The sequence below is a fragment of the Labrenzia sp. R5_0 genome (genome assembly GCF_017743835.1).
Classification (GTDB): Bacteria; Pseudomonadota; Alphaproteobacteria; order Rhizobiales; family Stappiaceae; genus Roseibium; species Roseibium algicola.
Map to the genome: position 1 here is coordinate 624019 of NZ_JAGHRK010000001.1, position 115343 is coordinate 739361.

The following is a 115343-nucleotide window of genomic DNA, read 5'->3' on the forward strand; positions in this document are numbered from 1 at the left end:
AGTCGAATTCGGCTGAAGTGGAAGCCATGCGGTCCGGCCGTCTGCATATCGCGGGCTTCTCGACCGGCCCGACGCCTTTTGCCGTCAATCTCGCCGGTGCCGTGCCGTTTGCGATCATGGGCAGCGAAGACGGTCAGTTCGGCTACCGCCTTCAGATCTACACCCAGGCCGACAGCGATATCAAAACGCCTGCCGATATGAAGGGCAAGCGCATCGCGCACACGTCTCCGACGTCCAACTCGGGCAACCAGGCGCCGCGGGCCCTGTTCCCGGACCTCGGTGTCGTGCCGGATCAGGACTATGAAGTCATCTATTCCGGATCCCATGACCAGTCGATGCTGGGTGTGGTTGCCGGCGACTATGACGCCGCACCGGTCGCTTCCGAAGTTGTTGACCGCATGGCGGAACGTGGCCTTTACGATCCGGAGGAAGTGCGCATTGTCTGGGAAAGCGATCCGTTCCCGACAACCTCCTTCAACTATGCCCACGACCTGGACCCGGCCCTCGTTGAAAAAATCAAGGAAGCGTTCTTCAGCTTCGACTTCAAGGGCAACAAACTGGGTGAGGAATTCGAAGGCGTAAGCAAGTTCGTCCCCATCACCTACAAGGATCAGTGGGCTGTCATCCGGCAGATCCAGGCCAGCAACGGTGTTGAATACACGCCGCAAGGTCTTGCCAAGTAAGACAACTGGCTTTGACGGCCCGCCGTGAGTTGAACTCCGGCGGGCCGGTTCAATCGAGGTAAAACATGCTAAAGATAACAAGCCTTGTGAAACGTTACGGGGCCGGGGATCCTGTGCTCAAAGACCTGGACCTCGAGGTTCCCGGTGAAGAGGTCGTCTCCGTGATCGGCTCTTCGGGGGCAGGCAAGAGTACTCTGCTTCGCTGCATCAACCGGTTGGTCGAGCCGACCTCCGGCAAGATCTTCCTGAATGGCACCGATTTCACCAGTCTGGGCAAGCGCGAGCTGCGCGTCGGCCGCCGCCGCATCGGCATGGTGTTCCAGAGCTTCAATCTGGTCGACCGCCTGACCGTCATGGAAAATGTCCAGAGCGGGCGCCTCGGTTACATCTCGACCTGGGCAGCGCTTTCGAGGCGTTACCCCAAGGAAGACATCCGCCGGGCCTATGAGCTCATGGAGCGGGTCGGGATCGCCCACTACGCCAACAAGCGCGCGGACGAACTCTCAGGCGGCGAACGCCAGCGTGTCGGCGTTATCCGGGCGCTGATGCAGCAACCGGAAATCCTTCTGGCCGACGAACCGACAGCCTCTCTCGACCCGAAGACCTCGGAACAGATCATGACGCTGCTGCGGGATCTTGCGCGCGAACTGAAGCTTCCGGTGATCATCAACATTCACAACGTCAATGAAGCCAAGGAATTCAGCGACCGTATCGTCGGCATGCGCTATGGGCGGATCATTTTCGACGATCTGCCGGATGCCCTGACGAAGGACGCGATGCACGAAATCTATGCCGGTGTTCCTCACGAAGACCGGCAGATGGAAGGCGCTGCGGCATGAGTACGGCGAGGGATACCTGGCGCAAGCAGCCCTTCATCGCCAACCCGCTATTGCGCTACGGCCTTTATGTCGCAATAGCGGTCTATATCGTGACCACCTTTGCGACGCTGCCGATCGACTGGGACCGCATGATGCAAGGCTTGAGCCGTGCAGGGCGGATCTTCGGCGGGGCCTTCCCGCCCAGCTTCCAGCGCAGCGAGTTGCTCATCGACGGGTTTATGGAAAGCCTGAAGATCGCGATCCTTGCAACTGTCGGCGGCATCTTGCTGTCGATCCCGATCGCCTTCATGGCGGCCAGGAACATCGCACCGCTCCCGATCTATTATTTTGGCCGGGCGGTCATCATCATCGCACGCAGCTTCCATCCGGTAATTGTCGCCATCATCTTCGTGAAAGCGGTCGGTTTTGGTCCCTTCGCCGGTGTTCTGACGCTGATCGTCTACTCCATCGGCTTTGTTGCCAAGCTGCTGGCGGAAAAGATCGAGGAAATCGATCCAGGGCCCGTCGAAGCCATGAAGGCAGCGGGCGCACCGTTCCTGTCGACACTGGTTTACGCGGTGTTCCCGCAGATCATGCAGCGCCAGATCGGACTGGGCATCTATCAGCTCGACAGTAACCTGAGAGCCTCGGCGGTCGTCGGTATCGTTGGCGCAGGTGGCATCGGCGCCACCCTGGCGAATGCCTTCGGGCGCTACGACTACGACTTCGCCCTGGCCATCACCATGGTCATCGTGGGTGCCATCCTGATTTCCGAAGCCGTCAGCGGTGCAATCAGAAAGCGGATCGCATAATGGAACAGGTACAGCTCCAAGACTGGGCGCGTTATACGCCGGCCCAACGGTTTCAGCGCTACGGCTACTTTGCCCTGACCGCACTCGTCGTTGCCTGGGCCCTCGGCAGCGTCAACATCATCTGGGCGTGGGTGTGGGATGCGCCGACCCAGATGGGCGATCTTTTCAGCCGCATGGTGCCTCCAGACCCAACCCACCTCGACCAGATTCTGAGTGCGTTGTGGGAGACGGTAAACCTTGCCACAATCGCCACGGCAATGGCGGTCGTGCTGGCTCTGCCGGTGGCCTATATCGCCGCGCAGAACACCACGCCGAACGCACTGACGCTCTGGCTCGGCCGGTTCATCCTGGTCTCGTCGCGTTCGGTGAACACGATCATCTGGGCCCTCTTGTTCGTGGCAATCTTCGGCCCGGGTGTTGTTGCCGGCATCGTTGCAATCATGTTCCGTTCCATCGGCTTCCTGGGCAAACTGCTGGGCGAAGCCATCGAGGAAATCGATCCGAAACCGGTCGAGGCGCTGAAGGCGTGCGGCGCAAGCCATTTCAAGGTGGTGCTCTATGCCATCGTCCCCCAGGTCATGCCGACCTTCTTTGCGGTGACTATCCTGCGCTGGGACATCAACCTGCGGGAATCCACGGTTCTCGGGCTGGTCGGGGCAGGGGGCATTGGTGTGATCCTGCAAGGGGCCATCGATACCTTCAACTGGCAGGAAGTCTCCATGGTGCTCCTGGCCATCATCGCCCTGGTAGTGGTGGGTGAGGTCGTATCGTCCTACCTGCGGCGCAAGATCCTCTGAAAAGAGCCGGAACCGGTTGCCAGGATTGAAAAGCCGTTCTGGCGAACTGAAAAAGATGGCGCGGCAGCGGGAAACCTCTGCCGCGCCATTTGCTTTGTGGAAACTCTTGGTCATTTGGTCCGAAACCCGTCTGAAACGAAGCGGCCTTTCTTGAACTTTTCTTCGTTTCAGTGATGATCGAAGCAAGACATTGCCACCAACCGCTGATTTGCCATCACCGCTCGGCTGACGAAACAAGACGTCACGTCCGGAACCAGCCCAGCAACCGTCCGGTTTCTGCGGGCGGCCATCACACCATTAAGGCCCGGCCTATGACTGAATCGCTCAAGGGACTTGCCGCCGCGCTTCTCGCATTTGCCCTGTTTTCCACGCATGACGCCATCATCAAGGAACTCGGTGGCAGCTATCCGGTCTTTCAGATCATCTTCTTCACGATGCTTTTTGCCTTCGTGCCGATGTCGATGATGATGCTGGCGGACAAGGCAGTCGACAATTTCCGTCCAAGACACCCCTGGCTGGTGCTGTCGCGGGCAGGCCTGGCCATTATCGCCATGTCCTGCGGGTTCTACGCCTTTACGGCGCTGCCACTGGCCGAGGTCTATGCATTGCTGTTTGCCATGCCGCTTCTGATCACCGCCTTGTCCGTACCGCTGCTTGGTGAAACCGTGCGGGCGCAGCGCTGGGCTGCCGTGATCGTCGGTTTGATCGGCGTTCTAATCGTTTTACGTCCCGGCGTGACGGAGCTGACCCTCGGCCATGCAGCCGCCCTGACAGCGGCCTTCGCCAATTCGCTTTCCACCATTCTGGTGCGTAAACTCGGCGGCAAGGAACGTCCGGCCGTCCTGATCCTCTACCCGATGATCCTGTCCATGATGGCCATGTCGATGACGCTGCCTGTCTTCTATGTGCCGGTGGAGCTTCTCGACCTCGGACTTATGGCGGCGATCGGCTTTCTCTCGGTCATTGCCCAGTTCCTGACGATCTCCGCCTACAAGGCCGCGCCGGCCGCGGTCGTGGCACCGCTGCAATACAGCCAGATCCTCTGGGCAAGCCTGTTCGGCATGCTGTTCTTTTCCGAAACACCGGATTTCTACGTCGGCCTCGGCTCAGCAGTCATCATTGCCTCGGGTATCTTCGTCGTGTGGCGTGAGAGCCGGGAGAATGTCTCTGTACAGACCCCGGTCCTGAAAACCGCCAACCCGCGTTTCGATACGGGCCCGCAGCCGAAGTAGGGGGCGAGGGAGACTGGCTCCCAACTGGCGGCTATCCGGACTTCCCACAATACGCCAGCCTCATCCTGAGGAGCGCGTGAGCGCTGTCTCGAAGGATGGGCCACTTGCTCCTGAGTATGGCGCCCATCCTTCGAGACGCGCAGAAATGCGCTCCTCAGGATGAGGTCGCGAGGGAGGCGGGGGAAGGAAAACGGGTCACCACAGCAGTTGGCTAAGCAACCGGCCTCAGGCCAAACATTCCTCAGTCCAGCCGTTTCTTGAAGCGGAAAGCGGCGACGATCATGCCCAGAATGAAGAACCCGCACATCCAGAGCACGTCGCGGTGTAGCTCCAGCAGCCCGGCGTCCCGCAGGACGAACCCTCTGATCATGCGCATGAAATGGGTCGCCGGAAACGCCTCGGCAATATACTGCGCGATCACCGGCATGCCTTCGTAGGGAAACATGAAGCCGGACAGCAGGATGGACGGCAGCAGTACGAACACCGTCATCTGGGTTGCCTGCAGCTGGCTCTGGGCGATGGTCGACAGTACCAGGCCCAGTGACAGACTGGCTCCGATGAAGAGCAATGTGCCGACAAAGAGATCGAATATCTTGTCGCCGAAAGGCACGTTGAACAGCAGGTGTCCGAGCCCGAGGATGATCACCGTCTGCAATAGGCCGATGAAGATGTAGGGGATGATCTTGCCGATCATCAGCTCGATCGGCCGCACCGGCGTGTTGATCAGCATTTCCATGTTGCCGCGCTCGCGTTCGCGCACGATTGCCGCAGAGGTGAACATGATCATGGTCATGGTCAGGATGATGCCGACCAGGCCGGGCACGATGTTGATGGCGGTACGCTGTTCCGGGTTGAAGAACAGGGCCACCTCGAAGGTCGGCGTCGACCGGTTCGGGGCCTGACGGTTCAATTCGGCCAGCGGCATGTTGCGCAGCGACTTGATGGCACCTGCGATCATGGTGTCGGAGCCGTCGACGATCCACTGGGCAACAGGGCGGCTGGTTTCCTCGTCGGTGGAAGGTGGCGTGCCCAGGTTGGCGGCGGGCGAGCGGGCGACCCTCTGGGAGAGGTCGTCCGGCAGAATGAAGGCGGCGCGCACGCGCGCGGCCTTGATCGCGGTTTCCGCTTCCTCGATGCTGGTCAGGCGTTCGGTCACCTTTACGACACGTGTCGCTTCCACCATCTGGATCAGGATCCGGCTCAGCCCGGTCTGGCTGTGATCGACGACAGCTACGGGAATATCGCGAATGTTGGTGTTGATGGCGTAGCCGAACAGGATCAGCTGGATCAACGGGATCATGATGACCATGCCGAAGGTCATCCGATCCCGGCGCAGCTGGCTGAGCTCCTTGAAGAAGATGGCCGATATCCGTGAAAGGGGTCTGATCATTGTCGGCCTTCTCCCGTTGCCGTCACGAAGACATCTTCCAGGTTCGGGCGCACCTTTTCGATCAACGTGGCACCGTTGGTCTCGTCCTTGTTTTTCAGGAACGCTTCGGGATCGGCAATGTCGTCCCGCACCAGAACGCGCAGGCGTGCCCCCAGCTGTGCCGCGGTGATGATGCCTTCCGTTCCCAGCAGCCGGCGGCGGATTTCGCGCAGGTTGGGGCCTTCGATTTCCACGACATTGGCACCCATTGCCGCCATCAGGTCCTTCGGTGCCCCGTCAGCACGTTTCTGGCCTGCTTCCATGATTGCAATCTTGTGGCAGCGTTCCGCCTCGTCCATGAAATGCGTGGTTACGACAATGGATGTTCCGCCATCGACCAGGTCGAACAGCTGTTCCCAGAAATGGCGACGCGACTCCGGATCCACGGCCGAGGTCGGTTCGTCCAGAAACAGAAGCTGCGGTTCGTGCAGAACGGCGGTAGCCAGCGCCAGGCGCTGGCGTTGCCCGCCGGACATCTTGCCTGCGAACCGGTCATCCAGCTCGCTCAATTCATATCGCTCCATGACCTCGGCAATGCGCTGCTTCTTCCGCTTCGATGGCAGGCCGTAGATCGTTGCCATGAAGTTGAGGTTCTCCAGAACCGTCAGATCGCCGTAAAGCGAAAAGGCCTGGGTCATGTAGCCGATCTTGTATTTCAGGGTCTCGGCATCCTTGGGGACGGAAAGCCCCAGCACTTCGACGGTGCCTTCGGTCGGCGTGAGAAGGCCCGTCAGCATGCGCATGGCCGTGGTCTTGCCGCAGCCGTTGGGGCCAAGAAAGCCATAGATCATGCCACGCTCGATGGTCAGATCCAGCCCGTCGACCGCCCGGAACCCCTTGAAGCTTTTCACCAGGCCCTCGGCCCGGATCACGATGTCGCCGTCGTTTGAACTCACGGCAGAACAACCTGGGCCGGAACGCCGTTTGGCAGGTCGTTGGCGCTGTCGGGCAACTGCACTTCGGCGACATACATCAATCGGGCGCGCTCGGATTGATTGAGCGCGTAATAGGGCGTGAAGGAAGCTTCGGAGCTGATCCAGCGCACAGTGCCTTCGATCGGCTTGTCGAGGCCGTCAATTCGCACCTCCAGCTTGTCGCCCTGCTTGACCTTCACCCGGTGCGGTTCGGGAACATAGACGCGGGCATAGGGTGCATCGCCGGCCAGCATCACAACGACCGGACTGCCGACCGTCACCCGTTCTCCAAGGTTCCAGGGAAGGTTGTCGAGCGTGCCATCACGCGAGGCGGTGATGGTCAGATCGGACAGGATCTTTTCCTGGGTGGCGAGGCTTGCCTGGGCGGCCTCCAGTTCGGCCTTGGCTATGTCGAGGTCTTCCGGTCTAGTGCCGGCGACAAGCTCCTTCAGTTGTTCCTGCGCACTTTTCAGGGTCGCGTCGGCTGCATCGCGCGCAGCCTTGGCACTGTCGAGCTGTGCCTGGCTTGTGGTGCCGCGTCCGGTCAGGTCGTCGTAGCGCCCGAACGAAGCCTGTGCATCTTCCAGCTCCGCTTTCGCACCCGCTACGGCCGCGCGAGCCTTGGCAATCTCCTCGTCGCGGGCGCCGTTTTCAAGCTTCACGAGATTGGCCTTGGCCTTCTGCACCTCTGCCTTCGCCTGGGCGACGATGGCCTGCTGTTCGGCCGGGTCCAGCTGAGCCAGAACGGTGCCCTTCTTGACGAAGGTCCCTTGTGGCACAGGCAGCTCGACCAGAACCTCGTTGGCTGTGGCGGTCAGTGCGACCCTGTCTCGCTCGAGGTTTCCAAGGGCAACATTCCCGTCTTCACCGTAACAACCGGCAGCAAACAGGCACACGGTGGCTGCGAGGACACTGCGCAGACGGGGTGTAGACATGAATTCCTCCCTATGGATCAAGGGTATGCGGCAAGACGGGTATCGCCTTGCCGCCACCATAGCCTGCTTCGCGGGCCTGTGCCATGGCTGGTTGAGGCCGGTTCGGATCTGCCGTCTTCGGGGCAACACCGGGCGTCAACACCGGGCATGCCGAGCAGGAGGGCGCAGGTCCGGTCTTCTGCAAACGATACGAAAAAAGGCCGCGGTTTGAGCCGCAGCCTTTCTTGCAAAAACGACAGGAACGAACGCCGTCAACTCGCCCGCTTGAACACGTTGTACCAGCGCTTCCTGGGAACGGTGATAGCCCGTTCGAGGATTTCCGCAGCATAAAGCGAAGCGTTTTCCCGGGCCTTGCCGACACCGGAGACCAACGACGTGTCGAGGCCGGAGAGGCCGCCGCCGAATTCGAAGAGATCGCGGAACGCGGCGCGTTCCACAATCGGGGTCATAAGAACGTCGATATTCTGGGCGGAAAGGAAGTCCTGGACCGCCTTCATGGCACGCGTTGTCACCGCGGCATTGGTACGGGTCAGAACCACGCAATGCTTGATGTCGTGGCGGACGATCTTTTCCAGCTTCTTGATCAGGGTCAGGATCTTGGCGCCACCGCGCGCATCCATCGATGACCCCTGGATCGGCACGACCACAAGGTCGGACACTGAAAGTGCGTTGGCGACGATGAGGTTTTCGGTTCCTTCAAGATCGACAATCACATAGTCGGACGTTTCGGCGGCAAGTGTGATCTGCTCTGTAATGGAGGCCGGCGAAATTTCGCTGACGACGTTGATGCCCGGGCTCTTGCGTGGCAGCTCGTACCACTTCGAGATCCATTTCTGCGGGTCCGCATCAAAGATGGTGACACGCTTTCCCCGTGCTGCGACTTCTGTCGCCAGCAGCAGAGCCGCCGTGGTTTTTCCGGCGCCGCCCTTTGCGTTTGCGAAGGAAATGACTGGCATCTGGCTTCTCCTGACCTTGCCGAGCATTGTCTGGAGCAACTTGCGTCTGCGAGCGCATGCCGAAAGCTGCCCCAACACCTTGAAGGCGATCTGTCAGCGGGTTCCCGAGTGTTCCGTTGCAAATCCGCTTGTGTCGCCGATGACCCATTGCAGGCCTATCTGTCTGGCAGTCTTGGATTTTTATGGTTACCAAATCCTTAAATTCGCAATTTGCAGCAGACTTATTCAACAAACGTTAGGATTTGTGGATAAAGACCAGCAAAACGCCTTGGCACTATTTGCAAGGGTCTGGCGAAAAGCTGCGTTCAGCCGCAATGGGCAGCCTCGATGACGCGAATTCGGCAACAGCAACACCTCGTGCGTCTTCTGTCCGGGGTGGAGAGAAATCCTGCCGGATTTTGGATCGCCACCGATTGCATGCGCCTTGGGTGCCGCGTAGGTTGTCGGTGCGGAAGGGGTGCCTGAATCGGTGGTCTGCCGCTGTTGATCGGTCTCATGGTATTCGGGGCACTTGTCCGCGTTGATTTGAACGCCAGATGCTTTGGGGTCAGAATTATGTCTTTGATCCGCGCCTTGAAGGACGCCACATGCTGCACCGATTTCTCAACTCCCGCCCGGCCTGCTTGATCCGGAACCTTCTGCTTTGCGGGGTGTTGGCATTTGCGGGCATGGCAGGGTCAGCGTGGGCTGAGGCCCTGAAGCCTTACAAGGATGGGCTGTTCAGATACAAGAAGGTGTCCGAAACGCTCTATGATGGCGATTTTATCGTCGTTGAATATTCCAAACAGCGAGACCTGCGCGATCGCGACGAAGTCGACGAACGCAGGGTCTATGGAAACTATGTCTCCTACAAACCAAAACGAGGCCGTGGCAGCGGTGAACTGAAAGCCAACGGCCGGGTTGTCGAATTCATGGGCACCGGCAACTGGAAGGGCGGTGCCAATGCCATCGTGATCTACATTCACGGGCAGGGCGGCAACCGCTTTCAGGGCATGAACGACGTTTCGTTCGGTGGCAACTTCAACCGCGTTCAGAACCTGATGGTCAGGAACGGCGGCGCCTACCTGACCGTCGACATAAAGAACTTCGACAATCGCGGCACGGCGGATGTGGCAGCCCTGATCCAGTATCAGAAGCAGCTGTCGCCGCGTGCCAAGGTCGTGGTTGCCTGCGGTTCCATGGGCGGCATCATCTGCTGGAACCTGGTAAAGAACGCCAATTATGCCAGCATGCTTTCCGGTATCCTGCTGCTTGGCTCACCGAAGGATCCCAACTTCCTGTCTTCAGGTGCACTCGGGCGCAACGTGCCGATTTATATGGGGCAGGGGACGCTCGACCAGGTCTACAATTGGGAAGATCAGGCGAACTTCTTCAAACAGATCAAGACCAGGGCTCCGAACTATCCGATCAAGTTCACGCTGTTCGATACAGGCACCCACGGCACCCCCATCCGCATGACCGACTGGCGCCTGATACTCAACTGGATGCTGGGTTAGGCGAAGGTTCGGCACTGCTCAGGATCAAAACTGGCTCGTGTTAATTGGTCTGCACGGCGCCTGAGCAAACTTGAAGCGCTTTTGCGGTTGCCCTTACGTCACTTTTAATTTCAAATTACCCTCTGGGCACCAATGCCTGTCATCTGGAAGACGGCTCGAAACCGCCGTTTTCGGCGTGCCAGCCTCGATCCTCAGGTTGGTGTCGCGTATCAGGGGGGATGTATCATGTCAGAGTATTTTGATCTCGGCCGCTATACGCGTGTCGTGACGTCAATACCGGAAGCGCAAGTCTGGTTTGACCGCGGTCTGGTCTGGCTATTTGCCTATAATCACGAAGAGGCGATTGTCTGTTTCGAAAAGGCGGTGGCGGCCGACCCGGCCTGTGCGTTGGCTCACTGGGGCATCGCTTACGGTATCGGTCCGAATTACAACAAGGCCTGGGAAATCTTCACGCCTGAGGAAAAGGGGCCTGCGCTGGCACGAGCACATGCAGCGCTGGCCACCGCAAAGGCGCTGAAGGAGGCCAGGCCGGTGGAGCGTGCGCTGATCGAGGCCCTGGCGTCGCGTTATCCCACAGATCCGGAAATCGAAGACTATCAGCCCTTCAACGATGGCTTCGCGGAAGCGATGAAACCCGTTTACGAAGCCAACAGGGAAGATCTGGATGTCGCGTGCATCTATGCAGAGGCCTTGATGAACCGCACGCCCTGGCAATTGTGGGATTTCCACACGGGCGTGCCGAACCCTGAAGGTTCCACCACCGAGGCCGTGGCTGTTCTGGAACATGCTTTTGAGAGGTTGCCAGGCGCCTGGGATCATCCTGGGCTCTTGCACATGTACATTCACCTGATGGAAATGTCGCCGCACCCCGAAAGGGCTTTGCGTCATGGCGACGGGCTGAAGGATCTGGTTCCGGATGCCGGGCATCTTGTGCACATGGGAACGCATATCGATGTCTTGTGCGGCGACTATCAGAATGTGCTCTACCGAAATCTTGCGGCAGCCAAGGTCGACGACAAGTTCAAGGCTTACGCTGGCCCGGCGAATTTCTATGCGTTGTACCGGATCCACAATCTGCATTTCGCCTTCTACGGCGCCATGTTTCTTGGCAGAAAAGCCGCCGCGGTGGAGGCTGTCGAGCGATTGCGCGACGAGGTGCCCGACGAAGTTGTTCGATCGTATCCGGACGTTTTCGAAACCTTCGTGGCCGCCGCACCGCATGTCTACATCCGGTTCGGAATGTGGCCTGAAATCCTTGAGCTCGATCAGCCGGCGGACAAGGAGCTCTATGTCACCACCAACGCGTTGATCTACTACGCGAAGGCCATCGCCTTGGCCAACCTCGGCCGTCATGACGAAGCGCTGTCCTCCATGGCGGATTTCACCGCGGCTTATGCGCAGGTGCCCGATAGCCGGATGCTCTTCAACAACACCGCAAGGGATGTCCTCGCCGTTGCAGAGGAAATGATGAAGGGGGAGGTGGCTTTCAAGGCTGGACGGAAGGAAGAAGGGCTTGCCCATCTTCGCACTGCCGTCGACCTGGACGACGGGCTTCAATACGAAGAGCCGTGGTCCTGGCCACAGCCAACGCGCCATGCCTTGGGCGCGCTCCTGATGGAAGCCGGCAAATATGAGGAAGCCGAGGCGGTCTACCGCGCGGATCTCGGATTGGACGGCAAGCTGCCGCGCCCGAGTCAGCATCCACGCAATGTCTGGGCATTGCACGGATTGCATGAATGTCTGGTAAGGCGTTCGGAGAAGGTGGAGCTGCCGCACGTCAAGCTTCTGCTCGACCAGGCAATCGCGCGTGCGGACATTCCGATCCGGGCAAGCTGCCTCTGCCGGGCGAAGGCCGCGTAAAGAAGAGTTCAGGCAGATCAACGCCTGGTTTTGGATGTCGCTAAAAAATGACCGGATACCTGCGCCACATGGCTGGGACCGGAGCGGGCGTCTATAAGTTGGTGAGCTTGGCCTTCAGCAAACCTTCCGCCAGATGATCGAACACTACGCGGATCCTCTGGCTGGTGTGAAGTTCGCGGTGGGTGACCAGCCAGATTGGAAACGAAACCGGGTCGATATCGGAAAAGGCGGGAACGATCTCGGGGAACCGGGCAGCGATTTCATCCGCCATGATGGCCAGACCGAGGCCCTGGCGGACGAATTCCCAGGCGACCACACCGCTGGGGGAGCCAAGGCGAATATTGGCCTCGGTCACCTTCAGACCGAAGGCGCGCAAGTAGCCGACCAGCTCTTCGTTGTTGTCGAAGCCGATAAAATCGAGATCTGGCGCATCGTCCCTCGTCAGGGGGCGGCCGAATTGTTCAACCAGTGATCTGGCGCCGAAGATGCGGGCCGGGGCCGCGCGCAGCTTGCGGGCATAAAGGTCTGGATGGTCCGGTTCGACATGTCGAATGGCAATATCGGCTTCGCGTCGGCGCAAGTCGCTCAGGCTGTTGGTACAAAGCACTTTCACTTCCACGCCCGGTGCCTTTTTGCGCAGCTCACGCAAAATATCGGGCAAGAGATGCGCTGCCATCAGATCCGTCGTGGAAACGGTGACCAGTCCTTCGACTTGCTGTGATTTGCCGGATGCCGCAAGGGATATCCGGCTGGCCGCGTCGCCCATGGCGCGCACATGATCAGCCAGTTCGATCCCGGCTTCCGTGAGGATCAGGCTCTTCGACACACGCTCGAACAGGGTCACGCCAAGTGTCTGCTCAAGCGCTGCCACCTGCCGGCTGAGCGTGGGTTGGGTCAGTCCGAGTGCTCGGGCAGCTGCGGAGAGAGACCCTTCCTCTGCCGTTACCAGGAACGCACGGGCCTGGTTCCAGTCGAATGTGATGGTCTGCCAGTTCATGCAAATATGTATATCAACTAGCCAGAATTCGGCAATTCTCATTCATTTCTGAAGCAAGTAGATTTCTTGTCGAAAGGAGACGCCAATGAGCCCGTCATCTTTGATGATCCAATTGGCAAACATCGTTCTTTCGGTTCTGGAGTTCCTGGCTTCACCCACTGGCGGCCGCGATATCGGCCGCGACATTCTTCATCAGATCGGTCTGCGCGGCGGCCGCAAGAAGAAGAAATAGCGGGTACGGGAATTTCAAGCAGCCTGTGCTTCGAAGCTGTTTCGAAGCACGGATAACTGTGTGCCGGCTGTCATATTTGCAGTCGGACCAGGTTCGACCGGTTACTGCCGTTCCCGTTTATTTGTTAGAAATGGACTATTCGCCATGGCGACAACATGGACCAATGAAATGCCGTCATCTGCCGGTTTCTGGAGCAAGGCTGCGCGCAAATATGCTGCGTCTCCAATCCGCAACCAGGAAGCTTACGAAAAGACGCTGGAGCGTACGACGGAACATCTGGGGCCGCAGGACAGTGTTCTGGAACTGGGCTGCGGCACAGGGTCGACGGCGCTTTTGTTGGCCGGCAATGTCAGGTCATATCTTGCGACCGATTTCGCCAGCGGCATGATCGAGATTGCACAGGCGAAATTGAAGGGTGGGCCGGACACCGAAAATCATCCGCAGGGTTTGAGGTTTGCCGTTGCCGATGTGTTCAGCGACAAGGTCGAGCCGGGGGAAACCGGGTACGATGCCATCCTTGCCTACAACTTCCTGCATCTGGTGGAAAACGCCGAGGATACCCTGTCCCGTATTCATCATCTCCTGAAACCGGGTGGGCTGTACATTTCCAAGACCGTTTGCCTGAAAAGGCGCGCATGGCTGTTTGCTCCCCTCGTCAAGGTGATGCAACTGGTTGGCAAGGCGCCTTTTGTTCGTTTCTTTTCCTTCGACACACTGGAAGACAGCATCCGGTCGGCAGGGTTCGAAATCATCGAGACAGGAACCTATCCTGCACCCTACAGCCGCTTTGTCGTGGCAAGGAAGCTCTGACAGGGGGCGCAGAAAAAGCAGCGTCCCGGATATTTCTTAAATCGATTGAATTGGCCGGTTGCGGCGACTTGCAGATAAGGGGTGTTGAGTGCTAGGTGTGATCTGTCTCGCCACACTTGCTCCCTCGAAAGCTGCAAATGCTCGTCCGCGACCGCGCCTTTTTCGCGTCCATGTTCCTGACGGTTCTGGCCGACCAGATCCTCCTGTTTCTGGTGCCGCTGGTGATCTTCCAGATAACCGGCGATGTCGCCTGGTCCGGCCTTGCCTTCTTCTTCGAAACCTTGCCGCGCTACCTGACATTTCCAGTCGCAGGAATTCTGTGTGACCGGTTCTCGCCGATCCTGCTGCTGCGTATCAGCCGCATCCTGCGGGCTCTGGCCTGTATTGTCGGTATAGCCGGTCAGCTTGCATTTGGTGGGGTCTGGTGGCTGATCGGGCTTTCTGCCGTTGTCGGCATTTTCACGACCCAGGGCATGCTGGCGCTGGAAATGGTGCTTGTACGTGCCTTCTCCGACCAGCGTTTCGAAAAAGTGGCGAGTTACGGACAGCTCGCCTCGCAAATGGGCGTCGTGCTCGGTCCGTTGGTCGCCGCCTACCTCATGGCGTTCTGGCCCTGGCAGGCAGTGGTCGTGCTGGCAACGGTCCTGTTTGTGTTGGCCGATCTAGCCTTTTACTTCTGGCCCGGTCAGGCGCGAATGGAAGACGCTCCAGGCAAGCGTGTTTCGCGCCATCCCGTGGCGGACCTCAATCACGCGCTCAAGCTGGTCTGGGCATTGCCGGGCCTGACGCGGGCAATCCTGCAGGCCGCCGGCGTCAACCTGATCATTGGCGCGACGTTGGCAACGGCTGCCGCCATGATGACGGGCTTTTTCAGCCAAAGCGAACAGGTCTACGCCTGGCTTCAGGTCGGCGGAGCCCTGGCGACACTTGCCGTCCTGACGCTGACCGCACATGTTGCGCTCAGCCTGAAGACTCTCGGCGTTACGGCTTACGGGTTGATCTGCGCGGGGGCCGTGCTGACAGGCCTTGGAGCCCATCCGCTGATTTATGCGGCAGGTTTCCTGCTGATTGCCGGGTTCGACAAGATGTTCAACATCTATGTACGCACCTTACGCAAGGAGATCATACCGCCGGAGGAATTCGGCAAGACAACCGGCGTGATCATCTGCCTCAACAATCTGTCGCAGCCGCTGGCTGGCCTCATCGTCGCCATCTTCGCAGCTGGAGACGACGCAAGGGCCGTCCTGCTTGGCCTTGCCGGTGCAATGGCAGTGCTGGGCGTCATGACATTCCGGCGCGCTGCCACACAGTCGTAACACGTGGCGCGGGGGGGCAGATCAGCTGATAGCCGGCTGGTCTCGCAAGGCCGTCAGTCCTTCTGCTGACCGCCTGACGATATCCGCGATCTCGGTGAGCTGGCCTGCCAGCGGGCTCCTTCTGCGCCAGACCATGCCGATTGTCCGGGTCGGCTCGGGGGCTTCAAAACGCGAGATTGCCACCGATGCGGATCGGGTCTCCACGGGAACGGCCATTTCCGGAATCAGGGTGACGCCCATCCCCGCACTGACCATCTGGACAAGCGTTGAAAGGGAACTTGCGTCCAGCACTTCGCGCGGCGGGCCGGATTGCAGGTTGCAGAAGGACAGGGCCTGATCGCGAAAACAATGGCCTTCCTCCAGCAAAAGCAACCGCATCTCGCGCAGGCTGTCGGCGCTCGGCATTGGCGCGTTGGCTTCCCGCGCCGAGCGCACCAGCACAAAGCGTTCGCTGAAAAGGGCCGTTTCCGCAAGTGTGCCTTCGGAAACCGGCAAGGCCACGATGGCCGTGTCGAGGCGACCTTCGTCCAGCTCGTCGATAAGGTTTGGCGTCACTGTCTCTCGCACATGAATGTCCAGCTCCGGATAGCTCCTGGTCAATGCTCCGACAACGCTCGGCAGGAGATAGGGAGCGACAGTCGGAATGACGCCGATGCGCAGCCGCCCGACAAGCCTTTCGCGTGATGCCCTGGCAAGGTCACCAAGCTCCTCGGTGGCCCGCAGGATGTCGCGGGCACGCTCGGCGGCAACTTCACCAAAATGTGTCAGGCGGATTTGTCTGGCCCCGCGTTCGAACAAGCTTGCGCCGAGCACTTCCTCCATTTCCTTGATCTGCATGGACAGCGCCGGCTGCGAAATGGCGCAGGCCTCGGCTGCCTTGCCGAAATGACCGTGCCGGGCGAGGGCCTCGAAATAGCGCAACTGTTTGAGGGTGATATTGATCATAAGCATAACTTATCGAACTTATCAGAAAATTCAACTTCCTCTGATCGATTGCCTTTGCTAGCGTCAATCTGCACAGACGAGATCAGGTGGCATGCAAACACCCCTTGCGATGCCGGTTGATTTTTGTGCGCGGAGATTTTGGGAGATTTGAGGAAACCGATCTGTCCCGGGCCCATACGGGCCTTGCGGATATCACGGGCGTCTCACGCGGCCCGAATAATCGAACGTTTCAGATGACAGTGGAGAGAGTTATGGACGCTAAGGTGGAAAAGACAGGCGGTTGCCCTGTAATGCACGGCGGCAACACGGCGATGGACAAGCCGGTAACGAAATGGTGGCCGGATGCGTTGAACCTCGACATCCTGCACCAGCGCGGTGCGCGCACCAATCCGATGGACCCCGACTTCGACTACCGTGAAGCCGTGAAGGGTCTCGACCACGAGGCAGTCAAGGCCGACGTCCGTGCGCTCATGACCGAAAGCCAGGATTGGTGGCCGGCTGACTGGGGTCACTACGGCGGTCTGATGATCCGCCTGGCATGGCATTCCGCCGGTTCCTACCGCATGCAGGACGGCCGCGGCGGCGCGGGCTCCGGCAATATCCGGTTCGCTCCGCTGAACTCCTGGCCCGACAACGCCAGCCTGGACAAGGCCCGCCGTCTGCTGTGGCCCGTCAAGAAGAAATACGGCAACGCGCTTTCCTGGGCCGACCTGATCATTCTGGCCGGTAACATGGCTTACGAATCCATGGGTTTCAAAACCTTCGGTTTCGGTTTCGGCCGCGAAGACATCTGGGGTCCGGAAACCGATGTCTACTGGGGCTCGGAAAAGGAATGGCTCGCACCGGTCGAGAACCGTTTTGAAAACGCCGATGATGCGACCTCCCTGGAGAACCCGCTTGCGGCGATCCACATGGGCCTGATCTACGTCAACCCGGAAGGCGTGAATGGCCAGCCGGACCCGGTCAGAACCGCAGCGCATGTTCGCGAAACCTTCAAGCGCATGGCGATGAACGACGAGGAAACCGCGGCATTGACTTGTGGCGGCCACACCGTCGGCAAGGCCCATGGCAACCGGTCTGCCGAAGGAATTGGTGTCGAGCCGGAAGCCGCCGGCGTCGAGTCGCAGGGCTTCGGCTGGGCGAACACCGAACAGGCTGGCAAGGCTTCCAATGCGTTCACCTCCGGTATCGAAGGTGCCTGGACGCAATTCCCGATCCAGTTTGACATGGGCTACTTCGATTACCTGTTCAACTACGACTGGGAACTGCGCAAGTCCCCGGCTGGTGCCTGGCAGTGGGAACCGGTCAACATGCCGGAAGACAAGAAGCCGGTTGATGCATCTGATCCGTCGATCCGCCGGAACCCGATGATGACCGATGCCGACATGGGCATGAAGATGGACCCGGTCTACAACGAGATCTGCCGGAAGTTCATGGCTGACGAAGCCTATTTCCGCGATTGTTTTGCCCGCGCCTGGTTCAAGCTGACCCACCGCGACATGGGCCCGAAGGTCAACTACCTCGGTCCGGACGTCCCGGCTGAAGACCTGATCTGGCAGGACCCGATCCCGGCTGGTTCCACCTCCTACGATGTGGACGCCGTGAAAGCGAAAATCGCCGCCAGTGGCCTGACCGCTGCAGAGATGATCGCAACCGCATGGGACAGCGCCCGGACCTTCCGTGGCTCCGACAAGCGCGGCGGCGCCAATGGGGCGCGCATCCGTCTCGCGCCGCAGAAGGACTGGGAAGGCAATGAACCGGCACGCCTCGCCAAGGTTCTGGCCAAGCTCGAGCCGATTGCTGCCGAAACCGGTGCTTCGGTTGCCGATGTCATTGTTCTGGCCGGCAATCTTGGTGTGGAACAGGCAATCAAGGCAGGTGGCTTCAACGTCTCTGTTCCGTTCGCTCCGGGCCGCGGTGACGCAACCGACGAACAGACGGATGCAGAGTCCTTTGAAGTTCTGGAGCCGCTCGCTGACGGCTTCCGCAACTGGCAGAAGAAGAAATACGTTGTCAGCCCGGAAGAGATGATGCTCGACCGTGCACAGCTCTTGGGCCTGACCGCGCGTGAAATGACTGTCCTGGTGGGTGGCCTGCGCGTGCTGGGGACCAACTACGGTGGTTCCAAGCATGGTGTCTTCACCGACCGTGAAGGTGCCCTGACCACGGACTTCTTCGTCAACCTGACCGACATGGCCAACAGCTGGCATCCGGTTGCTGACGGTGCCTACGAAGTGCGCGACCGTCAGCTGGGCACGTTGAAGTGGACCGCAACCAGCGCAGACCTGGTCTTCGGCTCCAATTCCATCCTGCGGGCCTATGCGGAAGTCTACGCTCAGGACGACAACAACGAGAAGTTCGTGAAGGACTTCGTTGAAGCCTGGACCAAGGTCATGAACGCAGACCGGTTCGACCTGATCTAAGGACGGTATCTGCAATTTGAGACAGATGGCGGCGCGCCGGGGTTTCCCGGGGCGCCGTTTTCTTTGGGCGGGGTTTCCGTCCGGTGCTGATTTTGCGCTGCAGCAGATCATTTTCATCAGCATTAACCCTTATCTCCTTGAAAAGGTCATTGTTCCGTCACAAGGTTTATGTTGCACTGCGAAGCAGTTTCAGGTTGCGCTTGAGACAGCGAAGTGTGGTGGTCGGCCGGTTTCCCTCCGTCCTGGCCGCCCAAGGTTTCGGGAGCTGTGCGCATATGTTTGATTTGACGGGCCACAAGGCCCTTGTTGTCGGGGTCGCCAACGATCAGTCCATCGCCTATGGCTGCGCCAAGGCCTTCCGTGCGCAGGGAGCAGATCTGGCAATCACTTATCTGAATGAGCGGGCCGAAGCCTACGTGCGGCCTCTGGCCGAACAGCTCGATGCGGAAATCATTGCCCCGCTCGACGTGCGTAATACCGAGCAGATGGACGCGCTGTTTTCCGAGATTGAGGCCAAATGGGGCCGTCTCGACACTTTGCTCCATTCCATCGCCTTCTCCAAAAAGGAAGACCTGCATGGTCGTGTGATCGACTGTTCCGCGGACGGCTTTTCGCTGGCCATGGACGTTTCCGTCCACTCCTTCCTGCGGCTTATCAAAAGGGCCGAGCCGCTCATGCCCCATGGCGGTACCTGCATGACAGTCTCTTTCATGGGCGCGCAGAAGGTCGTCGAGAACTATGGCGTCATGGGCCCGGTCAAGGCCGCGCTGGAAGCGGCCACCCGCTACGCGGCAGCCGAGCTCGGATCGAAGGGGATCTCGGTCCATGCGCTGTCGCCAGGTCCGCTCAAGACCCGTGCCGCATCGGGCATTGCCGAATTCGACGCATTACTGAACGACGCGGCTGAACGCGCGCCGACACACCAACTGGCCACGATCGACGATGTCGGGGCCTATGCCGCCTTTCTTGCCAGCCGGGAGGCGTTCAACGTCACCGGGGCCGTGCACCCGATCGACGGTGGCTACAGCATTCTTGGATAGGAGGTCCTGATGAAGGACATTTTTGACGCGCTTGAAAAAGGCCAGAACGAATTTCTGGAATCGCTGCATGATGCCACCGCCTGGGGCCCCTCGGAGCGTTTTACGGCACTGCAGGCCCAGGCGACGGAGCTGTCCAACCTGGCGGAACTGATGGGCAGGGGACTGACCAAGCACCTGACCCGGATCTCGGACGATCACAAGACCCGCTGGCAGTCGAATATTTCCGAGTTCGGCAAAGCCGTGGAAGCCATGGGCGGTGCGCAGGAAAAAGGGTCTTTATACGAGGCCTGGGAAGACTACTGGAAGGATGCGGCCCAGCGCATGGTCCTCACAATGGACACGCTTCGTCAGCGCGGTGACATCTTCCTGGATCACGAAGAGGCCGGCTGTCCACCTGTCCTGATCTATGACTATGAAGTGGTTCTGGATGGTGCCGATCTGCCGCGCCCCAGCTGTTACATGCTGCTGAAAATCATTCCGCCCGCAGATCTGCCGTGCCGTGATCCGAAACCCTGGAAACGGCCCTATATCATCATCGATCCACGGGCCGGACACGGAGCCGGGATCGGCGGTTTCAAGCCGGACAGTCAGGTGGGCGTTGCCCTGCATGACGGTCACCCGGTGTACTTCGTTGCCTTCAAGCGGATGCCGGAGAAAGGCCAGACACTGGCGGACGTGACCCATGCCGAGGCGGCCTTCGTGCGCAAGGTCATGGAGCTTCACCCCGAAGCTCCGAACCCGGTGGTTACGGGGAATTGCCAGGGTGGTTGGGCGACGCTGCTGCTGGCTGCCATGAATCCGGATCTGACCGGGCCGGTCATCCTCAATGGTGCGCCTGTGTCCACATGGTCCGGCCGGGTCGGTGAAAACCCGATGCGCTACAATGCCGGTGTCCTGGGTGGGACCTGGAACGCGATGTATTACTCCGACCTTGGTCACGGCATCTTCGATGGCGCCGACATCGTGCAGAACTTCGAACTGCTCAATCCGGCCCGGAACTACTTCGGCAAGTACTATGATCTCTATGCCAAGGTAGACACCGAGCCGAAGCGCTTCCTGGAGTTCGAACGCTGGTGGGGCGGGTATTTCCTGCTGAACGAAGCGGAGATGAAGTGGATTGTCGAGCAGCTCTTCGTCGGCAACCGTCTTTCCAAGAACGAGGCACAGCTCGAGCCCGGCCGAAACGTCGACATCAAGCATATTCGCGCGCCGATCATCGTTTTCGCCAGCTATGGCGACAACATCACACCGCCGCAGCAGGCCCTAAACTGGATCATCGACACCTACACGGATGAGCGGGAAATCGCCATTCGTGGCCAACGGATCATCTATATGATCCACGAACAGGTTGGCCATCTTGGCATTTTCGTGTCCTCCAAGATTGCGAAGAAGGAGCACACGGAAGTCACATCGACACTGAAGACAATCGAGGCGCTGGCGCCAGGCCTCTACGAAATGACCATCGACGACTATGAAGGCCCGCTGCTGGAGCGGGAATTCACGGTCAGCTTCCATGAGCGCAAGATGGAAGACCTGACGAAGATCGATGATGGCCGGGACGATGAAATACCCTTTGCCGCTGTTGCCCGTGCATCCGAGCAGCAGGCCGAATTCTACGATGTTTGCGTACGGCCTTTCGTGCAGGCTTTCGTCACCGAGCAGAGCGCGGATCTGCGTCGCAAGAGCCATCCGCTCAGAATGCAGCGTGCGCTGTTCTCCAGCCTCAATCCGGCTCTCGGCTGGTTGCCCGGCATTGCCGAGCGTGCAAGGAACGAAAGGTCGCCGGCCGCTGCAGGCAATCCGTTTGTCGAACTGGAAATGGTCAATGCGGCCCTGATCGAGCAGTCCATGGATCTTTTCCGGGATTTGCGCGACACAGCCTACGAGAACCTCTTCTATTCCATTTGGGGCACGCCCTACATGCGCTGGTTCGGCCGAACCAAGCAACCGGGCCGGACGCTGAAGCGCAAGGACGAGTTGCGCAGCTTGCCGCCGGTCCAGGCAGCCCTGATGCATATCGAGGAAGGTGGTTTCTGCGAAGCGGTGATCCGTATGCTGATCCTGCTTGCCGACAGCCGGGGCAATGTTCGCCGCGACCGTCTGGAACGCTCGGCTCGTGTTCTGACACAGGACGAACCATTCAAATCGTTGAATGCGGACGAACGCAGCTTCATTCTTCAGGAACAGACGCTGATCGTCGAATTTGCCCCCGAACTGGCAATCGAAACCTTGCCAAAGCTTCTGAAAACCCCGGAAGAGCGGGAACTCGCGGCCAAGGTTGTGCGGTTCATTCCCGGCGCAATAGACGAAATGACGCCGCATACACTGGAAACGCTGCAGCAGTTCCACAAGGTGCTGGGTCTGCCGCCTGTTTCGGGAGACATCACGGAAGATCCCCTTGCCGTGACCGATGTAGTCGTCGAGCCGGGCAAGGAAGACGCCCGAGCGGCACAGGAAGAGGCGGCGAGCAAGGCCGCCGCGAAGTCCGCGCCAACGCGGACAGCTCCCGTTAGGGCGGCTTCGGCTGCGGCAGTGCCGAGCAAATCGTCTCCTCGCATGACTGCAACGCGAAAGGCTGCGGCGCGCAAGACGACGGCTCCACGCAAATCACGCAGCAGTGCGAAAAAACCGCAGGAACCGGCTGAATAATAATAGGGGGCGTCCGGGCCTCTCGGACGCCCCCACAGAGCCCCCCTGGAATTATTTTTGGAGTTTGGCTCTGATCTGAAACGGTGTTTCGCTTAGCAGGCTAAGACATGTTTCCGGCAATCCGGCACAGGTGGCGCCGATGTCCAGTCGCCGGATTTGTCCGTTAAGCATAGCAAGATCGGTGCTGCTCACAAGTGCCGGAACGCTGCTTCCGGCAGTAATTTGAGCTGCCGAATTTCGAACTCTGTTTTTATTGCATTTTTCGCTACGCTCCAGCGTGATGGCGAAAGACAAACTTCCTATTCGCCACCCGAATGCCTACTTCTTGTCCGAAGCAGAGCCGCTCGTGGTTCGGAATCCCGTGTACCTGGGTGAGGGAAAACCGTGCTGCGAGAGAAAAATGAAGAGAAAACTGGCGGAGCCGCATGTTCGACTGGGCCTATAAGAAACGCTTGAAGGACGACCTGGAACTTTGGGTCGAGAAGGGCTGGGTGAGTTCTGCCGGTGCAACGGCCATATTGAAGGAGCAGGATCAGGACGACGGTCGTTCACGCCTGCCCATGGCCCTTGCCGGAATTGGAATGGTCTGCGTGGCTTTGGCACTGCTGGCATTCATAGCGGCAAACTGGGGAGCTATTCCGAAGTCCGTGAAGCTCGTCGGCATTGCACTGCTTGTCGTTGCGAGCAACGGTCTTGCGGCCTTTGCTGCAACAAGAGGGCGCAAGGGTGTTGCGGATCTTGCCACTGGCTTTGCCACGCTGGTTTTTCTCGGTGGCATGGCGCTGGTCGGACAGATCTTCCACTTGCCCGCCGACTGGCCCGGTGGTGCTTTCCTTGTCTGTCTCGGTGCATTGGCTGCCGCGTGGCTCACCGGTTCGAAAACATCCCTGATCGTCGCTGCCGGTGCTGCCATAACCTGGCAGGTCATGCGGTCCGAATTCGGTTCGGCACCGCTGATGGAAGATCTGATCGGGCTTCTCCTTCTTGTCGCGGTGTTTGCACATCCGGTCGTTCATCCCGCACGGCTTTCGCGCTGGGCCGCGATTTCGCTGCTCTGGGTAACCTATGGCCGCTGGTTTGGCGAAACAGCGGAACTGATGAGCTCCAGCGATGATTTCATCACTGCAATGTTCCTAGCCGGAACCGGTGGTATGGCGGCCGCGATGATGTTGCTCGATCCCGTTGCCGATCTTTTCGTGAAGTGGTCAAGCGACCGGCCGACGCGCAGTCATGGGCATTGGCTGATGGCAAGGTCCCTTCAGGATGTCGGTATTCTGGTCTTGTCGGTGCTGGTCGTCCTGGCGCTCGTGTTTGTTCCTGAGGTCGCGGATGAACCGTCCTTGGGCGGCCTTGCAACACTCCCTGCCATGGTGCCGTTGGCCGTCGCTCTGGCTCTCCTGGTGACAGGCCTGCTGCTATCCTACAAGACCGTGAAGTCGGGGGCGCTCTTCGGGGCAACCGGCCTGGCGCTCGTGGCCGTGCTGATGCCGGTTTTGACGGCCAACGTTCTCGTTCTTGCAGCCTTTGTTCTGGCGGCACTGATCGGTCTGTGCGCGCTGGGGACATGGTATAACAACAGGTTCTGGATGCTTTGTGCCTATTTCGGCCTGACTGCGGTCGCGCTCTGGCTGCTTCAGGTCACCATCGGCAGTTTGCTGGGGCAGTCGCTGTTCTTCCTGGTGGCAGGAGTTCTGCTGCTGGGAATGGCCCTTTGGCTGGCGCGTCTGATGAGGCGCGGTGGCCGGACGCCGGAACAAGGTGACGTCACCAGGGAGGTTCAGGAATGACCACGGCAACTGCAACTCCCGTTTCAAAACCGCAGTCCCGCGCCCAATGGCTGCTTTGGGGACTTCTGGCCCTGATCCAGCTTGGCCTCATCTCAATCCCGTTGTTCGACCGGCTGGACGTGCAACACAGCGGAACCGCTGTTTCGCTTGCCGTGGTGCCTGTTGACCCGAGAGACCTGCTCCGTGGCGACTATGTGGTGATCAATCTTGCGATCGGTACCATTTCCAGGACGGTGCCCGGAGCTGACAAGGTCCAGTCGGGAGACAGCATCTTCGTCGGTCTGAAGTCAGAAGGAACGGGTGCTGCGGTGCCGGTCCTGATTGCGAAGGAAAGAGCTGACGCCGGTGATCTGGCGATTGCCGGTACCGTTCGCTCCGTCCTTGGTGACGAAATACGGGTGGACTACGGTATCGATGCCTTCTTCCTGCCCGAGGGCGAGGGACTTGAAATCGAACGCATGGACACATCGCGCATTCTTCTTGAAATCTCGTTGACCGAAGACGGCCGGTCACTGCCGGTAAACCTGCTGGTGGATGGAAAAGCATTCCGGTCTGATGCGATCTTTTGACCTTCGGCCATTCTGGCGGTATGAGCGCGTCAGGTGAAACCCGTCTGAAAGACCGCCATGTCCGATCCCGCGCTCGATACACTCGTCTTGCCTCTTGAAACCGGGGCTGTCGAGCTTGCCGACAAGAGTCGCGTCCTGTTCCTGCGCGCAAGGACAGGGCGTTCGCTTGCAGCGCTTGCGGACACAGATCTTGTTTGCGAACAGAGTTTCGCACCAGACCGGGATGCGCTGCAAAAGGCAGGGCTGAAGGTAGACGCGGAGACGGAAGACAAAAGCTTCGACGCTGTTCTCGTTCTTCCCGGTCGTCAACGGCAGGAAGCAAGGGCACAGCTTGCCCGTGCTGTTTCAAAGACACGGCCGGGTGGAACCGTGATTGCCTGCGCGCCCAATACCGAAGGTGCCAAGACGCTGGAAAGCGATCTTCAGGAGCTTCTGGGCAGCGCCGAGAAAATGACCAAGAACAAGTGCCGGGTTGTCTGGAGTGAACTTTCCGATGACAGCCTGAACACCGAGCTTCTCGCCGAATGGCTGGTACTCGATGCGCCGCGGACCGTGCTTGACGGCGCATTCGTCAGCCGGCCGGGCATCTTCGCCTGGGACAGGATCGACCCGGCCTCCAGACTTCTGGCAGACTTTGTGCCGGCAACGCTGAAGGGCAGAGGCGCTGATCTTGGAGCGGGCTTCGGTTATCTGACACGTGCCGTTTTCGAGAAAGCTCCGAAGGTCACTTCGATGGATCTCTACGAGGCGGAAAAGCGTGCGCTGGATCTGGCCGAACAGAACCTGGCTGCCTTCAAGGGGCTCAGAACGATGAACGGCATCTGGTCGGATGTGACCCAGGGCATCGAAGGACCTTACGACTTCATCGTCTCCAACCCGCCGTTCCACCAGGCCGGCAAGGCAGATCGCGCTGACGTCGGTCAGGGCTTCATTCGCGCCGCTGCCCGCGGACTGCGGCCGGGTGGCGAGTTCTTCATGGTCGCGAACCGGCATCTTCCCTACGAGCACACGCTGGGCGAAGTCTTCGCCGATGTGAAACAGCTCGCCGACGAAGGTGGCTACAAGGTGATCCGGGCCGTCAAAGGCAAGGGAGGCCGGTAAGATGCGTCTTGTAAAACTCCTTGCCAATCTCGGCTATGGCAGCCGGAAGGAAATGCAGGTCGCCATCCGCAACGGGTGGCTCACAGACCGCGAGGGCAGCCGTTTGAAGGCGGATGCCAAGACCGCTCACGAGGACATCCTCTTCGACGATGAGCCGCTCGACCCCGCACACGGGGTGGTGATCCTGATGAACAAGCCGCTTGGCTACACCTGCTCCATCAAGGATCAGGGCCGGCTGGTCTATGACCTGTTGCCGGACAGGTTCCGCATGCGCAAGCCGGTTCTGTCCACCATCGGTCGGCTGGACAAGGAAACGTCCGGTGCCTTGCTGTTTACCGACGACGGCACATTCCTGCATCGCGTCATCTCGCCGAAGTCCGAAGTTCCCAAGATCTACGAAGTGACGCTCGACCGCCCGATGAAGGGCGACGAAGGCGCGCTGTTTGCCTCCGGCGACATGATGCTGGAAAGTGAAGACAAGCCGCTGAAGCCGGCGGAGCTTCAGGTTCTGGACGAAACCCATGCCCGGCTGACCCTGCATGAAGGCCGGTATCACCAGGTACGCCGCATGTTTGCGGCAACGGGCAATCACGTCACCGACTTGACCCGCAGTCACATCGGCGGCCTCGGTCTGGAAGGTCTCGAAGAGGGCAAATGGAAAGTGCTGTCCGAAGAAGAAAAGACACGCATTTTCGAAGGCGGATGAGGTCACGGTTTCCTGTTTCTGCTGCGAACCAGGATTTTTTTGTGATGAGAGGTTTCTCTCTTAAGTTCAATAAATTCAGATGCTTATATTTTATTTGATCGCCAATTTCTGAAAAATTCCAAAAAAGATCTCCCCTAGCTGCATCCAAAATTCGATCTGCCGTGTTTCCGGGAAGTGAGGCCAATCCGATGCCTCCTGCCTTTGAAAGACGGAGATCTGAAATGCCCCTTATTGCACGTAGCCTTCTGACAGCATCCGCCCTTGTTCTTGCCGCTGGCGCTGCTCACGCGACCCCTGCGATCGGTCTTGCCGGTGAAAAGACCCTGGTGGTCATCGATAGCAATTCCGGAAAGGTCACCGACACGATGGAAGTTTCCGGTGTCGACAGCCTGCTCGGCATTGACCTGCGGCCGGCAACGGGGCAGCTGATCGGCGTCAGTGGCGCTCATGAAATCGTCGAGATTGATCCGAAGACCGGTGCGGCAACGGTGATTTCCAAGATGGACAAGATGCTGCCGCTGAAAGACGGGCAGCCTGTCATCGTCGACTTCAACCCCAAGGCCAACAAGTTGCGCTTCATGACCGGTGTGACCAACCACCGGGTTGATATCGAAAGCGGCAAGGTGACCGTCGATGGCAGCCTGGCCTTTGAGGAAAAGGACATGCATGCGGGTGAGGCGCCGAACATCGTTGCTGCCGCCTACATCAACTCCTACGGCCAGCCGGAAACGACTGCGATGTACGACATCGACGCGACCATTGGTGCCGTCATCCGTCAGACTTCGCCGAACGATGGCACCCTTGCGGCCGTTGGCAAACTGGGTGTGGACGCTGCCGAAACCTACGCCTTTGATGTCGCAACCGACGCGGAAGGCAACAACAAGGCCTGGCTGGCAACCGGCACGTGGCTGCACACCGTTTCGCTGGAAACCGGCAAGGTGACCGACAGCTGGGAACTGGGTGGCCTGGAATGGCCGCTGCGCGACATCACGTTCATGACCGCGATGTGAGCCCCATCCAAAACACATACTGACAGAGCATCTTCAGCCCGCTGAATGAACAAGGATGCTCTGGGCTTTGCGGCCCCGTCCCACCTGGTTCGCAAAGCCGATTGCCGGAGCAGCCTGGACCACCCACCCCAGGCTGCTCCGGTCCCTTACCGGTACGACTGGTCCGGCAACGCTTCTGATGCGTAGCAGTCAGGAGCCCTGGTGAGATTGAACAAGTGAGACCAACGTGCTGGATATGCCGGAAAGCGTAAGCGAAGTGGATCACGCGGCCCTTCTGGCCGCCTGTGCACGCAAGGACCGGCAGGCCCTGCGACAGATCCTGGAACTGGAAGGCCCCAAGATGCTGGGCATTGCCAAGCGCATGTTGCGCCGGCAGGACCTTGCTGAAGATGCGCTCCAGGATGCGTTGGTCCTGATCTGGCGCAAGGCCTCCCAGTTTGATCCTGCGAAAGGATCCGGGCGCGCGTGGATCTTCGCGGTCCTGCGGAACAGGACCTTGAACATGCTTCGTGACGGGGCCCGGGAATCGGCAACCGATGACGACAAGCTGGAACGCCAGATCGACGGCAGCGAACTGAACGAGGCGTGGGAAATGCTGGGCCATGACAGCGAGTTGCGCCGTTGTCTCGGACGACTGGAAACGGAAAAGCGCAGTGCCGTGCTGATGTCCTATATCTGGGGCTACACCCATGGTGAAATTGCCGGCCGGTTGTCGGCACCCCTTGGAACGGTAAAGGCGTGGGTGCGCCGTGGCCTGACTTCCTTGCGGGAGTGCATGTCATGAGAACGGCTCGCCGAAATCTTGCTGAACTTGCCGACGAATTCGTCATTGGCCTGTGCGACCCAGAAGAACAGCGCGAAGTGGAAGATCGCCTGATGAAGGAGCCGGAATTGGCCGTTCTCGTGGAACTTGCCCGTCAGCGGTTCGCCGCTCTGGACGCCGCTACGCCCCGTGAAGCCGTGCCGGAGAGCCTTTGGCATCGCGTTGAAAGGCGTCTGGACGCGGTGGAAGAGAGTATTGCCGCTCCCGAGACGAAAGACAGTCGTGTTGAGGCGCCGGTGGATCTCAAGTCCGAGAGAGAAAAGCGCAGCAGGCCAATGATGTGGACGGCGGCAGCCAGCCTGGCAGCGAGCCTCGTACTTGCCATCGCGCTTGTCTGGAACCTAATGACGACAGTTCAACCGCAGGTGATTGCCGTGCTTGTCAACGATGCCGGGCAGCCTGTTGCGATGATCGAAGGGGCTGAGAACAACGCGACACAGGTCACGCTTCTGGGGCAGACCGATGTCCCGGCAGGCACGATCCTTCAGCTCTGGACCAAACCGGATCCGGATGGGCCGCCGGTTTCCCTGGGCATCTTCGATGAGCCTAAACAAACGATCCTGCAAGCTGCCGGGTTGCCGGTTCCCAAGCCTGACCAGCTTTATGAGATCACCTTCGAACAGCCGGGAGGCTCTCCAACCGGGTTGCCGACCGGCCCCATCCTCGGCAAGGGTCTTGCCAGGGAGCCTCGATGATCATCGGTGCGAAAAGCACCGGAAGGTGTAAAGAACTGGAGAGCGCCCGGACATGTTCGGGCGCTCTTGACTAGGAGACCCTTAATTTCTTTTTCGGCTGAGGACTCGTATGCGGCTGTCGAATTCGCCGCGGTCGACATAACAGCCGCGCAGATGGCGGAACCCGGTGCCAGGGTCGAAAGCGGTTCGGCCATGCAGGACCCGCCGATTGTCGAAGATCACCATCTCTCCGCCTTTCAGCCGTGTGGTGATGACGTAATTCCTTGATCGGGTCATCTGCATCAAGGTGCGATACGCCCCGTAATAAGCTTCCATTCGATCGGCCGGCAGATCGAAGATCCCGGCGAGATGGGCGTTGAAATGGAGTTCCTGCACGCGTGCGAACAGATCGAGTTCGATCACCGTGTGATGGCGGCAGATGTCGTAGTCCTCGTCGTGAAAGCGAAAGGGCACCGGCGTCTCGGCAAGGAGCCGGAAGGCCTCCGGATCGAGACGGGCGAGATCGTCCGCAATCGCGAAGCCGTCACAAAAGATCGAACCGCCACCTTCTGCTTCATTGGCAAGACAATGCAGGAACTGGAAGCCTGGTGGCAGTTCCTGATTGGCCAGGTCCGTATGCAAAGGAAGGGCATGGGACGTATAGGCCAGGTTGTTCGGGTTCGGCTTGGAAATGACCTCAAATGTCGTGCCGAAATTGGTCTCCCGAAGAAAACCGATCCTGCGGGCGACATCGACACCTGCCTCCACGTCGTCAGCCATGCCGTCGACAAGAGCAAGGCCGGTTTTCTTGGCTTCGATCAGGAAAGCGACAAGGAGATCGTCGTTGACCATCAAGTCGGCGGACGCCGCGCGCGGAAGGCTTTCCGGGACAAGATCACCGCGCCACAGCGCAGGTTCGATCTCGGCTGGATCGGCAAGTCCGACCCCTGGCCGGTGATCGAACAGCCAGTCGGCCCTGTAGCGGCTGACATGGCCGTCGCCGGACCAGGTCAGAATAATTTCATCCGCATCCTGTTCGGCCTTCGCGATGGAAATATCCATCGCAATGCCGGTCAGGTCGAACTGGCGTTCCTGCGTTTGCGGATGAAACCCGCTCGGGCAGTTGTCGCGAAGCCAGATGTAGGGAAAGTTGGTGCTGGTGCCATCGGTCCAGGCGACAGAAAGCATGCGGTCCTCACCGCGCAAGGTCACGTTCGTCATTTCGAAAATCCGTTGATGTCTTGGAGGGGAAAGACGCCGGCAAGAGCCGGCAAACATCAACGGTCGGCAGGGGGCGGCCACCACCAATAGGCCTTGTTATGCGGATTGCCGCCATTGCGGCCGAGAACAGAAACCATCCACGGAACAGCCTGAACGCAGGCGATGCCTGCTGTTGAACCTGAAAAACGCTACATCAAAAAAAGCACCCGGCAAATGAAATTCTGCCGGGTGCCAGTCATCTCAAATAAATTCAGGTTCAGTTCTTGGATGCCTTGGCTGCAAGCGCTATGGCGATGTAGCTCCAGCCGTTGATCAGCACCGAAATGCCGGCCAGAAGGCCAAGCGCCCAAGCGGCCGAACTCGGCAGTTCCAGCCAGATCATGGCACCGGCCACCAGGGACACGAGCCCTGCGATCAGCACCCAGACCCAGCCGTCATGCGGCTTCAGTTTGAAGGCCAGCAGGATCTGGCTGATGCCCTGCGCCACGAAGATGGCGGCAATCACCAGTGTCAGCGCGATGGTTCCTGCGAGCGGGTTCACATAAATCACGATCCCGCCGATGACGGCGATAATGCCGGTGATCAGGTTCCAGAGGAAACTGGCGGTACCATGGGTCTTGAAGGAATTGTAGATCTGAACCAGGCCGCCGACGAATAGCACGGCCGCGATCAGGATCGTCACGGCAATCGACGTTGCCAGGGGAGCGGCGATCAGGATGATGCCACCTATGACCAGCGCAATGCCGAGCGCCAGAAACCAGCCCCAGTTGTCCTGGATCTTTCTTCTCATATTCTCTACGGCCTGAACAGCATCTGTCATTTTGACCTCCTCACGCTCCGGTTGCCGTTGTTGACCGTAACCCCTTTGCAAATAAACGCAATATCCTGATGACAAATTGCCCGGGAAGGGGAGCGTTCGACTGTGACTTGACTTTTGATGTGTATATGCACACAAAGCCCGCATGGAAGAAGACGATTTCTCGCTCTGCGTTCTCGACAACGCGCGCAAGGCCGCACGTGCCGTCAGCCGACACTACGACAAGCTGGCGCGGCAGGTTGGCATGACGGCCGGTCAGTTCTCCGTTCTTGTCTCGATCCGGAAATACGAAGGCGTGACGACGGCAGCACTGGCCAAGCGGCTGTCCATGGAACGTACGACGCTGGTGCGCAATGTCGCTCTTCTGGAGCGCAAGGGGCTGGTCGCATCGCAACCCGTCCGGGACGGCCGCAGCAAACAGTATCGGCTGACCCCGAAGGGTGCGGAGCTTCTTGATACTGCCGTCCCGTTGTGGCGGCAGGCCCAGGCAGACGTGAAGGGACATCTCGGCAGCGATGAATTTCTGCGTGCCATCGACACCCTGAAACGGCTCTCGGAGCTATAGCCGGGCAAAAAGAATTTCCATTTCGGGCGGACTGGCAAACCGCCTCGACACATCTTAACTGCCGGGGCGGGGGCGCTGGCAAACCAATGTGAGGTAAGACATGCGACGTGTGGTCGTGACGGGACTGGGGATCGTTTCCCCGCTGGGCACCGGGGTAGATGCCTTCTGGAACCGGGTGAAAGACGGGAGCAACGGCATCCGCCAGATCACCCACTTCGATGCAGGTGAGCTGGCTTGCCAGATTGCAGGCGAGGTTCCTTCGAAAGCAGAAGACGAGCATGGCTTTGATGTCGATGCAGTGATGGATCCGCGCGAACAGCGCCGCTCTGACCGGTTCATCCATTTTGCCATGGGGGCGGTTCAGGAAGCGCTGGCCCATGCGGGTTGGGAGCCGAAGTCCGACAGGGACAAGGAACGCACAGGCACGATCATCGCGACCGGGGTTGGCGGGTTTCCGGCCATGACCGCCGGTACGCGGCTGGTGGACGAAAAAGGTCCCCGCCGGGCGTCGCCTTTTCTGGTGCCGTCGTTCCTGGCCAACCTGGCTGCCGGGCAGGTCTCCATCCGGCATGGCCTAAAGGGGCCGATTGGCGCGCCGGTGACTGCCTGTGCCGCCAGCCTTCAGGCCCTTGGCGATGCCGCCCGTATTATCCGTTCGGGAGAAGCCGACGTGATGGTGGCAGGCGGGTCAGAAGCCTGTATCGACAAGGTTTCCTACGCCGGGTTCTGTGCCGCGAAGGCCATGTCCTCCAAACGCAATGGCGACCCGGCCCATGCGTCCCGGCCATTTGACCAGGACCGTGACGGCTTCATCATGGGCGAAGGTGCTGGAATCCTGATCCTGGAAGACCATGACCATGCCACCGCCCGCGGTGCGACGATCCTGGCCGAGTTGGCCGGTTACGGCACCAGCGCCGACGCCTATCACGTTACCGCGTCTTCGCCGGACGGTGAGGGTGGTCTGCGGGCAATGCGGCAGGCCTTGTCGACGGCCAATCTCTCGCCCGGTGAAATCGGTTACGTCAATGCGCACTCCACATCGACGCCAGTCGGCGATGCTGCCGAAATTGCTGCATTGACAACGCTTTTCGAAAACCGTGGCAAAGACCTTGCGGTGTCGTCGTCAAAGTCGATGTTCGGCCACCTGCTGGGGGCCGCGGGAGCCGTGGAGGCAATCGCCTGCGTCAAGGCCCTGATGAGCGGTCTGCTGCCGCCTTCCCGCAATCTGGAAGCGGCCGACGAGGCCATGAGCCGGTTCGAAATGATCCCCGGCAAGGCCATCGCTCGTGACGTCAACCACATCCTCACCAATGGCTTTGGTTTCGGCGGTGTGAACGCCAGCGCGGTGTTCTCGAAGGTGTGAAACTAAACGACCGTCAGACACTGCTCATTCTTTGAGCTTTGTAAAATGAGAAATCCCATATATGAGAAAATTCTCATTTATGGGATTTTTTGATGTCGAACCTTGATCAAGATCTTGCCCAGCGGCTGACCGAGCTGCGACGGGCCAGAAACTGGCCACTGGAAGATCTGGCCGAACGCACCGGTATCAGCCGGGCCACCCTGTCGCGGATCGAGCGCGGCGACACCAGCCCGACCGCAAGCGTTCTTGGAAAACTTGCCGCGGCATTCGGCCTCTCAATGGCCGAACTATTCGGAGCAGCCTCCGCAACGATCGAGCGCCTTGTTCCTCGGGACGTGCAGGCCGTCTGGACGGACCCGGAGACAGGCTATGTCCGCCGCACGTTAACGCCGGCAGCAAGCGGGTATCGCGGGGCCATGATCGAAGGTTGCATTCCCCCAGGTGCCACCGTTGCCTATGCCGCTCCGCCGGTTCCGGATCTGGAGCATCAACTTGTGCTTCTGGAGGGGAGCCTGCGGATGGTCATCGGCCCGGACGCCTACGACCTGGAGCCCGGTGATGCCCTGCGGTTCCGTCTCAACGCCCCCAACAGTTACCACGCGTCTGGAACGGTTCCGGCACGCTATTTCCTGACGGTGATCACGCCATGACACTTCCCGTTACCGAGACCGGACCTCTGCAAGTCCAGCCGTTCACGCCTGACGCCCCCGTCGGTCTGATGTCCGCAGATGAGGTGCGCATGTCGCTTCCCGCCCTGGGGCAGCTTCTGAAAGCATGTGTCGAAGATGGTGCCGGGATCGGCTTCCTGTTGCCGATGCCACAGGACAAGGCGGAAGCCTTCTGGGCGAGCAAGCTTCCCGCCATCGAAAGTGGGGAGGCATTTCTGCTTGCCGCGCGTCAAGGGGCGGACATTGCGGGCGTGGTGATGCTTGTGAAGGCAGGAGCCGACAACCAGCCCCATCGGGCGGACGTCGCCAAGCTGATGGTTCATCCGGAACATCGGCGCAAGGGACTTGCCAGAAAGCTCATGTCGGCCATCGATGGCCTTGCCCGTTCCGAGAACTGCTGGATGCTGGTGCTGGATACGGTCACCGGAGATCGCGCGGAAAAGCTCTACCCGACTTGCGGATACCAGAAGGTCGGCGTCATTCCGGACTACGCCTATAACAGCCACGGCCATCTGGATGCGACAACCGTGTTCTTCAAGGATTTACGGTGAGGGGAAGCGATTTGCTCCGCAGTAGAGGCGGCGGAGGCCCGAGGCACGGGTCTCCGCTGGGCTTTGCCTGGTTTGCCAGTCGCCAAGATGGCTCAGCTGAGGAAGCAGACCCGCCACGCCTGCGTTAGTCGCTGAATTCCACAGAGTCCGCCTTGACGCCAAGTTCCTCGAGCACTTCCTGAACCGCCTCCATCATGGGTGGCGGTCCGCAAAGGTAGAAGCGGCGGTCCAGATCAGGCACGAATTCCTTGATCATGTCCGCGTCGATCATGCCGTGGTGGCTGCCGGCCGTGTCTTCGTCTGACAGAACGTGATCGATCTTCAGGCCGTCCATAGCCTCAAGTTCCTTGCGGTAGATAATGTCCTCCGAGGTCTTGTTGGCAAAGATCAGCTGGTTGCCGTTCAGCTTTCCCTTCTTCTCCAGGTCCCGGAATATCGCAAGGAACGGCGTGATGCCGGCACCGCCGGCAATGAACACGCCCGGCTCGTCATAGCGGAATGTCTTGAACGGATCGGCGATCAGCACGTGGTCGCCCTCCTTCAGCTTGTGAAGGCGCTCCGTAACCCCGTCATGATCGGGGTATCCCTTGATGGTGAATTCGAGAGTTCGCTCTTCGGGCAAGGACGTCATCGTGAAGGGGCGAGTCTCGTTCCGCCATCCGTCTTCATCGAGCGCAATCTCTGTCGCGTCACCGACCTTGAAGTCGAACCCTTCAGGCTCGACAAGACGGAAGCGTTTCACATCGTGAGTGACCTGGTCGATCTTGAGAATGGTCGCCTTGTGCATCTGTGCGTCTCCTTATTGCTCGAAAAGGAAACGCGACAGGTGGCGGCAGGTTCCGCCAGAACACGGTGTCCGGGCTGGGTGCCATAGGTCCGATTTGGTGCAATGTGCACGGTGAGGCGCCTAGTGATCCCGAGACCATGTGATCGCGGTGCCGGAGTGCAGAGCAGGGCGGTCCCAGAGTTGAATCAATTTCTGAAGTTGATGTGCCGAACAGCTTGCCTAACCCGCCTCGTTCAGCATTTCCAGCTCCAGCCACTGCTCTTCCGCAGCATCCTTTTCATTCGTGAGATCAGTTATTTGCTGGGATATCTTGGCAAATTTGTCAGGGTTCTTCACGTAGAGCTGCGGGTCGTTCATTTCCGCCTGAAGCGTTTCGAGACGTGCTTCAAGTTTCTCGATCGTGTCCGGCAGGGTTTTCAGAAGATGCTGCTGGGTGAAGCTCAGTTTTGATTTTGCCTGAGGCTTTTGCGGCGAAGCCTCTGGAGCGGAAGGCTTTTCCTTCTTCACCGGCGCTGCCTTGTCGGCTTTGCGGGCGGTCACGCCTTCGCCGCGCTGTGCCAGCATGTCGGTGTAGCCACCGGCATATTCACGCCACAGGCCGTCGCCCTCCGAGACGATCACGGAGGTTGCCACCCGGTCGAGAAAATCGCGATCGTGCGAGACGATCAGGGCCGTGCCGGGATAGTCGGCCAGCAGTTCCTGCAGCAGGTCAAGCGTTTCAAGGTCGAGGTCGTTGGTCGGTTCGTCGAGCACCATCAGGTTCGACTTGTTGGCCAGTGCCCGAGCGAGCATGGCGCGGGCGCGTTCACCGCCCGACAGCACACCCACCGGCGTACGGGCCTGTTCCGGCGAGAACAGGAAGTCCTTCATGTAGGACATGACATGCTTGGTCTCGTCGCCGATCACCACCGTATCGCCGCGCCCGCCGGTTAGGACCGAGGACAGCGTGTCGTTGAGGTTCAGGTTCTCACGCTTCTGGTCGAGTGTGACCATTTCCAGGTTGGTGCCGAGCCGTGTCGTGCCCGTGTCCGGTGCTAGTTCGCCGGTCAGCATCTTCAGAAGCGTCGTCTTGCCGGCGCCGTTCGGGCCGACAAAACCGATCCTGTCACCGCGCTGGATGCGGGTCGAGAAGTCCTTGACGATGGCACGGTCGCCATAGGTCTTGGAAATGCCTTTGGCTTCGATCACCAGCTTGCCCGAAACTTCGGCATCCGTGGCAGCAAGCTTGGCGGTGCCTTGAGGCCCGCGATGTTCCCGCTTCTGTTTGCGAAGGTCGGCAAGCTCGCGCACGCGCCGCATATTGCGCTTGCGCCGGGCGGTGACACCGTAGGTCATCCAGTGCTCTTCGCGCTTGATCTTCTGCGCCAGTTTCTGCTGGTCGACCTCTTCCTGCTCGAACACCTCGTCGCGCCAGGCTTCGAAGTGGGCAAAGCCCTTGTCGAGCCGGCGGGCGACGCCGCGGTCGATCCAGACAGTGGTGCGCGACAGGTTTTCCAGGAAGCGACGGTCATGGGAAATCAGCACCAGGGCGGACTTCAGGCTCTTGAGCTCCTGTTCCAGCCATTCGATGGCGGGAAGGTCCAGGTGGTTGGTTGGCTCGTCGAGCAACAGGATATCCGGCTCGGGGGCGAGCGTCCGGGCGAGGGCAGCTCGGCGGGCTTCGCCGCCGGAAAGGGACTTCGGGTCTTCCGTGCCGCTAAGGCCCAGGACTTCCAGAAGATAAGCGCCGCGATAGGGATCGTCGCCCTCGGTCAGGCCTTCGTTGACATACTCCAGTGTGGAGGCATAGGCGGAAAGGTCCGGATCCTGCGGGAGATAGCGCACCGTGCGGCCGGGCTGGAAGAAGCGTTCGCCCTTGTCCATCTCCACCATGCCGGCAGCAATCTTCAAAAGGGTCGACTTGCCGGAGCCGTTGCGGCCGACAAGGCACATGCGCTCACCTTCGGAAACGGAAAGCTCGGCACCGGTTAGAAGTGGCGTGCCGCCAAAGGTCAGATGAACGTCGCGAAGTGTCAGCAGCGGTGGAGCCATGAGGGTCTTGTTTTCCCGGTCGGAATGTCGGATCGGCGCCCGGTTTACTGGCCGCGCGTGAACCGCGCAAGCGGCCCGGAAAGAACGCCCAGCATTTTTGATCGTGATCGGAGAGATTTTGGTGACCGAATGCGTTATTCTGGGCAGCGTGTGGACAGGGGCGACCAACAGGCGCGGGGCGTGCGCCGACAGGAGAGAGCATCATGTCTGACCTGAACCTGGCGAAACGCGAAAGGGGCTCTCTTGCCCGCAAGCGGTTTCGGATCTGTCTTGCCGCTGTCGCCATGTGTCTGGCCGGGGCAGTCGCCGGCTTGACCGGCACATCGCCCGCACGTGCCGACGGGATCTATTTCAATGGTGTCGGTATCGGCTTCGGTTTCGGCAATCGTGGTTATCGCGGCGGGGCCTTCTACGCACCTTATGGTCTTTACGGCCCGCCTTACCGTCCCTATGGCGCACCTTACTATTACCACCCCTACGACATGCGGGCCTATCCCTACCGGTCGCGGGTCTATGTGAACCCGCCGCGCTATCGTGGACAACCGCAGCGTGTCCCCTATACCAAGACCGGACTGGCTCCTTTTACCCCTCAGTGGACGGCCTATTGCGCGCGGAAATTCAAGTCTTTCAACCCTGATACGGGCATGTATCTGGCTCATAGTGGAAAATATCGATTTTGCCGCTAGGATTGAAACATAATTGCGCGTGTTGAGGTCAAATTATTTGACCGCCGAGTAAAACAACGGAAAAATTTTCCGGTTTCGTTTAAAAACAAGCAAAAACATCGCCTTTTTGCGACTAAGGTCGAAATGTGCCGTTGGGGGATGCTTGATTGCTCGCAAAGAGCGTGGAATCTTGTGACCCATCGTTCCATTTGCTTCAACTATAACCCAAGAGGGGAGAGCGATATGTTCAAGTCCATGCGTGTGACAGCGCTTGCGGCTGCCTTGATGGCTGCTACATCTATTACTGCGGTTGCAGAGGTGGTCTACCACCGCGGCAACACTGCCGACCCGGAAACCCTGGATCAGCACAAGACCTCCACAACCTATGAAGCGCATATCCTGCGTGATCTTTACGAGGGCCTGGTTGCCTATGGCGCCGATGGCCAGATCATTCCGGGCGTGGCTTCGGAGTGGAAGGTTTCCGACGACGGCAAGACCTACACCTTCATGCTGCGCGATGATGCCAAGTGGTCCAATGGGGATCCGGTTGTTGCCGGCGATTTCGTCTTTTCGCTTCAGCGCATCATGAACCCGGAAACAGGCGCGAAATACGCCAACGTTCTGTATCCGATCCTGAACGCCGAAAAGGTCAATAAGGGCGAAGCCAAGCCGGAAGAACTCGGCGTGAAGGCGCTTGACGATCATACGCTCGAGATCGCTCTGGAGTCCCCGACGCCGTATTTCATTGACCTTCTGGGCCACCAGACCGGCCTTCCGGTCCATCCGGCTTCCGTTGAAAAATTCGGCTCCGATTTCGTGAAAGCCGAAAACATCGTCACCAACGGTGCCTTCACCCTCGCAGAATTCGTGCCGAACGCACATGTGAAAGCGGTCAAGAACCCGCATTTCCATGACGCCGATCAGGTGAAGATCGACACTGTCTTCTTCTATCCGACCGAAGACCGTGGCGCGGCTCTGCGCCGGTTCCAGGCCGGTGAGCTGCACACCAACAACGATGCGCCGACCGAGCAGGTCGCCTTCATGCGTGAGAACCTGGGCGACCAGTTCCACGTGGCGCCGTATCTGGGCACCTACTATTACGCGCTTAATCACGAAGACGAAGTCCTGAAGAACCCGGACGTCCGCCAGGCTCTGTCCATGGCGATTGACCGTGAGTTCCTGGCCGACGAAATCTGGGGCTCCACCATGGTGGCCGGCTATTCCTTCGTGCCGCCGGGCATCGGCAACTACGGTGAACCGGCCTATGCCGACTACAAGGACATGTCCCAGATCGACCGCGAAGAAAAAGCGATCGAACTTCTGACCAATGCCGGTTTCGGCCCGGACAATCCTGTCGAACTGACGATCAACTACAACACGTCCGAAAACCACAAGAACACGGCAGTCGCGATTGCCGACATGTGGAAACCTCTCGGCGTCAACGTCAAGCTGATCAACACCGACACCAAGACGCATTACGCCATGCTGCGTGACCGTCAGGACTTCGACGTCGCCCGCGCCGGCTGGATTGGCGACTACTCCGACCCGCAGAACTTCCTGTTCATGGTCGAGAGCGACAACGACGGCTTCAACTACGCCCGCTACAACAATCCTGAGTATGATGCACTCATGGACGAAGCGGCCGTCACGGTGGATCTGGAGAAGCGTGCGGACATCCTGAAGAAGGCTGAAGAGCTCTTCATGCGGGACCTGCCGTTCATTCCGATGATGTACTACGGTTCCATGAACCTGGTCTCCGACAAGATGGCAGGATTTGAGGACAACCTCCTCAACATCCATCCGTCCCGCTGGATGAGCATCTCCGAATAACCTGACAACATCGAGACCGGCAGGGCTTCCCTGCCGGTTCTTGCAAGGCGGCATCAATCAATCAAGATTGACCGAAAGACCGCCGTTTAACAAACAGAGGCAAAGCCTATGCTCCGATATGTCCTCGGACGATTGCTCGGCGCAATCCCGACGCTTTTTCTGATTGTCACGATTTCCTTTTTCCTCATCCGCATCGCGCCGGGTGGACCGTTCGATCTGGAACGTCCCCTGGAGGCAAAGGTGATGGAAAACCTGAACAAGATCTACCATCTCAACGAGCCCCTGTGGAACCAGTACCTGCTGTACCTGCAGAGCGTGGCCCGTCTGGATTTCGGTCCGAGTTTCTACTTCCGCGACTTCTCGATCAATGAACTGTTTGCGGAAAGTCTTCCCATCTCCATCCAGCTGGGCTTGTCCGCGCTCTGCCTGGCCCTGGTGGTTGGCGGTTTCCTGGGCGTGGCGGCGGCGCTGCGCCAGAACAAACCGGCAGATTATTCGATCATGGCTGCGGCAACGCTCGGCGTCACGATCCCCAACTTCGTCGTTGCGCCGATCCTGACCCTGATCCTCGGCGTGTGGCTCGGCTGGTTGCCCGTGGGGGGCTGGAATGGCGGAGCTTTCGTCAACCGGGTACTGCCGGTCGTGACACTTGCGCTGCCTCAGATCGCAGTCGTGGCACGTCTGACGCGCGGCTCGATGATCGAGGCGCTCAGGTCCAACCATGTTCGCACTGCAAGGGCCTATGGGCTGACCTCCTACATGATCGTGGTGGTGCATGCGCTCAGAGGGGCGATCCTGCCGGTCGTTTCCTATCTCGGCCCGGCTGCGGCAGCGCTGCTCACCGGTTCCGTCGTGATCGAAACCATTTTCGGTATCCCGGGCATCGGCCGCTACTTCGTGCAGGGCGCTCTCAACCGTGACTACACCCTGGTCATGGGGACGGTTGTTGTCGTTGCCTGCTTTGTTATCCTGTTCAACCTCGTCGTGGATCTGCTCTATGCGCTGCTCGATCCGCGTGTGCGCTACGACTGAGGAGGAGACGACTGTGACCCTCACTGCAACATCATCCACCGGGGCGCCTGCTAAGGGGCGTTCCCTGTGGGACGACGCACGCGACCGGTTGCTCGCCAACCGTGCGGCGGTCGCCTCCATTATCGTGCTTCTGACAATCGGCCTGATCTCGATCCTTGGCCCGATCCTGTCTCCTCATCACTACGACACAGTCTATCGTGACTACGTGAAGGTGCCGGCCAGCCTGGAGGCCTATCCGAAGCCTGAGCAGGTCGAGCCCGGTTTCATGTCTTCCGCCAAACGGGCGCGTCTGACCGTGGATGCGTTTGAGCGCGAAGGCGACATGATTGTCGCCAAGGTCACCTCCAGCCGGGATATCGATCCCCGGTCAGTGCTGTATTTTGACCGTAGCGACCTGTTCAGGAATACCGAGCTGACGGACATGTCCGCAGACAACAAGTCTGCAACGGTCAGGGCCGACATCAACTTCATGCATTTCTATTTCGGCACCGACGCCAATGGTCGTGACATGATGACCCGGACGTTCATCGCCGGCCGCGTGTCGCTGACCATCGGTCTGTTGGCAACCATCGTTGCGATATCGATCGGTGTTCTCTACGGGGCGACTTCAGGATATCTCGGTGGCCGGGTCGACCAGATGATGATGCGCGTCGTGGATATCCTCTATTCGCTGCCGTTCATCTTCTTCGTGATCATGCTCGTCGTGTTCTTCGGCCGGAACTTCATCCTGATGTTCATCGCCGTCGGTGCCGTGGAATGGCTCGACATGGCGCGCATCGTGCGCGGGCAGACGCTGACCATCAAACGCCAGGAATATGTGCAGGCGGCGGAAGCACTCGGTGTGGCCGATGGCGGTATCGTGCGCCGGCACATCATCCCGAATACGCTTGGTCCGGTCGTGGTCTACATGACACTTCTGGTGCCGAAGGTGATCCTGCTGGAAAGTTTCCTGTCCTTCCTTGGCCTCGGCATTCAGGAGCCGATGACCAGCTGGGGCGTGTTGATTTCCGAAGGCGCGCGAAATCTGCAAGGGGCTCCCTGGATGCTGATTTTCCCGTCCATCTTCCTGACATCGACCCTGTTTGCGCTGAACTTCATCGGCGACGGCCTGCGCGATGCCCTGGACCCGAAGGACCGGTGAGGAGAAGACCATGACCAGCGAAACCAAGAAAACGGTCCTCTCAATCAAGGATCTGAAGGTCGACTTTGAAACCGCGACGGGTACCGTCAATGCGGTTCAAGGCGTCGACATTCACGTCCAGGCGGGTGAAACCGTCGCGATCGTCGGGGAAAGCGGCTCGGGCAAGAGCCAGACCATGATGGCGGCTATGGGCCTTCTGGCGTCCAACGGGCGCACACGCGGCGAGGTGATCTACGAAGGCCGGAATATTCTCGGCTTGCCGGTGGGCAAGCTCAACAAGATCCGCGGTGCCAAGATCACCATGATCTTCCAGGAGCCGATGACCTCGCTCGACCCGCTTTACACCATCGGACGGCAGCTGGCCGAGCCCATGGTCGTTCATGGCGGGTTGTCGTGGAAAGCGGCCAAGGCAAAGGCCCTCGAGCTTCTGAAACTCGTCAACATTCCCGAGCCGGAACGCAAGATCAACGCCTATCCGTACGAGATGTCAGGCGGCCAGCGCCAGCGTGTGATGATCGCAATGTCGCTTGCCAACGATCCAGACGTGCTGATTGCCGACGAGCCGACCACTGCGCTCGATGTCACCACACAGGCGCAGATCCTGGACCTTCTGGCGGATCTGCAAAAGCGCCTAGGCATGGCGGTGATCTTCATCACCCATGATCTGGGTATCGTTCGCCGTATTGCGGACCGGGTCTATGTCATGAAGACCGGTGAAGTGGTGGAAAGCGGCGAGACCGGGCAGATCTTCACCCGGCCTGCGCATCCCTACACAAAAATGCTTCTGGATGCGGAGCCGACAGGCCACAAGCTGCCGGTGCCAGACAGTGCGCCTGTTCTGCTGGAAGCGCAGAAGGTCGAAGTGGAATTCGAGCTCGATTCCGGTTTTCTGAAGCCCAAGCATGTGCTGCGTGCGGTTGACGACATCAGTTTCTCGCTGCGCAAGGGCCAGACACTGGGCATCGTCGGCGAAAGTGGCTCTGGCAAGTCCACCCTCGGTCGTGCAGTGCTGAACCTGTTGCCGGCCGGTGGCCGGGTGGTGTTCCACGGACAGCAGATCACCGGCAAGAACCGCTCCGAAATGCGTGCGCTTCGCAAGGACATGCAGCTTATCTTCCAGGATCCTTTCGGGTCTTTGTCCCCGCGTATGACGGTTGGCCAGATCATTTCCGAAGGGTTGATGGTGCACGAACCCTCACTCAACGCCCGCCAGCGGGATGAGCGCGCCTGCAAGGCACTTGAGGAAGTGTCACTCGACCCGGTCATGCGCAATCGCTATCCGCACGAGTTTTCGGGCGGACAGCGTCAGCGTATCGCGATTGCCCGCACCATGGTTCTGAAGCCGGAACTGGTCGTGCTCGACGAGCCGACCTCGGCTCTCGACCGAACGATCCAGAAGCAGGTGGTGGAACTGCTGCGTGACCTGCAGAAGGCTCATGACCTGACCTATCTGTTCATCAGTCATGACCTTGCCGTCGTGCGCGCGCTGTCCGACACGGTGATGGTGATGCAACGTGGCAAGGTTGTTGAGGCGGGGTCCGCCGACGCGATCTTCGAGGCGCCTAAGTGCGATTACACCAAGGAGCTGATCGGGGCCGCAATGCTGACTCAGCAGCAAATGATGGAAAGCGCCTGAGGGCGAACCTTTATAAAGCAACTCGGGTGCGCGGGCGGTCAACCTAAAGCGGTTGGCCGCCCGCAATCTGTGGGCTCTCTGCCTGTGTGAGCGGGAAGGTCGGTTGAGCTTAGCCTAGCGCCAATTGAAGCCAGCTGCCTGAACAGGCAACGCGTCGAACTGGTCCTGCAATTCCACGATATCCGTACCGTAAAAGTGTGGAGCCAGCAAAACGGCGCTCGACAGGATATGAGCTCGAAGAGCCGTCAGTGTCGCGTCGACATCATGAGCTTCCAGCGCTTCGATGACGGACCGGTGCGGGGTCACATTCGGTCTGGTCCATGACTGTTCGGAACGCGGTCTCGACAGCATGACCCGTTGCAGGATCATGAAGGTCCTGACCAGCATAGGATCCAGAACGGGCATCCGGGCGATTCTGAAGAGTTTCAGATGCAGGGCACGGTCGATCTCGGCACAGCCGAACACGTCCCTCTTGTCACGGCAGGCTTCGAACTGGTCTTCAAGGTCATAGAGCTCGTTCACCTGGTCCTTGGTGACATGTTTGACCGCTTCCACGACGCCGGTCGATTCAATGTCGATGCGCAGTTTCAGCATCAGACGGGCTTCTAGCGGGCTCGGATCTGTGACGTAGGTGCCTTGATAGCCGCGGCGAACAACGAGGCCGCATTCCTGAAGCAGCATGAGCGCTTCACGGATGGTGCTCTGCGAGCAGCCATAGTCCTGGGCAAGGGATTGTTCTGTAATCGGGCTTTCCGAGGTCATTTCCCCGGTCAGGATCTGGCGTTTGAGATCCTGATAGACTGCATCGGACTTGCGCGCGCGCTTGCCCCTGTTTTCCGCTTGAACCGGCGAACGTCTGTCCGCGGTAAGTAATACATTCACGTCGCTGCCCCCCACTGGCATCGCGTCTGAATGGCAACGCAAAGAAAGACCACAGCCGACAAATATCGCCGTCTGCAATCTCGCGTTTTTTTCTCCATCCGGCCATCCGCTGGTGCGAAGGAACGGTCAATGGGACGTGCCAACCACGCACAACCGCCTGAATACTGCAACCTGCCTGCATCTTGTGCCACCGATGAGGGTGGGTCTTGAACGTGCAGTTCAGGTGGAATTCCGGATCTAATATTTAGACGGCTGCCAAAAAATAACAATAAATGCATTGTTTCTCCGCCCGTCCACAAATGCAATCGCTAACTGTTTACGCATGGTAACAAGTTTGCGAGGCGGGCGGAGTGATCTTGATCAAAGGCGAGACAGGCCCGTTCAGCCGGCAGCTTTCTCCAGTGCGGAGATCCAGTTTTTCCAGGCGATCTTCTCCAGAACCGGTGTATTGAAACCGCGGCCGTCGAGCTCTTCCATCAGACGGGACAGACCGGTGACGTCGCCGATATCGCGCGGCAGGACACAGCCGTCGAAATCCGAGCCGAGAGCCACGCTGTCTTCGCCGAGGCGGTCAACCAGATAGGCTGCATGGTCGGCAATGACCGAAAGCGGCGTGTCACGCGAATGACCGCCGTCCTTACGCAGGAAGGCAACGTGGAAATTGATGCCGACGAGACCTCCGCTTTCCTTGATGGCATCAAGCTGCTTGTCCGTCAGATTGCGGCTGCTTTCGCAAATTTTGTGAACATTGGAGTGGCTGGCAACGATCGGCCGTTCTGTGATGCGCGCCAGGTCCCAGAACCCCTTTTCGTTCAGATGGGACACATCAAGCAGCACCCCGAGCTGGTTGCAGGCGCGAACCAGGTCGCGACCCGCGCCGGTCAGGCCGGGGCCGATATCCGGTGAAGCCGGGTGCGCCATCGGCACACCGTATCCGAAATCATTCTCTCGGCTCCACACCAGGCCAAGTGAGCGCAGACCGCGGCCGTAGAGCTCCTCCAACGCATAGAGGTTGGTATCGATGGCTTCGGCACCTTCAATGTGAAGGCTTATGGCAATCTGGCCGGATTCGATCGCTGTACGGTTCTCGTCCGGGGTTCTGCAAATGACGACATTGCCTTCCGACTGGGCTTCGATCTGCTCGGCCCGTTCCAGCATACGTTTTGTGAAATCAAACGCACTCTTCTGCGGTACGGGCTGATAGTTGGCAGGGTCCTTCGGGTTGAAGGGGCGGGTGAAGTCCTGTTCCGGGTTGGAAGGTACGAACATGGCGAAAAGCCCACCGGCAAATCCGGCTTCCTGCGCCCGCACCATGTCGATGTGGCCTGTGGTCGAGCGGTCAAAGAAACTGCGCTCGGTGCCTTTCATGGCCTCGATTTCAAGTTTCAGGAGTGTGTCGTTGTGACCGTCGAAGACGGGAAAAGGCGACTTTGAAACGTTTGTCTGCACGGAAGGACCTTGAGTGTGGGGTGGGCCGGAGAAGGTCGGCTGGGAATAATCTAAGGATTCATCTGAAGAATGTAAGGCAGTTCGGCGAATGTGACTTGCAACTGTTGAAAACCTGTCTCAAGAAGGAGCCAGAATTTGTGGAGGTCTCATGAAGCGTTCCAATTCGCCGCTCGATGTTGACAGTTCGCCAGCAGGTGGCGCGATGAACAGGCGTGGTTTCCTGGCCGCCGGCCTGGTGCTTACGGCAGCCGGCCTTGCAGGATGTCAGTCCGCCGGGCTGGTTGGTCTGCCGGATCAGGCCGATCTGCCGGACGAGCAGTTCGACTATGCGGCTGCCTATGCGGCATGGCCTGATGGCGATTACACCTGGCCGGCCATCAACTACAAGAATTTCGACCAGAAGTACTGGCGGCAGATCGTGGAGTACAAAACCCGCGAGCGGCCCGGAACCATCATCGTCGATCCTTATAACAACTTCCTGTACTGGACGCTCGGCAACGGCAAGGCGCTGCGCTATGGCATCGGTGTGGGCAAGGCCGGGTTCGCCTGGTCGGGCGAGGCGAAGATCCGCGTCAAGCGGCCTCATCCGATCTGGCGCCCTCCACGCGAAATGATTGCCCGCAAGCCGTCTCTGGAGCGTTATTGGGAAAAGGGCTACCCGCCCGGTCTGAAGAACCCGCTGGGCGCGCGCGCCATGGATCTGTGGCAAGGCGCCACTGACACGCTTTACCGTATCCACGGCACCAACCAGCCGAACTCCATCGGCAAGAGTGTGTCTTCGGGCTGTATCCGCATGTGGCAGCAGGACGTGATCGACCTGTACAGCCGCGTGCCGCTGCAGACAAAGGTGGTCGTGCTCAGCAAGGATCCCAACGCGGACGCCTAAGCAGTCACGCTGATGGAAATGGAAAAGGGCGGTACCTGTCGGTGCCGCCTTTTTTGTCGCACGGTTTCAGGCGGCTCTGATAAGGGCCACGTCGTGGAACACGGCAGAGAAATGACAGACCGCGGCGGCCAGTACGAAGGCGTGCCAGATCGCATTCTGGAATGGCAGGCGTTTCCAGGCATAGAAGGCTGTTCCAACCGTATAAAGCAGCCCGCCCGCCACGATCATGTAGAACCCGAATGCGGATGCTTTTTCGATCAGCGGATTGACGGCAAAAACGACCACCCAGCCTAGCGCGAGGTAGATGGGGACAGTGAGGCGATCAAGCCCGGTCAGATGTGCCAGTTTGACGATGGCCCCGGCCAGCGCACCGGTCCACACGACAGCCAGCAGCACGCCGCCCGTCCATCCGCCGATGATCATTGCCGCCAGGGGGGTGTAAGTGCCCGCGATCATCAGGAAGATGGCCGCGTGGTCGAGCCGTCTCAAGATCCCTGTCTTGTGGTCTTTCGCCAGCATGTTGTAGAGCGCGGAACAGATCAGCATCGCCATCAAGCAGGCTGCATAGATCATGACAGTGACCTGCCGGGCGGGATCACCCGCGTTCCAGAGCGTGGCTGCCAGGACAATGGTTGCCGTCAGCCCCAGGCAGATGCCGATCACATGAACGGCACCGTCGGCGACGAATTCTGCAAAGGTCTGCGGTCTGATTGTCGGCATCAAGTATCCCTCGGTCGTTCGGAGTGCGATTGCGTGGTCCAACCCCTCTCAGCTGAACGTGCGGATAATTTGACGAAGCAAATTCGCAATGCCGAGGAGGGCCAATCAGTCTCAAACCATTTCAGCACCATTTATGGCTTCACACCCTAAAGCATGGCGTGAAAGTTTTATGAAAGCTTGATGGTGGCAGGCCGCATTTCCCCGGACTTGCTCAAAATTCGCAGACTTGCTTTAAAATTGGGCACCATTGGTATCAAATACATCCTTCCTGATTGCCCGCCATTTCGGAACGCTGCGATGATGAACCATCTCTTTGACGCCCTGACCGCCTTCATACCGGATCGGTCCAAGGTCTTTCTCGAAACACTGGACGGCGGGAAGATAACCTATGCGGACATGTTCGCGCGGTCTGCGCAATATGCCGGTGCCCTCCAGAAACTGGGTGTCAAAGCGGGAGACCGGGTTGCTGTCCAGGTGGAAAAGACGCCCGATACCCTGATGCTCTATCTCGGCACGATCCGTGCCGGTGGCGTATTTCTGCCTCTGAACACTGCCTATACCCCTGCCGAAATCGGTTATTTCGTTGGTGATGCGGAACCGGCTGTCTTTGTCTGCGACCCGGCCAGGGCCGACGTGCTGGCCGGAACGGCGCAAAAGGCCGGCGCGCGATTGCACACGCTCGATCAGAACGGGGAGGGCAGCCTCAGTCTACTCGCAGACCAGATGCCGACGGATTACGACAACCGTCCGCGTGAAGACGACGATCTGGCGGCCATCCTCTATACGTCCGGTACTACGGGACGTTCCAAGGGAGCGATGCTCACGCATGGAAATCTGGCGTCGAATTCGCAGACCATGGTGAAATACTGGCAGTTCACCGAAGACGATGTGCTGTTGCACGCCCTGCCGATTTTCCACACTCACGGGCTGTTCGTTGCCACCAACTGTCTGATGATGGCAGGCGGTTCCATGCTGTTCCTGCCGAAGTTCGACCTGGATCAGGTTCTTGCCGCTCTGCCGAAAGCAACAGCCATGATGGGCGTTCCGACATTCTATACGCGCCTGCTGGCATCGGACCGGTTCACGCGGGATGTGGCGGCCCACATGCGCCTGTTTATTTCAGGGTCAGCCCCGCTCTCGGCAGAGGTGCACAAGGAGTTTCGTGAGCGCACCGGACACGCAATCCTGGAGCGTTACGGCATGACCGAAACCAACATGAACACTTCCAATCCCTATGATGGTGCACGTCGGCCGGGAACGGTTGGATTTCCTCTGCCCGGGGTCGGGCTTCGCGTCGTCGATGCCAGAACCGGGCGAGAGCTGCCGGACGGAGAGGTCGGCATCATCGAGATCAAGGGGCCCAACGTTTTTCTGGGATACTGGCGAATGCCGGAAAAGACGGCACAGGAATTTCGGGCAGACGGCTATTTCATCACCGGCGACATGGGGCGCGTCGACGAAGACGGTTATGTTTCCATCGTCGGCAGGTCCAAGGATCTGATCATCAGCGGTGGTTTCAACGTTTATCCGGCCGAGGTTGAAGCGCTGCTGGACGAACTGCCGGGCGTCGCCGAAAGCGCGGTGATCGGCGTGCCGCATCCCGATTTTGGAGAGGCGGTGGTCGCCGTGCTGGCACCGAAACCGGGAGCCGAACTGGGCCAGGACGCCGTTCAGGCCTCCTTGAACGATCGTCTGGCGAAGTTCAAACAGCCCAAGAAGGTCCACATTCTGGAGGCCTTGCCGCGGAACACCATGGGCAAGATCCAGAAAAACGTGCTGCGTGAACGGTTCAGCGGCGATTTCGGCTGATCACGCCATCTTGCACTCACTCGCCTGTCCGCCTTTTTCGAGAAGGTCGAGACCTTTCAGCGTCGCTTCGCATGCAAGCCACAAGGATTTCTCTGAATGGACAACCTTGCTCAGCGTGTTGATGCCGATCATCAGCGTCTGAACCGCAAGTGCATTGCTGCGAATGTCATAGTCCTTCGGTAGTTCGCCGGTTTCGACACCCAGCTTGAGCAGTCTTTCCAACCGTTCCAGACTTCCGAAGATAACTTCTGCCAACACCGGCCCCAGTTCGGGATGGCTGCTGCAGAGTTCGCTAATTGCGTTGACAGCCATGCAGCCGCGCCATTCCGGGTCGCGGGCCCGCAGGCGGCATATGTCCTGAAAGAATTCAGTGATTACGCCACGCACCAGCTTGTTGGAATTGTCGTGAGCCAGAACCCTGTCCGGCGAGACCCGGGTGTAGCGGGCAAGCACTTCCTTGAACAGCTGCTCCTGGGAGCCGAAGGCGTTGTAGAAGCTCGATCGGGTTATCCCGAGAACCTCCGCGAGCGATTTGACGGAATTGTTGCGATAGCCTGTCTGCCAGATCTGGTTCATCACCACATCGAGCGCGTCTTCCCTGTCGAATTTGGACGGTCGTGCCATCGCTCTCGTCTCACGAACATGTTACGCGGATAGTTTTGTTCACATATGGACAAAACGCTTGTTCCAGTTTTGTACACAAGTGATCAAAACGTAGCAAGTTCAAGCGCTGTCACGGACTGACGGGACGCATGGTGCGGTTCCCTCCAGTCGCGTCGGCGCCCCTGAAGACCACCTCGTTTCTTTTCCTCAGCCCAAGCTTTGAAGGAGCATAAGGCATGTTTGAGTACCACACCCCTGAAACTGCACCGCAAGGATCTCTGGACCTGCTCGAGAGGTCGAAGAAGGATTACGGCTTCTATCCGAAACTGCACCAGGTGATGGCCGAAGCCCCTTCCGTCTATGAAGCCTATCTGGAAACGTTCCGGCTTTTCACTCAAGCCACGGATCTGTCGCCGACCGAGCAGCAGGTCGTGATGATGACAGTGAACTACCTCAACGAATGTCACTACTGTATGGCAGGGCACACCATGCTGATGAAGATGGTCAAGGTGCCGGATGATGCGATTGCCGCCTTGCGCGTTGGAGGACGCCTGAACGACCCGAAACTGGAAGCGCTTCGCGTCTATACGCGAACCCTCGTCGAGCAGCGTGGACATATCGGTGACGATGCGTTGAAGGCATTTCTTGCCGCGGGTTATTCCAAACGGCAGGCGCTTGAAGTTCTTGTCGGCATCGCCGCCAAGACCTTGTCGAACTTCACCAACGCGCTGGCTCACACTGAGCTGGATGAGCCGGTCAAGCAATTTGCCTGGAAGAAGGAACCGGAAATGGCGTGACCTTCCAGGTCGCTTGTTCCGGCACCCGGGAGCACTCAGCTCCCGGGTGCTGAATGGTAAGCTGGTGCATCATTGGCGAATGACCTGAAGCCATAGGCGCAGCACAGGGCGATCAGTACACCCATCACCCAGAAGATGGAGCCGAACCCTGCCTCCATGGCCAGCAGCACGCTGCCCATTGTGACACCGAGTGTTCCTCCAACCAGACGCGCCGTGATGACCAGGCCACTGACCTCTCCCTGCTTTTCCGAAGGGACCGCGTTGGCTGTGATCCGCCCGGTTGGGATCATCGCAAAGGGAAGGGCAATTCCCCAGACCAGAAGAGCCGGGGCTAGCGCCAAATAGTTTTCCGCAAGTGTGAGGCTGCCGATAGCAATGTTGGCCAGAGCCAGAACCGCGAGGGCTACCAGAACCGGCTTGCGTGAACCGTGCCTGTCTCCCAACTTGCCGGCGGGTGCCGACAGGAAGGGAAACGGAAAAACGGCGACGACAGTTGCGAGACCTGCCGCCAGCGCTGAGAATTTCATGTCGAGCTGCAGGAAATGGGGCACGAAGATCGCAACGACGATCTTGTTCATCTGTGTCAGAAGGATCACGAGAACACTGGCGTGAAACGCCTTCAGTCGAAACAGGTGCACATCGATCAGCGGCATCCGTTGCCTGGCTTCAAAGGCTACGAAAAACACGATCCCGGCAATTCCGGCCAGCAAGCTGCCCAGGATCAGCGGCGTCATCCAGCCAAAGTCGGGACCTTCCATCAGGCCGAAAATGATCCCCGTCATGCCAACAAGCAACAGGAACAGACCTATCCGGTCTATGAGCGGGCGGGCAGGCGTTTGCTGCGGCGGTTGCCAGAACAGGCAGGCAAGCACAGTGCCTACGGCGACAATGGGGATGTTGACCCAAAAGACCCAGCGCCAGGAAAGAAAATCAGTCAGGACACCGCCCAGCAGCGGTCCCGCGGCCAGGAATATCGTTGCCATCCCCGCCAGAATGCCGATTGCACGGCCCCGTTCTGCCTTGTCGAAGGTGAGGGTCGCGGCTGCGAGCGTCATAGGGAACATCACTGCTGCGCAAAGGCCCTGGACGATGCGCATGCCGATCAGCAGTTCAGGTCCGTTTGAAAATCCGGCCAGAAGACTGGCGAGCGCAAACACACTGGCGCTGACAATTAGGGCAGGGCGCAACCCGAAAAGGTCGATCGCCTTGCCGCCGATAGCGGCGAAGCAGGTGAACGTCAGCATGTAGGCGTTGATGATCCAGTGGGTCAGTGTTGGCGAAAGCCCCATCTCGGACCGGATTGCCGGAAGTGAAACGCCAAGGATTGTCTCGTCCAGCATCACCAGGCCGCCAAGCGTACCCATGGCCAGAACAAGCCCGCGTTTGCGATCCTTTTCGGAGAGTGAAGCCACTGCCTGTCTCCCCCGTTCGCCGGAAATTACCGGCTTTTCCCCTTCTCCCCTTGAAAAGCTTACGAAGGTTACTGCTTCGCGCCTAGGTTTTTTTCAATTCCGACCCTGCAGTTTGACCCGTTCCGCCGAAGGCAAGCGTCGACAAGGCTCTGTCGGACTGGTGGCTCCAGGCGGTCAAGGCAGATGAGAGGCGTGCCGCCGGACTGTCCAGCGGGTCCGAGGCGCGGCGAACACACCACCAGTCGAGCGAAACGCCACCTTCGGCAATCGGGCGGGAAACCAGTGTTCCGTCAGCCAGCTCCGGCTCGATGGCCCACTTGCTGAAGATGGCAACGCCGAACTTGGCGCGCACCAGATCGATCACGGCTTCCGGTGTCGGCATCGGGGTCAACCGCCGGAACGGCTGGGTGGGGGCGCCAAGCAGGGTTGTCCAGTCAAATCCGGGTTCTGCAGTCAGCGGATAAACGAAGAAACGCTCATCGCCCATGTTTTCGCTGTTGACGACGGGCTCTGCGGCAAGCGGGTGATTGTGCGCCAGCACCGCGACAATCGGGTCGGTTCCCAGCTTCACCGCGCGTAGCGAGGCAAGTGCCGGTTCGCGGCCGAAAACCAACGAAACGTCAACGGAACCGTCGAGGAGCGAGGCCAGGGGATGCGCCGTCGCACGCGATGACAGATCGACCGACAGTTTCGGGTCGGCCGTGTCCAGGTATTCCAGAAACGCGGGAAACCAGTGATAGCGACTGTAGGTTGCCTGGCCGAGGCGAACGAGGATCCTGGCGTCCCTTGCCGAGGCTTCAAGATCCTGCTCCAGACGAAACAACTCGCCCAGAAAGGTCTCGCCCAGATGCCGCAGACGCTCGCCCTCCGGCGTCAGTTCAATCCGGTTCTCGGCGCGGCGTGCCAGAACCACCCCCAGGCGGCGCTCTGCTTCCCGCAGCCTGTGTGAAGCTGCGGACTGGGTCACGCCGAGACGCGTGGCGGACGCGGTCATGCTGCCGGTCTCGCCAAGCGCGGAAAGAAGGGTCAAGTGATGGAGGGCCAGTCGAGGGATCATATTTCTATGAAAGCATTTCATGAACTGAATGAAAACTAGGAATTTTGTTTGCTCATCGTTGCGCGGTATCGACAAGGCATGAGCAACATCTCCTTTCCTCACATCAACCTTGGGACGACTGGGGCTACACTCGTCATTGCAGCCTCCGCAGCCTGTTTCGGCCTCGTGCCGATCTTCGTGCGGGAGCTTCAGGGCCTGGGCGCCGGCCCGGCCACAATCGCGCTATATCGTTACGGCTTTTCCGTCCTGTTCCTGCTTCCCTTTCTTCCGTTCGAGAAGCGCAAACGAGGCGGCGCCCTGTTGATGGCGGGGGCGGGTCTGGTGCTGGGGCTCAGCCTGATCGGCCATCTGGAGGCGATCCGCGTGGCACCCGTTGCCGCTGCCGGTGTCGTCTACATGTCCTATCCGGTTTTCGCGGCCCTCTTTGCCTGGGGTCTGCTCAGGCAAGCGTTGACCTGGAGATCGTTTGCCTCGGCAGGTCTGGTTATCCTGGCAGCCGGGCTGCTGCTCGATCCGTCGTCGTTATCTCCCGAGGCACTGCAGGCACTTTTATGGGCCATTCCTGCTCCCATCGCGTTCGGCTTTCTAATTGTTGTCCTCAGCGGGCTGGCAGGCGAGTTGAATTCGCTGGAACGGACGGCTTGCGGACTTTCCGGGTCCGTCATTGGTTTGTTGCCCCTCGCGATCAATGAAGGGCAGGGCTCAGTTCTGCCGGCAAGCACCGGTCAGTGGGGCCTCATCGTCGCCATGGGACTTGGAACGGCTCTTGTTCCGCAGATCCTCTATACGATCGCCTGTCAGAAGGTTGGGCCTGTTCGCACCGCGGCTGCGGGAAGTTTCGAGCTGCCGACCATGTTTCTGGTCGGCTGGCTGGTCTTTGGCGAAGCAATTGGCTTGAGGGAGTTGCTGTCCGCAGCCGTGGTGTTGTCGGCAATCCTGATCGCGCCATCCATCGGGGCAGGACCGCGATTGGACCGGGAAGTGGCACCGACAACATAAAATCTTGGAGTAAAGTATCTTGATATCGAGATAAAAATCACCTATCTCCTGTTCAGCCCGATGGATATTTGCCCGGAATAGACTGGAGACACTGCTCATGACTGCCCGTACACCCGATCATCCGATTGAAAACCTGTTCGTCGACCGTTGGTCACCGCGTGCCTTTGACCGGTCGACGATCGAGGAAGCGGATCTGAAAACCATTCTGGAGGCCGCCCGCTGGTCGCCGTCTGCCTTCAACATCCAGCCTTGGCGTTTCGTCTATGCCCGCAGGGGCGATGCCGACTGGCAGGTCCTGGTCGATCTTCTCAACCCGTTCAACCGCGACTGGGCGCAACACGCCTCCGCACTTGTCTATCTGTTTTCCGACAGCGAAGTGGACGGCAAGGACGGTAAACCGAACAGAGCCAACGGCTTGCACACCTTCGATGCCGGTTCAGCCTGGGCGCATGCGGCCCTGCAGGCAACCGCACTCGGTTTTCATGCGCATGGCATGGCGGGGATCCTGAAAGACGAGATCCACGAAAAACTCGGTGTGCCAGAACGCTACCTGCCGCAGATTGCCATTGCCATTGGCCGGCGGGGTGACACTGCGGACCTGCCGGAAACCTTGCAGGAACGCGAAACCCCAAGCAGCCGCAAACCGCTTGCTGAAATCGCTTTCGCAGGCGCCTGGGCCTGAACGCCGAGGTCGGCACACAATCACTTTCCCAAAAAGGCAGCGGGCTGTTTCCGCTGCCTTTTTGCTGCGGCAATCTGCAAGGGGTTTTTCCGGTGGCGGCAGGTATAGGATTGGCTAGTCGAATTTGCTGGAGGGAGCCAGGGCATGGCCATGACCGACAAACTGCCGGATGAAAGTCTCCTCAATACCTATAAGGCGGCCGACGATTATCTCGACACCTTTTCAATCCCGATCCGCGGACGGGAAGACCTTTTGACCGCAGACATGCGCGTACTTGCCGAACGCATTCTTATGGCAGAAATCGGCTGGGTGACTGCGCTTCTCTCGTTTCGCGACAAGCTTGCAGGGCTCGTCGGCATGAAGACAACGAAGGCCCTGGCTCAGGAACAAGGCGCCGATAACATCATCTGCAAGGGCGAGGGAGACCGGATCGGTTTCTTCAAGATCTATTCGGTTTCAGAAGATGAGATCATTCTGGGCGAGAACGACTGGCACCAGGATTTCCGTGTCTCCGTGTTCCGCAAAAGGGGAGGAGCCGCGCGGATCTATGTCTCGACCTGCTGCAAACGGCACAACCTGGCCGGTCATGCCTATCTGGCGTTGATCCTGCCGTTGCACAAGATGATCGTCAAAACCCAGCTTTCCAGGGGGACAGACCTCCAGCACTGGGCAACTCAGAACGCCAGGTGACCCGTTTTTCTCCAGACGCGGGCGCCCTGGGTAGTCGTGATTTCCTGCCGGGTTCCCGCCGGCAGGCGTATCCAGGTACCTTGATCGTGGCGGCCGCTCTGGTCTTCGAAACTGCCTTCAACGACAAAATACTCCGCTCCGCCCGGGAAGGTTTGCGGAGCCAGTCTGGCGCCTCTTTCCCAGTCGAGCATCACCACTTCCTCTTCCGGCCGGATGAACAGCGGCAGGATGCTCTCTCCCGGTCTGCCGGCCTGCCAGCCGCTGGGGTCCAGAGTGTTCACCCGGACAAAGGCATCATCGTCAGGCTGCATCTGGCGTAATTTCACAAGGATGACGGCGCCAGGTTCGCTCGAAGGCACATGGCTGGAGCCCGGAGGATTGCGCACATACATGCCTTTGGGAAAATCCCCGCTTTCATCCGAGAACACACCGTCCAGAACCAGAAATTCTTCACCCATGTCATGCTTGTGGGCGGAAAAGGCAGAGCCAGGAGCGTATCTGACCAGACTGGTGGCTCGCGCGACCTCTTCACCATCGCGCTCCAGCATCCTTCGCTCCACACCTGCCATTGGTGAGGGTACCCAGTCGAGCGTGGCACTGTCGACAATTGCAGGCTGCGTCAGGTCTGCATGAATTTTCATCCGGTCCATCCCAATATGATTCTTATTATGTTCAGATGGGGCAGGATATCCCCATTTGGAAGGGGACAGATTTGAACTCGTTGTGAAGCCTTTCAGGCATTGCAACCAATCGAACGAGCCAAATCAGAGCCTGCTTATTTCTCGCGGCTGCCCGGGCCTCAGGACGGGCTGGCCTGGGACTGACCCTCCCCATTGCGTTCCGGCCACAAAAGCCGGTCATATTCTCCGGTGTCGCGAAGCTTCCTCAAACCTTGGTTGAACCGGGTGCACAGTTCCTCACCGCTTTCGATGTTCCTGGAAACGATTACGCGGTAGTCCCAAAGGACGTTGACGTTTTCCAACGACTTGAAACGCGTGGTTTCCTCAGGAGAAAAAGCGTCAGCCAATGCATCGGCAGCCACCTCTCCGTTGCCCATGACCACATCGACACGCCCTACATCAAGCATCTTGAAGAGGTCTGCCAGGGAACTTTGGCGATAGACGGTGATCTGATCGGCGGTAACCAGTTTATCCAGGTCCTCCCCAAGAGCTGCCCCGTCAAGTGCGCCAAGGCTCAATCCGCTGAGGTCCTGCACATTTTGCGCATTCACAGGTCGGTCTGACGAATAGAAGAATTGCTCGCGCTCAACCAGAACCGCGTCGCAGAAATGAAAGAAAGGTTCTCGCTCAGCGGTTTTGCCCCAACCTGCGGAAGCCTGCCAGCGGCCGGACTGGGCTTCCAGCAAGGCACGTTTCCAGGGAAAGAAGCCGTACTCCACCGTAAGGCCTTCAAGTTCGAAGGCCTTTGCGACGACCTTGGCGTAGGTCCCGTATCCTTCGTCACTTTCGGAAAAATAAGGGGGCCACTCACCGACGGCAATACGGACGATATCGGCTTTGGCGGGATGCACCGCAAGCGCAAGGATCGACAACACAGCGCCGGCAAGCAGCGTTTTGAGTTGTATTAAAACGAGCCGGCACGAAGAGCCTGCCAATCCATTGACTGTCACAGCGATTTCCCTGAAAAAGCTCCCGTTCTACCAACCTTAGCACAGAAGTCCTGCGTGGCACCTGGCAAAGCCGACATTGCTTAACGCAGGCCCGAACCGGATTTGCGGCCTCTTCTGGAGGCAGCCTGTCACTTAAAGGTTGCTATTCGGTGGAATTCTGGGAAAACCCGGCTTTCCCGGCAGGCTGGCTTTGCAAGTGGCACGGAATCGTGCTGACTACCGCACTGCACGAAATCCAGAAAACGGAGAAGCCGCAGCGCTGCCGAGGCTGCAAGAAAAGTGGTCGCATGACGGTACAAATCGATATCGGGGAAATGACAGGCGGCGCACGCGCCGGTCTTGATCTGGAAGAACTGCTGGCAACGCGCCTTCTGGTGCAGGGCAATTCCGGCTCGGGAAAGTCGCATCTCCTGCGCCGGCTTCTTGAACAGTCCGCGAGCTGGGTCCAGCAGGCCATTATCGATCCCGAAGGCGACTTCGTGTCTCTGGCAGATAAGTTCGGCCATGTCGTTGTCGATGCGGTCGGCACCGAAAAGGATCTTCAGATGATCGCCGCACGGGTGCGCCAGCACCGGGTATCGGTGGTACTCAATCTGGAAGGTCTTGATGCCGACCGGCAAATGAAGGCGGCTGCAACCTTTCTCGACGGCCTGTTCGATGCGGACCGCGATCTCTGGTATCCGATGCTGGTCATCGTTGATGAAGCACAGCTCTTTGCACCTGCCGCCGCCGGCGAGGTGACCGAGGAGGCCCGGCGCCGTTCCCTCGGAGCCATGACCAACCTGATGTGCCGCGGCCGCAAACGCGGACTGGCCGGCGTCATTGCCACCCAGCGTCTCGCCAAGCTTGCCAAGAACGTCGCCGCAGAAGCGTCCAACTTCCTGATGGGCCGTACGTTCCTGGATATCGACATGGCGCGTGCTGCCGACCTTCTCGGCATGGAGCGGCGTCAGGCCGAAAGTTTCAGAAATCTCGACAGGGGCCACTTCATCGCTCTCGGACCGGCCATGTCGCGCCGTCCCGTTCCGGTCAAGATCGGCCCGGTGGAGACCATGGGGCGGGGCGGAACACACAAATTGCTACCACTGCCGGAGCAGCCCAAGGAAGACGCCAAGGATCTGATCTTCACGCCGGGAGCTGACGAAGTTCAGCCGGTTCGCCAGCGTTTCGTCGAGCCTATGGTTTCGACCGGCGACGTGCTCGATCAGCTCAGCAGTGCAGAACGAGCTAGCGCTGAAGACGTGCCACAGGCTGAGAGCCTGCTCGATTTCGGCGAACGCGAGCAGAAAATTTCCGAAATCATTGCAGGTATTCTGGAAGACGAGGAAGCTGCGTTCCAGCCGATTGCAACGCTCTATCAGGATTTTCAGGTCCGCTGCCGCATTTCCAAATTGGCGGGCGGCGCACCGGACCTGCAGACTTTCCGAGAAAAGCTCTCCGTTGCCCGTGCGGGCGTCGAAAAGGGCGAAATGGACGACGGAGCCTGGGCCCAGGCGGAACTGATCGCCTCCGAACTGCCGGAAGACATGCGCGGTGTGTACCTGTTGCTGGCAAAGGCCGCGATCGCGAAGGCGCCGTGTCCCGGCAACATTGAAATTGCCACCGCCTACGGCACACGGTCTCCCGGCAGGGCGCGCTGGCTGTTGAGCCATATGGAAGAACGCGGATTTCTTGTCTGCGCTACCGACTTGCGCGGCAATCGTATCGTGACGCTGACCGACCTTGGCTGGCAGACGGCACCGGGTGACGAAGCCGCCGCCTGACGCGGCCTTTCCAGCACACTGACTGGCGAGATTGCTAACTTTCGCGCATGCTTCTGCAGAAGACTGCAAGGGAGGCAAACATGACGCTGGAAGAGACCATCGACATCTATTGTGCAGCCTGGTCTGAACGTGACCCATCCTATCGGCAGGATCTGCTCGGCAGGTCCGTAGTGAAAGATGTCAGATACACGGACCCGGAAACCGATGTGACCGGTATCGCTGCGCTGGTTGACCACATCTCTGGCGTTCTGGCCAAAAGGGTCGGTGCGAAGATCCTTCGGACCAGCAGTGTCGACAGCCACCACGGTTCAGCGCGGTTCGCGTGGCAGATGGTCAATGCGGACGGAACGGTGCTGCCGGAAGGACTTGATGTCGTCTGGATTGACGACCAAAGCGGCAAGCTGAGCGCGGTCTTCGGCTTCTTCGGGCCACTGAAGCGGGAAGGGTGACTGGCAATGGTTCCACGCCAGATCTCGCGCTGTTCACGCAGGCACTGAAATCTGAACGCTCTTCAAGTGCAGTCTGCTCTTTGGGGACCGAAAGTCTGCACGGCGATGACAATCAAATCGCCGGACGCATCCTGCGGCTCGGCTCAGTCCTGTTTGCTTCTGCCGGTTTCGATGCCAGCAGATAGTCGAGTTGTGAAAGCTCCACCGAAATGCCGTCGATCGTGCGTGTGAGCACGCTTTCCAGATAACTGCCGCCAGGAGACCTGTCCCGGATCGCGATAGCCCGCTCCCGCGCCTTGCGCAGGTAAAGCATCATGGTGCGGACCTCGCCGCGCGTGACGGAGGTCAGTTGTTCCGTGCCTGGCGTCGACGCGGCAGCGGAGGAAACAGCGCAGGAATGCGCAACAGCAGTGTCGGCGAGCCGCATCGATCTTCTCCAGTGTTCCTATTTTGTTCTTTTTACGTCAGCTCGTATTTTCATTCAAGTGTGGAATCTCAAAACAGCTATTTCCGAGAACGGGAAATATGCCGGGCAAAACAAAAAAACCGGGCTCGCACAAGGGTTTGCGCGAACCCGGTTCGTGAAGTTATGTGCCTGACTTAAGCAGCGCGAACGCGGCTCAGGAAGTCTGCAATGGTGGCCTGCAAGCCCTGGGCATGTTCGGAAACCGACTGGGAGACCGACAGGACGTCGGCTGCCGAGCTGCTGGTTTCCTCGGCTGCCTGCATCACGTCGCCAACGCTGTTGCTCATGTCGCTGGTGCAGCTGGCTGCCTGCTGGACATTGTGGCTGATCTCGTTGGTGGCATCACCCTGCTGCGAGATTGCCGCGGCAATGGCTGCCGTGAACTGGTTGACCTCTTCCATGGTGCTGGCGATTTCCTGGATCGAGCCGACGGCATTGCGTGTCGAGGACTGGATACCGGTGACCTGCGTAGAGATTTCTTCCGTCGCCTTGGCGGTTTGCGTGGCCAGTTCCTTCACTTCCGCGGCAACCACCGCAAAGCCCTTGCCGGCTTCTCCGGCGCGAGCGGCTTCGATGGTGGCGTTCAGCGCCAGCAAGTTGGTCTGTTCGGCGATCGCCTGGATGAGGCTGACCACTTCACCGATCTTCTGCGCGGCGCTGTCGAGGCTTCCGACCTTGTCGTTGGAATCGTTGGCGGCACGGGTTGCACTCGTGACGACTTCCTTCGTCTGGCCGATCTGGCGACCGATTTCGGAAATCGAGGCGGACAGCTCTTCAGCGGCGGAAGCCACTGTCTGGACGCTGCTCTGCGCAACTTCGGAAGATCCGGCAACCGAGGAAACCTTGGCGGAAGTGTCGCGCGCGATCGCATCGAGAGACGCTGCGGTCTGCTCCATGCGCTTGCTGTTGCCGCTGACCTGGTCGAGAACGGCGTGGACGTCGCGCTCGAAAGTTTCGATCAGGGCTTCGACAGTCTTCTGGCGCTCCAGCTGGCTGTGTTGGGCCTGCTCGGTGTCGTTCTGCAGCGACCGCCGTTCGGTTTCGTTTTCAACGAAGATTTCCAGCGCACCGGCCATCTGGCCGATTTCGTCCTTGCGGTCGAGATAGGCCACCGGCGTATCGACATCGCCTTCGGCAAGCTTGCGCATACGAGCGGTCAGCATCTGCACCGGTCCGGCAATTGTGGAACCAAGCATCCACATCAGGAACGTGCCGGCTACCAGCAGGCCGAGGGCGAGCAGCAGGCTCATCTGCATGGTGGAATTGGCGCTTGCCAGAAGTTCGCTCTCGTCAACGGCGACAACAATGAACCAGTGCTGGCCGGTGCCGTCCAGTTCGAAGCCCTTGATGGCTTCCACGGTACCGTTTTCGGTCGTGAAGGCAGCTTCATTCTTGATCGACTGGATCTTGCCGACCATTGCCGCATCGGCCTTCTGGCCGAGGAGGGCTGCGTCCGGATGGGACACCCAGACACCGGTTTCGCTGAGAAGGCCGACATAGCCGCTTTCATAGGTCTGGCCGGCGCTCACCGCCTTCTGCAGGCCTTCCAGCGACACGTCGATGGTGGCGCCACCGATGCCGCGTCCGGAAGCATCCTTGATCGGCGAGGAGGCTGTCGCCATCAGCACGTCGACATTATTGACCGGGTAGAGATAGGGCTCGGTGACCGTGTCGTGGCCCAGGTTCTTCGGCTTGTCGTACCACTCTTCAGAGCCGCTATCGCCACCGAACAGGAGCGGTTCCCAGGCGACTTTTGTACCGTCGTTATAGAAATACGGAATGAAGCGTCCCTTGTCGTCGGAGAAGTTGGCGCCTGCATTGTCCGCGTCATTGCCGGCCATGTCCGGTTCCAGGATCGCACCGCCGCCGACAAAATGTTTGTTCTGGCTGATCTGGTGCTGCATCACGGCTGCATAGGCGTTGCGATCGCTAACGCCGGCTTGCTGCATTCCCTCCAGGGCATCGGCCGCAGCGCGGGCCGCAAGCTGTGCCTGTGCCAGTGTCTTGCCGGCATCCAGAGCAAGTGCCTCGGCAGTCTTGCGGATGAGATCTTCACCCGATTTTTGCGACGTGGCCTGGGTCATGAAGGTGACGGCAAGAATAAGCGTCAGGAATCCAACCAGGAACACGCCGCTCGAGGCGAAAAAGATTCGATTTCTAAGAGACATGAAAAGCTCCAACGGTGAGACTGCGGGAACCCTAGGAGACGCACGTAAAGCAAAGCTTACGTTCTGCGGCTTTTTTGCATTGCGGCAGGAGAAAATCCGGCGCGTTCGCAAAAGCATCGACATGCCGCTTGATCCCGGGGATCAAAATGGTTACATATGCAACTAAATTCATCTCCGAACCGGGAGGACGTCATGGATCAGAGAACCGACAGCAATCAAAATCTAGCTGGAAACGGCCGTAACACGGCGGATCTGGAATATATGCCGGGCTTCGGCAACGATTTTGAAACCGAGGCTCTGCCAGGCGCTCTGCCGCAGGGCATGAACAGCCCGCAGAAATGTGCCTACGGCCTATATGGCGAGCAGTTGTCCGGTACCGCCTTTACTGCGCCAAGCCATCAGAACGAGCGGACCTGGTGCTATCGCATCCGCCCGTCAGTCAAGCACACCAGCCGGTTCAGGAAGATCGACCTGCCTTACTGGAAGTCGGCTCCGAATGTCTGCGACGAAGTGGTTTCGCTCGGCCAGTACCGCTGGGACCCGGTGCCACACACGGATGAAGGCCTCAACTGGCTGACCGGCATGCGCACCATGACGACAGCCGGTGACGTCAATACACAGGTTGGCATGGCCAGCCACATCTACCTGATCACCAAGTCGATGGAGGACGAATATTTCTACTCCGCCGACAGCGAATTGCTGGTGGTTCCACAGGAAGGTGTCCTCAGGTTTTGCACCGAGCTGGGCGTGATCGAGCTGGAGCCGAAGGAAATCGCAATCCTTCCGCGCGGCCTCGTTTACCGGGTCGAGCTGGTGGAAGGTCCGGCGCGCGGGTTCGTCTGCGAGAACTACGGCCAGAAATTCGAACTGCCGGGCAGGGGGCCGATCGGAGCCAATTGCATGGCAAACCGCCGTGACTTCAAGACGCCTGTCGCGCACTACGAGGATCGCGATGCCCCGTCGACGGTGACAGTGAAATGGTGCGGCCAGTTCCACGAAACAAAGATCGGTCACTCGCCTCTCGACGTTGTTGCCTGGCACGGCAACTATGCGCCCTGCAAATATGACCTCAGGAACTATTGCCCGATCGGGTCGATCCTGTTCGATCATCCGGATCCGTCGATCTTCACGGTGCTTACCGCTCCGTCCGGAGTTCCGGGCACCGCCAACATCGACTTCGTGCTGTTCCGCGAGCGCTGGATGGTGATGGAAGATACCTTCCGGCCACCCTGGTATCACAAGAACATCATGTCGGAGCTGATGGGCAACATCTACGGCCAGTACGATGCCAAGCCGCAGGGCTTCATTCCCGGTGGCATGAGCCTGCACAACATGATGCTGCCGCATGGGCCGGACAACAATGCCTTCGAAGGCGCTTCGAATGCCGACCTGAAGCCGGAAAAGCTCGACAACACAATGTCCTTCATGTTCGAGACCCGTTTCCCGCAGCACCTCACGGAATTCGCTGCCAAGGATGCTCCTCTGCAGGACGATTACATTGACTGCTGGGACTCGCTGGGCAAAAAATTCGATGGCACGCCCGAAGGGACCTGGAACAAATAGCCAAATCATCCAGGATTTGACCAACCGCAAACGGCAGATTGATCCGCACCGGTAGGTTACCCTGAACCTCCGGCGTCTCGCACGGGGGGCGGACAAGAACAAAGGCAGGAAGCCGCTGGAGGCTTCCCGGGAGAAACATCGCCGGGCACCATGGTCTGGCGAACATTAGGAGCTGAAAACCCGATGAAACTGGCAACGCTCAAGGATGGCAGCCGCGACGGCAAGCTGGTGGTGGTCAACGACCGCCTGACCTTCTGCACCGACGCAAGCCACATCGCGCCGACTTTGCAGGCAGCGCTCGATGACTGGGAACATGTGGCGCCGAAGCTGGAACTGCTGGCCGAGAGCCTGTCTCACGAAGCCGTACCGACGCTGCGTTTCCATGAACACGATGCTCATTCGCCGCTGCCGCGTGCTTACCAGTGGGCGGATGGTTCGGCCTACGTCAACCATGTCGAACTGGTGCGCAAGGCGCGCGGTGCGAAGATGCCGGAAAGCTTCTGGACGGACCCGCTGATGTATCAGGGCGGCTCCGACACATTCCTCGCCCCGCGTGATCCGATCTCCATGCGCGATGAGGCCTGGGGCATCGATATGGAAGGCGAAATTGCTGTCGTCACCGGCGATGTACCGATGGGTGTCAGCGCGGAAGCCGCGCGCGATCACATCCTTCTTGTGCTTCTGGTCAACGACGTTTCCCTGCGTGGCCTGATCCCGGCAGAACTCGGCAAGGGCTTCGGCTTCTTCCAGTCCAAGCCGTCTTCCGCCTTTTCGCCGGTTGCCGTCACGCCGGATGCGCTCGGCGATGCCTGGAAAGGCGGCAAGCTTCACCTGCCGCTGCATGTCGACCTCAACGGTCAGCCGTTCGGCCGCGCAAACGCGGGCATCGACATGACCTTCGATTTCGGCCAGCTCATTGCCCATGCGGCAAAGACCCGGCCGCTCAGTGCCGGCACGATCATCGGTTCGGGCACGGTCTCCAACAAGCTGGACGGTGGTCCGGGCAAGCCGGTGGCAGACGGTGGCGTCGGTTATTCCTGCGTTGCCGAGATCCGGATGATCGAAACGATCAACACGGGCGAAGCCAAGACGCCTTTCCTGAAGTTCGGAGACACTGTCCGCATCGAGATGCTCGACACCGAAGGCCATTCGATCTTCGGCGCCATCGAGCAGACCGTGGAGAAATACGAAGGGTAGTGATCGGACCTTCCGGGATCTCGACACCATTTTCGGCAAGTAGCCCCTCCGCCTAGTGGGGAGGGGCTCGGGGGTGCGATTTTCCATCCAGGAGAAAGACAAGAGCGCAGCGTTGGGTTGAGCCCTTCCGCCGCCAGAATATTTCAGGGAGAGGGCAATGCCTCACGTCGACCCGCTTGACCGGGCGGATCTGCCTCAGTTCGAGGAAAAATTCGCGCGTTACGATGAAATCCGCGGCTTTCTGCCGAACTCGATCCTCACCATGGCGCGCCGGCCGAATATCGCCAAGGCGTTCATGGAACTGAACCAGGCGATCCTTTATGAAGGCACGGTGCCGGAAGACCTGAAGATGATGGTCGCACTCATGACGTCCATGGCGACCGGCTGCCGCTATTGCCAGGGCCACATGGCCAATCTGAGCCACGTCTATGATGTGCCGGACGAAAAGATTGCCGCCGTATGGGAATGCGAGACTTCGCCGCTCTTTACGGAGGCGGAAAAAGCGGCGCTGGTGCTGGCCCGCGAGGCTGCCGGTGTTCCGAACGACGTGACCGAAGCTCATTTCGCGGCGCTCAAGCCGCATTTCAACGACGCCGAGATTGTCGAGATCGTCGCTTCGATCGCGCTCTTTGGCTACCTCAACCGGTGGAATGACACCATGGCAACCACAATGGAAGCCCATCCGGCTGCCGTCGCCAAAAAGGCGATGCCCGCATGGGACGAAGGCAAACACGGAGCCTCTGAATGAGCAAGCAATTCGCATCCGCCGGAGACATGACCGAGAAGAAGATCTCCTTCACCGAGATCGGCAAGGATCTCTGGGCCTTTACCGCTGAAGGTGACCCGAACACCGGCGTCATCATCGGCGACGACAGCGTCATGATCGTCGAGGCGCAGGCGACCCCCGAACTCGCCAACAAGGTCATTGAGAAAGTGCGGTCCGTCACCGACAAGCCGATCAGCCACCTTGTGTTGACGCATTACCATGCCGTTCGCGTGCTGGGGGCTGCCGCCTATCGGGCACCGACCGTGATCATGAGCCAGAAGGCCCGTTCGATGGTCGTGGAACGGGGCGCGGAAGACAGGGAATCCGAATTCATGCGTTTCCCGCGTCTTTTCATGGGCTATGAAAACGTCAACGACATTCCGCCTCTGACCTGGCCGACCACCACCTTCAACGACCGCATGACTGTCTATCTCGGCAAGCGCCGGGTCGACCTCAGCTTCCTTGGTCGCGCCCACACGGCCGGAGATATTGTTATCCACGTGCCGGACGCGAACGTCATGTTCACCGGTGACATCGTCGAATACCACTCGGCCTGCTATTGCGGCGACGGCCATTTCAACGACTGGCCGACAACGTTGGAAGCGATCCGTTCCTTCGATGTGGAGGCAATCGCGCCTGGCCGCGGCGATGCGCTGGTCGGCAAGGAGATGGTGGGCAAAGCGCTGACCAACACCGCCGATTTCGTCTCCTCGACCTATCGGCCGGTGGCCCGGGTCGCCCAGGGTGGCGGATCACTGAAAGAAGCCTGGGACGCCTGCCGTGCCGAATGCGATCCGAAGTTCAACGATTACGCCATCTACGAACACTGTCTGCCGTTCAACGTTGCCCGGGCCTATGACGAGGCCCTCGGCATCGACACGCCGCGCATCTGGACGGCGGAACGCGACGCCAAGATGTGGGCGGATCTGCAGGGCTGACCCATGAACACTGTCCTGGACCACCTCCGCCTGATGGCTCGCAACAACGCCTACGCGAACGAACGTCTTTACGACGCCTGTTGCCGGTTGTCGCAGGCGGAGTTCGAGGCGGAAAGAACCGGGTTCTTTCCCTCGATCCGGGAAACGCTCAACCACAATTGGGAAGTGGACCGATACTATCTGGATGCCTTGAAGGAAGAGGGGCAGGGGCTGTCGGTATTCGACACGCCGCATCTTGCCTCTGCAGCAGAGCTGGAACCGGCCCAGAAGAGTGCCGACGAGGCTCTGATCGCATTCTGCGACCGGATGGTGGAAGGAGACCTGGACCGGAATGTCGCTCAGGACCGGGGCAAGAGCGGTGTCTTTCACGAGACGATCGCAAACACGTTGCTGCATCTCTTTCAGCACCAGATCCATCACCGGGGGCAGGTGCATGCCATGCTGGCAGGAACCAGTGTTGCACCGCCTCAACTTGACGAGTTCTTTTTGGAGTTCGATCGCCACCCGTCGGCGCAACGTTTCTGGGAAACTGGCTAGCGCTTCGGTGCAAGGATCAGCAGGGCGAGCCAGGTGAGGCCACCTGCAAGAACTATGATCTCGCTCACTACGATGGCGATGCCGACCATGCTCCAGTTGTCGGCAAGGACGGTGGCGGGAGCGGCGATGAGTAGCGCAAGGGCGACCGCGGACATCAGTCCGGCAATCAACCGGAATGTCCAGCGTCGGCCGGATGTCAACATGTTCTGACGTGTCAGGACTGGCATGTCACACCTCCTTCTTGGGGGATTGTCTAACGAAAACGCGCAAGCCCCCCTGCGGGTTCCGCGAAACAGGCAAAGGCGAACCGGTTCACGATGCCGGTACGCCTCGGCAATTGGGAGAAACGCCTGTGACCAAGTTGTTTGAAGCGCCGCTTTATCCGTACAAGCGGTCCCAGGATCAGGATGCAGCGACACCCGTTCGCCATCCGGTAGTGATCATTGGAGCCGGACCGGTGGGCCTCGCCACGGCTATCGATCTGGCTCAGGCGGATGTGCCGGTCGTCGTTCTCGATGACAACGACAAGGTTAGCGTGGGTTCTCGGGCAATCTGCTTTTCCAAGCGTTCGCTAGAAATCTTCGACCGGCTGGGCTGCGGCGACGAGATGGTCGACAAGGGCGTCGTCTGGAACGTCGGCAAGGTGTTTTTCGGTGACCGGCAGGTCTACGATTTCAACCTGCTTCCGGAGCAGGGGCACAAGCGCCCGGCCTTCATCAACCTGCAGCAATATTATTGCGAACTTCATCTGGTCGAGCGCATTCGCGCTCTGCAGGTGGAAGGCAAGCCGGTGGAAATCCGCGGTGGCAGCCGGGTTGCGAACCTCAACCAGCGGGACGACCACACGCTGGTGACCGTTGAAACGGTCGATGGTGCCTACAATCTGGAAGCGGAGTGGCTGATTGCCTGCGACGGGGCTGGTTCGCCGTCCCGCCGGATGCTCGATCTCGATTTCGTCGGCCGGGTGTTTGAAGACAACTTCCTGATTGCCGACGTCATCATGAAGGCGGATTTCCCGACCGAACGCTGGTTCTGGTTCGATCCGCCCTTCAACAAGGACCAGTCGGCTCTTCTGCACAAGCAGCCGGACGGGGTCTGGCGCATCGATCTTCAGCTGGGCTGGGACATCGATAAGGAAGAAGAAAAGAAACCGGAAAACGTCATTCCCCGGCTCAAGCAGATGCTGGGCGCGGATGTCGAATTCGATCTGGAGTGGGTGTCGATCTACACATTCCAGTGCCGCCGCATGGAAAAGTTCCGCCATGGCCGGGTGATCTTTGCCGGCGACAGTGCTCACCAGGTGTCGCCTTTCGGTGCGCGTGGTGCCAACTCCGGGTTCCAGGATGCCGACAATCTCGGCTGGAAGCTGAAGCTGGTCATTGACGGCAAGGCTCCGGAAAGCCTTCTGGACAGCTATGCTTTCGAGCGCGAAATGGCCGCAGACGAGAATATCCTGCAAAGCTCGCGTTCAACCGACTTCATTACTCCCAAATCGGAAATCAGCCGTATTTTCCGTGATGCGGTGCTGGACCTTTCCGAACATCACGCCTTTGCCCGGCCACTGGTCAATTCCGGGAGACTGTCCGTTCCTTGCGTCTATGACGGTTCGAAGCTCAATGGACCGGATGTGGAAGGCCTGCCCGCGCGCACAAGACCGGGAAGTCCGGCTGTGGATGCGCCTCTGGCAGACGGCTGGCTGCTGGACAGGCTTGGCAGCGGCTTCCATCTGCTTGGCATCGGCGCCGAAGTACCCGAGAAGCTTCTGATCGACGATATCGAAATTACCGGTGTCAGCATTGCGACTTCTGCAGCCGGTGAAGAGCTCAAGGCCCGCTATCTGGGTGACGCGCCTTCGGCCGTCTATCTGATCCGGCCAGACCAGCATGTGGCGTCGCGCTGGACAGACTATGACCGCACTGCGGTCGAAAACGCATTTGCAATTGCACTCGGGAAAGGCGGAGAGGCCTAATGGCGGAGATTGTCACCAAAGCGAACCTTGAAACGCCCGACGGGTTTTATGCTGACCTGCTGACCGCCCATGAAGGCCTCACAAAGGCCGAAAGCGATGCGTTCAATGCCCGGCTGATCCTGTTGATGGCAAACCAGATCGGTGAGCGGCAGGTGCTCGAAAAGCTGCTTGAGGCCGCCAAACAATAGGTCGAACAGGGCGTCGCGCAGGTGTTGTTGCCGTACGCATTGAGGCTTTTGACGAGGGTGTGAGAGATTCGCCCAATCACACCCTCGGTAGAATTTCAGTTTCACCTGATAGCAATGCAGGTAATTGGAATTATTTTGGGCAAAAATAATTTTTAGAAAAATGTCCAGTATCGCCTTGTCGATAAAGACTAAAAAACGCCCGATTTAATTCGTGACGGCTAACAAAAGTCGAACCCGAAATTTTTCACCAATTGTTTATCTGCCCACACCTTCAATCGCGGAAAGTGCGGGGGAAACAATGTCCAGGTTACTTACACCTTTAAAGAATGTGCGCCTTTCTGCGAAAGTAGGCGGTGGCTTTGCAGCCATGATTCTTGTCGCCGCCGCGGTCGGTGCCGTGGGCGCGGTCGCTATTCTCGGCCTCAGAACACAGTCGGATGTCAGTGCGAAGGCAACAACCGCAATGGCAAACCTTCAGCAGGTCGCACAAGCGCAGGAAGCCTATCTCTCGGATCGCACACCGGAGCTGGCTGACGCAGCCCGGTTTCAGATTGACCAATTGGAAACTGCGCTGGTCACGCTCAATGGCGTCTCGAGGCCTGGAGAGGGCGAAACGGCCACCGCAGAGGCCATCTCGCTGGTAGGTCAGCTTGGTGGCGAGTTTGATGGTGTCGTGCAGGCTGTCGAGAACAGGCAGGCTCAGGTCGACAAGTTGCTGCGGTCCGCTGTCAATCTGGCAACCATCGCCGCCCAGATCAACGACAAGATGAGCAAGATCCAGCGTGATGCGGGCAGCGCCGCCAAGACCGCATCAGGCACACGCAACCGGGCTGACAAGGTTGGGCGCATGTTGTCGGATATGGAAGACTTCGTCGCCGGTCTGGAAGCCAGGATCGCCGAGGTGAGTGAAGGTGCCGATCTTCCGCCTGAAACGGTGGCGGCCATTGTGGAGGGCACGCAGACCCTGGCAAAGACGGCAGCGAAGGCCGGAAAGCTGAAGGTGGACGGCATAGACCCGGCAAAGGTCAAGGAATTGGCGGACATGGCGGCAGCGCTCGGTGAAAAACTGCCGAAGCCGGAAGGGGACGGTGCTCGGCCGGCACCTGTGTCGGCTGCCGTTGCTGCGGATCTCGTAGCGGGACTGGTGAAACTCCACACTCAGGCCTCTGCCTTGCGCAAGACGGTTTATGCGGCAACCGATGACGCCAAGTCGATTGCCGGCAAGGCAACGTCGAAACTCGGTATCGTTGATCTCGTCAATGTGAACGTGAACAAGTACCAGAACGCGTCCCTGGATATTCGCTCTGCGACAATGGAGTATTTTGCTGGCTTCGATACAATTGGTGCAGAAGAGGTTCTCAACCGTATCGAAACGCTGCGCTACCTCGCCAATCTGCTGAAGGCGGACAGTGCCGCTTTCCCGGAAATCGCGGATGCCATTGCGTCGATCGAGGCAGAGGTTGGCACTTATGAGGCCGAGTTCGCCGCAATGGTCACCGCGAAGGATGCGTTCGATGTCAGACGGACAGAGCTTGTTGCACTGTCCGGCAAGGTTCGCAGTGTCATCACGGCCCTCACGGAGGCTCAGTCCGCGGGAGCTTATGCGCGGGCCGATACCGCGCTTGGGCTGATCGCGGTCGCACTCGTCGTCGCCGTTGCAGCTGGTGGATTGCTGGCCTTTGTTCTTTCTCTCGTGATCACGCGCCCGACACGGGCATTGACCGAAGCCATGGGCCGCCTCGCGGAGGGGGATATAGACGCCACCATTCCCTCGACTGATCAGCGGGACGAAATCGGAGACATGAGCCGCACCGTTCAGGTGTTCCAAGAAAACGCCCGCGAACGGATTCGCCTGGAAATCGAAGCGAATGCCCATCGCGAGGCCCAGAATGCGCGCCAGCAGGACATCGAAGATCTGATCCAGAACTTCCGAGGTGAAATCCAGGGACTTCTTGGTGCGCTGGACGAAACGGCCGCCGGCATGTCCAACACAGCTTCGGCACTTGGCGGCATCGCGGAAAGCAGTGCGGAACAGGCAGGCGATACTTCCAGGGTCAGTGAAGACGCCAGCATGAGCGTCGAAAACGTTGCCGGTGCGGCCGAGGAACTGTCGGCATCCATCGCCGAAATCGGGGAACAGGTACGCCGGTCTTCCGACATCGTCACGTCGGCGACGAGCGCGGTACACGAGACCAATGGCAAGGTTCAAGGACTGGCGGAAGCTGCCTCGAAGATTGGCGAAGTGGTCAGCCTGATCCAGGCGATTGCGGAACAGACCAATCTTCTGGCGTTGAACGCCACCATCGAAGCCGCTCGTGCAGGCGAAGCAGGCAAGGGCTTTGCCGTTGTGGCCGCCGAGGTCAAGGAACTGGCGACACAGACTTCGAAGGCAACCGAAGAAATCTCGTCCCAGATCCAGACCATTCAGAACTCCACCAGCGAAGCCGTCGCGGCCATCGGGGCAATTTCCGACACGATGGAAGAGGTCAACGGTTACACTCAGGGAATCTCGGCAGCCGTTACCCAGCAGGGCGCGGCCACCAACGAGATTTCCGGAAATGTGCAGCGGGCGGCCCAGAGTACGCAGGCTGTTCAGACCAATATGTCCAGCCTCGCCCGGGCGGTTGGCGATACCAAGGAAGCATCGGGGGATGTTCTGGCTGCTTCAGGAGACCTGAGTAACCGCAGCAACGCTCTGAAGCAGGGAATCGAAACCTTTCTGGCCCGCGTTGCAGCAGCTTGACGGCAAACGGGAAAAGCAACACTTCGGCACCCCACCGGATTCCGATCCGGTGGGGTGCTTTTTATTCGATTGATACATCGGCGTGACACGCTTCAACCTTAATGCGGGAACAAGGTTGGGATTGCCCGGTGACGCCGCGTTCTTCCTGAGGTGAGTCGCCCGGCGACGGAACATGAAGACAAGAATGATATTGCAACTCATTCGCAACAAGCTTGACAGTTGCGAATGAGTTGCAATATCACTTGCAGAAATGATGTTCGAACCGGGATATGGTGATGTTGAAAAAACTGCTTCTGACGGTCTCTCTTGCGGCACTTGCAGCCGGACCGGTAAACGGCGCTTCCGCACAGGACAAAATGAAAGTGGTGACCACATTCACCGTTCTTGCCGACATTGCGCAGAATGTTGCCGGGGAGACCGCCGACGTGGTCTCGATCACCAAGCCGGGTGCGGAAATCCACGGTTATGAGCCGACACCGCAGGACATCGTGCGGGCATCCGACGCGGACCTGATCCTGTGGAACGGCATGAACCTTGAGCGTTGGTTCGAGCAGTTTCTGTCCAACCTAGGCGACATCCCCTCCGTAACCCTTACAGACGGGATCGAACCGATCTCGATCGCGTCGGGTTCCTATGAAGGAAAGCCGAACCCGCATGCGTGGATGGGCCTGGACAACGCGCTGATCTATATCGACAACATCTCCAAGGCATTTGCCCAATACGACCCGGAGAATGCGGAGGTCTATGCCGGCAACGCGGATGCCTACAAGGCAAAGCTGCGCGAAACCATAGAGCCGCTGCGCCAGGCCGTTGCCGATATCCCGGAAGACAAACGCTGGCTTGTGACCTGTGAAGGCGCGTTCAGCTATCTCGCTCGTGATTTCGGCATGAAGGAGCTGTACCTCTGGCCGATTAACGCCGATCAGGTCGGCACGCCGCAGCAGGTCCGTTCGGTGATTGACGGGGTGCGAGAGCACGACATCCCGGTCGTCTTCTGCGAGAGCACGGTCAACACTTCGCCTGCCAAGCAGGTGGCCCGGGAAACCGGCGCGAGATATGGCGGCGACCTTTATGTCGATTCCCTGAGCGAGGCGGACGGCAAGGTGCCCACCTACCTCGACTTGTTGAAGGTCACCTCGAGCACGGTGGTCGAGGGGCTGAAATCCAATTCACAGTGATGGCCCGTAATAAAGACTGCCGGGCAGCATGACCCGATGCTGCCCTTGATTGTGTCACAGTAACTTCGGATTGTACTGGAAAGCCTGCATGCTGAATGTCATCAAGGACCCGGTTATGGATATGCCCAACGTCAGGGACGATGGCGGAATTGCCGCCGAAGACGTTACGGTTACCTACCGGAACGGACATACGGCACTCTGGAACGCCAGCTTCTCGATCCCGCGCGGCACCGTCACGGCTCTGGTCGGCGTCAATGGCGCGGGCAAGTCGACACTGTTCAAGGCCATCATGGGGTTCGTGCCCACAGCCAAGGGGCGCATCCGGATCCTGGATATGACCGTTCGGGAAGCCCTAAAGAAGAACCTCGTCGCCTACGTTCCCCAATCGGAGGAAGTCGACTGGTCATTCCCCGTTTTGGTGGAAGACGTGGTGATGATGGGCCGTTACGGCCACATGGGGTTTTTGCGCCGACCAAAACCAGCGGACCATGCCGCGGTCGACCAGGCACTGACCCGCGTGAACATGCAGGATTTCCGGCATCGGCAGATTGGCGAGCTTTCCGGCGGTCAGCGCAAGCGCGTCTTTCTCGCCCGCGCTCTTGCCCAGGACGGCCAGGTGATCCTGCTGGACGAACCTTTCACCGGCGTCGACGTGAAAACCGAGGAACAGATCGTGGCGTTGCTGCGGGAGTTACAGGCCGAGGGCAGGGTGATGCTTGTCTCCACCCATAACCTCGGTTCCGTTCCCGAATTCTGCGACAGGACGGTGCTGGTCAAGGGAACGGTGCTCGACTACGGGCCAACCGCGACTACCTTCACCCGTCAGAACCTGGAGAGGGCCTTTGGCGGGGTGCTGCGCCATTTCACCATTTCCGACCAGACCCTGCACACGGATGGCGATCAGCGTACAGTGACGATCCTGACCGACGACGAGCGCCCGTTCGTTCAATACGGCGACGAAGTGCAGACAAGAGAGGCGCGCGACTGATGGAGCCTTTCAGTTTCGCCTATCTTCTCGAACCCTTTCAATACGGCTACATGACCAATGCCATGTGGGTTTCCGCACTTGTCGGCGGGGTTTGCGCCTTCCTGTCGTCCTACCTGATGTTGAAAGGCTGGTCTCTGATCGGCGATGCCCTGTCTCACTCGGTCGTGCCGGGGGTGGCAGGTGCCTATATCCTGGGCCTGCCGTTTTCCCTTGGGGCCTTTCTGGCAGGCGGACTTGCAGCCGGGGCCATGCTGTTCCTGTCCGAACGTTCGGGCCTCAAGGTCGACGTCATCATCGGCCTCATCTTCACGTCCTTCTTCGGCCTTGGTCTCTTCATCGTTTCCATCAGCCCCATGTCGGTCTCGGTCCAGACGATCACCATGGGCAACATTCTGGCCATCACGCCGGAAGATACTCTGCAACTGGCCATCATCGGCTTTGTGTCGCTGGCGATCCTGACGCTCAAGTGGAAGGATCTGATGGTCACTTTCTTTGACGAAAGCCATGCCCGCACAATCGGTCTGAGGCCCGGTCTCCTCAAGGCAATCTTCTTCGTGCTTCTGTCCGCTTCCGTGGTTGCGGCCATGCAGACGGTCGGGGCCTTTCTCGTTATTGCAATGGTGGTCACGCCCGGTGCGACAGCCTACCTCTTGTGCGACCGGTTCCCACGCCTGATCCTGACCTCCATCGCGATCGGCACGCTGACCAGCTTTGCCGGGGCCTATATCAGCTACTTTCTGGACGGGGCCACAGGCGGTATCATTGTCACCTTGCAGACCCTGATCTTCCTGTTCACATTCGTTCTGGCGCCAAAGCACGGCCTTCTGGCCGCCAGGCGCAAGTCGGCGGAAGCTCTTCGCCGGGGATACGCTGCGGACGTTGCGAAATCAGAAGCGGGAGATCAGGCCTGATGGACCTCGAGACACTGCTTCTGCCGTTCAAGTTCCCCTTCATGCAGAACGCGTTTCTGATCTGCGTGATCGTGTCCATCCCGACAGCACTCTTGTCGAGCTTCCTGGTGATCAAGGGTTGGGCCCTGATGGGGGACGCTGTCAGCCACGCGGTTTTACCCGGCATCGTACTGGCTTACATCTTTGGCATACCATTGATCGTCGGCGCTTTTGCCGCCGGCATGGTCTGTGCCGTTCTGACGGGTTACCTGTCAGGCAACAGCCGGGTGAAGCAGGACACCGTGATGGGGGTCGTGTTTTCCGGCATGTTCGGTGTCGGCATCGTGCTTTACGTCTCGATCCGGACAAACGCTCATCTGGACCATATCCTGTTCGGCAACATGCTGGGTGTGGAGCAGCACGAGCTTTTCACCGCAGGCGTTATTGCCCTCGTTGTCGGCGGTGGGCTGGTGCTGAAGTGGAAAGACCTTCTGTTGCACAGTTTCGATCCGGCCCAGGCTCAGGCCTCCGGTTTGCCGGTAAAGCTGTTGCACTACGGCCTTCTGGCGGCACTGTCGCTGACGATCGTGGCAACGCTCTCTGCTGCGGGCCTTATCCTGGCGGTTGCCTTGCTCATTGCACCGGGGGCAATCGCATTCCTTTTGGTCCGCACCTTCAAGTCGATGCTTTACGTGTCGGTGCTGATCTGCATGGTGTCAATGGTCGCAGGCACCTATGCCAGCTTCTTCCTCGACAGCGCCCCGGCCCCCACCATCGTCCTCATTTTGACAGCCGTTTTCATCGCCGCGTTTGCACGCCGCCAGATCCTGACCCGGCAAGCATCCCTGCGCCGCGTTGACGACGCCGCATAGGGACAGATCCTGCCATACCGAAAGAGAACCGGTGCCGGACGTCTGCACTGGTTTCGGTCAATCACTACGCTATCTGGATAGAAATCCCGGCCAGAAGACGCTCTCACGGCGGTTCCGGCAGTCAGTTTCTATATCATAGGTAGAATTTGCAAAGATGGAACAACTCATTGGCGTGAAAGCGTGTCGTTTCGCTTACAAATTGGTACACCTTATCGATTGTTGGCATACGGGAATTGCCGTAGATAACTGGTTTCAGGAAACAACCGTTTTCGGCAGTGCCGGCAAGTTCTGATCGGAGTTCCAATTGTCAATTTGGAAACAGCTCGTTCTCACCCTCCTGGTTGTCATCGTGGCGGCGGGGCTCTGGGTTCGTTATTATCCGGGAGCCGGCGCGCACCTGTCCGCCTGGGGGATCGACTGGCTGGATTTTGCCGTCGCCGATGCAGCGCCAAGCGGAGGTGATCAACCGCGGCGTGGCCGGGGTGGGCCGCAAGGTGCCGTCGTTGCAACGCCGGTCGTCGAAATCACGATCAATGACCGTCTGTCGGCGATCGGTACCAGCACGGCACTGCAGTCTGTTGCCGTAACGCCTTATACAAGCGGCCGCATGACCGAGGTTCTGGTCAAGTCCGGTGCCACCGTGAAGGCAGGAGATGCCATTGCCAAACTGGATCTGGACGCCGAGCAGATCGCCGTCGAGAGAGCCGCAAATGCTCTGAAGGATGCCGAGGCCCGGCTTCAGCGTATGCAGGTGCTGCGGAAAACCAATACCGCTACGGCTGTTCAGGTGACAGACGCGGAACTCTCGGTGGACAATGCGCGGCTGCAACTTCGCGAAGCCGAACTGGCGCTCTCCCGCCGCTCCATCGAAACTCCGATCGCCGGCGTGGTCGGCATTCTTCCCATTACCGCAGGCAATTACGTTTCCTCGCAGACCGTCATCGCAACCATTGACGACCGCAGCGAAATTCTTGTCGATTTCTGGGTTCCGGAGCGGTTCGCCTCCGCTATCGCAGTGGGATCTCCGATCACCGCCACGTCGGTCGCCCGCCCGGGTGAAACCTTCGAGGGTGTCATCAGTGCCGTCGACAACCGCATCGATATCGACAGCCGCACACTTCAGGTTCGTGCCCGTTTTCCGAACAAGGCCGACAAGTTGAGAGCCGGAATGTCGTTCCAGGTATCGATGAAGTTTCCCGGCGACAAATATCCGGCGGTTGATCCGCTGGCCGTGCAATGGGGTTCCGACGGTGCCTTCGTCTGGGCCGTGCGTGAAGGCAAGGGCGTTCGTGTCCCGGTCAGCATTATCCAGCGCAATACCGACAGCGTGCTGGTCGACGCGGAGCTGACGGTCAACGACGAGGTCGTGACCGAAGGCATTCATCTGGTTCGCAACGGGGCCGACGTGACGGTTGCAGACCGCAAACAGGCTCCGGCATCGGACACTCCGGCGACAACTGCTTCCAGCCAAAGCGGTTCCTGAGAATTGACCTGAAGGTCTTGGAGAGATTGCCATGCAGATGGACCGTTTGAAGGAACTTGGCATCACCGGCCTGTTCGTGCGGCGTCCGGTTCTTGCCTTCGTGATCAACATGCTGATCGTGGTTGCGGGGATCGCGGCAATTTTCGGCATCGAAGTGCGCGAACTGCCCGACGTCGACCGCCCGGTCATCACCGTCAGCACGGATTATCCGGCCGCAGCTGCCGAGACCATCGACCGTGAAGTGACCGGTGTCATCGAAGGCGCAGTGGCACGTGTCTCCGGCGTGAAGTCTATCTCTTCATCGTCCTCCTTCGGCCGAAGCCGTGTGACCGTGGAATTTTCCGATGATGTCGATCTGGACGTTGCCGCTTCCGACATGCGCGATGCGCTCGGGCGCATCACCAACGATCTGCCCGAGGACGCCGAGCCTTCCCGTATCATCAAGGCCGATGCCAACGCACAGCCGGTATTGCGCCTGGGTCTGACTTCCGACCGCATGTCGGTCGAGGACATGACGGTGCTGGTGGAAGACGAGATTTCCGACGTCCTTGCCGCTGTTCCGGGTGTCGCGGACGTCCAGGTCTACGGTGACCGCGACAAGATCTTCCGGATCGACATCGACCAGGCCAAGATGGCCAGCCTCAATCTGACCATCGCGGATGTGGCCAATGCCCTGTCCTCCATGGCCTTCGATACGCCGGCAGGCTCGCTGACCAGCCAGAACCAGGATCTGATCGTCCGCGCCACGGCTTCCATTGATACGCCTGAGGAATTCGAAAGCGTTATTATCAATCGCCGGGCAAGGCTCCGCGATTTCGTGACGGTGACCCTTGGGCCGGATCTGGGCCAGACGCAGCTGCGCGCCAACGGCAAGTCGGGCATCGGCCTTGGCGTCATTCGCTCGGCCCAGTCGAACACGCTCGAGATTTCGGAAGGCGTTCGTTCCGCGGTCGACCGTATCCAGGAGAACCTGCCCGAAGGCATGACCATTGAGGTCACCAGCGATGACGCCACCTTCATCAATGGCGCCATTCATGAAGTCGAGATTGCCCTTGCCATCTCGGTCAGCATCGTTCTGCTGATCATCTTCATTTTTCTGTGGGACTGGCGGGCAACCATCATTCCGGGCGTGTCCCTGCCGGTGGCGCTGATCGGCACACTTGCGGCGATCTATCTTGCCGGGTTCTCCATCAACATCCTGACGCTGCTGGCGCTGGTTCTGGCAACAGGCCTTGTGGTCGACGATGCCATCGTGGTGCTGGAAAACATCGTGCGCAGGCGAAACGAAGGCATCGGACCACGCGCTGCGGCGGTTCTGGGTGCCGAAGAGGTCTTCTTCGCGGTACTGGCGACAACGGCGACGCTGATTGCCGTGTTTGTACCGCTCTCCTTCCTGCCGGGGCAGACCGGCGGGCTGTTCCGCGAATTCGGCTTCGTACTCGCCATCGCGGTGTTCCTGTCCTCCATCGTGGCGCTGTCGCTGTGTCCCATGCTGGCCTCGCGCATTCTCAAGAGCAAACCGGCCGGCAAGGCCGATGATCACGGGGGCGGTGCCGGTGGTCTGGGGCGGATGTTGAGCGCTCTCTACAGGCGCTGCCTGCATGCATGCCTTGATGCGCCGATGGTGGTTGTGGCTATATCGCTGCTGTTTGCAGCCACCGCGGGTGTCCTGTTTCCCACCATCAAGTCGGAACTGACGCCGACTGAAGACCGCTCGATTGCCTTCATGCGCATTTCCGCGCCTCAGGGCGTGAGCCTCGATTACCTGTCTCAGCAGATGCGCCAGATCGAAAACCTGCTGGAGCCTTACCGGGAAAGCGGCGAGATCAACAGCACCTTCTCGATTGCGGGAACAGGCGGTTCTAAGAACAGCGGCTTCATCGTCATGCGTCTGGCGCCGTGGGACCAGCGCGAGCGGTCGCAGCAGCAGATCCTGTCCGAAGTCAGCGCGCTTGTGCGTGATGTACCGGGTGTGCGGGCCTTCGCTTTCCAGCCCAACAGCCTGGGCATTCGCGGTGCCGGGTCCGGCCTTCAGTTTGCCGTCGCCGGCAGCAATGACTATGCGACGCTCGGCGCAACGGCGGACAAGATCATCTCGGCGATGGAGCAGGACCCAAGGTTCCGGCAGGTGCGCCTGTCCACCGAGGCCACCCAGCCGCAGCTTTCGGTTTCCATCGATCGCGAACGCGCCTCCGACCTCGGCATCGACATCAACGGACTGGGCACGGCCATGCAGGCCATGCTGGACGGTCGCAAGATCGGTCAGGTTTTCATCAACGATCAGGCCTATGACGTGAAATTCGTCTCCACGTCCAATCCGATCAACGATCCGACGGACATGGAGAACATCTTCATCAAGACGGGTGATGGCCGCTTCGTACCCGTGTCGACCATTGCCAGCCTGGTGGAAAAGGCCGTGCCGCCTTCTCTGGCCAGGGAACAGCAGCTGCGCTCCGTCGCTGTTACGGCAGGTCTTGCCGACGATTTCGCCCTCGGTAATGCCTATGAGGAAGCGCTGAAGATCGCCGAACCGTTGCTGCCGCCCGGTGCCCGTATCGTGCCGCTGGCGGAAACGGCAACGCTGGGTGAACAGTCATCCTCCATGGCGCGCACGTTCGGCTTTGCGATCATCATCATCCTGCTGGTGCTGGCGGCCCAGTTCGAGAGCTTCATCAGTGCGCTCATCATCATGGCGACGGTTCCGCTTGGCCTGGCCTGCGCTGTCTTCGCCATGCTGCTGACCGGGACGACACTCAACGTCTATTCCCAGATCGGCCTCGTGCTGCTTGTGGGCATCATGGCGAAGAACGGCATCCTGATCGTGGAATTTGCCAACCAGCTGCGGGATCGCGGGCAGGGAGTGAGAGAAGCGATCGAGAATGCCTCGAACATCCGTCTGAGACCGGTGATGATGACCATGATCTGTACCATTGTCGGCGGCGTGCCGCTGATCATGGCAAGCGGGGCAGGGGCAGAAGCGCGAATTGCCCTGGGGTTTGTCATTGTCGGCGGTCTGGGCCTTGCGACTGTCTCGACCCTGTTCCTGACGCCGGTTGCCTATCTCCTGCTCGGACGGTTCATCACACCGGCCGTTCAGGAAGAAGAGCGCCTCCACAAGGAATTGGACGCGGCAAGGACGATCGGTCAACAGCCGGGCGAGTGACAACACTGGAAAGCCGGCTTTGGGCTGGCTTTCACCCAACCGAGTCATCCCGGCCGCAGCGCAGCTCAGGGATTGGAGGCCCGGTTCGTGTGAACAGGCGCAGGTGACCGGGTATCTTCAAAACCGAAAGACCAGTGCCTCTCTGATCCCGGCTCACGCTGCGCTTGGCCGGATTGGCGAGCAGGCGCATCGCGAAGGAAAAGAAACCGCCCGTATGTCCACGGGCGGTTTTCGTTTTTGCCTTACCGCCCGGTGATGGCCGGGAAGAACAGCAGGATACCTACGGCGAGTATCTGCAGGGCGATGAACGGCAGCAGCGAGCGGAAGATCGTTGCCAGCGTGATGCCCGGTGGGGCCACGCTCTTCAGGTAGAAGGCAGCAGGCCCGAATGGCGGTGACAGGAACGACACCTGCATGTTCATGCAGAACAGAACGCCAAACCAGACCGGATCGTAGCCGAGATCCTTGATGATCGGCACGAAGATCGGCATCGTCAGCAGCGCGATCCCGACCCAGTCCAGGAACATGCCGAGCACGAACAGGATCAGCATCATGAACAAGAGGATGATGGTCGGATTGTCGGAGATGCCGGATATGAGGGCCGAGACGAACTTGATGCCGCCCATCAGGTTGAACACTCCGACCAAAGCACTTGCACCGATGCCGATCCACACGATCATGCCGACGGTCTGAAGCGTCTGCAGGGCAGCGCCTTTCAGAAGCTCGAGTGTAAATTCCCCCCGAACCACCGTCGACAACAGCACCCCGGCAACGCCGACCGCCGATGCCTCGGTGACACTCGCGATGCCACCGTAAATGGAGCCAAGCACGCCGGCAACGACGGTAAGCGGCAGGATCAGCCCCTTCAGGAGGCGGAGTTTTTCCGCCATCGGTACAGGTTCATCGTCCTGTACCGGTGCGATGGCCGGGTTGAGGTAGGCCCGGATCAGGACGTAGGCGACATAAAAACCAGCCAGCATCAGACCCGGCAGAAAGGCGGCGGTAAAGAGATCGCCGACCGAGACGTTGGCGGTAAGGCCGTAGATGATGAGTACGATGGACGGCGGTACCATGGTGCCGAGCGCACCGCCTGCGCACACGACGCCGATGGCCAGGTGCTTGTCGTAGCCGAGGCGCAGCATCTGGGGCAGCGCAACAAGGCCGAGCAGCACGACTTCGCCGCCGATGATGCCGCTCATGGCCGCCAGGATCACTGCCACGACGATGGTCTGGATAGCGACCCCGCCGCGCAGGCGTCCGCCCAGCAGCTTCATGGCGTCGAACAGATCTCTGGCGATGCCTGATCGGTCAAGGATTGCCGCCATCAGAACGAACATCGGCACGGAGACGAAAACGAAGGAACCGACGAAGGAGTAGACCCGGCTGGTGATCAGCGGCACGACCATGGGTCCGAACCAGCCGAGCGCGAAGATCAGCGCAACCAGCAGGGTGACGAAGGCAAGCGGGATGCCGGAGACCAGCAGCACCAGCAGCATCGCAAACATGAGCAGCGTGCCAGTCTCGATGCCGAGCCCTTGAAGGGAGCCGAAGAACTCTGTCACTTGCGCCCCCTGGCATAGTTATAGGCAAGAATGAGGAACTGGACGGCCATCACCGTCATGACGACCAGAAGGAAAACCTTGATCAGGCCCGGGAAGACAGGGTCCCAGGCACTGCCGGAGCGTTCCAGACGGAAGCTGCCATCGGGCCGAAAGGCCGCCTTTTGAACCATCAGCCAGCTGGCGTAGGCAAAAAAGGTGCTGGCCACCATGCAGATGAGCGAGATGACGACGTCAAGGATACGCCGCAGAGGTGGCGGCAACGTGTCGTAGATCAGCACGACCCTGATGTGGCGGTCGCGCGCGGTGCAGTAGAGCCCGCCATAGAGAAAGGCGGCGCCGCACAGGAAAATGGTGGTCTCGTGCGCCCAGATTGTGGGGGCGTTGAAGACGTAGCGCAACAGCACTTCGTTGATGAGGATCAGCATCGAAGCAACGATGCCGATGGCAAACAGCAAGCCGCCCCTGTCGATCCAGCGCCCGAGCATGCCGGCCTCGGCAATAGCGCCGGGATCCTTTTCCCGCTCCGGGGTTTCGTTCGGTTCCACCAAGGTTTCCTCCAGCTTCTTTTACAAAACGGGCGCCCGAAGGCGCCCGCCAGGTAACCACATTGAAGCAGCTTACTGCATCAGGCCGTTTTCTTTCAGGTAGCTGGTCAGAACGTCATAGACCTTCTGGGCATTGTCCGAACGTTCGGCGACCTTGGCCCATTCGCCGGTGGCGATGGAGCGGAACTTCGCGCGTTCTTCCGGCGACCAGTCCGTGACGGTCACCTTGCCGCTGGCCTTGGCTTCCTCGACGGCTTTCTGGTCGCTCTCGGCGAGAGCTGCCACCTGCGCGTTGGCGAAACCCCTGACGCTTTCTTCAAGGGCGGTCTTGAGATCGTCCGGCAGGGCATCCCACTTGGCCTTGTTCATGGAGATTTCCACCAGCGGCATGGAGTGGAAGCCCGGATAGACCGGGTTCGGGGCAACGTCGTGCATGCCCTGTGCCTGATTGGTGGAGAAGACCGAGTAGTCGGCTGCGTCGATCACGCCCTTGTCGAGCGCGGTGAAGACTTCAGACCCCGGCAGGTTGACCGGAGCAGCGCCAGCCGCTGCAAACACCTGCTGAACCAGGCCTTCAGGCGCACGCATCTTCAGGCCCTTCAGGTCGTCAACACCGTTCAGCGGAACCTTGGAGACGAAGGCCTCCAGGCCCGGTGTCGTCGCGCCGATGAAATGCAGGCCGTATGGCTCTACCAGCTCGTTCATCAGGTCCTTGCCGCCGCCATCATACATGAAGGCAAACATCTGGTCCGGCGACGCCCAGGCGCCGACCGGGTTGGCGATCAGGCCGAAAGCCGGATCCTTGCCGGCAAAGTAGGACGTATCGGTGATATGGCCGTCAAGAATGCCGGATGCGATGGCATCCTGGGTCTCGCTGTGGGCCACAATGGACTCCACAGGCAGCAACTCGACCTCGATCTTGCCGCCGGTCTTTTCCTTCACGCTCGCGGCCCAGCCCTGCTGAAGCACGAAATTCGGGTTGCCTGCCGGGTCGGAAGACTGGAAGCGGAACGAATAGTCCGCAGCCATGGCGGTTGTGGCAAGCGCACCGGCCGCAACGGCGGCGAGAGCGGTTCTGGTCAAGAGTTTGAGCATGATTTCCTCCCTAGTCGAAACGTCATCGCTCAAGAGGCGATGGTGGTACGAGGCGGCCTTGCTGGCCGCAGTTCTTTCATGGCTTTGTCGACAAGTTCGTCGACAGGCCTTGAAATATCCAGGCTGAAGCCGGCTTCCCCGACTTGCAGCGGTTCCAGCGTCGCCAGCTGGCTGTCCAGCAGCGTTTCACCGACGAAGTGTCCCTGGCGCCCACCCAGGCGCTCGGCGATCAGGCCGCGTTCTCCTGCCAGGTGAACAAAGATGCACGAGGGCAGGGCAGCCCGTAAACGGTCCCGATAGGCGCGCTTCAGGCTGGAGCAGGCGATCACTGCACCGCCGGCACAGTAGATCTGCAGCTTGGCGGCAAGTGACACAGCGTCCAGCCAGGGCATGCGGTCGGCATCGGTCAGCGCTTTTCCTGCCGCCATCTTGCGCTTGTTTTCCGGGCTGTGAAAGTCGTCAGCTTCAACCATGCCGACGCCAAGCCTGTCCGCGAGGCGGTTCGCCAGCAGGCTTTTGCCGGCGCCGCAAACGCCCATCACGACGATGGCCGTTTCGCCAGAGGCTGATGGCAATTCACCCTGCATTTCCGTCCCCGAATGATCTCGTTGTTGGGCGTATTGAAAATGATAGCGCTAACATTTGTCAAACACTTTTTTCTGGGATATTATCGGAGGGTTGATTTGCAATGGTATAAACAATTGTAATGGTTGAATAATTTGAAAAGAACGATCGCCGATGTTGCCCGAGAGGCTGGTGTTAGCGCTATGACTGTGTCGCGCGCGCTACGTGATCCTGACAAGGTCTCCGCCAAGACACTGACCAAAATCCGGGAGGTGGTCGACAGGCTCGGATACGTGCCGGATCCGGCGGCCAGCGCGCTTGCTGCGGGCAAGACCAACGTCATCGGCGTCATCGTGCCGTCAGTGACCAACAACGTGTTTTCCGATGTCATGCGAGGCATCTATGAAGCGGCTGAAGGGTCGAAATGGCAGATCCAGCTCGGCAATTCCCGCTATTCCCCACTTGAAGAAGAAAGCCTTGTGCGAACCTTCCTGAGCCAGCGTCCCGCTGGCCTGGTCCTGTCAGGTCTCGATCAGTCGGAAGACACGGCCCGGCTGCTGGAGCGGGCAGACTGCCGCATCGTCCAGATCATGGAGTGCGGGCCGGCGCCATATGACATGATGGTCGGCTTTTCCCACGTGGAGGCCTCTGCCGCGGCAACTCGCCATCTTCTTGCTGCCGGATACAGGCGTCCGGGCTATATCGCTGCCCGGCTCGACCCGCGCAGCCAGCGCCGCCTTGCCGGGTTTCGCGGGGAGGCGGAAAAGGCAGGTGTCTTCGATGCAGGCCGGATCGTGACGACACCGCGTCCTTCAACCGTCACCCTTGGCTGTGAACTGGTCGCCGACCTTCTGTCGAAGGCGCCGGAAACCGATGCGATCCTGTGCAACAACGATGACCTTGCGCTCGGCGCCCTGTTCGAGTGCCAGCGGCGCGGCATCCGGGTTCCGGATCAGATGGGTATCTGCGGTTTCAACGATCTGGAAATGATGGCCGCCGCCAACCCGCCGATCACTAGCGTGCGCACGTTCCGCCTGGCCATGGGACGCGATGCTTTTCGCATGCTCACGGGTGCCCTTGCCGGAATTGAGCCGGAACAGCCGGTGGTCGATCTCGGCTACGAGATCGTGGCACGTGGCAGCACGGCCCGAAACGTGCAAGGCTAGAAGATGTCTTTATAAGGGAAGAAAGACTGGCTGGGGTGGAAGGATTCGAACCTTCGCATGGCGGTACCAAAAACCGCTGCCTTACCGCTTGGCTACACCCCAAGGCCGTGGGGACGCTGTATAGCGAGCCTCGATCCTTTGCGCAAGTCTCCACAAGAGCAAACTTTGACGGGGAAGGACCGGTTTTCCCCAGGTGCGTTGCAAAGCCATCGCCGGGACGATTGGAGGCCGTTTCAATCCGCTTCAAGTTGGCGGAACGGCAAGCCGGACTTGGCGTGTCTGCTGGAAAGCGGCGTAATTCGCCCTTGCCTTGCCGAGGTTGTTCACAGTTTCAAAAAAGTGACATTCGGCAATGCAAATCGCTTGCGGGATCAGACCAGCTTTGCTAAATGACCCTCCACGCAGCGAGGGCTTGCCCAGCTGTTCCCGATGAGCCTAGCTTTCTAAGCTCATATTCTGTGTCGGAGTGTAGCGCAGCCTGGTAGCGCACCTCGTTCGGGACGAGGGGGTCGGAGGTTCGAATCCTCTCACTCCGACCATTTTCTTCCTTCCAATTTGAACGCCTCGCGACCTGCAACGCCTGCGGACCTGTTTTCGCCCGCAGCGATTGGTACGCCTGCGTCGGCGTCTTCCTCCCAAGACCACAGTCTCGGCTAATCGAATTGGCACTTGCGATGCCCGTTGCCTTCCTTGCTGGAGCTGTGCGTTTCAGACCTGGTTTTGCAACCTGCTGCCGTTATGGCCCGTCTCTCGAGACCGGTCTTTACATTCGTCCCCGACAAAAAGCGTGGTTTGATCAGGCTGCTCGCCTCTTGCCAGCCGGCCTGGAAGACACTTGCAAGTGCTCGGTTTGATTGAGAGTTTTGTGAAATAAAACTGAAATTAAATCGATTGCTAAACAAAAACACTCAACCATATGAGGTAATTTTCCCGCAAAAATTGCTTGCAACCTGTGGCTTAAACCCTTAGGGCAGCATTAACAAAAAAGACAATGCGGGAAAAGACAATGCGCAACAGTTTCGCTGTTTTTTGAACAACTTGCCGGTTCTGAATTTGAAGGGTCGGCGACGATAGCTGCCTTTTTACGATCCTGATCATTGGCCTGTCGGCTTTCCCGGCAGAACGCCTCTGCACGCCCTGCGTGCTGTCCGTCAAAAAACAGATACTCCAGGCACAGACAATGTTTTTCCAATTTTTCGTACCGCCGAATTTCGTCTCCGGTCATCGCAATGCGAGGTCCTTGAGGCTTGGACATCGCCGCAAGTACTGGAAACCGGTTCTGGTGGCGGCAGGTCTGCTGGCTGTGTGCACGCAAGCCTCCGCCCAATCGGAACAGCCGGACCAGAAGACCCTCACTGAACGGTTCAAGGCTTGGACGGTGACGTGCGTGGAGGCCGAAACACGCACCTGTCGGATGACGCAGGAGCTGGTGCAGCAAAAGACCGGGCAGCGCCTGTCCGCCTTGTTGATCGAGGAACGGGCCGGGGAGGGGCCGGTGCTGACGGTTCTGGCGCCCTTTGGCCTGGCCTTCTCGCAAGGCCTCACACTTGCGGTGGATGACGTTGAGTTGCCGAAGGCGCAGTTCCTGACCTGCCTTCCCTCAGGCTGCGTGGTGCCGGTGCCGCTGGATGAAACGGCCCTTGAAAAACTCCGGACGGGCAATCGGCTCACCGCAGTCGGTGTCACCGCCACCAACGACAAGCAGGTCCGCATCGAGTTTTCGCTGCAGGGGTCCGCTGCCGCATTGGCCCGGTTGAAGGACCTTTCCGCGGGCAAGACGACCGACTGACACCATGCGAGCACTTGCACGTTTCCTGGCTCCGCTTGCAGGGGCACTGCTGTTTGCACTGCCCGGGGCGGCTCAAACGCCTGCGGGGATCGAGAACGTGCTGCGCCAGCAGCAGCAGATCATCGAGCGCGAGGAACAGCAGCGCCGGTTGGAGCGTGACCGTTTTCTGGGCGGAACGACGGAACCATCCCAGCGTTCGCCGGATCTGCTGCCGCAGGCAACCGGCGGTGAGGGACCATGTGTTGACGTCGACAGGATCCGGTTCGAAGGCGCAAAGCGCGTTCCGGCAAACCAACTGGAGTTGCTGGTCCGCAACCGTCAGGGCGCCTGCCTGACGCTGACCGACATCCAGAACGTGCTCAGAACGGCGACCAATTATTACGTCGAGAAGGGCTTCGTCACCTCGCGCGCCTATCTGGTGCCGCAAGATCTCGGTTCCGGCGAATTGCGTGTCCTCATTGTCGAGGGCTCGGTGTCCGAAGTTCACCTTCAGGAAAACGGCAAGGCACGGCGAGGGGCAACGCAGCTTTTCGGCGAGCGATCCGACCGGATCATGAATATCCGCGATTTCGAGCAGGGGCTGGAGCAGATCAACCGGCTGGGATCGAAGGAAGCCGTCATCCGTATCGAGCCGGGCGCGGGCGTTGGCCAGAGCATCGTCACCATCGAGGTGAAAGACGCCTACGCGGTGCAACTGTCCGCATCGCTGGACAATGGCGGGGCCACCAGCACAGGCCGTCATCAGTGGAACGGCATCGCCGGCTTTGAGGACGTGCTCGGGTTGAACGAGCTGTTGACGATATCTGCCCGCAGCTCGCTCGACAGGCTGGACGAGCGTATCTACTCGCGCTCGATCAACGCCTATCTGTCCGTGCCCTGGCGGTATTGGACCGTCAACATCAGCGGGTCGTATCTGGACTATCTGTCCCGCCTGGAAAGCCCGTCGGGCGACTATTCCTATGATGGCACCAGCTGGGAAGGCCGCGTGGAGCTCGACCGGGTGCTGCACCGGAATGGACGCTTTGTCTGGCGTGCCGGCGGCGCGTTCTCGCTGAAGGAAGCCAACAACTTCATCGAAGAGATCTTCATCGACGCCTCCAGCCAGCGGTTGGCCGTTCTGGAAGCGTCCACGAAGATCAGCGGCCGGATTGCCGGTGGGTTCGGACAGGCCAGTATCGTCTTCAAGCAGGGGCTGGAGGGCTTTGCCGCCCAGAAGGACAGTCGCCAGCTGGATGGCACGCCGGCGGCTCAGTTCAGCCAGGTGACGCTGTCGGGGTTCTACCAGCGGGTCTGGCAGAACCCGGTCGGCCAGCTTTCCTTCCAGGCCAGCACCTATGGCGCTTTTTCGCCCGACACGCTGTTTGCCTCCGAAAGGGTAACCATCGGCGGGCCGTTGTCCGTTCGCGGGTTCCGCGATGTCAGCCTGTCGGGCGATGCCGGTGGCTACAGCCAGCTCGAGCTTGGCTTCACCCCCGCATTCGCCAGCAAAGCTCCGGACAACCTGAAACGGCTATTCGGTCTGCCGCAGGTGTTTGCCGGTCTGGATGCCGGCGGCGTCCTGGAAGATGCCGACGATCCGCTGGAGGGCGGAGAGCTGATGGGCGGTGCGGTCGGCCTGCGGCTGAGCGGCGGCATCGTGACCGGCGAAGTGGCTTATGAGCGGGCTCTGGCCCATCCGACATTTCTGGATCCGGCGGAAAACGGCTTTTTGCGTTTCCGGCTGGGCATTTCTCAAACGTTTTAGGCGGATCGGCTTATGATCAAGTCCGTTTTAAATGGTTTCTTCTGTACCGTCTTTCTGGTCCAGACCTCCCTGCCGGCCTTTGCCGGCGGGTTGACGCCGGATGGCGCTGCTGCGCCCGGCAACCGGCCGGAGATCATCGCGGCGCCAAACGGCGTGCCGGTCCAGAACATCGTCACACCAAATGCGCAGGGCCTGTCCCACAACAAGTTCACCGATTTCAATGTCGGCAAGAACGGCCTGATCCTCAACAATTCCAAAGGTGTCGACCAAAGCAACCTGGGCGGCTACATTGTCGGCAACCCCAACCTTCAAGGCTCCGGCCCGGCAACGGTGATCCTGAACGAAGTCACCTCGTCCAACCGGTCGCTGCTGCAGGGCGCGACGGAGCTGCACGGTGGGCAGGCGGACTACATCCTCGCCAACCCCAACGGCATCACCTGTAACGGCTGCGGCTTCATCAACATTCCGCGGGCAACGCTGACAACAGGGGTGCCGCAGGTAGATGCCGGAACGCTGAAGGGCTTCTCTGTCGACCGGGGCACTGTCACCATTGGTGCGGATGGCGTCGCGGCGGAAAGCGTCGACTATTTCGACATCGTCTCGCGCGCGGTCGAAATCAACGGCAAGATCCACGCTGGCGAGAACCTCGGCGTCTTTGCCGGTCGCAACGACTACGATTATGCCAACCGCTCGGTTGCGGCCAAGGCCGGGTCGGCGGCGGACAAACCGGAATTTGCCATTGATTCCTCCGCGCTTGGCGGCATGTATGCCGGCCGCATCAAGCTGATCGGCACGGAAAGCGGCGTCGGTGTGCGTGCTCCTGAAAGCGCGACGGCCGCCACCGGCGATTTTCAGATAACCGCCGATGGCAAGCTGGTGCTTGGCGGCACGGTGTCTGCCCGCAAGTCCCTGCGCGCCCGGTCCGTCAACGGGTCGGTGGAGGTTCAGCAAAAGGCATCCCTCTATGGCCAGGAAACGCTGATCCTGAAGGCCGGCGGCGATATCAAGGTTGCCAAGGAGGCAACCCTTGGTGCCGGCAGCCAGGTGGAGCTGGAAGCGACAGGCATCGATTTTGACGAGGCGCAGCTCCTGGCGGGCATGGCGCCCGGCGGCACGCTGGCAGCAGGGGTCGGCTCCATCAAGGTGGCAACGACGGGCCTGGCCGGTTTTTCCGCCGCCAGCCACCTTCAGGCGGGCGAGGCCATCACCTTCAACGTCGGCGCGCTTCAGCAATCGGGAACCGTTGCCACCGACACATACACGGTGCAGGCATCAAACGACGTGGTCCTTGGCAGCGCATCGGTCTCCAGTGCAATCAATGTCGCCTCCAGCCTTGGCGACGTCACGGTCGCCTCCGGCTCCGTGCTTTATTCCGGCGGAGACCTTGCCCTTTCGGCAGCCGGCCGTTTGACCGTGGCAACGGCGGGCGAGGTCAACGCGCGCGACCATGTCGCGCTGACAGCACCGGTGATCGACATTTCCGGCGGCAAGGTTTTTGCCGGTGTCACCGGCGAAGGCGCTGCGATACCGGACGTCGGCACGTTGACGCTGACTGCATCCGGTTCGCTCAACGTGGCCGCCGGGTCCCGCATTCAGTCCGGCGACCTGACACGGATCACCGCCGGCACCTGGAACCAGCTCGGCGCGCTGGAGGTCGGTTCGCTGGCGCTCGATCTTGGCGGGCTTTCCCTCAGCGGTTCCGGCGCGACGGTCGCGGCGCGGGATATCTCCGGCAGCATCACCGGCACTGCAACGCTTGCCGCTGCCGCCCCGGGGCTGACCGCCACCAACGCGCTGGACCTCAGCGTCAACGATCTGACCGTTGCCGGATTGCTGCGCGTGAACGGAACCGGTCAGCTGACCATCGGCGGCACGCTGTCGGTGACCGGCAAACTGGAAGCGACCGGCGGGCTGACGGTCAACGGCGGAACCACCAGTGTCGCCGCTGACGCTTACATCATTGCCAATGATGCTGCCCTGTTCGATGGGCTGGACAGCTTCACCAACCGGGGCGGCGTTCACGCCGGCAACGGCCTGACCATCCGCTCGGCCAGTCTGGACAACCATGGCGGCGTTCTTGTTGCCGAAAACGGCCTGACGCTGGAAGGCCGCACGGCCGGCACCAAGGCGGCCAGCATCATCAACCGCAAGGGCGGGATCATCGAGGCAAGGTCCGGAACGCTGACGATACGGGCTGAAAGCCTGAAGAACATCACCGGTGCCACTTTCGACACCAAAACGACCGCATATGCCAATGAAGTCGTCGCCGGGGCCTATCCTCCCGACTGGCTGAAGGGCGGGTTCTCCAAATACTGGGCGGCCGGCGGCATCGGCGACTGGGACCAGTTCTGGGACACTGGCGGCGGGCCCGGCGGCTATGTGTTCGTGCCGCACCCGGAAAAGATCGATGAGATCCTCACGGCCAAAAATGCCACGGCAGCGGACTGGGACCAGAACTGGTGGAAGGACTACGCACCGACATCCATTTCCGAGTTCGACCCGGACAACGGCACCTATGACGACTGGCTGATGCTCGCCCCCGACGAGGACGGTGCAGCAGGTTCAGGCGATGTGGTGACCATCTACGTCACCGAAGACACCTATGAGCTGGTCGACCCGGTCGCGCGTATCGCGGCGCTGAACGGCAACATGGTGCTGGATGTCGGCACGCTGGAAAACGAATACAGCGACATCGTCGCCTCCGGCGACATGCGCATCGACGGCACCAGTATCGTCAACGGCGGCAAGACCCTGACACGGGTCATCACCATCCACCAGAGCTGGTCGAGCTACGAAACCCGCACACTGGGTTTTGCCCCCTCGCACAAGTTTCTGGACAATGGGGTGCAAAGCAAGACGCTGAGCGCCGAAACGATCGATGCCGTTCCCGCGACCATCCACGCCGGCGGATCGCTGATCGGCAACCTGACAGGCACGCTCACCAACGAAGCCGGCGAGCCTTCCACCCCCGAAAAGCTGCAAAAGTCCACACAGGACACGTCCATCGTTCAGCTCAACGCCAGCTCCCAGACCCCGGCCTTCGACCCCGCGTCCTACAAGTTCAATGGTCAGCTTTTCAGCCGCGCTCCGGAAAGCAGCCCGTTCCTTTACGAAACCCGCTTCGCATTCGTCGACATCGGCGCATTCTTCGGGTCGCAGTATTTCCTGGATACGGTCGGCATTCCCGACATCGACAAGCACATCCGCTCGCTTGGTGATGCCTATTTCGAAAGCCAGTATGTGGCCGAGCAGGTGCGCAGGGCCACGGGCCGCCGCTGGCTGTCCGCCGACCAGACCTCCGATGCCCTGCAGATGAAGACGCTGATCGACAACGCGGGTGCACAGGCCGAGGCGCTGGACCTGGCGTTCGGCGTGTCCTTGAGCGAGGAGCAGATCGCACTCCTGACCAGCGACATCGTCTGGTACGAACGCGCGGTGGTGGATGGCGTCGAGGTGATCGCGCCCCGTCTCTACCTTGCCTCGACAACGGACCTCAACAAGACCGGCGCGGTGATCGCCGGGCGCAACACGACGCTGGAGGCAGCGGAAATCAGGAACGTTCGCGGCACGATCAAGGCCGACGAAACCCTGGTCGCCAGCGCCGCCGGCACCCTGCTCAACAGGTCCGGCACGATCAGCGGCAGGGATGTGACCCTGTCCGGCGAGACTGTCTCGATCGAAACCGCAACCCGGGCGACCGGCAACGGCACCACGGCCATCGGCACCTGGGCCTATGAGCGCGGCACGGTGACGGCGGAAGACACGCTGACCATCCGCAGCGATAGCGACACCCGCATCACCGGGGCAGATCTTGCCAGCGGCGGCAGCCTGGAAATCGACGCCGGCCGGGACCTGGTGGTAACCGCCATCGAGCTCGACAGCCATTTCGAAGCCAGTGGCCAGGCGGGCAGCAACCGTTACGATGTGCGTGAAAGCCAGACCCGCGTGTCCGGCTCCACCATCCAGGCGGCAGACGTGGCCGACCTCAAGGCAGGGCGCAACATTGCCGTGGAAGGCTCGCTGATTGCCAGCGACGGCACGGCCAGCCTGACAGCCGGTGAAAACGTCACCATCGGCACGGCGGAGGAAAGCCGGGAAGACCGGTCCGCGCGCAACAAAAGCGGCTTCCTGACCTCAAGTTCCAGGAAACGCGACAGCAGCAGCACCACGCAGGTGGGCTCCATGGTGACCGCGCTCGGCGATCTGGAGATCTCGGCCGGTGCAGGGGATGTCGTGGTCAAGGGCTCTGCCGTATCCTCCCAAAGCGACGTTGCCCTTTCGGCCGGGCGCGATGTGCGCCTGGAAGCTGCCCAGAACACCTCCGAAGACAGCCGGGTCGACAAGAAAAGCGGCTTCTTTGCAGAAACCGGCAACATGGGCGTGGTCGCCGGCTACAAGTCCGAACGGCATACCTCCGACACCAGCTCGTTGACCCAGGTCACCTCGGCGGTGTCCGGACGGAACGTTTCCATTGATGCCGGGCGCGATGTGGTCTCCGAAGCTGCCTCCGTCGCCGCCGACGAAGACCTTGGCATAACCGCCGGGCGCGACATCGTCCTGGACAGCGTCCACGATCTTTATGCCCATTCGGAAAGCCACAAGATCGACACCTTCGCGCTGTCGGTCGGCGCCTTCGAAAACATCTCCGGTCCGGTGAAATCGCTGGCGGATGCCCCGCGCATGGCAGCCTCGGGCAAGGGCAATCTCGGCTATCAGGCGCTTTCCGCGGTCTCCGCCGGGCTGAAGGCGGTCGACGCGCTCAACCAGCTCAACGCCATCCGCCAGGGCGGCACCATTGCCGGGGTGCGCATCGGCATCGGCATCTCCCGCGAGGAAAGCAGCTCGTCGGAGGTTAGCGCCATCGCCCGCACCGCCACGCTGTCGGCGGGCAACGACATGTCCCTGGAGGCGGGACGCGACATCACCGCCAAGGGCGCCCGGATCGACGCCGGCAACGATATTGCCATGGCGGCGGGACGGGATGTCATCCTGGAATCGGCGCAAAACCATCTCGCCTATGAGGGCGAAAGCTCCAGCATGTCCGCGGGCATCGGGCTGACGCTTGGTGTCGGCGCCAGTGGCAAGAATGGCGCCCCCGGCGCCAGCCTCAGCCTGGGGCTGGATGTCTCCGGCCAGCAGAGTTCCTACAGCCAGTCGCAGACCTATCACACCAACACGGATGTGACGGCGGGCGGCAACGTGTCGGTCGCAACCGGCCGGGACCTTGCCCTGAAGGGCGCGCGGATTGAAGCCGACAGTGCCGATCTCGACATCGGCCGCAACCTCACCATCGAAAGCCGGCTGGACACGGCCGAAGGCTCCAACCAGAGCAGCGGCTACAGCGCCGGGGTTTCCGTTGGCATCGGGCTGGGGGCAGATGGCGCCGGGCCCACCTTCGGCGCCTCGGCCAGCGTCAACGGGGCCAAGGGCTCCAACAGCTCGGCCTGGGTGAACGCCCCCTCCGGCATCGTCACCGACAACGCGCTCAATGCCGATGTCGGCGAAACGACCTCCATCACCGGCGGGGTGATCGCCTCGCGCTCCGGCGATCTGACCCTTGAAACCGAGCGTCTGGAAACGGCGGATATCGACCTTCATCGCAAGGGCTGGCAGGTTTCCGGCTCGGTCGGCGTCAGCATAGGTTCCAATCCGGAAGGCAAGTCCAAACCGGGCATCACGGTGGAAGGGGCCTATTCCAACTCCGAAACCGAGGGCGTTGCCCGCGCCACCATTGGCGAGGGCGAGATCACCGTGCGCGACGGCGACGGCGACGGCGACGGCATCAAGGCCGCCGACCTGGAAGCCGAGGCCGACGCGGCAGATGCCGAAGGCGACACGGCCCGCGCCGAAGCCCTGCGCGCGCAAGCGGACCGGGAAGCGGCGGAAGACACCACCGCCACCGAAACCCAACTTTCCAACCTCAACCGCGACCCGGACGCGGTGGTGGAAGTGACCTCGCAGAAGCAGGAAGGGTTTGAGCTTTATGTGAGTGATACGAGCATCGTCAAAGCGGTGGAGGCTGTAGAGACTGCAGGCAAAACTCTGGCTGACATAGCCGACGCTGTTGTGGATGCATTATCGAAAGACCAAGATTTACCTGCTGAAGAAGCGAAAACCCTCAAACAAGCTGTCAAAGAGGCTCAAGCGGATCCTGAAGTAAGAGAGCAATTGGCCAGTTGCGGCCAGGAGCAGGGCTGGAACCTGTTCGACTGGATTATTACGCCGGCACACGCGCAGACTATGTGCTCAATCAGTTTGGGGTCTGGTGAAACTATATCACTGACACCAGACCAGGCGGAGGCCAGCCTCGATATTGTCGACTGGATCGCAGGCAATCTCTCGGCAAAAGGGCTTGCACGGGTACTTGGACCTGTCGGCGCGTTGCTGGCCTCGACGGGGCCTGCCGGTGATGTCACCGAATATTCAGTCACCGATACCGACGGCACTCGCTACGACATCAATATCGATGGACCTGAAGGAACTGTTACCATTTCGTTCGATGGCAATGACACTGCCACGGAACTGAAATTTACACTGTCTTCAAATACTGGAAACTATGTTCTGACCAGCGGAGAGATGAACGGTCAGTCTCTCAGCCAGGATGCCTTAAAGAAGACATGGCAGGTCCTTGCCAACCAAATCGGTGATAATGGCGGCCCGCCACTTACCGACGAAGATCTCGGACGAACCGATGAGAACGGCAGCAACAACAACAACGGTGGCAACGGCCCGCATCTCGTCGGTCCCATCGGGTGGGAAAGTCATAGTGGTGGAAATGACGCCACAAAGAGAACACTGACCGCAGCAGAGCAGCAAAAGTCACATCACATTTTTGGACAAGACAAACATAAAATGGACCCGCTCGTTGATAGGTTTGGCACTCAGGAGCAAGCCTATCTAGAATTGGACGCTGCAGCCCAGCAAGCATATCGAAATGGAGACCTAAATCTTAACGCGAATGGGATTAACACAGAGACCCGCATCTCAGTTGGTGGTGTCGAAGTTGATTTAGTTGGCGGGCGGGTTGTCGATGGAAAGTTTGTTCTTGGGTCAGCGTCACGAAGGGACATTCCATGAAGCTGACAGAATTCGAACTGGATAGCATTCGCATTATCCTCGAAAGGGAAGAGCCAACACTGCTAAAATATCTACCGCAGCTATGTGTTTCCTCTAGAGAGGATAGCGGTGTCGGTAGAGTGACAAGATTTGCCAGGATACAGCCAAGCATTGATCAAGAAATGAACCTTACTCTAGGCAAATCTCTATACGCCGACATAGGTGAGATGGCTTACGGTGTCGGATTTATGCTGTTTATCGATGAAGGGGTTCCTACAGAGTTGGAAGTATTTAGTCACAGCAATGAAGTCATTCCAAAAATAATTGTGTCTTATAAGCATAGCTACATATAGTTTGTGAACATTGAACCTCGCATGCCTTTGGTCCTCTATCTGATCCGAGCCATTTTCGTGCTGCTTATCGCGGTATTTGGCTTGACAGCGGTTATTGCGGCTCAGGGGGATTGGTCGCGGGCTGACTATCCAGTCTCCGCACAGAATCTGACGGTTCAGTCACTTAATCTTGCCTTCGCAGCTAGAGCGCCACCATCCGACGGTGAAAAAGTTGCGGTTACCGGCCGCCTGTTCGAGGGAACGGGTTACGTGCGCGTCTTGGACGGCGCAAGAACCGGCAAGTCAGTGTCAGCGTTTGCGCACTCCTCTACTGCTCCAAATAGGGTAACCAACGGACTGCCGGACAATCCTTCACAGCTTGGGCACGTCTTTGGAGATCGTCCGGGCCATCTGCCAGATACTCCTCAAAACAGGCAGTTGTTGGTCGATACGAGCAACAATCCGTCGAACTTGCATGGTACAGATAGATTCGGGAACGAAGTTCATACAATCACGCAAGCAGATGGATCACAGGTCTGGGTCTATACCCGAAATGGTGTCATTCAGAACGGCGGCGTTAACAATCCTCCGAAACAATGGGTTGAAGGGGTAGGGTTGCAATAGATGATGAAAATGGACGAAAAACAGTCGTACTTGGCGATGTTTTCATTCCTCGAAGACTACTACCATCGCACAAAGTCAGACGAGATTGGCGCGATGCTTGGGGCGATGTGTCTCGCCAGCGATGGAAAACCGATGGACCCTGCGTATTGGCACGAGTGGAAGCAGGCTGTTCAAAAGGCGATCAATGGCGAGGTGGACGCTGAGATGCGCCTAACTAAAAAGTCGGATCAAGAACCTTCGTAGCTGCGGAAATGCCCTTGCTCCGTTGCCTGATACGAACATTTCTGATGCTGCTTTTCGCGGCATTCGGATCGGTTGCGGCGGTTGCCACGCCTAGTGATTGGTCGCAGGTCAGCTACCCTGCCGTGTCGCATCAGCAAGGCACTCAGTCGCCTAATCTCACGAACACGGCCCAAGCACCACCGACAACCAGCAGAAATCTCACGTCTACCGGCAATACGCTCGCGCAAGCCGGCGATCTGCGCGCATTGGATGGCGTGGAAACCACTGGGTCGCTCTACACGCTTTTGCGTTCCTCTATTGCCCCAAATAGGAGAGGGGAGCTTTTCAGCCAGCGTCCCACGTCCTTCGATCCGATGAACCCTGAGCAATTTGCGAAAATCCAAGAGGTGTTCGCAAGACAGGGGAAAGTCTTTGATAGCTCTGAGGACGCGCTAAGATATCTTGAGACCAGAGGAGCTGATGGAGTCACGTTCAACGCTGAAACAATCCTCGTCCGTCCTGACGCTAGCCCAAGCACAATCTTTGAGGAGTTAATCCACTCCGGGCAGCACCGAACTGGCCGCTATGATCAATGGGTTTCACAGTATGGGAACGCTGGGGCTACCGCTAGAGCGGAATATGAAGCGGCGACTAGACTGGTAAATAATCAGAGGGCCTATGGGATTTCCGATGCTGAACATGCTGTGAACCAAGCGCGAGTTCAGGAGTTTGGAAGCCAGCTTGATAGTATGGGAATTCCCCGTGATTGATATTGGAGTTGTAGAATCTGTCGATTTGGTGGCGGGCAAGTCAATTGTTGCCGTGCGTCTGGAAGTCGACCTTGATAAGGTGCCGCTCGAAGCTGGGGCTGTATCAATAAAATTCAGCAATCAGGTTCACGCAAACAAACTTTCTGGCCATAAATGGTGGCCGGAGCGGCAACAGATTGACCTGCTATTTGATTCTATAGAAGTGCTTCCTCAACTTGGGGATGCTGTTTTTGTTTCTTTGGACGGTTAGGCTTTATGGCATCTCTCCGCCTCTTGATCCGAACCTTACTTGCGCTGCTAATCGTAGCATTTGGGACGGTTGCAGCCTTCGCCGCACCGGGAGATTGGGCACGGGTCACTTATCCAGTTGAGGCGCAGGAATTTTGCGTGCTGCCGGTCATTCTGACGAACGCCACCCGCGCGCCGCCACACACCAGTGCAAATGTGATGGCTACAGGCATTGTCTTTGCGCAAGCCGATGACCTGCGCGCATCAGATGGCGCAGAAACCACAGGGGTGGTCTATGCTCTTTTGCGTTCCTCAATTGCCACAAATAAGTCGGTGGACAATATTCTCGCTGGCGGTAAACGTTTGCCAAGCAAGGGCGGACCGACAACTCAGATTCAAAAGGCTGGAGGGTTGATCAGGCAAACGCTGATTTTGACCCGCTAGGTCTGAATGATGTCGGTTCTCACTACGATTGATATTGAAGGTACGTTCAAAGATGCTGATAGTTTCGAAGCTCTGGCTGCCTTTCTCCGCCAATCAGCTGCCCGCGTAAATTTCGACGGCACACTTCGCTTAACCGTTGAAGATGAGGATGGCAGGGAATATCGAGAATTAATTTGCGATGAAAATGATTACACGGAAATAGTGAAATTATCATTCGAAAGCAAAGATGTATCTGGTATTTATGCGCAAATTCAGATTGATGGAGAGGGACACTACTTTTTGTTTTTGCTGCCTTCAGCTGGTGTTTTTTCAATTGGCGTAGAAGGAGGGCGCAAGACCGTTGGAGAAAGTTGTACGGATATCAGTTGGTATCTTCAGAAAATTGGATTGCCCATCAAGAAGATGTTTCCGGGAGTATACGCTCTGAAATGCCAAGACTTGTATTGATGGACTTGCCCAGAAAAAGTGAACAACACCGAGTTTGCCGGAGGCTCCTTCTCCTGAATGGAGTGGAGCGCGTTGAGCAAAACAACGAACAAGTAGTCCCTGAAGTTCGTGAGAAGGTGTTTCTCTTCGTGTCGGACATGTGTGTCTGGGGCTGGATGTCTCCGGCCAGCAGAGTTCCTACAGCCAGTCGCGGACCTATTACAGCAACACGGATGTGACGGCGGGCGGCAACGTATCGGTCGCAACCGGCCGGGACCTTGCCCTGCAAGGCGCGCCAAACCGGTAGAAGCTCGTGTCTCAGGTCGAGGTGCGGCGGCGCGCAAATGCTCGAGCGAACTGGGAAGACACAATCCCGTGGTTGGATTTCGAATGAGGAAGTAAATGGTGCACCTATCTAAAGAACTTGAAGCTGCAATTGGCAGACTCTTCGAAAACAAGGAGATTGGATATAGCGCCCTCGGCGTAACGCACTCGGAAGAAATGAATGCTCTTGGTCTTCGAACGGAGCGAACTGTTCCGGAAAATGTTAGTGCGGAGGAGAGGATATCGCTGCTTCGCAGAAAGTTGGAAGACTGGGTGGAGTTAAAGAGTGCTGAAATACAAGAATATGACAGTGTGGAAGACACTACAAGAATACGTGCCGAAGCTCTCTCCACGCTGATGTTTCTGAGAGACTTGAACCAGTATTTCCCTCGGGTGCAAACCGCAACGCGAGAAGCGTTTGAAAAGCACAGACGATCACTTTGATCCCGTATTTCGGCGCGTCTTCATTCAAAGTCGAGTGAAATGATGCACTGAGCCCGAAGTTTGGATCGCCGGAGGTTGGAGCTTTGCTGCATCTGCTCTGATCCCCGAAAACTTCGATGCCTTCATCGCTTCCGCTCCTTCTCCCAGCCGAGATCCTAGCGCGGAAAACTCCAGTCAAAATCGATCCAGTTTTCGGGGATCAGAGCACATGGTCGAGCAATTATTGGATAAATCGCTCGGCAAACTGGGGGCAATGATGACGTCTATAACTGAGTTAGAAAAACTAATTGCCGAATACTCTGGCAATGGCGTTGAGTTCGGCACAGCGAGCAGCGATCTTTCACCAACAGACGAAAGAGTTGCTGAAACTGAAAACAAGATTGGCTGTAAGCTGCCCCCTAGCTATCTCTGGTTTGTCAAGAACTACGGCGGCGGTCACGTTTATGGCGAAGAGATATTCGCAATATATCCCGTTCTATCCGACCTGTCGGTTGGCGACATTGCTTATCAAACAAAGAGTGAAAGAGAGCAGGGCTTTGTAAGGGATTCCGCTGTAGTTGTTTGCTCTAATGATTTTGGTGAAACTTTCTATTTTGACACATCGACCCAAGATGATGACGGAGAGTATCCAGTCTTTGTGAAAGCTGGCGCAAATGAAAAAAGATACGCGGACAGCTTTGCAGAGTTCTTATACAAGCGGATAGAAAACCCTGAGGGGTAGCTTTCGATCGGTCGATACTCGGATAATGGAAAGCCTATCTACAGTGACACAAATGGCGGTTATTTCACGCTCGAAGGAGGCGGGGTCCGCACGTTTGCCCCAACTGACTACAATTCAGTTCCGATTCATCATGTCTGTACCAATAAATGTCACATAGGTGCCGGTAAAACGCCCGCTTGGACGTCTCGGTTTAAGAAAATTTTCGACAACGCAGGGCTGAATATTGATAGTGAAATCAATAAAATTGCTATTCCTGGACATCGAGGGCCACACCCACAGGCGTATCATCAGTATGTTTATGGGAGCTTGAATGACGCTGTACTTGGACTTACACCGAGTAGACCGAATTATACTATGGAAATTAAGAATACGCTGAGCCGAATCAAGTCTGAAGCCATAATTCCAGGAAGCCAAGTTAACCGTTGGCTCACAGGACAATGAAATCATGAAATACTATTTGCTTAGAGATGATATGTGGCTTGATGAAAGTGCTGACCGTTGGATTTTTGATCGATTAAAGTATGAAACAGATAAGGGGAACCTCGAATTCGTAGACCCTCCCCTGGAGTACATGGAGCCCTGCACTTACCCAATCGACTTGCATCGAGCTGGGAGGGAGACAGACTTTAGTTTTACAATGGACTCTGGAAATATCCCAATTCTTAGTAAAAAAGCTAAATCTGCTCTAGATGGACTGCCAGAAGTCGATGAACCTTATCACCACGTAGTTCTAGAACCAGTTAAGATCGAAAACAAACAAGTAGATAAAGATTATTTTGTGATGATTATCGAAACGCAGATTGATTGCGTAGACGAAGAACGATCCGAGTTTCAGAAGTATGAAGAAAACGATCCTGTTCGGCCAGACAAGGCGGGGCAGTACCGCGCATTTTTCAATTTGGTTATAGATCCGTCGAAGACCGGAGATCATCATATTTTCCGCCTCAAAAAACACCTCGGCTCCATTATCGTGAGCGAGGAGGTTAAAAGGCGTTTTGAAGGTTCTGGTGTGACGGGTGCTGTGTTTGAATCTGTAAACGGAGATCAAAAAACCATTGCGTAACACGGATCAAACCGCTGAACTTTTAAAGTGACACTGGGCTGCATTGCCAACTTGTTGATCGAGCTTTGCTTTGGTTGATCGCTTTTATGAGCGCGGATTGAAGCCGACAGTGCCGATCTCGACATCGGCCGCAACCTCACCATCGAAAGCCGGCTGGACACGGCCGAAGGCTCCAACCAGAGCAGCGGCTACAGCGCCGGGGTTTCCGTTGGCATTGGGCTGGGAGCAGACGGCGCCGGGCCCACCTTCGGCGCCTCGGCCAGCGTCAACGGGGCCAAGGGCTCCAACAGCTCGGCCTGGGTGAACGCCCCCTCCGGCATCGTCACCGACAACGCGCTCAATGCCGATGTCGGCGAAACGACCTCCATCACCGGCGGGGTGATCGCCTCGCGCTCCGGCGATCTGACCCTTGAAACCGAGCGTCTGGAAACGGCGGATATCGACCTTCATCGCAAGGGCTGGCAGGTTTCCGGCTCGGTCGGCGTCAGCATAGGTTCCAATCCGGAAGGCAAGTCCAAACCGGGCATCACGGTGGAAGGGGCCTATTCCAACTCCGAAACCGAGGGCGTTGCCCGCGCCACCATTGGCGAGGGCGAGATCACCGTGCGCGACGGCGACGGCGACGGCGACGGCATCAAGGCCGCCGACCTGGAAGCCGAGGCCGACGCGGCAGATGCCGAAGGCGACACGGCCCGCGCCGAAGCCCTGCGCGCGCAAGCGGACCGGGAAGCGGCGGAAGACACCACCGCCACTGAAACCCAACTTTCCAACCTCAACCGCGACCCGGACGCGGTGGTGGAAGTGACCTCGCAGAAGCAGGAAGGGTTTGAGCTTTATGTGAGTGATACGAGTGTCAGAGATGCTTTCAAAGCCGTCAAACTGGTTGGGCACGCAGCTTCTTCAATCGTTTCCAGTGTCATGGAAAGGATGGGAGATGAAAACCCAGGTTTAAAAGACCTGGCCCAAGCCAAACGTGCGGGACACCTTTCGGACGAAGCGATCCTGACACAGCTTGCTGGTTGCAACCCTCAACATGGCTTTAATCTCTGGCAATTGTTTGTTTCACCTGCCTACGCACAAGGAACTTGCTCCGTTACGACATCCAATGGGTATGTCATTAACCTGAGCGACGAAGAGACACGTCAATGCCTTGAGATCTATCTCGGCACTATGATCGCCAACCCGGAGGATGCCGGTCGTTGGGCGGATCTGCTCCGCACCGGGAACCTCACGGCTCCGGTCAGGGCAATGGGCGCAATCGCGGCCATGTCAAACGGCCCGTATGTAACAGGCTACGGAGAAGATGGCGAAGACCTTGTAACGACAGACGGCAATGGTCGTTTCCTCTATAAGAATACGGTTACAGGTGACTTATTCTTTGCCAATCCGCTGGATGTGGGGGATCCGGCAGTCATTTCTTATGTAAGCGACGCATCTGCGGTCGGTGGGCCGGGAACCAGCTTCACCACAGTAAGACTCGCTCTCGCTCCGAAGTTTGTTGGAAAAACAAAGGCGACAAAGGGAGGATACAAGGGCCCGAACGTTGATTCCGTACCTCCAGAACAATCACCGTACCCGCCGGGTACGCTGAGCTCCGGGAAGGTCTGGACGAAGTCTGCTCGTGTCAAAGAGGCTCAGTTGCCGAGTTCAGGGAAGATAAGATTCGTTCCTCCGGAGAAATGGGATGGAACTACACCTTTGCCACGTGGTCCGAACAAGGGGTATGTCGACAAATTTGGAAATGAATGGACGCGTGGACCATCCAGAACGGAAGGTCAAGCATTTGAGTGGGATGTTCAGCTATCGAATACGGGGAAGTCGCAGTTGGGATGGGCTACTCGGGATGGTTCCCACGCAAACGTATCATTGGACGGGAAGATTACACACAAATGACGCAAGCCTCTTATATCAATATACGGTTTCTCTCTTCTGTGGCTTCGGAGGATGAAGCCGCAGAGCTTGGACGGAGCCTTATGGATGCATTTCGAGATCTTGGGAACATAGTTGCCTTTGAGGTTAAAAAGTACTGGAAAATCCCGGAATGTTATGAGTGCTCAATGGAGTTACATGCAGAAGCCATATCGGACGCGACGCTTCCAATCCTAATAGAGCGGCTAGGTCATGGTTGGGAACGCGTTAGTTCTGCGTGCTTTATTTGGAACCGCTCAGAAGAGTTCCGTTTTGCGGATGAGCGCGTAAATTGGGCTGAAGTCGAGTTCATCGAAGTATGATTGCGCGGCTCAGAGGGTTTTTTCGAAGATCCTCTTGCTCTTTATCACTGTCCTTGGGCAAGGCAATTTTTTCGACGCACAAGGTATATCGCAGAAGCTAAGCTATCCAGCCATGGGCAGGAATTGAATGCGCCGCCGGTCGGTCTGGCGAACACCGCCCGCGCTCTAACAGCCACCGGTGCAAATGGGATGGCCACCGGCACTGCATTCACGTGCTCTGATCTCGGAAAACTCTAGCCCACCTCGAGGGCACGTTGGGTAGCACTCCTGATATTCGGACAGCGCAGAACATGATCATTGATATGGAGGATGCACTTGCTACCCCAAGACCGTGAGTCCCTTATTGATACAAGCTTTCGTTTTGTAAGCTGGTTAGCAAAGAATTTTCCTAGTGTGAAAGATAGCTCTTTGCCTTCCTATTATGACTCATTTGGTGAGCTCACCCGAGAAGCTCCAACTGTGTTTTGGGGAGCGGTCGGTGGGCGAGATTATGCTGAACTTGCCACTAAATCCGCATTTGGTGAAAGTGTTCTTGATCGTGTGGTTGCAATTGTGAAAGACTCTTCGCCAGAAGTTCAAAATGAAATCCTTGTTGGTTTTGTAGAGGCGCATATGTTCCCGCGCCCTGGCTCACCATTGGCTAAGGAGATGGGTGAGGCGCTTGGCATGGATTTGAGCGGTCTATGTTGACTGCAATGCGCCACTTTTTCCGAGTTTTCGTTACGCTCATTTTGTCGGCAATAACTGCTGCGCCAATTGTAGCGTCACCTTTAGATTGGTCTCAAATTTGACCTGCTCCCCTGAAATTTCCCCGTTTTGAGGTTAGTCCGCAGTATTGAACGGATACCAGGAGGAACGCTAGCCCAAGCTGACGCAGATTTTGATGCATTGAAACTATCCAATGTTCTTACGATTGATACTGATCGTCGTATGGGAAGACTACCTCACGGAACGAAAGTAATTGTGCGTCCGAGCCACGATGGGCGACCGACCATCGAATTTCAATGGACTAACGACGCCGGGAACGTTGGTACAACTCGAGAAATTCGATATGGTGATTAATTGCAAGACTTGGACGTTATTGAGGAGTGCAATTAAAGATAAAGATCTTATATCTCCAGATCTGGTGAAGAGCCATTGCTGGAAGTTGGTTGTAATAGACGATAATAATGTAAGTGACGACGTTGTTCGCTGTCTCAGTGAGGCGCTTATGAAATTAGGTATATCTGAGTATTATTCGGTGCCGATTAATGATCTATCTTTAGAAGTTACAAAAGCGCACATTAGAAAATATAACTCTGATGATGTGAGCTGGAGTAGCTTCTTTAATTTTGACGAGAATGGCAAAGCAGATTATCTCGAAATCTGTATTTTCTTTTCTGATCCCATTAAATTTCTTTTACTGCGAACCGGAGATGTCCGGCACATGATCTACGCAGGTCCCAGCGATTTTTTGCAGGTCGCCACGGGGATTGATATGGAAAAAATGGAAGCGGTCGCTGTGGGTTCCTATTGGCCCGACGAAAGAATCGAAAAGCTCTATAAGCCGCTCAAGCTCCTTTCGCTTCCGTCAGGTATCACCTAACTCTCTTTGCACTAAATGAGTAACCCACGGGCTATTCAGACTATGTTTCTCGAATTCCTACAAGGACGGAACCATACTGATGATCGATGATCTTCTAATGCAAGCAATCAAGAAGGCTCTCTCCGATCTTGAAATGAGGGGAGATATTGTTGTCTGCTCAGAGATTGCCGGGGGGCCTGCAAAATATCTTCATGATGCTGTGAGTGCATTTGTTCCGAATAGTGCTCTCACGTACTCAGAACTTTCCGGCATCAGATCCCTAATTTTTCACGCGGTTGATGACAAACGTTTTTTCGATTGGGAGATGCCCACCTTGACGGGTTTCAATGCTGACGGCTTCCGAAAAATTGCTGAAAAGCTGCCAACTGGATGATGATTTTTATCCCGGCTTTCATTGTGTTCCCAGTCCACTATCCAATCTACGAATAGGCCAGGATGTTGTAAGTCTCTAATCTGGCCTTCGCCGCCCGGACCCCTCCTGCTGGTGATATACACCCGACAACTGGACAATCTGTGGTTAGAGACAACACCACAGGAGATATTTTTCGCGTAGGTGGACCTGGGTATGTCTATGAATAGCCGAGTGAAAGCATACGTACGTTTGCTAGACGAAGGAATAGACGTTTGGCGTCCTTGCTATGTGCGCATGGTAAGGAAAGAGGTGGCAATAGTTCTACCTGATGGGTATTTACTCGGCGGTTTTAGTGAAGAGTGGGAGTGCAAGCCAGGAGATATTGTTTCAATAGAAATAAAAGGCGATAAAATGCGCATTTTTCCACTGTAGTTAAAATCTCTCTGGGTAATATATGCTACAAAGAGGACGCAAAACCATCGATGAACTATTGGCGGGTGATACCCAGATCACACTGAATAGCCCCGTGTTTTCTAGACGCCCTCGGCTTTCCTTTTCTGCTGCCGTCTCAACCGGAAGGGTATTACACTGAATATGTACACCCAACACCTGGAGTAATCGGACAGGGGCCTCAACGAGTGATTCAAGGGCAAGGTGGAGGACTGTATTATACGCCAAATCACTTTGGCACGTTTATTCCATTGAATTAGAAGGCAACGCGCTTGTTCAAGTATTTCAAAGATGAGGCTAAGTTGGTACTTCTGGATGGGGCGATATTTTGGTTGCCAACAGGTAGCACCAGTAAGTCAAGTCTCTTTACGGCGTATGGTAGAGCTCTACGAGCACCTAACGGGTATTTTGGTGAGAACTGGGATGCTTTTAGTGATTGCTTGCTTGATCTTGATTGGATCGATTCATTTGAAGTTTTCTTAATCCACCGAGAGCTGCCGCACCTATCGCAAGAAGAGACCGCGATCTATCTGGACATTCTTCAACACGCAATGACGACATGGTCCGATAAGAAGACGGATGAACTGTCTCACCTTTATCCTAGTTTTATTCCACACCGACTGACCATTTATTCCCCAAGAGAAATTGAGGAATTAGTCTCATCGTTTGTTGGAGGGGGCGCTTCTCACTCCCATTCCTCAGGCGCCTGATATTCTGGCATATGCATAGCGGGCATGACCGTCAGACCTGAAACCAATGTAAAATGATGCAGCTGCTCCGCCTTATGGTGTGGGAAGATGTTAACTCGCCTATGAGGGTGAAAGCTCCAGCATGTCCGCGGGCATCGGGCTGACGCTTGGTGTCGGCGCCAGTGGCAAGAATGAGGCCCCCGGCGCCAGCCTCAGCCTGGGGCTGGATGTCTCCGGCCAGCAGAGTTCCTACAGCCAGTCGCAGACCTATCACACCAACACGGATGTGACGGCGGGCGGCAACGTGTCGGTCGCAACCGGCCGGGACCTTGCCCTGAAGGGCGCGCGGATTGAAGCCGACAGTGCCGATCTGGACATCGGCCGCAACCTCACGATCGAAAGCCGGCTGGATACCGCCGAAGGCTCCAACCAGAGCAGTGGCTACAGCGCCGGGGTTTCCGTTGGCATCGGGCTCGGGGCAAATGGTGCTGGGCCCACCTTCGGCGCCTCTGCCAGCGTCAACGGGGCCAAGGGCTCCAACAGCTCGGCCTGGGTGAACGCACCCTCCGGCATCGTCACCGACAATGCGCTCAATGCCGATGTCGGCGAAACGACCTCCATCACCGGCGGGGTGATCGCCTCGCGCTCCGGCGATCTGACCCTTGAAACCGAGCGTCTGGAAACGGCGGATATCGACCTTCATCGCAAGGGCCGGCAGGTTTCCGGCTCGGTCGGCGTCAGCATAGGTTCCAATCCGGAAGGCAAGTCCAAACCGGGCATCACGGTGGAAGGGGCCTATTCCAACTCCGAAACCGAGGGCGTTGCCCGCGCCACCATTGGCGAGGGTGAGATCACCGTGCGCGACGGCGATGGCGACGGCATCAAGGCCGCCGACCTGGAAGCCGAGGCCGACGCGGCAGAAGCCGAAGGCGACACGGCCCGCGCCGAAGCCTTGCGCGCCGAAGCGGAGCTGGAAGCGGCTGAAGATAAAACAACAACAGAAACCCAGCTTGCAAACATTAATCGCGATCCGGATGCCGTCGTGGTTGTCACATCCCGGAAAGAAGAAGGGTTCGAGCTCTATCTCTCCGACACATCTCTCGAGAAGGCTGTCGAAGGCATCGAAGTCACCGGAAAGGCACTCGGGGAAGCGTTCCGGGCGTTGGGAGAAGAACTGGCCGCATCTGGTGCGCTCACCCCGTCGGAACTGGACACGGCAAAAACCGTCGCCAAGGCAATTGACGAAGGCGATCTCGATCTTCGTGCGCTGGTAACCTGTTCCGGTCGCCGAGGCTTCAACCTCTGGGAGCTCGTTGTCTCCTCGGCCCATGCTGCCACCGGCTGTGTGCTGTTCGATGAAAACGGCCGTGAAATTGCAGAACTGACACCGCGGGAACGCGAAGCTTGCGTCCAGATGCTCAGCCGCTTGCTGGAGGAATACGCACGCGATTACCTGGTTGGTGAGAGAGGCGATACCGAACTACCTGCTTCGATTACCAAAACCGCAGAATCACTGCGCGAGATGGCCTCGGATGAAGTGTTGGTCGCAGGGGCGCAGTCTCTGGGCATGTCGGTTTCGTTGATCCGCGATGTGACCATGCGGCTCGCACTCGGCGAGGAGAAATACGCTGAGTACAAGAAGGCGCTGAAACCGCTCGCAGACGCAGGGGAGCTTTCTTCGGAGGCGGTTGCCAGAACGGTTGAGCGCCTTGCAACGGAACAGGGCCTCTCCAATCAGGAAGTCAAAGACCTGAAACTGGTCGCCACTGTCACAACGGCGGCGATTGTTACCGCACTTGGAACGCGGGTTACGAGGCGGGCCGTATCCATTGACGATATACCCGGTATTGGCCCAACACCTGGAAAAGGCGGTTTTTCAGAGTGGTTCAACAACTTAAACACTGATGATTTTGTGGCGTACTGGTCTAATCCCGCAACAAGGTCAAAAATCCAACGTATGCTCCGCGAGCCAGGTGGTTTCCATGAGTGGGCAATGGTATCTAGAGCCGACAAGTTTCACAGTTGGGGATTTACTGCACAAGACATTTGGTCTTTCAGAACAAGCACAAAGAAATTGAACTGGATAAATCCGCAAACTGGTTTGCCTGGGAAACATGGCGGACATGGTTCCGGTGCGTTTCACAACGAACTAGGCCAGCTAATCGACAACAGCGGAAATGTTGGTGAGCTACAGTCCGGACTTGTGTCCTTGGGACATCGTTGGGCTATACCCAACCTTCCCACACTCATTCGAAGGTAAAAAAATGCACACAGTCTATCTCGGTTACTCAAACGTGCTGTCAGCTGAGGAGATGAGGGCGTATTTTGACATCGATCCCGAACACCAGGAGCGGCTTTCGAAATTCGAACAAGTGTTTGGTTGTGACTATGTGGAACCGGGTAGCTTTGAAGTTTATTCGCCGAGCGAATACGAGAATTTTGATTTTGATGCGAAATTTTTTGTCAAGTTGCTGCCCTTCAATCCAGAAGAAAGTCTAGTATCAAAGATAAACTTCTCAACTGTTGAATCAGTTTTTTACGTCGCTGATGTCAATGTTAAAAAGACTTATGTGAAGGATATTTATTTACTTGGTCCAATAGAAGTTGAGAAATTCGAATTTGAATGAGTCCAAAGATGGCATTTTGGCCACAAAGACACAGCCAAGTGTCAAGAAGAATGGATGGCAATACCTGCGTTATTGCCGGATTGGAAAAACTTCCACCGGATCTACCGGGACGAGTGTCTCACGGTGCGCAAGCGCTGCGACCGGAAACGAGCTTTGTGAACGCGCACGCCAATGGCTGTGCCGCAGGCCGCCAATCAGCGCTGGTCTCTCGACTTTGTCTCCGATGCCCTGATGGATGGGCGCAGGTTCCGTATCCTGTGTGTCATTGACGACTTCAGCCGGGAATGTCTGGGAACTGTCGTCGACAACTCGATCTCCGGGGCCCGGGCCGCACGGGACCTGGACGGGATCGCTGAGCGCCGCACTCGCTATCCTTTAATGGTGGTCAGCGACAATGGTACGGAACTCACTTGAAACGCCATTCTCAAATGGCAGCAGGACCGCAGCGTCGAATGGCACTACATCGCGCCAGGAAAACCGATGCAAAATGGTTTTGTCGAGAGCTTCAACGGCCGGCTAAGGGATGAATGCCTCAACGAAATATCTGGTCCGCAGCTACCGACACGCCCGGGACATTATCGAAAACTGGAAGATCGACTACAATCTGGACCGACCGCATACGAGCCTCGACGGTCTCACTCCCCATGAATTTGCAAACCAGTCCAGCAAAGATCACACCGTGAACAGAGCTAACTTATGAACGCGGACAATCGGGGGAGCAGGTCAATTTGAAGGTCGCTTCACTGGCAACGCAATTCAGATACGGGACTAATCATGGAAGAATGTTTGTTGGAAATTCCTGCTGACGAAACGAGCGTAACGCTGTCAACAACGGACGGAGGGCGGCTATTTGTCGGCGATGAGTTTCAAGCCCTAAGAGTTTCGAACTTGCTTCCCCCTGTTGCAGGCGGATCATCGCATCGACATTATCTCAAAGGACAATTCGAGCGGCGAGAGGATCATATCCTAGTACAGATTCCAGACGGCTATGATCTAGATAGTACGGTTGAATTAGAAATTTATGGTGATGTGATAAAGCGAATAGCCGTTTGTTGGCCGTGACTTTGATCACTTCGCCTGTTCTGGCTCCTGATCCGCAACGTGGATTAGTTGGGGTTGGGAACCAAACCTATTTCGAAGTATTGAACATGAATAATAAATCCAAAATTGCTGTCATTGAAATCACCGAGTTGTTTAGGGGGCGGTTAGATGGAGAGTGGCTGAATGATTGCCGTGGTGATGCTGAGCACGGTGAATGGGGTATAGCTTTTGAGAATCTGTGCACGCAGCTTAAAGAATTTGATGTTTTTCCAAATGAGCACGAATACCAAGCTATCCGTACAGCGGGTGAAAGCATGGAAATTGATCCTCAAAGTTGGAACTTTCTTGCTCCCAATAAAAACTGAACGAGTTTGACTTTGTGTGCCATATCACTGGTTGTTCGAAGCTATGTCGGGAGGTTGACCTGCCAAAGACCCTTCATCCAGCAGTAACCGTTTCTGATTGCTGTTTTAGTGTGTTCCACAACGGGCCGTCGTAGCAAGCCAGTCTTCTATAGACTAAATCGCGGATATGCCGTGCGAACCACTTGAGCACCTTTCAACAGAAGAGGGTAGGCACCTAGCCCGCTTGGATACCGGCAGCCACGTTGATTGCAGGCGTCATTTTCATCAGGAGATTACGCTCACAAAAATTGCACACCTAATATTTTCAATCTTTGGTTGATTTTTTCGGAAATTCCCTTCAATAGGAGCACAGGGTGAGTGTCTGCTTCAGGCCATGCTCGCCACCGTCCTCTTGCGGTCGATTGACTGCGCTTCAGCTCCAGAAGGAAAGAATGTGAAAAGACTGGTGTTCCTGCCTTTGTGCCTCCTGTTGGCCGCCTGCCAAACGTCTACCGAAAACTCCTTGAAGACAGTTGATGAGGCCGATGCAAAGAAGCTCGAGGAGGCGTTGGACAATGGACAGGCAGTTGTCCTCGGCGATGTCTACTACAACGCCAAATATTGCCCGGGCAGTTCGATCACGATGATCAATGTCGCGACTTCAAAATACCGATTTATTTCTAACGGCGACGTTTTCAGCCTGGGATCTGACAAGGACAAAGCTGTCGTGGAACCAAGCACTTATCGGATCACCAGAGTTTCGTGCGGCGATTCCGTGGTCAAGCTTGGCGGTGACTGGGCTGACGTTTTGTTGGGGACTGACAAGCTGAAGAAAGCACTGTCCCCGACCTTCTCGGTCAAGGGCGGTGAAGTGCTTCACATCGGGACGCTCCGGATCAACGTTGTCAAAAAACGAACCTTGATTTCCAGCGCAAAAGTCATCGTCACGCGCGAAGCAACTTCACAAGATGCAAGAGTGAAGACGAAAGAGGCTTTGGCAAAAGTCGATCGGCCGGTTCATTTCACGAATTAATTCGGTCCAGTACAAAAAATGAAAAAGTATCAATAATGATTTCTTCTTTATTCTTGTTCAGTGGGAAATTAAGACGTGGTGAATTCTTTTATTGTATTACTTTTGTAATTTTTGTTTTTTATATTTTCATTTCGATTGTGAGATACTTTGATTTCAGTCCGCTGTTCTTCTGGTGTGTTTTGCCGATCTTTGTCTGGTCACTGAGTGTTTTGCAGATAAAGCGGTTCAGAGACCGCTCAAGGAGCGGCTGGAGATACCTGGTTTTTCTGGTGCTGTCCGTCCCCTATGTCACGATCCTTGCCTATTCCGCCTTGTTTTCCGTTGATCTGGGTTTGAAGGGGGAAGGCGCTGTTGCAGCCATCTTGGCAAGCGGCTCATTGATCTACTTCATAACACCGGCGATCGCACAGCATCTGGTGGAGATGTTCTTGTTGCCAGGCGATGGTGACAAGGTCGACGCAAGCACTAAGCCCTTACCTCCCACGCCGGAAGTCTAGTTAATTTTCTTATTAGTGGAAGCGGTCATGGAGACATGGCACGACATACAGGATCGTTCGAATGGTGCTTGTTTTTTATGTATCCCTGATTGCCGGTCTTGCGACCGGACTGGCGGTGTTTGCCTTTGTTGGCGCGATCTCCAAAAATCTCCATCAGGTATTTCTCTTGACGCTAATGCTCCAGGTGATGAATTTCGCGGCTTTGTATCAGCAAGGTGTCTTTCGAAAGTTTTATATATTCCCGGAAGGTCTGATGTTTTTGATCTCGGTGTTTATTAGTCACGTGATTTGCAGCCAGTTTCATCTGCACTTCAAATCTTCCAGGAACAGAACAAGTTGAAACTGTTGTTTGTTGCTGCGCGGCGCTTTGGCCGATTTGCAATCCTGTTGTTCGTCGCTCCGGTCGTAGGATTGTTCGCGCCTTGGCTGTCTTTGTTGGACGCAAACCCGATCCTGTTCGCCGTCAGTGCCGTTTTGATGTTGCCGCTCAGTATGATTGCCGTCGCAATGATGGTCGGCACCCTGTTTGCTGGTGGGCAGGGCAGCAGTGCCACGGGTATTTCTAAGGCGGAAGCTCCAGGTCTCTGGGAGCTTTGGGAAGACATCGCGGGAGCGAAGCGGGCCAAACGCACCGTAATTATGATCAGTAACGAGCTCAACGCCGGCGTTGCGATAAGGCGGCGCCTGTTCGGTCTTCGCCGTGCGCGTATCTACCTCTTCATTGGCTTACCGTTGCTTGCCGTCACCGACCGGGAAGCTTTGGCCGCGATTTTGGCTCATGAGGATGCACATCTGTTGAATCGTGACGTCAATGGCTGTCTTAACCTGGCTGAATTTGAAGCCACCTTCGCTTTTGTTTTTGCGTATGCGCCTCCAGAGAGCACAGTTTCCGGTTCGCTTCTCAACATGCTCCTGGGTTGGTTGGCGAAGCCATTGGCAGCCGAAAATATCCGGTTGAGTCGCGAAGCGGAATTGAAAGCAGACCGCCACGCGGCTCAGTCAGGCGAAGCGAAGGAAAGCGCAAGGGCATTGCTGCTTTTGGGGGCGGCCGATGACTATTTCGACGAAGCTGTTTTCCAACCGCTGAAGCGCGAGTTGATGGGCGCGGCAAAGCCGCCGAAACCACCATTGCAGCGCCTTCTGTCTGTTGCGTCGCAATTGTCCGACACGGAGCTGCTCCAGGCCCATGCCCGCAAGGCATCAGCGAAACCCGGCGAGATTGACGACGATCACCCTTCCTGTGCGGAACGGTTGGCCGCTCTTGGCTATGACGAAATAATACATCTCGATCCTGTCAGCGAACCGGCATTGTCCAAACTGGTCGACCAGTCGGTAGTGCAGCAGATGGTCGTTGCGTTCGATGACGACTGGACAATGCGTGTCGCGAACAGCCTTCAATAGTTTGACGTCAGTTGATTTGTCGCGGTGACCTGTTCCGGTCATATCCCCGTTGCTGGATGTAGTCGCGGAGCAGGCCCACCCGGTTGGGGCGGAAGCTTTCGGTGCCGGGCGCCAGGGAGGCGATCCGGCTGACGTGGAAGTGGCGGTAGTCTTGCCGCAGGCGGCAATGGGCGAGCAGCAGCAGCGAGGTTTCGCTGTAGGAAAGACCCATCGGCCAGATTTCCCGGGTTGTCGTCCGCTCCTGCAGGTCGCGGTAGGTGATGACCAGGCTGAACTCCTCCCAGCAGGCCTCGCGCAACAGGTCGAGATCCACCGTCACCGGCGGGCGCTTGTCCGGCTGCCGCCAGCTGCGCATCACCGTGTGCATGGCCTGGCGCGCCTGCCGGTCGGGCAGGGTGGCGATGATGCGGGCCATGGCGTTGCGGCCGGCCTTTTTCAGTGTCTCGTCGCCGATCTGGTCCAGCCCGCTTTGCGCCAGCATCAGCGCCTCGATTTCCAGCCGGGAGAAACTCTGCGGCGGCAGCACGGGATCTTCCGTCAGGGTGTAGCCGACGCCCGCGGCCCCGTCGATCAGGGCGCCGCCCGCACGCAAGGTCGCGATGTCGCGGTAGAGCTGGCGCAGGGAAACGCCTGTCTCTTCGGAAAGGCGCGCGGCGGTGACCGGTTGGGGAAGGCGCCTGAGGGTATCCATCAGACGCATCAGCCTGTCCATGCGGGCCATTTTTGCTCCTGCCGTAAATTGTCAGCAGGGGGAAGCTATACCTCTGGCATCACAAAGAAAAGGAGCTTTCCCATGTTGACGCTTTACCATTCTCCCAACAGCCGGTCTTCGGCGATCGTGACCCTGATCGAAGAGCTGGGCGCCGACGTCGAGGTGAAGGAAGTGACGGTTCGCCGGCAGGATGGCTCGGGCGGGCCGGATGCATCCAACCCGCATCCGGAAAAGAAGGTGCCCTACCTGGTGGATGGTGCCGAGGGGATCCGCGAGCGCGGCGCGATCATGCTTTATCTCACCGACAAGTTTCCCGAAGCCGGGCTTGGGCCGATCGAAGGCCAGCCGGGGCGCGGGGACTATCTGTCCTGGCTGTTCTACTATCAGGGCGTGATGGAGCCGGTCATCATCCTGAAATTCGCCCAGTTTACGCATCCGGCCGTGGAGGCGAGCCTGCGCGATTTCGACACGATGGTCGCGCGGCTGGCGGAAACGCTGGAAAAGCAGCCTTACCTGCTGGGTGAAACCTATTCGGCCGTCGACCTGTTGTGCAGCGGTCCGTTTCTGTGGCTGCCGGACATGTTGCCGGACAACGAGGCGATCCGTGACTGGGTGAAGCGGTGCAGCGAACGCCCGGCCACCGTGCGGACGCTGGAGCGTGAACGCCAGGCGGCCTGAGAGGTTTTGAACCTCTGCTGACGATATGGCCTGCCGGGTTTTGCCCGGTGGGCCATATCTGTTTGCGCAGGTGTCATGAAAACGGCCCTGAAACTGGATGAATGGCCTGCGCGGCTTTCCAGTTGGCCCGCCTGTTCGTTTCAGCCGGTGAGGGGGAGGGCAAGGGTGAGGGGGAGGGGAAAGGCCGTCAGTCCGGCCTCGTCCGCAACTGGCCTTCATAGTCGCGCTTGCCGATGGGCACGCCGCGCGTGCGCAGGATGTCGTAGGCGGTGACGGCGTGGAAATGAAAGTTCGGCAGCAGGAAGGACAGGAGAAAGGTCTCCGAT

Annotated in this window: 108 protein-coding genes, 2 tRNA genes and 2 pseudogenes (2 of these 112 only partly in view); 84 read left to right on the forward strand and 28 right to left on the reverse strand. The window is 58.3% G+C overall.

The window, feature by feature from the left end; genetic code table 11:
- The 5 genes from phnD to J7447_RS02920 form a co-directional block, all read left to right on the forward strand.
- Positions 1-683 carry the 3' portion of a phosphate/phosphite/phosphonate ABC transporter substrate-binding protein gene (gene phnD, locus J7447_RS02900; protein WP_208984471.1) on the forward strand. 295 nt of this gene lie to the left of the window's left edge, so 683 of the gene's 978 nt are visible here — the last part of the coding sequence; its start codon lies beyond the left edge, outside the window; its stop codon occupies positions 681-683.
- Between the two features lie 65 nt (positions 684-748).
- A complete protein-coding gene (gene phnC / locus J7447_RS02905) occupies positions 749-1522 on the forward strand; it encodes a phosphonate ABC transporter ATP-binding protein (RefSeq protein WP_006939395.1) in 774 nt (257 codons plus the stop codon).
- Complete coding sequence (gene phnE, locus J7447_RS02910) at positions 1519-2313, forward strand: phosphonate ABC transporter, permease protein PhnE (RefSeq protein WP_023000018.1); 795 nt, start codon at positions 1519-1521, stop codon at positions 2311-2313. Before phnC ends, phnE (J7447_RS02910) begins: the two co-directional genes overlap by 4 nt.
- Positions 2313-3110, forward strand: a complete 798-nt coding sequence (gene phnE, locus J7447_RS02915; RefSeq protein WP_023000019.1) for a phosphonate ABC transporter, permease protein PhnE — start codon at positions 2313-2315, stop codon at positions 3108-3110. The genes phnE (J7447_RS02910) and phnE (J7447_RS02915) overlap by 1 nt, the downstream gene beginning before the upstream one ends.
- 311 nt (positions 3111-3421) lie before the next feature.
- The gene (locus J7447_RS02920; protein WP_023000020.1) at positions 3422-4342 is read left to right on the forward strand and encodes a DMT family transporter; all 921 of its coding nucleotides are present in this window, start codon (positions 3422-3424) and stop codon (positions 4340-4342) included.
- Positions 4343-4583: 241 nt separating this feature from the next.
- Here the strand turns inward: J7447_RS02920 and J7447_RS02925 are convergent, their stop codons facing one another.
- From J7447_RS02925 to J7447_RS02940, 4 genes are all read right to left on the reverse strand, one after another.
- Complete coding sequence (locus J7447_RS02925) at positions 4584-5732, reverse strand: ABC transporter permease (protein ID WP_209168693.1); 1149 nt, start codon at positions 5730-5732, stop codon at positions 4584-4586.
- Positions 5729-6667 (reverse strand): ABC transporter ATP-binding protein, encoded by a 939-nt coding sequence (locus J7447_RS02930; protein WP_209168694.1) that lies wholly within the window; start codon positions 6665-6667, stop codon positions 5729-5731. Before J7447_RS02930 ends, J7447_RS02925 begins: the two co-directional genes overlap by 4 nt.
- A complete protein-coding gene (locus tag J7447_RS02935; protein ID WP_023000023.1) occupies positions 6664-7620 on the reverse strand; it encodes an HlyD family efflux transporter periplasmic adaptor subunit in 957 nt (318 codons plus the stop codon). Before J7447_RS02935 ends, J7447_RS02930 begins: the two co-directional genes overlap by 4 nt.
- Before the next feature lie 251 nt (positions 7621-7871).
- Positions 7872-8576: a ParA family protein gene (locus J7447_RS02940; protein ID WP_035908315.1), complete on the reverse strand. Its 705-nt coding sequence runs from the start codon at positions 8574-8576 to the stop codon at positions 7872-7874.
- A gap of 587 nt (positions 8577-9163) precedes the next feature.
- Here J7447_RS02940 and J7447_RS02945 point away from each other — a divergent pair.
- Both J7447_RS02945 and J7447_RS02950 read left to right on the forward strand, forming a co-directional pair.
- The gene (locus J7447_RS02945) at positions 9164-10072 is read left to right on the forward strand and encodes an alpha/beta hydrolase (RefSeq protein ID WP_209168695.1); all 909 of its coding nucleotides are present in this window, start codon (positions 9164-9166) and stop codon (positions 10070-10072) included.
- A gap of 225 nt (positions 10073-10297) precedes the next feature.
- Positions 10298-11932 (forward strand): hypothetical protein, encoded by a 1635-nt coding sequence (locus J7447_RS02950; protein ID WP_209168696.1) that lies wholly within the window; start codon positions 10298-10300, stop codon positions 11930-11932.
- A 91-nt stretch (positions 11933-12023) separates the two neighbouring features.
- Here the strand turns inward: J7447_RS02950 and J7447_RS02955 are convergent, their stop codons facing one another.
- On the reverse strand, positions 12024-12929 hold the full coding sequence (locus J7447_RS02955; protein WP_209168697.1) for a LysR family transcriptional regulator: 906 nt from the start codon (positions 12927-12929) through the stop codon (positions 12024-12026).
- 85 nt (positions 12930-13014) lie between these two features.
- Between J7447_RS02955 and J7447_RS02960 the strand changes: the two genes are divergently transcribed.
- From J7447_RS02960 to J7447_RS02970, 3 genes are all read left to right on the forward strand, one after another.
- Entirely contained in the window at positions 13015-13161 is a 147-nt protein-coding gene (locus J7447_RS02960; protein WP_023000028.1) for a hypothetical protein, read from the forward strand.
- A gap of 144 nt (positions 13162-13305) precedes the next feature.
- On the forward strand, positions 13306-13971 hold the full coding sequence (locus J7447_RS02965; protein WP_209168698.1) for a class I SAM-dependent methyltransferase: 666 nt from the start codon (positions 13306-13308) through the stop codon (positions 13969-13971).
- 137 nt (positions 13972-14108) lie between these two features.
- On the forward strand, positions 14109-15287 hold the full coding sequence (locus J7447_RS02970; RefSeq protein WP_209168699.1) for an MFS transporter: 1179 nt from the start codon (positions 14109-14111) through the stop codon (positions 15285-15287).
- A 21-nt stretch (positions 15288-15308) separates the two neighbouring features.
- On the opposite strand, the gene J7447_RS02975 is transcribed toward J7447_RS02970, so the two are convergent.
- Entirely contained in the window at positions 15309-16232 is a 924-nt protein-coding gene (locus tag J7447_RS02975; protein ID WP_075284260.1) for a LysR substrate-binding domain-containing protein, read from the reverse strand.
- Between the two features lie 251 nt (positions 16233-16483).
- Here J7447_RS02975 and katG point away from each other — a divergent pair, with 251 nt between their 5' ends.
- The 10 genes from katG (at position 16484) to J7447_RS03025 (ending at position 29035) form a co-directional block, all read left to right on the forward strand.
- Positions 16484-18655, forward strand: a complete 2172-nt coding sequence (gene katG, locus J7447_RS02980) for a catalase/peroxidase HPI (RefSeq protein WP_209168700.1) — start codon at positions 16484-16486, stop codon at positions 18653-18655.
- A 275-nt stretch (positions 18656-18930) separates the two neighbouring features.
- Positions 18931-19695 (forward strand): enoyl-ACP reductase FabI, encoded by a 765-nt coding sequence (gene fabI, locus J7447_RS02985; RefSeq protein WP_023000033.1) that lies wholly within the window; start codon positions 18931-18933, stop codon positions 19693-19695.
- Positions 19696-19704: 9 nt separating this feature from the next.
- Positions 19705-22344 carry a DUF3141 domain-containing protein gene (locus J7447_RS02990; protein ID WP_286188894.1) on the forward strand — a complete coding sequence of 880 codons (2640 nt, stop codon included), beginning with the start codon at positions 19705-19707 and terminating at the stop codon, positions 22342-22344.
- A 425-nt stretch (positions 22345-22769) separates the two neighbouring features.
- Positions 22770-24131, forward strand: a complete 1362-nt coding sequence (locus J7447_RS02995; RefSeq protein ID WP_209168701.1) for a DUF2157 domain-containing protein — start codon at positions 22770-22772, stop codon at positions 24129-24131.
- Positions 24128-24700, forward strand: coding sequence for a GDYXXLXY domain-containing protein (locus tag J7447_RS03000; protein WP_055658523.1), 573 nt, complete (start codon positions 24128-24130; stop codon positions 24698-24700). The genes J7447_RS02995 and J7447_RS03000 overlap by 4 nt, the downstream gene beginning before the upstream one ends.
- Before the next feature lie 57 nt (positions 24701-24757).
- Entirely contained in the window at positions 24758-25801 is a 1044-nt protein-coding gene (locus tag J7447_RS03005; RefSeq protein ID WP_209168702.1) for a class I SAM-dependent methyltransferase, read from the forward strand.
- Position 25802: 1 nt separating this feature from the next.
- Entirely contained in the window at positions 25803-26507 is a 705-nt protein-coding gene (locus tag J7447_RS03010) for a pseudouridine synthase (RefSeq protein WP_055658527.1), read from the forward strand.
- A 221-nt stretch (positions 26508-26728) separates the two neighbouring features.
- On the forward strand, positions 26729-27517 hold the full coding sequence (locus J7447_RS03015; protein WP_023000039.1) for a DUF4394 domain-containing protein: 789 nt from the start codon (positions 26729-26731) through the stop codon (positions 27515-27517).
- A 235-nt stretch (positions 27518-27752) separates the two neighbouring features.
- The gene (locus J7447_RS03020; RefSeq protein WP_023000040.1) at positions 27753-28301 is read left to right on the forward strand and encodes a sigma-70 family RNA polymerase sigma factor; all 549 of its coding nucleotides are present in this window, start codon (positions 27753-27755) and stop codon (positions 28299-28301) included.
- Positions 28298-29035 (forward strand): anti-sigma factor, encoded by a 738-nt coding sequence (locus tag J7447_RS03025; RefSeq protein ID WP_209168703.1) that lies wholly within the window; start codon positions 28298-28300, stop codon positions 29033-29035. Before J7447_RS03020 ends, J7447_RS03025 begins: the two co-directional genes overlap by 4 nt.
- Before the next feature lie 81 nt (positions 29036-29116).
- Here the strand turns inward: J7447_RS03025 and J7447_RS03030 are convergent, their stop codons facing one another.
- Together J7447_RS03030 and J7447_RS03035 are read right to left on the reverse strand one after the other, a co-directional pair.
- Positions 29117-30235, reverse strand: a complete 1119-nt coding sequence (locus tag J7447_RS03030; RefSeq protein ID WP_209168704.1) for a TauD/TfdA family dioxygenase — start codon at positions 30233-30235, stop codon at positions 29117-29119.
- 256 nt (positions 30236-30491) lie between these two features.
- Entirely contained in the window at positions 30492-31055 is a 564-nt protein-coding gene (locus J7447_RS03035; RefSeq protein WP_031268980.1) for an HdeD family acid-resistance protein, read from the reverse strand.
- A 142-nt stretch (positions 31056-31197) separates the two neighbouring features.
- On the opposite strand from J7447_RS03035, the gene J7447_RS03040 reads away from it, so the two are divergent.
- The 4 genes from J7447_RS03040 (at position 31198) to J7447_RS03055 (ending at position 34199) form a co-directional block, all read left to right on the forward strand.
- Positions 31198-31617 (forward strand): MarR family winged helix-turn-helix transcriptional regulator, encoded by a 420-nt coding sequence (locus tag J7447_RS03040; protein WP_023000044.1) that lies wholly within the window; start codon positions 31198-31200, stop codon positions 31615-31617.
- Between the two features lie 100 nt (positions 31618-31717).
- Positions 31718-32980, forward strand: a complete 1263-nt coding sequence (fabF, locus tag J7447_RS03045; protein WP_023000045.1) for a beta-ketoacyl-ACP synthase II — start codon at positions 31718-31720, stop codon at positions 32978-32980.
- A 92-nt stretch (positions 32981-33072) separates the two neighbouring features.
- Entirely contained in the window at positions 33073-33630 is a 558-nt protein-coding gene (locus J7447_RS03050) for an XRE family transcriptional regulator (RefSeq protein WP_209168705.1), read from the forward strand.
- Positions 33627-34199 (forward strand): GNAT family N-acetyltransferase, encoded by a 573-nt coding sequence (locus J7447_RS03055; RefSeq protein WP_286188896.1) that lies wholly within the window; start codon positions 33627-33629, stop codon positions 34197-34199. Before J7447_RS03050 ends, J7447_RS03055 begins: the two co-directional genes overlap by 4 nt.
- Positions 34200-34323: 124 nt before the next feature.
- Here the strand turns inward: J7447_RS03055 and J7447_RS03060 are convergent, their stop codons facing one another.
- Positions 34324-34986: an FAD-binding oxidoreductase gene (locus J7447_RS03060; protein ID WP_209168706.1), complete on the reverse strand. Its 663-nt coding sequence runs from the start codon at positions 34984-34986 to the stop codon at positions 34324-34326.
- A gap of 219 nt (positions 34987-35205) precedes the next feature.
- The gene (locus J7447_RS03065) at positions 35206-37017 is read right to left on the reverse strand and encodes an ATP-binding cassette domain-containing protein (protein WP_209168707.1); all 1812 of its coding nucleotides are present in this window, start codon (positions 37015-37017) and stop codon (positions 35206-35208) included.
- Between the two features lie 203 nt (positions 37018-37220).
- On the opposite strand from J7447_RS03065, the gene J7447_RS03070 reads away from it, so the two are divergent.
- The 5 genes from J7447_RS03070 to J7447_RS03090 all read left to right on the forward strand — a co-directional run bounded on the left by J7447_RS03070 (position 37221) and on the right by J7447_RS03090 (position 43321).
- Positions 37221-37703, forward strand: a complete 483-nt coding sequence (locus tag J7447_RS03070; protein ID WP_055658545.1) for a BA14K family protein — start codon at positions 37221-37223, stop codon at positions 37701-37703.
- Between the two features lie 222 nt (positions 37704-37925).
- Positions 37926-39512 (forward strand): peptide ABC transporter substrate-binding protein, encoded by a 1587-nt coding sequence (locus tag J7447_RS03075; protein ID WP_062489583.1) that lies wholly within the window; start codon positions 37926-37928, stop codon positions 39510-39512.
- 108 nt (positions 39513-39620) lie between these two features.
- The gene (gene oppB / locus J7447_RS03080) at positions 39621-40544 is read left to right on the forward strand and encodes an oligopeptide ABC transporter permease OppB (RefSeq protein WP_031268981.1); all 924 of its coding nucleotides are present in this window, start codon (positions 39621-39623) and stop codon (positions 40542-40544) included.
- 13 nt (positions 40545-40557) lie between these two features.
- Complete coding sequence (locus J7447_RS03085) at positions 40558-41685, forward strand: ABC transporter permease subunit (protein ID WP_353653739.1); 1128 nt, start codon at positions 40558-40560, stop codon at positions 41683-41685.
- Positions 41686-41695: 10 nt separating this feature from the next.
- Positions 41696-43321: an ABC transporter ATP-binding protein gene (locus J7447_RS03090; RefSeq protein WP_035908324.1), complete on the forward strand. Its 1626-nt coding sequence runs from the start codon at positions 41696-41698 to the stop codon at positions 43319-43321.
- Positions 43322-43435: 114 nt separating this feature from the next.
- Here J7447_RS03090 and J7447_RS03095 read toward each other — a convergent pair whose 3' ends face one another.
- Both J7447_RS03095 and J7447_RS03100 read right to left on the reverse strand, forming a co-directional pair.
- Complete coding sequence (locus tag J7447_RS03095; protein ID WP_161633233.1) at positions 43436-44203, reverse strand: GntR family transcriptional regulator; 768 nt, start codon at positions 44201-44203, stop codon at positions 43436-43438.
- A gap of 381 nt (positions 44204-44584) precedes the next feature.
- Positions 44585-45652 carry a dipeptidase gene (locus J7447_RS03100; RefSeq protein ID WP_062489580.1) on the reverse strand — a complete coding sequence of 356 codons (1068 nt, stop codon included), beginning with the start codon at positions 45650-45652 and terminating at the stop codon, positions 44585-44587.
- A gap of 148 nt (positions 45653-45800) precedes the next feature.
- Here J7447_RS03100 and J7447_RS03105 point away from each other — a divergent pair, with 148 nt between their 5' ends.
- Entirely contained in the window at positions 45801-46538 is a 738-nt protein-coding gene (locus J7447_RS03105; protein WP_023000057.1) for a L,D-transpeptidase, read from the forward strand.
- Positions 46539-46604: 66 nt separating this feature from the next.
- Here the strand turns inward: J7447_RS03105 and J7447_RS03110 are convergent, their stop codons facing one another.
- On the reverse strand, positions 46605-47258 hold the full coding sequence (locus J7447_RS03110; RefSeq protein ID WP_209168709.1) for a hemolysin III family protein: 654 nt from the start codon (positions 47256-47258) through the stop codon (positions 46605-46607).
- Between the two features lie 297 nt (positions 47259-47555).
- Here J7447_RS03110 and J7447_RS03115 point away from each other — a divergent pair, with 297 nt between their 5' ends.
- Positions 47556-49067 carry a malonyl-CoA synthase gene (locus J7447_RS03115; protein WP_209168710.1) on the forward strand — a complete coding sequence of 504 codons (1512 nt, stop codon included), beginning with the start codon at positions 47556-47558 and terminating at the stop codon, positions 49065-49067.
- Here J7447_RS03115 and J7447_RS03120 read toward each other — a convergent pair whose 3' ends face one another.
- Positions 49068-49691, reverse strand: a complete 624-nt coding sequence (locus J7447_RS03120) for a TetR/AcrR family transcriptional regulator (protein WP_209168711.1) — start codon at positions 49689-49691, stop codon at positions 49068-49070. It lies immediately after the preceding gene.
- 215 nt (positions 49692-49906) lie between these two features.
- On the opposite strand from J7447_RS03120, the gene J7447_RS03125 reads away from it, so the two are divergent.
- Positions 49907-50467: a carboxymuconolactone decarboxylase family protein gene (locus tag J7447_RS03125; RefSeq protein ID WP_023000061.1), complete on the forward strand. Its 561-nt coding sequence runs from the start codon at positions 49907-49909 to the stop codon at positions 50465-50467.
- Positions 50468-50502: 35 nt separating this feature from the next.
- Here the strand turns inward: J7447_RS03125 and J7447_RS03130 are convergent, their stop codons facing one another.
- Both J7447_RS03130 and J7447_RS03135 read right to left on the reverse strand, forming a co-directional pair.
- A complete protein-coding gene (locus J7447_RS03130; RefSeq protein WP_209168712.1) occupies positions 50503-51879 on the reverse strand; it encodes a DHA2 family efflux MFS transporter permease subunit in 1377 nt (458 codons plus the stop codon).
- Between the two features lie 82 nt (positions 51880-51961).
- On the reverse strand, positions 51962-52909 hold the full coding sequence (locus J7447_RS03135; protein WP_209168713.1) for a LysR family transcriptional regulator: 948 nt from the start codon (positions 52907-52909) through the stop codon (positions 51962-51964).
- A 105-nt stretch (positions 52910-53014) separates the two neighbouring features.
- On the opposite strand from J7447_RS03135, the gene J7447_RS03140 reads away from it, so the two are divergent.
- The 3 genes from J7447_RS03140 to J7447_RS03150 all read left to right on the forward strand — a co-directional run bounded on the left by J7447_RS03140 (position 53015) and on the right by J7447_RS03150 (position 55307).
- A complete protein-coding gene (locus tag J7447_RS03140; protein ID WP_209168714.1) occupies positions 53015-53935 on the forward strand; it encodes a DMT family transporter in 921 nt (306 codons plus the stop codon).
- 97 nt (positions 53936-54032) lie between these two features.
- Positions 54033-54617 (forward strand): nitroreductase family protein, encoded by a 585-nt coding sequence (locus tag J7447_RS03145; protein ID WP_023000065.1) that lies wholly within the window; start codon positions 54033-54035, stop codon positions 54615-54617.
- Positions 54618-54767: 150 nt separating this feature from the next.
- Complete coding sequence (locus J7447_RS03150) at positions 54768-55307, forward strand: DUF2867 domain-containing protein (protein WP_209168715.1); 540 nt, start codon at positions 54768-54770, stop codon at positions 55305-55307.
- Here J7447_RS03150 and J7447_RS03155 read toward each other — a convergent pair.
- Together J7447_RS03155 and J7447_RS03160 are read right to left on the reverse strand one after the other, a co-directional pair.
- On the reverse strand, positions 55292-55948 hold the full coding sequence (locus tag J7447_RS03155; RefSeq protein WP_055659505.1) for a cupin domain-containing protein: 657 nt from the start codon (positions 55946-55948) through the stop codon (positions 55292-55294). The two genes, J7447_RS03150 and J7447_RS03155, sit on opposite strands and share 16 nt — an antisense overlap.
- Positions 55949-56106: 158 nt before the next feature.
- On the reverse strand, positions 56107-56937 hold the full coding sequence (locus J7447_RS03160) for a transporter substrate-binding domain-containing protein (protein WP_209168716.1): 831 nt from the start codon (positions 56935-56937) through the stop codon (positions 56107-56109).
- A 287-nt stretch (positions 56938-57224) separates the two neighbouring features.
- Between J7447_RS03160 and J7447_RS03165 the strand changes: the two genes are divergently transcribed.
- Together J7447_RS03165 and J7447_RS03170 are read left to right on the forward strand one after the other, a co-directional pair.
- Positions 57225-58700 carry an ATP-binding protein gene (locus tag J7447_RS03165; RefSeq protein WP_075284179.1) on the forward strand — a complete coding sequence of 492 codons (1476 nt, stop codon included), beginning with the start codon at positions 57225-57227 and terminating at the stop codon, positions 58698-58700.
- Between the two features lie 80 nt (positions 58701-58780).
- The gene (locus J7447_RS03170; protein WP_209168717.1) at positions 58781-59149 is read left to right on the forward strand and encodes a hypothetical protein; all 369 of its coding nucleotides are present in this window, start codon (positions 58781-58783) and stop codon (positions 59147-59149) included.
- 112 nt (positions 59150-59261) lie between these two features.
- Here the strand turns inward: J7447_RS03170 and J7447_RS03175 are convergent, their stop codons facing one another.
- Both J7447_RS03175 and J7447_RS03180 read right to left on the reverse strand, forming a co-directional pair.
- On the reverse strand, positions 59262-59576 hold the full coding sequence (locus J7447_RS03175; protein WP_209168718.1) for a hypothetical protein: 315 nt from the start codon (positions 59574-59576) through the stop codon (positions 59262-59264).
- A gap of 173 nt (positions 59577-59749) precedes the next feature.
- On the reverse strand, positions 59750-61783 hold the full coding sequence (locus tag J7447_RS03180; protein ID WP_168685668.1) for a methyl-accepting chemotaxis protein: 2034 nt from the start codon (positions 61781-61783) through the stop codon (positions 59750-59752).
- 192 nt (positions 61784-61975) lie between these two features.
- On the opposite strand from J7447_RS03180, the gene hmgA reads away from it, so the two are divergent.
- From hmgA to J7447_RS03205, 5 genes are all read left to right on the forward strand, one after another.
- Positions 61976-63346, forward strand: coding sequence for a homogentisate 1,2-dioxygenase (hmgA, locus tag J7447_RS03185; RefSeq protein WP_168685666.1), 1371 nt, complete (start codon positions 61976-61978; stop codon positions 63344-63346).
- 183 nt (positions 63347-63529) lie between these two features.
- Positions 63530-64543, forward strand: coding sequence for a fumarylacetoacetate hydrolase family protein (locus J7447_RS03190; protein ID WP_077290443.1), 1014 nt, complete (start codon positions 63530-63532; stop codon positions 64541-64543).
- 157 nt (positions 64544-64700) lie between these two features.
- Complete coding sequence (locus tag J7447_RS03195) at positions 64701-65291, forward strand: carboxymuconolactone decarboxylase family protein (protein ID WP_023000075.1); 591 nt, start codon at positions 64701-64703, stop codon at positions 65289-65291.
- Entirely contained in the window at positions 65288-66247 is a 960-nt protein-coding gene (locus tag J7447_RS03200) for an MBL fold metallo-hydrolase (RefSeq protein ID WP_209168719.1), read from the forward strand. The genes J7447_RS03195 and J7447_RS03200 overlap by 4 nt, the downstream gene beginning before the upstream one ends.
- A gap of 3 nt (positions 66248-66250) precedes the next feature.
- Positions 66251-66784 carry a DinB family protein gene (locus J7447_RS03205; RefSeq protein ID WP_209168720.1) on the forward strand — a complete coding sequence of 178 codons (534 nt, stop codon included), beginning with the start codon at positions 66251-66253 and terminating at the stop codon, positions 66782-66784.
- Here the strand turns inward: J7447_RS03205 and J7447_RS03210 are convergent.
- Positions 66781-67011, reverse strand: a complete 231-nt coding sequence (locus J7447_RS03210; protein WP_023000078.1) for a hypothetical protein — start codon at positions 67009-67011, stop codon at positions 66781-66783. The two genes, J7447_RS03205 and J7447_RS03210, sit on opposite strands and share 4 nt — an antisense overlap.
- A gap of 125 nt (positions 67012-67136) precedes the next feature.
- Between J7447_RS03210 and J7447_RS03215 the strand changes: the two genes are divergently transcribed.
- The 9 genes from J7447_RS03215 (at position 67137) to J7447_RS03255 (ending at position 80258) form a co-directional block, all read left to right on the forward strand.
- On the forward strand, positions 67137-68753 hold the full coding sequence (locus tag J7447_RS03215) for an FAD-dependent oxidoreductase (RefSeq protein ID WP_353653740.1): 1617 nt from the start codon (positions 67137-67139) through the stop codon (positions 68751-68753).
- Positions 68753-68941 carry a DUF2783 domain-containing protein gene (locus J7447_RS03220; protein ID WP_023000080.1) on the forward strand — a complete coding sequence of 63 codons (189 nt, stop codon included), beginning with the start codon at positions 68753-68755 and terminating at the stop codon, positions 68939-68941. The genes J7447_RS03215 and J7447_RS03220 overlap by 1 nt, the downstream gene beginning before the upstream one ends.
- Before the next feature lie 298 nt (positions 68942-69239).
- Complete coding sequence (locus J7447_RS03225) at positions 69240-71684, forward strand: methyl-accepting chemotaxis protein (protein ID WP_209168722.1); 2445 nt, start codon at positions 69240-69242, stop codon at positions 71682-71684.
- A 269-nt stretch (positions 71685-71953) separates the two neighbouring features.
- Positions 71954-72862 carry a metal ABC transporter substrate-binding protein gene (locus tag J7447_RS03230; protein ID WP_228148054.1) on the forward strand — a complete coding sequence of 303 codons (909 nt, stop codon included), beginning with the start codon at positions 71954-71956 and terminating at the stop codon, positions 72860-72862.
- An 88-nt stretch (positions 72863-72950) separates the two neighbouring features.
- Positions 72951-73850, forward strand: a complete 900-nt coding sequence (locus tag J7447_RS03235) for a manganese/iron ABC transporter ATP-binding protein (RefSeq protein WP_286188899.1) — start codon at positions 72951-72953, stop codon at positions 73848-73850.
- Positions 73850-74761 (forward strand): metal ABC transporter permease, encoded by a 912-nt coding sequence (locus J7447_RS03240; RefSeq protein ID WP_023001559.1) that lies wholly within the window; start codon positions 73850-73852, stop codon positions 74759-74761. The genes J7447_RS03235 and J7447_RS03240 overlap by 1 nt, the downstream gene beginning before the upstream one ends.
- Positions 74761-75612, forward strand: a complete 852-nt coding sequence (locus tag J7447_RS03245; RefSeq protein ID WP_209168723.1) for a metal ABC transporter permease — start codon at positions 74761-74763, stop codon at positions 75610-75612. Before J7447_RS03240 ends, J7447_RS03245 begins: the two co-directional genes overlap by 1 nt.
- Positions 75613-75916: 304 nt before the next feature.
- On the forward strand, positions 75917-77095 hold the full coding sequence (locus J7447_RS03250) for an efflux RND transporter periplasmic adaptor subunit (RefSeq protein ID WP_023001561.1): 1179 nt from the start codon (positions 75917-75919) through the stop codon (positions 77093-77095).
- Between the two features lie 31 nt (positions 77096-77126).
- The gene (locus tag J7447_RS03255) at positions 77127-80258 is read left to right on the forward strand and encodes an efflux RND transporter permease subunit (RefSeq protein ID WP_209168724.1); all 3132 of its coding nucleotides are present in this window, start codon (positions 77127-77129) and stop codon (positions 80256-80258) included.
- A 242-nt stretch (positions 80259-80500) separates the two neighbouring features.
- On the opposite strand, the gene J7447_RS03260 is transcribed toward J7447_RS03255, so the two are convergent.
- From J7447_RS03260 to J7447_RS03275, 4 genes are all read right to left on the reverse strand, one after another.
- The gene (locus J7447_RS03260; protein ID WP_051990172.1) at positions 80501-81763 is read right to left on the reverse strand and encodes a TRAP transporter large permease subunit; all 1263 of its coding nucleotides are present in this window, start codon (positions 81761-81763) and stop codon (positions 80501-80503) included.
- A 53-nt stretch (positions 81764-81816) separates the two neighbouring features.
- On the reverse strand, positions 81817-82365 hold the full coding sequence (locus J7447_RS03265; protein ID WP_209168725.1) for a TRAP transporter small permease: 549 nt from the start codon (positions 82363-82365) through the stop codon (positions 81817-81819).
- 72 nt (positions 82366-82437) lie between these two features.
- On the reverse strand, positions 82438-83460 hold the full coding sequence (locus tag J7447_RS03270; RefSeq protein WP_209168726.1) for a TRAP transporter substrate-binding protein: 1023 nt from the start codon (positions 83458-83460) through the stop codon (positions 82438-82440).
- Positions 83461-83489: 29 nt separating this feature from the next.
- Positions 83490-84047, reverse strand: coding sequence for a gluconokinase (locus J7447_RS03275; protein WP_023001566.1), 558 nt, complete (start codon positions 84045-84047; stop codon positions 83490-83492).
- 123 nt (positions 84048-84170) lie between these two features.
- Here J7447_RS03275 and J7447_RS03280 point away from each other — a divergent pair, with 123 nt between their 5' ends.
- Positions 84171-85190, forward strand: a complete 1020-nt coding sequence (locus tag J7447_RS03280; protein ID WP_286188901.1) for a LacI family DNA-binding transcriptional regulator — start codon at positions 84171-84173, stop codon at positions 85188-85190.
- 27 nt (positions 85191-85217) lie between these two features.
- Here the strand turns inward: J7447_RS03280 and J7447_RS03285 are convergent.
- Positions 85218-85292 (reverse strand) — tRNA-Gln (locus tag J7447_RS03285).
- Positions 85293-85652: 360 nt separating this feature from the next.
- On the opposite strand from J7447_RS03285, the gene J7447_RS03290 reads away from it, so the two are divergent.
- The 31 genes and pseudogenes from J7447_RS03290 (at position 85653) to J7447_RS03435 (ending at position 113627) form a co-directional block, all read left to right on the forward strand.
- A tRNA-Pro gene (locus J7447_RS03290) sits at positions 85653-85729 on the forward strand.
- 641 nt (positions 85730-86370) lie between these two features.
- Positions 86371-86979: an invasion associated locus B family protein gene (locus J7447_RS03295; protein WP_209168728.1), complete on the forward strand. Its 609-nt coding sequence runs from the start codon at positions 86371-86373 to the stop codon at positions 86977-86979.
- Between the two features lie 4 nt (positions 86980-86983).
- The gene (locus tag J7447_RS03300; protein WP_209168729.1) at positions 86984-88723 is read left to right on the forward strand and encodes a ShlB/FhaC/HecB family hemolysin secretion/activation protein; all 1740 of its coding nucleotides are present in this window, start codon (positions 86984-86986) and stop codon (positions 88721-88723) included.
- Positions 88724-88735: 12 nt separating this feature from the next.
- Positions 88736-95800, forward strand: a complete 7065-nt coding sequence (locus tag J7447_RS03305; RefSeq protein ID WP_209168730.1) for a hemagglutinin repeat-containing protein — start codon at positions 88736-88738, stop codon at positions 95798-95800.
- Positions 95797-96132 carry a hypothetical protein gene (locus J7447_RS03310; RefSeq protein WP_209168731.1) on the forward strand — a complete coding sequence of 112 codons (336 nt, stop codon included), beginning with the start codon at positions 95797-95799 and terminating at the stop codon, positions 96130-96132. The genes J7447_RS03305 and J7447_RS03310 overlap by 4 nt, the downstream gene beginning before the upstream one ends.
- A gap of 21 nt (positions 96133-96153) precedes the next feature.
- Positions 96154-96735, forward strand: coding sequence for a hypothetical protein (locus tag J7447_RS03315; protein WP_209168732.1), 582 nt, complete (start codon positions 96154-96156; stop codon positions 96733-96735).
- Positions 96736-96978 carry a hypothetical protein gene (locus J7447_RS03320; RefSeq protein ID WP_209168733.1) on the forward strand — a complete coding sequence of 81 codons (243 nt, stop codon included), beginning with the start codon at positions 96736-96738 and terminating at the stop codon, positions 96976-96978.
- A 44-nt stretch (positions 96979-97022) separates the two neighbouring features.
- On the forward strand, positions 97023-97727 hold the full coding sequence (locus J7447_RS03325; protein ID WP_209168734.1) for a hypothetical protein: 705 nt from the start codon (positions 97023-97025) through the stop codon (positions 97725-97727).
- Positions 97720-97977 carry a hypothetical protein gene (locus J7447_RS03330; protein WP_023001571.1) on the forward strand — a complete coding sequence of 86 codons (258 nt, stop codon included), beginning with the start codon at positions 97720-97722 and terminating at the stop codon, positions 97975-97977. Before J7447_RS03325 ends, J7447_RS03330 begins: the two co-directional genes overlap by 8 nt.
- Before the next feature lie 5 nt (positions 97978-97982).
- Positions 97983-98399, forward strand: coding sequence for a hypothetical protein (locus J7447_RS03335; RefSeq protein WP_023001572.1), 417 nt, complete (start codon positions 97983-97985; stop codon positions 98397-98399).
- Positions 98400-98408: 9 nt separating this feature from the next.
- Positions 98409-98846 carry a hypothetical protein gene (locus J7447_RS03340; protein WP_152533409.1) on the forward strand — a complete coding sequence of 146 codons (438 nt, stop codon included), beginning with the start codon at positions 98409-98411 and terminating at the stop codon, positions 98844-98846.
- Positions 98847-98985: 139 nt separating this feature from the next.
- The gene (locus tag J7447_RS31485; RefSeq protein WP_082444645.1) at positions 98986-99132 is read left to right on the forward strand and encodes a hemagglutinin repeat-containing protein; all 147 of its coding nucleotides are present in this window, start codon (positions 98986-98988) and stop codon (positions 99130-99132) included.
- 95 nt (positions 99133-99227) lie between these two features.
- The gene (locus J7447_RS03350; protein WP_209168735.1) at positions 99228-99593 is read left to right on the forward strand and encodes a hypothetical protein; all 366 of its coding nucleotides are present in this window, start codon (positions 99228-99230) and stop codon (positions 99591-99593) included.
- Positions 99594-99801: 208 nt separating this feature from the next.
- The gene (locus J7447_RS03355) at positions 99802-100314 is read left to right on the forward strand and encodes an SMI1/KNR4 family protein (RefSeq protein ID WP_209168736.1); all 513 of its coding nucleotides are present in this window, start codon (positions 99802-99804) and stop codon (positions 100312-100314) included.
- Positions 100315-100437: 123 nt separating this feature from the next.
- The gene (locus J7447_RS31490) at positions 100438-100755 is read left to right on the forward strand and encodes an AHH domain-containing protein (RefSeq protein ID WP_353653754.1); all 318 of its coding nucleotides are present in this window, start codon (positions 100438-100440) and stop codon (positions 100753-100755) included.
- A gap of 4 nt (positions 100756-100759) precedes the next feature.
- The gene (locus J7447_RS31215; RefSeq protein WP_286188903.1) at positions 100760-101377 is read left to right on the forward strand and encodes a DUF1629 domain-containing protein; all 618 of its coding nucleotides are present in this window, start codon (positions 100760-100762) and stop codon (positions 101375-101377) included.
- Between the two features lie 153 nt (positions 101378-101530).
- Positions 101531-103270, forward strand: coding sequence for a polymorphic toxin type 17 domain-containing protein (locus tag J7447_RS03370; protein WP_286189041.1), 1740 nt, complete (start codon positions 101531-101533; stop codon positions 103268-103270).
- Positions 103271-103923: 653 nt separating this feature from the next.
- Complete coding sequence (locus J7447_RS03375; protein ID WP_209168738.1) at positions 103924-104298, forward strand: hypothetical protein; 375 nt, start codon at positions 103924-103926, stop codon at positions 104296-104298.
- 289 nt (positions 104299-104587) lie between these two features.
- Positions 104588-105193, forward strand: coding sequence for a hypothetical protein (locus tag J7447_RS03380; RefSeq protein WP_209168739.1), 606 nt, complete (start codon positions 104588-104590; stop codon positions 105191-105193).
- Positions 105194-105272: 79 nt separating this feature from the next.
- Positions 105273-105566 carry a hypothetical protein gene (locus J7447_RS03385; protein ID WP_022997886.1) on the forward strand — a complete coding sequence of 98 codons (294 nt, stop codon included), beginning with the start codon at positions 105273-105275 and terminating at the stop codon, positions 105564-105566.
- A gap of 539 nt (positions 105567-106105) precedes the next feature.
- A complete protein-coding gene (locus J7447_RS31495; protein WP_353653755.1) occupies positions 106106-106255 on the forward strand; it encodes a ribonuclease domain-containing protein in 150 nt (49 codons plus the stop codon).
- Positions 106256-106267: 12 nt separating this feature from the next.
- The gene (locus J7447_RS03395; RefSeq protein WP_209168740.1) at positions 106268-106705 is read left to right on the forward strand and encodes a barstar family protein; all 438 of its coding nucleotides are present in this window, start codon (positions 106268-106270) and stop codon (positions 106703-106705) included.
- Between the two features lie 118 nt (positions 106706-106823).
- A pseudogene (locus J7447_RS31500) lies at positions 106824-107111 on the forward strand (hemagglutinin repeat-containing protein); the annotation flags it as partial.
- Entirely contained in the window at positions 107091-108944 is a 1854-nt protein-coding gene (locus tag J7447_RS03400) for a hypothetical protein (RefSeq protein ID WP_353653756.1), read from the forward strand. The pseudogene J7447_RS31500 and the gene J7447_RS03400, both read left to right, overlap by 21 nt.
- A gap of 4 nt (positions 108945-108948) precedes the next feature.
- Positions 108949-109311: a hypothetical protein gene (locus J7447_RS03405; protein WP_209168742.1), complete on the forward strand. Its 363-nt coding sequence runs from the start codon at positions 108949-108951 to the stop codon at positions 109309-109311.
- Positions 109312-109407: 96 nt separating this feature from the next.
- Positions 109408-110011, forward strand: a pseudogene (locus J7447_RS03410) (integrase core domain-containing protein); the annotation flags it as partial.
- 448 nt (positions 110012-110459) lie between these two features.
- Complete coding sequence (locus J7447_RS03415; protein ID WP_209168743.1) at positions 110460-110717, forward strand: MafI family immunity protein; 258 nt, start codon at positions 110460-110462, stop codon at positions 110715-110717.
- Positions 110718-111150: 433 nt separating this feature from the next.
- Positions 111151-111729 carry a hypothetical protein gene (locus tag J7447_RS03420; protein WP_209168744.1) on the forward strand — a complete coding sequence of 193 codons (579 nt, stop codon included), beginning with the start codon at positions 111151-111153 and terminating at the stop codon, positions 111727-111729.
- Positions 111730-111764: 35 nt separating this feature from the next.
- Positions 111765-112226, forward strand: a complete 462-nt coding sequence (locus J7447_RS03425; RefSeq protein WP_209168745.1) for a DUF805 domain-containing protein — start codon at positions 111765-111767, stop codon at positions 112224-112226.
- Between the two features lie 61 nt (positions 112227-112287).
- Complete coding sequence (locus J7447_RS03430; RefSeq protein ID WP_209168746.1) at positions 112288-112566, forward strand: hypothetical protein; 279 nt, start codon at positions 112288-112290, stop codon at positions 112564-112566.
- The gene (locus J7447_RS03435; protein ID WP_168688011.1) at positions 112563-113627 is read left to right on the forward strand and encodes a M48 family metallopeptidase; all 1065 of its coding nucleotides are present in this window, start codon (positions 112563-112565) and stop codon (positions 113625-113627) included. Before J7447_RS03430 ends, J7447_RS03435 begins: the two co-directional genes overlap by 4 nt.
- A 7-nt stretch (positions 113628-113634) precedes the next feature.
- On the opposite strand, the gene J7447_RS03440 is transcribed toward J7447_RS03435, so the two are convergent.
- A complete protein-coding gene (locus tag J7447_RS03440; RefSeq protein ID WP_286188904.1) occupies positions 113635-114348 on the reverse strand; it encodes a YafY family protein in 714 nt (237 codons plus the stop codon).
- Positions 114349-114420: 72 nt separating this feature from the next.
- Between J7447_RS03440 and J7447_RS03445 the strand changes: the two genes are divergently transcribed.
- A complete protein-coding gene (locus J7447_RS03445; RefSeq protein WP_152507175.1) occupies positions 114421-115017 on the forward strand; it encodes a glutathione S-transferase family protein in 597 nt (198 codons plus the stop codon).
- Between the two features lie 187 nt (positions 115018-115204).
- Here the strand turns inward: J7447_RS03445 and J7447_RS03450 are convergent, their stop codons facing one another.
- Positions 115205-115343: the end of a DUF1993 domain-containing protein gene (locus J7447_RS03450; protein ID WP_209168747.1), read on the reverse strand. Its footprint extends 395 nt past the window's final position; 139 of the gene's 534 nt are visible here — the last part of the coding sequence; the start codon falls outside the window, past its right edge — the gene reads right to left on this strand; its stop codon occupies positions 115205-115207.

What these genes read in the sequence shown, in the direction of transcription:
- J7447_RS03260 (WP_051990172.1), bottom strand. Translation starts at nt 81,763, where the DNA reads ATGTTTGCGATGCTGCTGGTGCTGCTGGTCTCCGGCATCCCGCTTGCC.
- J7447_RS03335 (WP_023001572.1), top strand. Translation starts at nt 97,983, where the DNA reads ATGGCATCTCTCCGCCTCTTGATCCGAACCTTACTTGCGCTGCTAATC.
- J7447_RS02935 (WP_023000023.1), bottom strand. Translation starts at nt 7,620, where the DNA reads ATGTCTACACCCCGTCTGCGCAGTGTCCTCGCAGCCACCGTGTGCCTG.
- J7447_RS03220 (WP_023000080.1), top strand. Translation starts at nt 68,753, where the DNA reads ATGGCGGAGATTGTCACCAAAGCGAACCTTGAAACGCCCGACGGGTTT.
- J7447_RS03065 (WP_209168707.1), bottom strand. Translation starts at nt 37,017, where the DNA reads ATGGCTCCACCGCTGCTGACACTTCGCGACGTTCATCTGACCTTTGGC.
- J7447_RS03090 (WP_035908324.1), top strand. Translation starts at nt 41,696, where the DNA reads ATGACCAGCGAAACCAAGAAAACGGTCCTCTCAATCAAGGATCTGAAG.
- J7447_RS03430 (WP_209168746.1), top strand. Translation starts at nt 112,288, where the DNA reads ATGGTGCTTGTTTTTTATGTATCCCTGATTGCCGGTCTTGCGACCGGA.
- J7447_RS03190 (WP_077290443.1), top strand. Translation starts at nt 63,530, where the DNA reads ATGAAACTGGCAACGCTCAAGGATGGCAGCCGCGACGGCAAGCTGGTG.
- J7447_RS02990 (WP_286188894.1), top strand. Translation starts at nt 19,705, where the DNA reads ATGAAGGACATTTTTGACGCGCTTGAAAAAGGCCAGAACGAATTTCTG.
- J7447_RS03205 (WP_209168720.1), top strand. Translation starts at nt 66,251, where the DNA reads ATGAACACTGTCCTGGACCACCTCCGCCTGATGGCTCGCAACAACGCC.
- J7447_RS03175 (WP_209168718.1), bottom strand. Translation starts at nt 59,576, where the DNA reads ATGCGGCTCGCCGACACTGCTGTTGCGCATTCCTGCGCTGTTTCCTCC.
- J7447_RS03070 (WP_055658545.1), top strand. Translation starts at nt 37,221, where the DNA reads ATGTCTGACCTGAACCTGGCGAAACGCGAAAGGGGCTCTCTTGCCCGC.
- J7447_RS03010 (WP_055658527.1), top strand. Translation starts at nt 25,803, where the DNA reads ATGCGTCTTGTAAAACTCCTTGCCAATCTCGGCTATGGCAGCCGGAAG.
- J7447_RS03055 (WP_286188896.1), top strand. Translation starts at nt 33,627, where the DNA reads ATGACACTTCCCGTTACCGAGACCGGACCTCTGCAAGTCCAGCCGTTC.
- J7447_RS03385 (WP_022997886.1), top strand. Translation starts at nt 105,273, where the DNA reads ATGATCGATGATCTTCTAATGCAAGCAATCAAGAAGGCTCTCTCCGAT.
- J7447_RS03300 (WP_209168729.1), top strand. Translation starts at nt 86,984, where the DNA reads ATGCGAGCACTTGCACGTTTCCTGGCTCCGCTTGCAGGGGCACTGCTG.
- J7447_RS02960 (WP_023000028.1), top strand. Translation starts at nt 13,015, where the DNA reads ATGAGCCCGTCATCTTTGATGATCCAATTGGCAAACATCGTTCTTTCG.
- J7447_RS03230 (WP_228148054.1), top strand. Translation starts at nt 71,954, where the DNA reads ATGGTGATGTTGAAAAAACTGCTTCTGACGGTCTCTCTTGCGGCACTT.
- J7447_RS03165 (WP_075284179.1), top strand. Translation starts at nt 57,225, where the DNA reads ATGACGGTACAAATCGATATCGGGGAAATGACAGGCGGCGCACGCGCC.
- J7447_RS03235 (WP_286188899.1), top strand. Translation starts at nt 72,951, where the DNA reads ATGCTGAATGTCATCAAGGACCCGGTTATGGATATGCCCAACGTCAGG.
- J7447_RS03115 (WP_209168710.1), top strand. Translation starts at nt 47,556, where the DNA reads ATGATGAACCATCTCTTTGACGCCCTGACCGCCTTCATACCGGATCGG.
- J7447_RS03200 (WP_209168719.1), top strand. Translation starts at nt 65,288, where the DNA reads ATGAGCAAGCAATTCGCATCCGCCGGAGACATGACCGAGAAGAAGATC.
- J7447_RS03350 (WP_209168735.1), top strand. Translation starts at nt 99,228, where the DNA reads ATGGTGCACCTATCTAAAGAACTTGAAGCTGCAATTGGCAGACTCTTC.
- J7447_RS03440 (WP_286188904.1), bottom strand. Translation starts at nt 114,348, where the DNA reads ATGGCCCGCATGGACAGGCTGATGCGTCTGATGGATACCCTCAGGCGC.
- J7447_RS03180 (WP_168685668.1), bottom strand. Translation starts at nt 61,783, where the DNA reads ATGTCTCTTAGAAATCGAATCTTTTTCGCCTCGAGCGGCGTGTTCCTG.
- J7447_RS02920 (WP_023000020.1), top strand. Translation starts at nt 3,422, where the DNA reads ATGACTGAATCGCTCAAGGGACTTGCCGCCGCGCTTCTCGCATTTGCC.
- phnC (WP_006939395.1), top strand. Translation starts at nt 749, where the DNA reads ATGCTAAAGATAACAAGCCTTGTGAAACGTTACGGGGCCGGGGATCCT.
- J7447_RS03270 (WP_209168726.1), bottom strand. Translation starts at nt 83,460, where the DNA reads ATGCTCAAACTCTTGACCAGAACCGCTCTCGCCGCCGTTGCGGCCGGT.
- J7447_RS03120 (WP_209168711.1), bottom strand. Translation starts at nt 49,691, where the DNA reads ATGGCACGACCGTCCAAATTCGACAGGGAAGACGCGCTCGATGTGGTG.
- J7447_RS03340 (WP_152533409.1), top strand. Translation starts at nt 98,409, where the DNA reads ATGTCGGTTCTCACTACGATTGATATTGAAGGTACGTTCAAAGATGCT.
- J7447_RS03110 (WP_209168709.1), bottom strand. Translation starts at nt 47,258, where the DNA reads ATGCCGACAATCAGACCGCAGACCTTTGCAGAATTCGTCGCCGACGGT.
- J7447_RS03405 (WP_209168742.1), top strand. Translation starts at nt 108,949, where the DNA reads ATGCACACAGTCTATCTCGGTTACTCAAACGTGCTGTCAGCTGAGGAG.
- J7447_RS03380 (WP_209168739.1), top strand. Translation starts at nt 104,588, where the DNA reads ATGGGCGACCGACCATCGAATTTCAATGGACTAACGACGCCGGGAACG.
- J7447_RS03255 (WP_209168724.1), top strand. Translation starts at nt 77,127, where the DNA reads ATGCAGATGGACCGTTTGAAGGAACTTGGCATCACCGGCCTGTTCGTG.
- phnE (WP_023000018.1), top strand. Translation starts at nt 1,519, where the DNA reads ATGAGTACGGCGAGGGATACCTGGCGCAAGCAGCCCTTCATCGCCAAC.
- J7447_RS03105 (WP_023000057.1), top strand. Translation starts at nt 45,801, where the DNA reads ATGAAGCGTTCCAATTCGCCGCTCGATGTTGACAGTTCGCCAGCAGGT.
- J7447_RS03040 (WP_023000044.1), top strand. Translation starts at nt 31,198, where the DNA reads ATGGAAGAAGACGATTTCTCGCTCTGCGTTCTCGACAACGCGCGCAAG.
- J7447_RS31215 (WP_286188903.1), top strand. Translation starts at nt 100,760, where the DNA reads ATGAAATACTATTTGCTTAGAGATGATATGTGGCTTGATGAAAGTGCT.
- J7447_RS03195 (WP_023000075.1), top strand. Translation starts at nt 64,701, where the DNA reads ATGCCTCACGTCGACCCGCTTGACCGGGCGGATCTGCCTCAGTTCGAG.
- J7447_RS02995 (WP_209168701.1), top strand. Translation starts at nt 22,770, where the DNA reads ATGTTCGACTGGGCCTATAAGAAACGCTTGAAGGACGACCTGGAACTT.
- J7447_RS03315 (WP_209168732.1), top strand. Translation starts at nt 96,154, where the DNA reads ATGCCTTTGGTCCTCTATCTGATCCGAGCCATTTTCGTGCTGCTTATC.
- fabI (WP_023000033.1), top strand. Translation starts at nt 18,931, where the DNA reads ATGTTTGATTTGACGGGCCACAAGGCCCTTGTTGTCGGGGTCGCCAAC.
- J7447_RS03035 (WP_031268980.1), bottom strand. Translation starts at nt 31,055, where the DNA reads ATGACAGATGCTGTTCAGGCCGTAGAGAATATGAGAAGAAAGATCCAG.
- J7447_RS02975 (WP_075284260.1), bottom strand. Translation starts at nt 16,232, where the DNA reads ATGATCAATATCACCCTCAAACAGTTGCGCTATTTCGAGGCCCTCGCC.
- J7447_RS03155 (WP_055659505.1), bottom strand. Translation starts at nt 55,948, where the DNA reads ATGAAAATTCATGCAGACCTGACGCAGCCTGCAATTGTCGACAGTGCC.
- J7447_RS03000 (WP_055658523.1), top strand. Translation starts at nt 24,128, where the DNA reads ATGACCACGGCAACTGCAACTCCCGTTTCAAAACCGCAGTCCCGCGCC.
- J7447_RS03150 (WP_209168715.1), top strand. Translation starts at nt 54,768, where the DNA reads ATGACCGACAAACTGCCGGATGAAAGTCTCCTCAATACCTATAAGGCG.
- J7447_RS03425 (WP_209168745.1), top strand. Translation starts at nt 111,765, where the DNA reads ATGATTTCTTCTTTATTCTTGTTCAGTGGGAAATTAAGACGTGGTGAA.
- J7447_RS03125 (WP_023000061.1), top strand. Translation starts at nt 49,907, where the DNA reads ATGTTTGAGTACCACACCCCTGAAACTGCACCGCAAGGATCTCTGGAC.
- J7447_RS02950 (WP_209168696.1), top strand. Translation starts at nt 10,298, where the DNA reads ATGTCAGAGTATTTTGATCTCGGCCGCTATACGCGTGTCGTGACGTCA.
- J7447_RS03050 (WP_209168705.1), top strand. Translation starts at nt 33,073, where the DNA reads ATGTCGAACCTTGATCAAGATCTTGCCCAGCGGCTGACCGAGCTGCGA.
- J7447_RS02945 (WP_209168695.1), top strand. Translation starts at nt 9,164, where the DNA reads ATGCTGCACCGATTTCTCAACTCCCGCCCGGCCTGCTTGATCCGGAAC.
- J7447_RS03415 (WP_209168743.1), top strand. Translation starts at nt 110,460, where the DNA reads ATGAATAATAAATCCAAAATTGCTGTCATTGAAATCACCGAGTTGTTT.
- J7447_RS03245 (WP_209168723.1), top strand. Translation starts at nt 74,761, where the DNA reads ATGGACCTCGAGACACTGCTTCTGCCGTTCAAGTTCCCCTTCATGCAG.
- J7447_RS03305 (WP_209168730.1), top strand. Translation starts at nt 88,736, where the DNA reads ATGATCAAGTCCGTTTTAAATGGTTTCTTCTGTACCGTCTTTCTGGTC.
- J7447_RS02955 (WP_209168697.1), bottom strand. Translation starts at nt 12,929, where the DNA reads ATGAACTGGCAGACCATCACATTCGACTGGAACCAGGCCCGTGCGTTC.
- J7447_RS03320 (WP_209168733.1), top strand. Translation starts at nt 96,736, where the DNA reads ATGATGAAAATGGACGAAAAACAGTCGTACTTGGCGATGTTTTCATTC.
- J7447_RS03030 (WP_209168704.1), bottom strand. Translation starts at nt 30,235, where the DNA reads ATGACGAACGTGACCTTGCGCGGTGAGGACCGCATGCTTTCTGTCGCC.
- J7447_RS03020 (WP_023000040.1), top strand. Translation starts at nt 27,753, where the DNA reads ATGCCGGAAAGCGTAAGCGAAGTGGATCACGCGGCCCTTCTGGCCGCC.
- J7447_RS03005 (WP_209168702.1), top strand. Translation starts at nt 24,758, where the DNA reads ATGTCCGATCCCGCGCTCGATACACTCGTCTTGCCTCTTGAAACCGGG.
- J7447_RS03170 (WP_209168717.1), top strand. Translation starts at nt 58,781, where the DNA reads ATGACGCTGGAAGAGACCATCGACATCTATTGTGCAGCCTGGTCTGAA.
- J7447_RS03140 (WP_209168714.1), top strand. Translation starts at nt 53,015, where the DNA reads ATGAGCAACATCTCCTTTCCTCACATCAACCTTGGGACGACTGGGGCT.
- J7447_RS03445 (WP_152507175.1), top strand. Translation starts at nt 114,421, where the DNA reads ATGTTGACGCTTTACCATTCTCCCAACAGCCGGTCTTCGGCGATCGTG.
- J7447_RS03145 (WP_023000065.1), top strand. Translation starts at nt 54,033, where the DNA reads ATGACTGCCCGTACACCCGATCATCCGATTGAAAACCTGTTCGTCGAC.
- J7447_RS03225 (WP_209168722.1), top strand. Translation starts at nt 69,240, where the DNA reads ATGTCCAGGTTACTTACACCTTTAAAGAATGTGCGCCTTTCTGCGAAA.
- J7447_RS02940 (WP_035908315.1), bottom strand. Translation starts at nt 8,576, where the DNA reads ATGCCAGTCATTTCCTTCGCAAACGCAAAGGGCGGCGCCGGAAAAACC.
- oppB (WP_031268981.1), top strand. Translation starts at nt 39,621, where the DNA reads ATGCTCCGATATGTCCTCGGACGATTGCTCGGCGCAATCCCGACGCTT.
- J7447_RS03210 (WP_023000078.1), bottom strand. Translation starts at nt 67,011, where the DNA reads ATGCCAGTCCTGACACGTCAGAACATGTTGACATCCGGCCGACGCTGG.
- J7447_RS03325 (WP_209168734.1), top strand. Translation starts at nt 97,023, where the DNA reads ATGCTGCTTTTCGCGGCATTCGGATCGGTTGCGGCGGTTGCCACGCCT.
- J7447_RS03015 (WP_023000039.1), top strand. Translation starts at nt 26,729, where the DNA reads ATGCCCCTTATTGCACGTAGCCTTCTGACAGCATCCGCCCTTGTTCTT.
- J7447_RS03240 (WP_023001559.1), top strand. Translation starts at nt 73,850, where the DNA reads ATGGAGCCTTTCAGTTTCGCCTATCTTCTCGAACCCTTTCAATACGGC.
- J7447_RS02965 (WP_209168698.1), top strand. Translation starts at nt 13,306, where the DNA reads ATGGCGACAACATGGACCAATGAAATGCCGTCATCTGCCGGTTTCTGG.
- J7447_RS03275 (WP_023001566.1), bottom strand. Translation starts at nt 84,047, where the DNA reads ATGCAGGGTGAATTGCCATCAGCCTCTGGCGAAACGGCCATCGTCGTG.
- katG (WP_209168700.1), top strand. Translation starts at nt 16,484, where the DNA reads ATGGACGCTAAGGTGGAAAAGACAGGCGGTTGCCCTGTAATGCACGGC.
- J7447_RS03295 (WP_209168728.1), top strand. Translation starts at nt 86,371, where the DNA reads ATGTTTTTCCAATTTTTCGTACCGCCGAATTTCGTCTCCGGTCATCGC.
- J7447_RS02970 (WP_209168699.1), top strand. Translation starts at nt 14,109, where the DNA reads ATGCTCGTCCGCGACCGCGCCTTTTTCGCGTCCATGTTCCTGACGGTT.
- J7447_RS03355 (WP_209168736.1), top strand. Translation starts at nt 99,802, where the DNA reads ATGGTCGAGCAATTATTGGATAAATCGCTCGGCAAACTGGGGGCAATG.
- phnE (WP_023000019.1), top strand. Translation starts at nt 2,313, where the DNA reads ATGGAACAGGTACAGCTCCAAGACTGGGCGCGTTATACGCCGGCCCAA.
- J7447_RS02925 (WP_209168693.1), bottom strand. Translation starts at nt 5,732, where the DNA reads ATGATCAGACCCCTTTCACGGATATCGGCCATCTTCTTCAAGGAGCTC.
- J7447_RS03025 (WP_209168703.1), top strand. Translation starts at nt 28,298, where the DNA reads ATGAGAACGGCTCGCCGAAATCTTGCTGAACTTGCCGACGAATTCGTC.
- J7447_RS03310 (WP_209168731.1), top strand. Translation starts at nt 95,797, where the DNA reads ATGAAGCTGACAGAATTCGAACTGGATAGCATTCGCATTATCCTCGAA.
- J7447_RS03060 (WP_209168706.1), bottom strand. Translation starts at nt 34,986, where the DNA reads ATGCACAAGGCGACCATTCTCAAGATCGACCAGGTCACTCACGATGTG.
- J7447_RS03075 (WP_062489583.1), top strand. Translation starts at nt 37,926, where the DNA reads ATGTTCAAGTCCATGCGTGTGACAGCGCTTGCGGCTGCCTTGATGGCT.
- hmgA (WP_168685666.1), top strand. Translation starts at nt 61,976, where the DNA reads ATGGATCAGAGAACCGACAGCAATCAAAATCTAGCTGGAAACGGCCGT.
- fabF (WP_023000045.1), top strand. Translation starts at nt 31,718, where the DNA reads ATGCGACGTGTGGTCGTGACGGGACTGGGGATCGTTTCCCCGCTGGGC.